Origin of the sequence: Tropicimonas aquimaris, assembly GCF_042676185.1 — a bacterium.
In the GTDB taxonomy this organism is placed as follows: domain Bacteria; phylum Pseudomonadota; class Alphaproteobacteria; order Rhodobacterales; family Rhodobacteraceae; genus Tropicimonas; species Tropicimonas aquimaris.
The window spans coordinates 54,685-142,532 of the sequence record NZ_JBHTJT010000050.1; the positions used below are offsets into that span (position 1 = coordinate 54,685).

At 65.9% G+C, this 87,848-nt stretch carries 78 protein-coding genes and 1 tRNA gene (1 of these 79 running past the window's edge); 38 read left to right on the top strand and 41 right to left on the bottom strand.

Going from position 1 to position 87,848, the window contains the following annotated elements:
* Together ACFQ2S_RS20670 and ACFQ2S_RS20675 are read right to left on the bottom strand one after the other, a co-directional pair.
* On the bottom strand, positions 1–915 hold the 5' portion of the coding sequence (locus ACFQ2S_RS20670; RefSeq protein ID WP_386077434.1) for a tetratricopeptide repeat-containing sulfotransferase family protein. 558 nt of this gene lie to the left of the window's left edge; 915 of the gene's 1,473 nt are visible here — the first part of the coding sequence; the start codon lies at positions 913–915; the stop codon falls past the left edge of the window.
* 105 nt (positions 916–1,020) lie between these two features.
* Positions 1,021–2,103 (bottom strand): porin, encoded by a 1,083-nt coding sequence (locus ACFQ2S_RS20675; protein WP_386077436.1) that lies wholly within the window; start codon positions 2,101–2,103, stop codon positions 1,021–1,023.
* A 238-nt stretch (positions 2,104–2,341) separates the two neighbouring features.
* Between ACFQ2S_RS20675 and ACFQ2S_RS20680 the strand changes: the two genes are divergently transcribed.
* The 5 genes from ACFQ2S_RS20680 to ACFQ2S_RS20700 all read left to right on the top strand — a co-directional run bounded on the left by ACFQ2S_RS20680 (position 2,342) and on the right by ACFQ2S_RS20700 (position 7,686).
* A complete protein-coding gene (locus ACFQ2S_RS20680) occupies positions 2,342–2,836 on the top strand; it encodes a DUF3576 domain-containing protein (protein WP_386077438.1) in 495 nt (164 codons plus the stop codon).
* 88 nt (positions 2,837–2,924) lie between these two features.
* Positions 2,925–5,501: a leucine--tRNA ligase gene (gene leuS / locus ACFQ2S_RS20685; RefSeq protein ID WP_386077440.1), complete on the top strand. Its 2,577-nt coding sequence runs from the start codon at positions 2,925–2,927 to the stop codon at positions 5,499–5,501.
* Positions 5,488–5,988, top strand: a complete 501-nt coding sequence (lptE, locus tag ACFQ2S_RS20690; RefSeq protein WP_386077443.1) for an LPS assembly lipoprotein LptE — start codon at positions 5,488–5,490, stop codon at positions 5,986–5,988. Before leuS ends, lptE begins: the two co-directional genes overlap by 14 nt.
* Positions 5,985–7,016 (top strand): DNA polymerase III subunit delta, encoded by a 1,032-nt coding sequence (gene holA, locus ACFQ2S_RS20695; RefSeq protein WP_386077446.1) that lies wholly within the window; start codon positions 5,985–5,987, stop codon positions 7,014–7,016. Before lptE ends, holA begins: the two co-directional genes overlap by 4 nt.
* Before the next feature lie 82 nt (positions 7,017–7,098).
* Complete coding sequence (locus ACFQ2S_RS20700; RefSeq protein WP_386077449.1) at positions 7,099–7,686, top strand: glutathione S-transferase family protein; 588 nt, start codon at positions 7,099–7,101, stop codon at positions 7,684–7,686.
* A 15-nt stretch (positions 7,687–7,701) separates the two neighbouring features.
* Here ACFQ2S_RS20700 and ACFQ2S_RS20705 read toward each other — a convergent pair whose 3' ends face one another.
* A complete protein-coding gene (locus ACFQ2S_RS20705; RefSeq protein WP_386077634.1) occupies positions 7,702–8,877 on the bottom strand; it encodes a TIGR03862 family flavoprotein in 1,176 nt (391 codons plus the stop codon).
* A 106-nt stretch (positions 8,878–8,983) separates the two neighbouring features.
* On the opposite strand from ACFQ2S_RS20705, the gene ACFQ2S_RS20710 reads away from it, so the two are divergent.
* Together ACFQ2S_RS20710 and mscL are read left to right on the top strand one after the other, a co-directional pair.
* On the top strand, positions 8,984–9,301 hold the full coding sequence (locus ACFQ2S_RS20710) for an HNH endonuclease (RefSeq protein WP_386077451.1): 318 nt from the start codon (positions 8,984–8,986) through the stop codon (positions 9,299–9,301).
* 93 nt (positions 9,302–9,394) lie between these two features.
* Complete coding sequence (gene mscL / locus ACFQ2S_RS20715) at positions 9,395–9,802, top strand: large-conductance mechanosensitive channel protein MscL (protein WP_386077636.1); 408 nt, start codon at positions 9,395–9,397, stop codon at positions 9,800–9,802.
* Between the two features lie 25 nt (positions 9,803–9,827).
* Here mscL and ACFQ2S_RS20720 read toward each other — a convergent pair whose 3' ends face one another.
* Entirely contained in the window at positions 9,828–10,445 is a 618-nt protein-coding gene (locus ACFQ2S_RS20720) for an enoyl-CoA hydratase/isomerase family protein (protein WP_386077453.1), read from the bottom strand.
* Positions 10,442–11,197, bottom strand: a complete 756-nt coding sequence (locus tag ACFQ2S_RS20725) for an SDR family oxidoreductase (RefSeq protein WP_386077456.1) — start codon at positions 11,195–11,197, stop codon at positions 10,442–10,444. The genes ACFQ2S_RS20720 and ACFQ2S_RS20725 overlap by 4 nt, the downstream gene beginning before the upstream one ends.
* A 312-nt stretch (positions 11,198–11,509) precedes the next feature.
* On the opposite strand from ACFQ2S_RS20725, the gene ACFQ2S_RS20730 reads away from it, so the two are divergent.
* On the top strand, positions 11,510–13,012 hold the full coding sequence (locus ACFQ2S_RS20730) for a DUF2125 domain-containing protein (RefSeq protein WP_386077459.1): 1,503 nt from the start codon (positions 11,510–11,512) through the stop codon (positions 13,010–13,012).
* Positions 13,013–13,091: 79 nt separating this feature from the next.
* Here ACFQ2S_RS20730 and ACFQ2S_RS20735 read toward each other — a convergent pair whose 3' ends face one another.
* The 3 genes from ACFQ2S_RS20735 to ACFQ2S_RS20745 all read right to left on the bottom strand — a co-directional run bounded on the left by ACFQ2S_RS20735 (position 13,092) and on the right by ACFQ2S_RS20745 (position 17,047).
* A complete protein-coding gene (locus ACFQ2S_RS20735) occupies positions 13,092–14,771 on the bottom strand; it encodes an ABC1 kinase family protein (RefSeq protein ID WP_386077462.1) in 1,680 nt (559 codons plus the stop codon).
* Between the two features lie 147 nt (positions 14,772–14,918).
* The gene (locus tag ACFQ2S_RS20740; protein ID WP_386077465.1) at positions 14,919–15,548 is read right to left on the bottom strand and encodes a VPLPA-CTERM sorting domain-containing protein; all 630 of its coding nucleotides are present in this window, start codon (positions 15,546–15,548) and stop codon (positions 14,919–14,921) included.
* Positions 15,549–15,646: 98 nt separating this feature from the next.
* Positions 15,647–17,047 (bottom strand): trypsin-like peptidase domain-containing protein, encoded by a 1,401-nt coding sequence (locus ACFQ2S_RS20745; RefSeq protein ID WP_386077468.1) that lies wholly within the window; start codon positions 17,045–17,047, stop codon positions 15,647–15,649.
* Between the two features lie 151 nt (positions 17,048–17,198).
* On the opposite strand from ACFQ2S_RS20745, the gene ACFQ2S_RS20750 reads away from it, so the two are divergent.
* From ACFQ2S_RS20750 to lpxK, 5 genes are all read left to right on the top strand, one after another.
* Complete coding sequence (locus ACFQ2S_RS20750) at positions 17,199–18,545, top strand: TldD/PmbA family protein (protein ID WP_386077470.1); 1,347 nt, start codon at positions 17,199–17,201, stop codon at positions 18,543–18,545.
* The gene (locus tag ACFQ2S_RS20755; RefSeq protein WP_386077472.1) at positions 18,532–19,323 is read left to right on the top strand and encodes an inositol monophosphatase family protein; all 792 of its coding nucleotides are present in this window, start codon (positions 18,532–18,534) and stop codon (positions 19,321–19,323) included. The genes ACFQ2S_RS20750 and ACFQ2S_RS20755 overlap by 14 nt, the downstream gene beginning before the upstream one ends.
* A 96-nt stretch (positions 19,324–19,419) precedes the next feature.
* A complete protein-coding gene (locus ACFQ2S_RS20760) occupies positions 19,420–19,662 on the top strand; it encodes a DUF4170 domain-containing protein (RefSeq protein WP_386077475.1) in 243 nt (80 codons plus the stop codon).
* 10 nt (positions 19,663–19,672) lie between these two features.
* Positions 19,673–20,935 (top strand): 3-deoxy-D-manno-octulosonic acid transferase, encoded by a 1,263-nt coding sequence (locus tag ACFQ2S_RS20765; RefSeq protein WP_386077477.1) that lies wholly within the window; start codon positions 19,673–19,675, stop codon positions 20,933–20,935.
* Positions 20,935–21,924, top strand: a complete 990-nt coding sequence (lpxK, locus tag ACFQ2S_RS20770; RefSeq protein ID WP_386077479.1) for a tetraacyldisaccharide 4'-kinase — start codon at positions 20,935–20,937, stop codon at positions 21,922–21,924. Before ACFQ2S_RS20765 ends, lpxK begins: the two co-directional genes overlap by 1 nt.
* Positions 21,925–21,932: 8 nt before the next feature.
* Here lpxK and ACFQ2S_RS20775 read toward each other — a convergent pair whose 3' ends face one another.
* Positions 21,933–22,586, bottom strand: a complete 654-nt coding sequence (locus ACFQ2S_RS20775) for a DsbA family protein (protein ID WP_386077481.1) — start codon at positions 22,584–22,586, stop codon at positions 21,933–21,935.
* Positions 22,583–23,128, bottom strand: coding sequence for a DUF721 domain-containing protein (locus tag ACFQ2S_RS20780; RefSeq protein ID WP_386077484.1), 546 nt, complete (start codon positions 23,126–23,128; stop codon positions 22,583–22,585). Before ACFQ2S_RS20780 ends, ACFQ2S_RS20775 begins: the two co-directional genes overlap by 4 nt.
* Positions 23,129–23,210: 82 nt before the next feature.
* Between ACFQ2S_RS20780 and mutY the strand changes: the two genes are divergently transcribed.
* On the top strand, positions 23,211–24,278 hold the full coding sequence (mutY, locus tag ACFQ2S_RS20785; protein WP_386077487.1) for an A/G-specific adenine glycosylase: 1,068 nt from the start codon (positions 23,211–23,213) through the stop codon (positions 24,276–24,278).
* Positions 24,279–24,341: 63 nt separating this feature from the next.
* A complete protein-coding gene (locus ACFQ2S_RS20790; protein ID WP_386077490.1) occupies positions 24,342–25,475 on the top strand; it encodes an alkane 1-monooxygenase in 1,134 nt (377 codons plus the stop codon).
* On the opposite strand, the gene ACFQ2S_RS20795 is transcribed toward ACFQ2S_RS20790, so the two are convergent.
* Positions 25,472–26,512: an aldo/keto reductase gene (locus tag ACFQ2S_RS20795; RefSeq protein WP_386077492.1), complete on the bottom strand. Its 1,041-nt coding sequence runs from the start codon at positions 26,510–26,512 to the stop codon at positions 25,472–25,474. The genes ACFQ2S_RS20790 and ACFQ2S_RS20795 overlap by 4 nt on opposite strands.
* Positions 26,513–26,681: 169 nt before the next feature.
* On the opposite strand from ACFQ2S_RS20795, the gene ACFQ2S_RS20800 reads away from it, so the two are divergent.
* The gene (locus ACFQ2S_RS20800) at positions 26,682–27,587 is read left to right on the top strand and encodes an AraC family transcriptional regulator (RefSeq protein ID WP_386077495.1); all 906 of its coding nucleotides are present in this window, start codon (positions 26,682–26,684) and stop codon (positions 27,585–27,587) included.
* A 108-nt stretch (positions 27,588–27,695) separates the two neighbouring features.
* On the opposite strand, the gene ACFQ2S_RS20805 is transcribed toward ACFQ2S_RS20800, so the two are convergent.
* From ACFQ2S_RS20805 to ACFQ2S_RS20815, 3 genes are all read right to left on the bottom strand, one after another.
* Entirely contained in the window at positions 27,696–28,805 is a 1,110-nt protein-coding gene (locus ACFQ2S_RS20805; protein ID WP_386077638.1) for a site-specific DNA-methyltransferase, read from the bottom strand.
* A gap of 94 nt (positions 28,806–28,899) precedes the next feature.
* Entirely contained in the window at positions 28,900–29,532 is a 633-nt protein-coding gene (locus ACFQ2S_RS20810) for a ribonuclease HII (RefSeq protein ID WP_386077498.1), read from the bottom strand.
* A 144-nt stretch (positions 29,533–29,676) separates the two neighbouring features.
* Positions 29,677–30,237, bottom strand: a complete 561-nt coding sequence (locus tag ACFQ2S_RS20815) for a hypothetical protein (RefSeq protein WP_386077501.1) — start codon at positions 30,235–30,237, stop codon at positions 29,677–29,679.
* A 179-nt stretch (positions 30,238–30,416) separates the two neighbouring features.
* Here ACFQ2S_RS20815 and ACFQ2S_RS20820 point away from each other — a divergent pair, with 179 nt between their 5' ends.
* From ACFQ2S_RS20820 to ACFQ2S_RS20830, 3 genes are all read left to right on the top strand, one after another.
* Complete coding sequence (locus ACFQ2S_RS20820) at positions 30,417–30,710, top strand: hypothetical protein (RefSeq protein ID WP_386077504.1); 294 nt, start codon at positions 30,417–30,419, stop codon at positions 30,708–30,710.
* On the top strand, positions 30,682–31,386 hold the full coding sequence (locus ACFQ2S_RS20825; protein ID WP_386077507.1) for a winged helix-turn-helix domain-containing protein: 705 nt from the start codon (positions 30,682–30,684) through the stop codon (positions 31,384–31,386). Before ACFQ2S_RS20820 ends, ACFQ2S_RS20825 begins: the two co-directional genes overlap by 29 nt.
* A gap of 81 nt (positions 31,387–31,467) precedes the next feature.
* Positions 31,468–32,058 (top strand): 2-hydroxychromene-2-carboxylate isomerase, encoded by a 591-nt coding sequence (locus ACFQ2S_RS20830; protein WP_386077510.1) that lies wholly within the window; start codon positions 31,468–31,470, stop codon positions 32,056–32,058.
* Here ACFQ2S_RS20830 and ACFQ2S_RS20835 read toward each other — a convergent pair.
* Entirely contained in the window at positions 32,048–32,821 is a 774-nt protein-coding gene (locus ACFQ2S_RS20835) for a DeoR/GlpR family DNA-binding transcription regulator (protein ID WP_386077513.1), read from the bottom strand. The genes ACFQ2S_RS20830 and ACFQ2S_RS20835 overlap by 11 nt on opposite strands.
* Positions 32,822–33,002: 181 nt before the next feature.
* On the opposite strand from ACFQ2S_RS20835, the gene glpD reads away from it, so the two are divergent.
* Both glpD and glpK read left to right on the top strand, forming a co-directional pair.
* Positions 33,003–34,598, top strand: a complete 1,596-nt coding sequence (glpD, locus tag ACFQ2S_RS20840; protein WP_386077516.1) for a glycerol-3-phosphate dehydrogenase — start codon at positions 33,003–33,005, stop codon at positions 34,596–34,598.
* Between the two features lie 112 nt (positions 34,599–34,710).
* A complete protein-coding gene (glpK, locus tag ACFQ2S_RS20845; RefSeq protein ID WP_386077519.1) occupies positions 34,711–36,201 on the top strand; it encodes a glycerol kinase GlpK in 1,491 nt (496 codons plus the stop codon).
* A 22-nt stretch (positions 36,202–36,223) separates the two neighbouring features.
* Here the strand turns inward: glpK and ACFQ2S_RS20850 are convergent, their stop codons facing one another.
* From ACFQ2S_RS20850 to ACFQ2S_RS20860, 3 genes are read right to left on the bottom strand one after another with little or no spacing between them, the layout of a single operon-like run.
* The gene (locus ACFQ2S_RS20850) at positions 36,224–37,210 is read right to left on the bottom strand and encodes an NAD-dependent epimerase/dehydratase family protein (protein ID WP_386077522.1); all 987 of its coding nucleotides are present in this window, start codon (positions 37,208–37,210) and stop codon (positions 36,224–36,226) included.
* The gene (locus ACFQ2S_RS20855; protein ID WP_386077524.1) at positions 37,191–37,871 is read right to left on the bottom strand and encodes an ABC transporter ATP-binding protein; all 681 of its coding nucleotides are present in this window, start codon (positions 37,869–37,871) and stop codon (positions 37,191–37,193) included. The genes ACFQ2S_RS20850 and ACFQ2S_RS20855 overlap by 20 nt, the downstream gene beginning before the upstream one ends.
* A gap of 10 nt (positions 37,872–37,881) precedes the next feature.
* Positions 37,882–39,678: a hypothetical protein gene (locus ACFQ2S_RS20860; RefSeq protein WP_386077527.1), complete on the bottom strand. Its 1,797-nt coding sequence runs from the start codon at positions 39,676–39,678 to the stop codon at positions 37,882–37,884.
* Positions 39,679–39,774: 96 nt separating this feature from the next.
* Between ACFQ2S_RS20860 and ACFQ2S_RS20865 the strand changes: the two genes are divergently transcribed.
* From ACFQ2S_RS20865 to ACFQ2S_RS20895, 7 genes are all read left to right on the top strand, one after another.
* On the top strand, positions 39,775–40,602 hold the full coding sequence (locus ACFQ2S_RS20865; RefSeq protein ID WP_386077529.1) for an ABC transporter permease: 828 nt from the start codon (positions 39,775–39,777) through the stop codon (positions 40,600–40,602).
* Positions 40,603–40,663: 61 nt separating this feature from the next.
* On the top strand, positions 40,664–42,181 hold the full coding sequence (locus ACFQ2S_RS20870; protein ID WP_386077532.1) for a glycosyltransferase: 1,518 nt from the start codon (positions 40,664–40,666) through the stop codon (positions 42,179–42,181).
* 148 nt (positions 42,182–42,329) lie between these two features.
* A complete protein-coding gene (locus ACFQ2S_RS20875) occupies positions 42,330–43,895 on the top strand; it encodes a glycosyltransferase (protein ID WP_386077535.1) in 1,566 nt (521 codons plus the stop codon).
* A 77-nt stretch (positions 43,896–43,972) separates the two neighbouring features.
* Positions 43,973–45,118, top strand: a complete 1,146-nt coding sequence (gene glf, locus ACFQ2S_RS20880) for a UDP-galactopyranose mutase (RefSeq protein ID WP_386077641.1) — start codon at positions 43,973–43,975, stop codon at positions 45,116–45,118.
* A 40-nt stretch (positions 45,119–45,158) separates the two neighbouring features.
* Positions 45,159–46,580: a glycosyltransferase family 2 protein gene (locus ACFQ2S_RS20885; protein WP_386077537.1), complete on the top strand. Its 1,422-nt coding sequence runs from the start codon at positions 45,159–45,161 to the stop codon at positions 46,578–46,580.
* Between the two features lie 73 nt (positions 46,581–46,653).
* Positions 46,654–50,700, top strand: a complete 4,047-nt coding sequence (locus ACFQ2S_RS20890) for a glycosyltransferase family 2 protein (protein ID WP_386077540.1) — start codon at positions 46,654–46,656, stop codon at positions 50,698–50,700.
* Positions 50,701–50,788: 88 nt separating this feature from the next.
* Positions 50,789–52,183 carry a calcium-binding protein gene (locus ACFQ2S_RS20895; protein WP_386077542.1) on the top strand — a complete coding sequence of 465 codons (1,395 nt, stop codon included), beginning with the start codon at positions 50,789–50,791 and terminating at the stop codon, positions 52,181–52,183.
* A gap of 33 nt (positions 52,184–52,216) precedes the next feature.
* Here the strand turns inward: ACFQ2S_RS20895 and ACFQ2S_RS20900 are convergent, their stop codons facing one another.
* From ACFQ2S_RS20900 to ACFQ2S_RS20920, 5 genes are all read right to left on the bottom strand, one after another.
* On the bottom strand, positions 52,217–53,284 hold the full coding sequence (locus ACFQ2S_RS20900; RefSeq protein ID WP_386077545.1) for a glycosyltransferase: 1,068 nt from the start codon (positions 53,282–53,284) through the stop codon (positions 52,217–52,219).
* A 214-nt stretch (positions 53,285–53,498) separates the two neighbouring features.
* On the bottom strand, positions 53,499–54,683 hold the full coding sequence (locus tag ACFQ2S_RS20905; protein ID WP_386077547.1) for a polysaccharide biosynthesis/export family protein: 1,185 nt from the start codon (positions 54,681–54,683) through the stop codon (positions 53,499–53,501).
* Positions 54,684–54,742: 59 nt separating this feature from the next.
* Positions 54,743–56,497, bottom strand: coding sequence for a M10 family metallopeptidase C-terminal domain-containing protein (locus ACFQ2S_RS20910; protein ID WP_386077550.1), 1,755 nt, complete (start codon positions 56,495–56,497; stop codon positions 54,743–54,745).
* A gap of 291 nt (positions 56,498–56,788) precedes the next feature.
* Complete coding sequence (locus tag ACFQ2S_RS20915) at positions 56,789–57,496, bottom strand: sugar transferase (protein ID WP_386077553.1); 708 nt, start codon at positions 57,494–57,496, stop codon at positions 56,789–56,791.
* Between the two features lie 10 nt (positions 57,497–57,506).
* The gene (locus tag ACFQ2S_RS20920) at positions 57,507–58,811 is read right to left on the bottom strand and encodes a UDP-glucose dehydrogenase family protein (protein WP_386077556.1); all 1,305 of its coding nucleotides are present in this window, start codon (positions 58,809–58,811) and stop codon (positions 57,507–57,509) included.
* Positions 58,812–58,969: 158 nt separating this feature from the next.
* Here ACFQ2S_RS20920 and ACFQ2S_RS20925 point away from each other — a divergent pair, with 158 nt between their 5' ends.
* Both ACFQ2S_RS20925 and ACFQ2S_RS20930 read left to right on the top strand, forming a co-directional pair.
* Positions 58,970–59,635, top strand: coding sequence for a CAP domain-containing protein (locus ACFQ2S_RS20925; RefSeq protein WP_386077558.1), 666 nt, complete (start codon positions 58,970–58,972; stop codon positions 59,633–59,635).
* Positions 59,636–59,785: 150 nt separating this feature from the next.
* Positions 59,786–60,013, top strand: a complete 228-nt coding sequence (locus tag ACFQ2S_RS20930; RefSeq protein WP_089233823.1) for a hypothetical protein — start codon at positions 59,786–59,788, stop codon at positions 60,011–60,013.
* Positions 60,014–60,206: 193 nt separating this feature from the next.
* Here ACFQ2S_RS20930 and ACFQ2S_RS20935 read toward each other — a convergent pair whose 3' ends face one another.
* The 7 genes from ACFQ2S_RS20935 to ACFQ2S_RS20965 all read right to left on the bottom strand — a co-directional run bounded on the left by ACFQ2S_RS20935 (position 60,207) and on the right by ACFQ2S_RS20965 (position 67,952).
* On the bottom strand, positions 60,207–61,220 hold the full coding sequence (locus ACFQ2S_RS20935) for an NAD-dependent epimerase/dehydratase family protein (RefSeq protein ID WP_386077561.1): 1,014 nt from the start codon (positions 61,218–61,220) through the stop codon (positions 60,207–60,209).
* Between the two features lie 62 nt (positions 61,221–61,282).
* Positions 61,283–61,990 carry a YjbF family lipoprotein gene (locus tag ACFQ2S_RS20940; protein ID WP_386077563.1) on the bottom strand — a complete coding sequence of 236 codons (708 nt, stop codon included), beginning with the start codon at positions 61,988–61,990 and terminating at the stop codon, positions 61,283–61,285.
* Complete coding sequence (locus tag ACFQ2S_RS20945) at positions 61,987–64,089, bottom strand: YjbH domain-containing protein (protein ID WP_386077565.1); 2,103 nt, start codon at positions 64,087–64,089, stop codon at positions 61,987–61,989. The genes ACFQ2S_RS20940 and ACFQ2S_RS20945 overlap by 4 nt, the downstream gene beginning before the upstream one ends.
* 180 nt (positions 64,090–64,269) lie before the next feature.
* Positions 64,270–65,766 (bottom strand): ArnT family glycosyltransferase, encoded by a 1,497-nt coding sequence (locus tag ACFQ2S_RS20950; protein ID WP_386077567.1) that lies wholly within the window; start codon positions 65,764–65,766, stop codon positions 64,270–64,272.
* On the bottom strand, positions 65,738–66,049 hold the full coding sequence (locus ACFQ2S_RS20955) for a lipid-A-disaccharide synthase N-terminal domain-containing protein (RefSeq protein WP_386077570.1): 312 nt from the start codon (positions 66,047–66,049) through the stop codon (positions 65,738–65,740). The genes ACFQ2S_RS20950 and ACFQ2S_RS20955 overlap by 29 nt, the downstream gene beginning before the upstream one ends.
* Complete coding sequence (locus tag ACFQ2S_RS20960) at positions 66,042–66,788, bottom strand: glycosyltransferase family 2 protein (RefSeq protein WP_386077572.1); 747 nt, start codon at positions 66,786–66,788, stop codon at positions 66,042–66,044. Before ACFQ2S_RS20960 ends, ACFQ2S_RS20955 begins: the two co-directional genes overlap by 8 nt.
* A gap of 87 nt (positions 66,789–66,875) precedes the next feature.
* Positions 66,876–67,952, bottom strand: coding sequence for a LacI family DNA-binding transcriptional regulator (locus tag ACFQ2S_RS20965; protein ID WP_386077575.1), 1,077 nt, complete (start codon positions 67,950–67,952; stop codon positions 66,876–66,878).
* Positions 67,953–68,115: 163 nt separating this feature from the next.
* Between ACFQ2S_RS20965 and ACFQ2S_RS20970 the strand changes: the two genes are divergently transcribed.
* Together ACFQ2S_RS20970 and ACFQ2S_RS20975 are read left to right on the top strand one after the other, a co-directional pair.
* A tRNA-Arg gene (locus ACFQ2S_RS20970) sits at positions 68,116–68,192 on the top strand.
* 140 nt (positions 68,193–68,332) lie between these two features.
* Entirely contained in the window at positions 68,333–68,593 is a 261-nt protein-coding gene (locus ACFQ2S_RS20975; protein ID WP_386077578.1) for a hypothetical protein, read from the top strand.
* Positions 68,594–68,674: 81 nt separating this feature from the next.
* Here the strand turns inward: ACFQ2S_RS20975 and ACFQ2S_RS20980 are convergent, their stop codons facing one another.
* The 9 genes from ACFQ2S_RS20980 to ACFQ2S_RS21020 all read right to left on the bottom strand — a co-directional run bounded on the left by ACFQ2S_RS20980 (position 68,675) and on the right by ACFQ2S_RS21020 (position 76,347).
* Positions 68,675–68,920 (bottom strand): hypothetical protein, encoded by a 246-nt coding sequence (locus ACFQ2S_RS20980; RefSeq protein ID WP_386077581.1) that lies wholly within the window; start codon positions 68,918–68,920, stop codon positions 68,675–68,677.
* A gap of 249 nt (positions 68,921–69,169) precedes the next feature.
* Positions 69,170–70,036 (bottom strand): glucose-1-phosphate thymidylyltransferase RfbA, encoded by an 867-nt coding sequence (gene rfbA / locus ACFQ2S_RS20985; RefSeq protein ID WP_386077584.1) that lies wholly within the window; start codon positions 70,034–70,036, stop codon positions 69,170–69,172.
* 104 nt (positions 70,037–70,140) lie between these two features.
* A complete protein-coding gene (gene rfbD / locus ACFQ2S_RS20990; protein WP_386077586.1) occupies positions 70,141–71,004 on the bottom strand; it encodes a dTDP-4-dehydrorhamnose reductase in 864 nt (287 codons plus the stop codon).
* Entirely contained in the window at positions 71,001–72,041 is a 1,041-nt protein-coding gene (gene rfbB / locus ACFQ2S_RS20995; protein ID WP_386077589.1) for a dTDP-glucose 4,6-dehydratase, read from the bottom strand. Before rfbB ends, rfbD begins: the two co-directional genes overlap by 4 nt.
* A gap of 3 nt (positions 72,042–72,044) precedes the next feature.
* On the bottom strand, positions 72,045–72,647 hold the full coding sequence (gene rfbC / locus ACFQ2S_RS21000; RefSeq protein ID WP_386077592.1) for a dTDP-4-dehydrorhamnose 3,5-epimerase: 603 nt from the start codon (positions 72,645–72,647) through the stop codon (positions 72,045–72,047).
* 72 nt (positions 72,648–72,719) lie between these two features.
* On the bottom strand, positions 72,720–73,502 hold the full coding sequence (locus ACFQ2S_RS21005; protein ID WP_386077595.1) for a metallophosphoesterase family protein: 783 nt from the start codon (positions 73,500–73,502) through the stop codon (positions 72,720–72,722).
* Positions 73,499–74,119: a rhomboid family intramembrane serine protease gene (locus ACFQ2S_RS21010; RefSeq protein WP_386077597.1), complete on the bottom strand. Its 621-nt coding sequence runs from the start codon at positions 74,117–74,119 to the stop codon at positions 73,499–73,501. Before ACFQ2S_RS21010 ends, ACFQ2S_RS21005 begins: the two co-directional genes overlap by 4 nt.
* Positions 74,120–74,334: 215 nt before the next feature.
* Positions 74,335–75,708 (bottom strand): hypothetical protein, encoded by a 1,374-nt coding sequence (locus tag ACFQ2S_RS21015; protein WP_386077600.1) that lies wholly within the window; start codon positions 75,706–75,708, stop codon positions 74,335–74,337.
* 39 nt (positions 75,709–75,747) lie between these two features.
* Positions 75,748–76,347 (bottom strand): polysaccharide biosynthesis/export family protein, encoded by a 600-nt coding sequence (locus tag ACFQ2S_RS21020; protein WP_386077602.1) that lies wholly within the window; start codon positions 76,345–76,347, stop codon positions 75,748–75,750.
* A 326-nt stretch (positions 76,348–76,673) separates the two neighbouring features.
* Here ACFQ2S_RS21020 and ACFQ2S_RS21025 point away from each other — a divergent pair, with 326 nt between their 5' ends.
* The 5 genes from ACFQ2S_RS21025 to ACFQ2S_RS21045 all read left to right on the top strand — a co-directional run bounded on the left by ACFQ2S_RS21025 (position 76,674) and on the right by ACFQ2S_RS21045 (position 82,496).
* A complete protein-coding gene (locus ACFQ2S_RS21025) occupies positions 76,674–77,498 on the top strand; it encodes a flagellar motor protein MotB (RefSeq protein WP_386077604.1) in 825 nt (274 codons plus the stop codon).
* 97 nt (positions 77,499–77,595) lie between these two features.
* Complete coding sequence (locus ACFQ2S_RS21030; protein WP_386077607.1) at positions 77,596–78,906, top strand: flagellar hook protein FlgE; 1,311 nt, start codon at positions 77,596–77,598, stop codon at positions 78,904–78,906.
* Positions 78,907–78,933: 27 nt separating this feature from the next.
* Positions 78,934–80,391 carry a flagellar hook-associated protein FlgK gene (gene flgK / locus ACFQ2S_RS21035; protein ID WP_386077609.1) on the top strand — a complete coding sequence of 486 codons (1,458 nt, stop codon included), beginning with the start codon at positions 78,934–78,936 and terminating at the stop codon, positions 80,389–80,391.
* A gap of 3 nt (positions 80,392–80,394) precedes the next feature.
* Positions 80,395–81,399 carry a hypothetical protein gene (locus tag ACFQ2S_RS21040; RefSeq protein ID WP_386077612.1) on the top strand — a complete coding sequence of 335 codons (1,005 nt, stop codon included), beginning with the start codon at positions 80,395–80,397 and terminating at the stop codon, positions 81,397–81,399.
* A complete protein-coding gene (locus tag ACFQ2S_RS21045) occupies positions 81,399–82,496 on the top strand; it encodes a flagellar basal body P-ring protein FlgI (RefSeq protein ID WP_386077644.1) in 1,098 nt (365 codons plus the stop codon). The genes ACFQ2S_RS21040 and ACFQ2S_RS21045 overlap by 1 nt, the downstream gene beginning before the upstream one ends.
* A gap of 304 nt (positions 82,497–82,800) precedes the next feature.
* Here the strand turns inward: ACFQ2S_RS21045 and ACFQ2S_RS21050 are convergent, their stop codons facing one another.
* Together ACFQ2S_RS21050 and ACFQ2S_RS21055 are read right to left on the bottom strand one after the other, a co-directional pair.
* Positions 82,801–84,699 carry an acyl-CoA synthetase gene (locus ACFQ2S_RS21050; RefSeq protein ID WP_386077614.1) on the bottom strand — a complete coding sequence of 633 codons (1,899 nt, stop codon included), beginning with the start codon at positions 84,697–84,699 and terminating at the stop codon, positions 82,801–82,803.
* A 141-nt stretch (positions 84,700–84,840) separates the two neighbouring features.
* Positions 84,841–86,634 (bottom strand): ABC transporter transmembrane domain-containing protein, encoded by a 1,794-nt coding sequence (locus ACFQ2S_RS21055; protein WP_386077616.1) that lies wholly within the window; start codon positions 86,632–86,634, stop codon positions 84,841–84,843.
* A 222-nt stretch (positions 86,635–86,856) separates the two neighbouring features.
* Between ACFQ2S_RS21055 and ACFQ2S_RS21060 the strand changes: the two genes are divergently transcribed.
* Entirely contained in the window at positions 86,857–87,777 is a 921-nt protein-coding gene (locus tag ACFQ2S_RS21060; protein WP_386077619.1) for a sugar kinase, read from the top strand.
* The last annotated feature ends 71 nt before the right edge of the window (positions 87,778–87,848 follow it).

Here is an 87,848-nt window from a genome sequence, read left to right on the forward strand (position 1 = left end):
AAGCTCTGCTGCCGGCCGAAACCCGGTCTTCGGCATTCCGAGGACGCCAAGGCAGATCCGCGGCGCGATGGCTTGCTCGCCCGCGGCGGTGACCTGCGAATGGCTGGCGAGAACCTGCTCGACGAGTGTTGTGCCCGACCGCGGAAGCCCCGTAACGAAGATTGGCGCAAAGTCCTCGCTGGGCGGGGTAGTGGGTGTGAAATCATGCCCGGAAAAGGCGTCGATCAGGGCCTCGACCTCGTCCCGCCGTTCCGAGACATCATACTTGTAGAGATCCTTCGTCGCCTTGTTGGCCGGCGTCAGATAGGTGAAGACCCGCTTCGTCTGGCCGGTGTCTTCCATCGCCTTGGCCAGTGCGAACTGCAGCTGCACCCGGTTGGCGCCCTTCACCCTGGGGTCGGCATGGGCCTGCTCCATCATCCGGATCACCGGATCGTCGGCTTTCACCTTCTTGGGAACCACGAGCATCCGGTAGACGTCGCCGCGAAGCGGAGACTTCTTGAGAACGCGGCGCAGCTCCCTGTCGGCCCGGTCGATCTCTCCCATGCGCTGCAGCAGGAACGCCCTGTCGATGCGGAGGTTCTCCACCGTCGGGTGAGTCGCGATCGCGTCGTCGTAGAGGGCGACCGCATCCTTGTCCCGATCGACAGCCGACAGCACCATCGTCATCGCTGACAGGATGCCGGGCTCAGCCGGCTTGAGGCGCCTTGCCTGCTCGAGGTAGTCCAGCGCCCCGTCGATATCGCCCTGGGCAAACGCGATCCTTCCCAGTTGGAAGGGAACCTCCGGCAGCCGCGGTGCGACATCGGCAATGGCCGTCAATATGGCTTTTGCCTTCTCGAACTGGCCACTGCGTTGCAGTTCCTGCGCGCGTTTGAATTCAGTGGGGATTCGGGAAGGGTTCAGAGGAAGCATGGGCGATCCGTTCAGGCTTGACTGGTCAAGCTATCGCGCGTGTGCCCTCAAAAGAAAAGAGCGGGCGAATGCCCGCTCTTCCCTCAATTCTATCCGATCCGGAGATCAGAAGGACATCGACAGACCCAGCGAGTAGGAGTCCCAGTCGATATCGCCATTGCTGGTGGCGTCGTCGTCGTCGAAGCCTTTGGCTTTCGCGTCGGAGGAGCCGTAGCCGGCCAGAACCGACAGGCCGCCACCGAGGTCGTAGCCCATGGCCAGACCCCAGCCGGAGGTGTCGACGTCGCCGCCACCTTTGGCCTCGAAGGAGTGCTCACCGTAGTTGGCAGAGATGCTGAAGGCTTCCCAGCTGAAGCCACCACCGATGGCCCAGTGGTAACCGTCTTTCAGCTCGTTGCTGTCCCAATCGGAGTACACGGCACCGATGGAGAAGCCGTTGTCCATTTCATAGGCACCGGAGAGACCCCAGACGGTGGCGTCCTGACCGAACGGAACGGTGATGTTCACGTCGTCGGAACCGAAGGTCACGCCGCCTTCGTCGCCGGCCTGGTAGCCGATGCCGAGCTTGAGGGTACCGGCACCGAGTTCCGGGTTCCAACGTGCACCAACGGCCCAGAGCGGGTCGTAACGGTCACGGTCTTCAGCGTCGAGCTCGGCGTCGTTCGCGCCGTCCATCTCCAGCGACACGGCGAAGCCGAAGTCACCGTAGGAGTAGTCGTAACGCAGGATCTGACCGTCGTAGTCACCGTCGAGGTAGGTGTCCTGGCGACCGAAGTGCGCGGTTTCGTCGTCCGCGATGGTGCCGGGGGAGCCAACCGCCGCCGGATCCTGAAGGGCCCAGTCCAGAGCGCCGTCGGTGTCGCCCATGGTCACGGTGCCGAACTCGCCGGAAATGAAGACGGTGAAGTCAGCATAGCCTTTGACGTCAGCGGAGTCGGAGCCAGAAGCAGCGATGTCCATCGCGTCTTCCAGGTCGATGGTGCCGCCGAAGGCCAGGCCGCCATCGGTTTCAGCCGACATTGCAAAGCGGACATCGATGCTCTGAATGTAGCCAACTTCGCGATCGATGTCGCCGCCGCTGCCGGCCACACCCATTTCGGCCGAGCCGGAGAGCGTGATGTTGTCGTTCGCAGCCGCGGCGCCAGCGAAGGCGACCAGAGCTGTCGAAGCGAGAAGGATCTTTTTCATCGTTTTCCCTCGTGTATCTCAAAAGTTCACCACAACCCGGAAGTCCGAGATGGGTATGCGCAACTGTCTCGCTCTATGGCCCCATGATTGCAAGGCGACGATGCAATCGCCCGGGCACGCTCCCAGATTTGGTGCAGCTTTGCCACAGTGCCGAAACCCTGCCTGCCGCCTAAGGACTTGTGAGCCTCGGGCCGCTCGGCTAGACCTTCCGGGAATTGAGAATGAGGGCAGATACGGCATGACCTTTCAGCGCGTGATACGGACCGCCGCTGCATTGGGCCTTTTGGGCCTGCTGGGAGCCTGCAGCGGCAATCCGCTCGACAATCCCGCGCCCTCGTCCAACCTGCCCGACGAATTCAACCCCGCGCTCGACGAAGACGGCAACGAGCGCGAGACGATCTGGGACCTGTTCGTTGGTGTAGACAATCCCAATGTCACGCTCGAGGTGAATCGCTATCTCTGGCAGGCCTCGCTCAATGTCCTGAATTTCCTGCCGATCGAACGAGTCGACCCGTTCTCGGGCGTGATCGTCTTCGGCTATGGCACGCCTCCGGGCGGCAGCCGGGCCTATCGCGCCACTGTCTACGTCACCGACCCCGCGCTCGACGCCCGCTCGCTGAAGGTGTCGCTGGTCTCGCGGTCCGGCCCGGTTGATGCGGACACCGTCCGCGCCGTCGAGGATGCGATCCTGTCGCATGCCCGCCAGATCCGGATCGCCCACTCGGCGCTCTGATCCCCGCACAATCGCGCTCTGGACGATGGGCTGCGCGGCGCTTATCAAGCCGCGCAACGCCAATTGATACGTGAGCCGAGGTAGCGCGATGTCCCGCCTGAACCCGTCCGAGATCGAACCGAAGTGGCAGGCGGCCTGGGACGAGGCCGGCTGCTTCGCAGCGGTGCGCGATCCTGCCAAGCCCAAGTATTACGTGCTGGAGATGTTCCCCTATCCCTCCGGCCGGATCCACATCGGGCACGTGCGCAACTACACCATGGGCGACGTCATCGCGCGCTACAAATCCTCTTGCGGATTCAGCGTGTTGCACCCGATGGGCTGGGACGCCTTCGGGATGCCGGCAGAGAACGCGGCGATGGCCTCGGGCGGCCACCCGAAGGACTGGACCTATTCCAACATCGCCGACATGCGCGACCAGATGAAGCCGCTGGGGCTGTCGATCGACTGGTCCCGCGAATTCGCGACCTGCGACCCGGAATACTATGCCCAGCAGCAGCGCATGTTCATTGACATGCTGGACGCGGGGCTGATCTACCGCAAGGCCGCCGTGGTCAACTGGGATCCCGTCGACATGACCGTGCTGGCCAACGAGCAGGTCGAGCAGGGGCGCGGCTGGCGTTCCGGCGCGCTGGTGGAACGGCGGGAGCTGACCCAGTGGTTCTTCCGCATCTCCGATTTCGCCGAGGAACTGCTGGAGGCGCTGGACGGGCTGGAGAACTGGCCCGAGAAGGTGCGCCTGATGCAGGCCAACTGGATCGGCAAGAGCCGCGGCCTGCAGTTCGCCTTTTCGCTGATCGACGGCCCTGCGAGCCACGACCGCGTGGAGGTCTACACCACCCGTCCCGACACGCTGATGGGCGCGAGCTTCGTCGGCATCTCGCCGGATCACCCTCTGGCCAAGGCGCTGGAGAAGGACAATCCCGACATTGCCGCCTTCTGTGCCGAGTGCCGGCGCATGGGCACCTCGGAGGAAGAGCTGGAGAAGGCCGAGAAGAAGGGATTCGACACCGGCCTCCGGGTCCGTCACCCGTTCGACACCGCCTGGGAGCTGCCGGTCTACATCGCCAACTTCATCCTGATGGACTACGGCACGGGGGCGATCTTCGGCTGCCCGGCGCATGACGCGCGCGACCTCGAGTTCGCCCGCAAGTACGACCTGCCGGTCACCTCCACCTACGCCCCTGTCGACCCCGCCGCGGATTTCGTCGCGCCAGAAGCGGGTGGCGAGGCATATGTCCCTATGAAGTCCGAAAAGGTTCGCTACGTCAAAGGCTTTGCAGGAGACGAGCTGCAGACCGGCGAGCAGGGAATCGACACCGCCATCGCGGCCTGCGAGGCGGCCGGCGTCGGCCGCGGCGTGACCAAGTTCCGCCTGCGCGACTGGGGCCTGTCGCGGCAGCGCTACTGGGGCTGCCCGATCCCGGTGGTGCATTGCTCCGCCTGCGGCGTGGTGCCCGAGAAGCGCGAGAACCTGCCCGTGCGCCTGCCCGACGACGTGAGCTTCGACCTGCCCGGCAACCCGCTGGACCGTCACCCGACCTGGCGCGACGTGCCCTGCCCGAGCTGCGGCGCACCGGCGAAGCGCGAGACCGACACGATGGACACCTTCGTCGATTCGTCCTGGTACTTCGCGCGCTTCACCGCGCCTCATGCCGACACACCGACCATCGCCGAGGAAGCCGACTACTGGATGAACGTCGACCAGTATATCGGCGGCATCGAGCACGCGATCCTGCACCTGCTCTACTCGCGCTTCTTCGCCCGCGCCATGCACCTGACCGGCCACCTGCCGGAGAAGAGCAAGGAGCCCTTCGAGGCGCTGTTCACGCAGGGCATGGTGACCCACGAGATCTACCTGACCCGCGACGAGAACGGCCGTCCGGTCTATCACCTTCCCGAAGAGGTGGAGCGGGCCGAGGCCGTCGTTGTCGTGAAGGCAACGGGGGAAGCGGTCGAGGTCGTCCCCTCCGCCAAGATGTCGAAGTCCAAGAAGAACGTGGTCGACCCGGTCGAGATCGTCGCCAGCTACGGCGCCGACACCGCCCGGTGGTTCGTCATGTCCGACAGCCCGCCGGAGCGCGACGTGGAATGGACGGCCGCCGGCGCCGAGGCCGCGTTCAAGCACCTGGGCCGGGTCTATCGAATCGCCTTCGAGTTGAAGGAGGCCGGTGCGCCGGAGGGCGGGGCCGAGGACACCGCGCTGGAGCGCGCCACGCACCGAGCGATCGCCGACGTGACCGAGGGGATCGAGGGCTTCGCCTTCAACACCTCGATCGCCAAGCTCTACGGTTTCACCAACACCATCGCCAAGTCCAAGGCGAGCGCCGGCGCCAGGGCGCAGGCGATGCGCGTGATGGCGCAGCTCATGTCGCCGATGACCCCGCATCTGGCGGAGGAAGTCTGGTCGATGCTGGGCGGCGAGGGGCTGGTGGCCCGCGCGCCCTGGCCCAAGGCCGACCCCGCGATGCTGGTGGAGGACACCGTCACCCTGCCGATCCAGATCAACGGCAAGCGGCGCGGCGAGATCGAGGTCGCCAAGGACGCCGACAAGGCCACGGTGGAGGCGCTGGTCCTGGCGCATGACGCGGTCGTCAAGGCGCTGGACGGCGGCCAGCCCAAGAAGCTGATCGTGGTGCCGGGGCGGATCGTCAATGTGGTCGCCTGATCGCAGAGCCCTGCTGGCCGCGCTCGCCGTCACCGGCGGGCTCGCGGCCTGCGGGTTCACGCCGGCCTATGCGCCCGGCGGCAGCGCCGACGCGCTCCGCAACCAGATCCTCGCCGAGGCGCCGAGCTCGACCGAGGAATACGCCTTCGTCGTCCAGTTCGAGGACCGGCTGGGGCGGACCAGCGATGCCGCACCCTACCTGCTGACCTATTCGATCACGACCGAGACCGACGGGCTGGCGGTGACATCCGACCAGGAAACGCTGCGCTACAACCTCTCCGGGGAGGTCCGGTTCACCGTGACCGACCGCGCGAGCGGCGCCGTGCTGACCTCCGGGCGGACCGAAAGCTTCACCTCCTATTCCGCGATCGGCACCACCGTCGCGACCCGCGCCTCGGAGAAGAACGCCAGCGAGCGGCTGATGGTGATCCTCGCCGACCAGACCGTGTCGCAGCTGCTTGCCACAGCCGGAAGCTGGCAGCCGTGAAACTTTCGCCCCGCGACGCCACAGCCTTTTTCGCCAAGCCCGACCCGCGCCGCGCCGGCATCCTGATCTACGGCAACGACGCCATGCGCGTCGCGCTGAAGCGGCAGGACATGGTCGGCGCGCTGATCGGCCCCGCGGGTGAGGAGGAGATGCGGCTGACCCGGCTCTCCGGCGCCGAGCTCCGGCGCGACCCTGCGGCGCTGATCGACGCGGCCAAGGCCGTCGGCTTTTTTCCCGGCCCGCGCGTGGTGCTGGTCGACGAGGCCGGCGACGGCAACGCCTCGGCCTTCGAGGCGGCGCTCGAGGAGTGGCGGGAGGGCGATGCGATGATCGTCGCCACCGCCGGGCAGCTTCCGGCCCGCTCGAAGCTGCGCAAGCTGTTCGAAGGCGCGGGCAACGCATTTTCCGCCGCAATCTACGACGACCCGCCGAGCCGCGCCGAGATCGAGGCGGAGCTGAAGCGCGCCGGGCTGGCCCAGGTGGCTCCCGAGGCGATGGGCGATCTCGAAGCCCTCGCCCGCGCGCTCGATCCCGGCGATTTCCGCCAGACGCTGGAGAAGATCGCGCTCTACAAGATCGACGACACCGCGCCCCTGTCCAGCGCGGAGGTGGCGGAGCTTGCCCCGGCCACGATCGAGGCCGCGACCGACGACATCCTGCACGCCGTCGCCGAGGGCAAGGCCAACCAGATCGGCCCGCTGATGCAGAAGCTCTCAGGACAGGGCGAATCCCCTGTCGGCCTGATCATCGCGGCGTCCCGCCATTTCCGCGCCCTGCACGCCGCTTCCGCGGATCCGAAGGGGCCGGCCGCCGGGCTCTCGCGGCAGCGCCCGCCGGTCTTTGGCCCGCGACGGGACAGGATGATCCGGCAGGCGCAGGACTGGGGCATGCCGCGGCTCGAACGCGCCCTGCCGCTGCTCGTCGACACCGACCTCGCCCTGCGCTCCGCCGGCCAGACCGCGCCGCAGATGGCGCTGGTGGAGCGGCTTTTCATCCGCCTGGCGATGCTGCGCAGCGCCCGGCTCTGACCCTGTCTCCCAAGGGCTTTACCCTCCTGTCGCGCCGTGCAAGCGTGGCCCAAAGGAATGCCCCGGGGGAGGACAAGGCAGAATGTACACGGTGATCGGCAACGTTCGGAGTCGCGCGCTGCGCGTGCTCTGGATGCTGGAGGAACTCGGCCTCGACTATGAGCACGTGGGCGCCCCGCCGCGCTCCGAGGACGTGATCGCGGTGAACCCTGCCGGGAAGGTTCCGGTGCTGGTGGTGGACGGAACGCCGGTGACCGATTCGACCGCGATCCTCGCCTTTCTGGGGGATCGCCACGGCTCGCTGACCTTCCCCGCCGGCACGCTCGACCGCGCGCGGCAGGACAGCATGACCCAGTTCCTGCTCGACGAGTTCGACGCCGCGCTCTGGATGGCCGCTCGCCACAGCTTCATCCTTCCGGAGCAGTTCCGCGAGGGCGCCATCAAGCGCAGCCTGAAATGGGAGTTCGAGCAGAGCCAGAAGACGCTGGTGGCCCGGATGGCGGAGGGGCCGTTCCTGATGGGCGAGACGATGACGGTGCCAGACATCATCCTGACCCATTGCGGCAACTGGGCCGATGTCGCCGGCTTCCCGATCACCGAGCCCCGGCTTGCCGAATATCTGGAGCGGCTGCGGCAGCGTCCGGCCCTGAAGCGCGCGATGGCGCGCTGATCCGGCGCTGCGAGGTCACATCCCGGCCGCAGCCCGCCCGGCCCAGCGGCCGGTCGCGAGGCAGGCCGTGAGCAGGTAGCCCCCGGTCGGGGCCTCCCAGTCCAGCATCTCGCCGACGACATGGACGCCGGGAAGGGCCGTCAGCGCCAGTCCCGCGTCGACCGAGGACCAGCGCACGCCACCGGCGGTCGAGATCGCCTCGTCGAGCGGACGCAAACCGGCGTGGCGCACCGGCAGCGCCTTGACCACGCGGGCGAGCGCCTCCGGCGCCTCCGGCAGCGGGAGGGCGAATTCCATCAGCAGCGCCTGGCTCACCGGATCGAGCCGCAGCGCCTTGCGCAGGTGGTTGCCCAGGCTCTGGCGTCCGCGGGGCCGTGCCAACCGCTCCGCCACCTTCTCGAGGGTCCAGTCGGGCAACAGGTCCAGCATCAGCGCCGCCCCCTCGCGCACCGGTCGGCAGACAGTGTAGACGCCGCTGCCCTCCAGCCCGCGCCCCGACACAACGCATTCGCCGCGCGACCGGACGTCGCCAGCGCTGAGGGCGATGCCCTTGACCGGCGCCCCGAAATGCCGGGCCATCGGCGCCGACCATTCGACCACCAGCCCCGCGTTGGCCGGCGCGAAGGGCGCGAGGCCGACACCCGCCGCTTCCAGCCAGGGCGCCCATGCCCCGTCGGAGCCGAGCCGGGCCCAACTCGCGCCGCCGAGCGCCAGAACGGTGCGCGCAGCCTTCAACTGCCGCCCCCCGTCCGGCGTATCGAACACCGCCGCACCGCCCTCCCAGCCGCGCCAGCGCCAGCGGGTGCGCAGCGTCACGCCCTTGCCCGTCAGCCGTGCGGCCCAGGCGCGCAACAACGGGGAGGCCTTCATCGCCACCGGAAAGACCCGGCCGGAAGTGCCGGTGAAGACGGGCTGGCCAAGGGCCTCGGCCCAATCGCAGACCTCGCGCGGACCGAACTCCGCCAGCATCGGCGCCAGCAGCGGCGCGGCCGGCCCATAGGCGGCGAGAAAGATCTCCGGGTCTTCGTCCTTGGTGAGGTTCAGGCCGGATTTTCCGGCCATCAGGAACTTGCGCCCGATCGAGGGCTTGGCCTCGGTCACCATGACGGGCACGCCGCTGTTCGCGATCGCCTCGGCCGCCATCAGCCCCGCGGGCCCCGCGCCCACGACCAGTGCCTGCACCTCTTCCATGTCGCTGCCTTGCCCCGCCCTGCCTTGCGCGCCATCTTCCTGCAGCGCGGCGTCCGCCGCAAGCCGGGGCCAGCGCGCCCGAAGGCCCAGACCAGGAACGACCGCCATGCCGGAGCAAAGCGACACCGACCCGACCACGCCGATCTGCCCGCTCTGCGACCGCCCGATCCCGCCGGGGGTGCGGCAGAGCCTGCACCACCTGACCCCTAAACTGCGCGGCGGCAAGGGCGGACCGACGGTGCTGCTCCACCAGATCTGCCACAACGAGATCCACGCCACGCTGACCGAGACCGAACTTGCTCGGAACTACTGCATGATGGCGGCGTTGCGCGCCCACCCGAGGCTTGCCAGGTTCATCTCTTGGGTCGCGAAACGGCCACCGGAGTTCCATTCGCGCACGCCCGGCAAGCGCCGTAGTCGTTGACCATATAGGCAATACTAAGGAGTGACAGCACGCCGCACCTCGTGCATACGGCGTGCACCCCGCGGAGACGGGAGAACGCGACACAAGGACAGCATCCCCATGCTCAACGAATTCAAGACATTCATCGCCCGCGGCAACGTCATGGACATGGCCGTCGGCATCATCATCGGCGCCGCCTTCACCGCAATCGTCACCTCGCTGGTCGAGGATCTCATCAACCCGATCATCAGCCTGTTCACCGGCGGCATGGATTTCTCCGGCCTCGGTTTCCGCCTCGGCGAAGGCGAAGGCGCCGCGACTTTTGCCTATGGCAACTTCATCATGGCCGTCATCAACTTCCTGATCGTCGCCTGGGTCGTCTTCCTGATGATCAAGGGCGTGAACCGCGTGAAGGAAATGACTGCCGCTGAAAAGGAAGAGGCCCCCGAAGAGCCGCCGGTTACGGAAAAGGACATCCTGATCGAGATCCGCGACTCCCTCAAGGCGCGCCCGACGGTCTGAAGCAAGGCTCGTCAATCCCGGGCCGTCAGCCCGGGATCATCCCCTTGATGCCGGCGCGAATCTCCGCCGGCGCCGCGCGCACCGCTTCGGTCAGCTCCTCGACCGCGGCGGCCAGCACCTCCGGCTCGACCAATCGGTCCACGAGTCCCCAGGCCAGCGCCGTCTCGGCGTCGATCTTCTGGCTGGCCATCAGAATCATCCGGGTGCGGGCCGGCCCGATCAGCGCCGCCATCCGCCGCGGATCCGATGGCTGCGGCAGAAAGCCGAGCTTCATAACCGGGTAGAAGAACTTTGCCTGCGGCACGGCGATCCGGATGTCGCAGGCCAGCACCATGCCGAAAGCGCCGCCCGCGAGAGTGCCGTTCAACGCCGCGACGGTCAGGCAGGGCAAGCCGGCGATCCGCGCGCTGACCCGTTCCCACACCCCGGCCGTTGCCAGCCCCGCGCGCGCTTCTTCGAGGTCGGCGCCGGCGGAAAACACCTTGCCATCGCCGGTCAGAACCAGCGCGGCGATGCCCACCTGCTCGGCCTCTGCGGTGATGCTTTCGATCTCGCGCAGCATCTCACGGGTCAGCGAATTGGCCTTGTCCGGCCGGTTGAGGCGCAGGGTCCAGACGGCATCCTGCTTGTCGACGGCGATCATTCGACCAGCCCAACCCGGCGGCGAATGTCCTCGTCGCGCAGGCTGACCTCCTGCCCGACGAACTCGTCGGCCTCGACCCCGCACAGCCACAGAAGCGCCTTCGCCGGCCATTCCGGCGGGATGTGGTCGTTCCAATCCAGCTTGCTGACCGGGTTGACACCACTGTCCTTTATGACCCGCTGCATCTCGGTCTGCACCGTTCCCGGCGACAGCCCGATCGCGCGAATGCCGAGATGGGCGTATTCCTTGTCGAGCGAGCGCGTCAGCATCGCCGCCCCGGCCTTGGAGGCGCAATAGGCGCTCCAGCCCTCAACTGGCCCATGCGCAGCACCCGAACTGACGGTCAGCACGCTGCCGGTGCCCTGATCCAGCATCACCGGAAGCGCGGCGCGCATGCCGTGAAAGACCCCCTTCAGGTTGATGTCGATCGCCTGGCACCAGGCTTCGGGATCGGCATCGGCGAGGTGGGTGATCGGTTCTATGACGCCCGCGTTGTTGATCAGCACGTCGAGCCGCCCGAAGGTCTGCACTGTCGCGCTCACCGCCGCCTGCACTTCCCAATAGCGAGAGACCTCGCAGGGGATCGCGAGCGCGGATTGCCCGATCTCGCCGGCCAGGCTGGCCAAAGCCTCGTTGCTGCGCGATACCAGCGCCACGCTGGCGCCGGCCTCGGCAAAGATCCTCGCGGCAGCGGCGCCGATCCCGCGGCTGGCCCCGGTGATGAGCGCCACCTTCCCAGTCAAGTCGGTCATGTATCGCCTTTCCGTATCTTCCAAGTGCAGACATCGCATCCCGCCGCGCGGGCGGGGCTCCTGCCCATTTGGTAGCGTCCGAGGGATGACTGCGCGAGAGTTTTCGCACGCACATCGGCCGCACCCCGGGCATGGCAGCCTCACCGGACTATAGGGCGAAAGCGACTGACCGGCCGGCTTTCCGTCACGTCGCCGTTACCGGGCCCCTCTATTCGCGACCAACCGCAGCAAGGCGCAGCGCCGCCCCTTGACCCTCTCAAGGCGCTCGCAGAGAGTCGCGGCGAATGATTTCCAAGGGAAGGGTGTTTCCTCATGAAACAATGGATTTTGGGCGGGGTCTCCGCTGCTGCTCTCTTTGCCGCGCCCGATGCAGGCTGGAGCCTGACGGCACAACAGGCCTGGGAGGACTGGAAGGCCGCGACCGAGAGCTACGGCCAGACGCTGACTACTTCCGGCGAAGCCATGATGGACGGCACGCTGACCCTCAGCGGCGTCACCGTGGCGTCCAAGTCCGATGACATGACGGTCGAGGGCACGATCGAGGAAGTCGCTCTTGCCGAGCAATCCGACGGCAGCGTCCGGATCACCATGTCCGAGACGATTCCGATCGTGGTCTCCGGCATCGACGAGGTCGGCGACAAGGTCGATCTCACGCTGATGCTGACGCAGGATGGCACGCAGATCACCGCCAGCGACGCGGACGGCGGCACCGCGTTCGCCGTTGCCTCGCCGACGATGTCGGCCGAGGTCACCGAGCTGATGATCAACGACGAAGCCCTGCCGATGCAGCTCGTGATGACGCTCGCGGGGCTCGACGGCAGCTATTCGACCACTGGCGCGGCGCCAGGCACCATCGAGTCGGCCTTCACCGCCACCTCGTTCGACATTGTGCTCGACATGCAGGACCCCGAAGGCGCGGGGACCATGGCGCTCAAGGCGACCGCTCAGGACATCGCCACCTCCACCAGCGGCCAGAACATGGACCTGTCGAACAGCGACGACATGGCCAAGATGCTGGCCGAAGGGTTCGCGACCTCGGGCGAAGGCACCTACGGCCCGGTCACCTTCACCATGGATCTGCAGGACGAAGCCGAGACCGTCCAGGCCAGCGGCAGCCTGACCGGCGGCCAGGCGCGCTTCTCGCTCGATGCCGAGCGCATGGTCTACGACGTGGCCTACGAAGGCGCCGACCTGACCATCTCCGGCAGCCAGATCCCGATGCCGCAGGTCACCGCCAAGATCGACCGCAGCGCCACCACCTTCGAGATCCCGGTGCAGCAGAGCGACGCGCCCGCGCCCTTCGCGCTCCGGGTGGCGCTCGAGAACCTGAGCCTCGGCGAGGAGATCTGGTCGATGTTCGACCCGGCCGCGGTGCTGCCACGCGACCCGGCGACGCTGATCCTCGATCTCGGCGGCAAGGCGCGCTGGCTGGTCGATATCTTTGACGAAGAGGCGATGATGGCCGCGGCGATGCCGGGCGAGGTCGAGGAAGTGGCGCTGAACGAGCTGCGGCTCGACCTCGGCGGCGCGGAACTCACCGGCGACGGCGCCTTCACCTTCGACAACAGCGACCTCACCACCTTCGACGGCATGCCCCGCCCCGAGGGCAAGGCCAACCTCAAGCTGGTCGGCGGCAACGCGCTGCTGGAGAACCTGACCCGGATGGGCCTGATCCCGCAGGAACAGGTGATGATGGTGCGGATGATGACCGGCATGTTCGCGAGGCCCGGCGCCGGGCCGGACGAACTGGTCTCGGAGATCGCCATCGACGGAAGCGGCACGCTGACGATCAACGGAGCGCCGCTGCCGTTCTGATCCGGCCCCGACAGCCTGAAAGCCCAAGCCCTGCCGCCCGCCGGCAGGGCTTTTTGCTGCGCACCGGCCGGGCCTGCGCCTAGCGCCGGCCGCCCGAGCGCCAGGTGCTGTAGACCAGCCAGAAGCCCCCGACGACCGAGGCGGCGAACCCCAGCATCGCAAAGACCGAGAGCCCCACCGGCAGCCGCGTGCCGGAGACGCTCATCACCAGCGAGGAGCCGATGATCAGGGCGGCGATCACGATCGCCATGGAGACCCTTGTGACCGCCCGGTCGAACCGGTCGACATGCGGCTCCATCCGCTGCACGTCGATGCCGAGCGTCAAGCGGCCCCGTTGCGCCATCTGAAGCAGCTTGCGCAGATCGCGCGGCAGACCGGTCACCAGCTCGATCCCTTCCGCCGCGCCGTCGCGCACCTTGCGCGCCAGCCGGTCCGGCGCGTAGCGCTGGAGCATCTGCCGCTGCAGGAACGGTTGCGCCACCGCCACCATGTCGAATTCCGGATCGAGCTGCCGGCCCATGCCGTCGAGCGAGGCAAAGGCCTTGGCCATGAGCGTAAGGTCGGACGGCAGCGTCAGGTTGTGGTCCCGCATCGCCGCAAAGAGATCGCGGGTGAGCGCGGTGATGTCGAGCCGCTCGAGCGCCACGCCGTGTACGCGGTCGATGAAGGCGTCGATCCGGCCCTCGAGCGCAAGGTTCTGCCGCTCGTCGGCATCCGCCCAGGCGAGCAGGATCTCCGTCACCTTGTCGGCACGCCGCTCCACCATGCCGTGCAGCAGGTCCACCATCTCGTCGCGCCGCTGGCGGCTGAGCTGGCCGACCATGCCGAAATCGATGAAAATCAGCTTGTCGCCCGGCAGGTAGAACACGTTGCCCGGATGTGGATCGGCATGAAAGAACCGGTCCTCGAACATCATCTTGAGCACCGCGTCGGCGCCCCGCCGCGCGATCCGCCGCTTGTCGAACCCGCCGGCGTCGACCGCCTCCCGGTCGCTGCCCGGAACGCCGTCGATGAAGGCCTGCACGTTCATCATCTCGCTGGTCCAGTCCCAATAGACCCTGGGCGTGGAGATCGCGGGGTCGTCTTCGAAGGCCTTGGCAATGGTCTCGGCGTTGCGGCCCTCGATGGCGAAGTCGAGTTCGGAATGGATCGAGTTGGCAAACTCGCGGATGATCGCCTCGGGCTGGAACCGCGCGACATCCTCGAAACGGCGGGCGGCGAAGCGGGCGATGCGGGTGAGCAGCCGCAGATCGGCGTCGATGACGCCGCGGATGCCGGGGCGGCGGATCTTGATCACCACCTCCTCGCCGCTCGACAGCCGGGCGCGATGGGTCTGCGCGATCGAACCTGCGGCGAGCGGCACGATGTCGACCCGCTCGAAGACCTCCTTCAGCAGACGACCCAGCTCCGCCTCGACCTCGACCACCAACTCGTCGAAGGGAAGCGTGGGCACGTGGTCGCGGAGCTTTTCCAGCTCGCGGATGTACTCGGGCGCCAGAAGGTCCACACGGGTCGACAGGATCTGGCCGAGCTTGATGAAGGTCGGTCCCATCTCTTCCAGCGCCCGCCGCATCCGCTCCGGCGCCGGCAAATCGCCCATCCGACCACTGTCCTGCCGGTGAAGCACCTCGCCGGCCTTTTCCACCACGCGGTCGATGCCCGCATAGCGCAGGAAATCCCCGAAGCCGTAGCGGAGCAGGATGGTGGAAATCTCGGTCAGGCGGCGCAACTCGCCGGGAGAGCCGGGCAATGGGGGCAAGGCACATCTCCGGAAATCGGGACCGGCGGCGGGGCGAGCCGGGCCGCCGGCGTCTCAGGACGTGTTAGCCCGAGACCGGGCCGTCGTCCATGCCGGGTTTGGAATGCCTCCCTGCCACCCGGTCTGGGGCGGTCTTTGTCGGGGGTGTCAGGCGCGGCGGCGCGTCCGGCGGCGGGCGGCGACACCCAGCCCGGCAAAGCCCGCAAGGGCGAGCGACAGGCTCGCTGGGAGAGGAACCGGCTCTAGCGTGGCGCCGTTCAGTGCGGCCTCAATCCCCGCCGATCCGGCGTTTTCCCAGTAGACAAGCTCGAAATCGTGAAAGCCGGCTGCGAAGCTGCTGTCGATCACCGTGGTCGTGGTAAACCCGCGATTGCTCCCAAAATCGGCGACGCGAATGCCATCGACGTCGAGCCAGAATCCGTCGTCGGACGAGACCGAGAACGTCTGGGACCCACCGCTGAGATAGATCTGGCCGGTAAACCGGAAGACGGAAGTCGCGAGCGAGGTGGATGCGGAGCCGGTGAGCGACGCTGCGTCGACGCCAAGAAACTGGCCGACGGTCGCGCTGCTGGAGCGAAGGGTATTCAGATCCCCATTGGGGTAATCGATCCCGCTGGACGTGAAGAGCGCCTTGGGCGAAGCCGCGATGGCCGCTTGCGCATCCGCGATCCCGGTCAAAGCTCCGGTGTCCCAGAACTCCCCCTGGAACGTCACTGCACCGGCAGTCCCTGTCGACAGGGCCAGCGCGGCAACTGCGGCGGATGCTTTCCAACTCATGACTGTCCCCTCGCGACCCGACGTGTGCCGAGCCATACACGTGCTCATGACCCCAAGTATCCCGCAAGGCTCTGGGATTGGCAAGAACGTCCGAGCAATCAACGCCGCAATTGCAGGCGCAATGTGCGGTTGCCGCGTCCGATTTCGAAGTCCCATTGGCGGGATCTGGCAAGGCTGGCTTCGGAGACCGTCGCCGCAGTTTCGATCGGCACGCCGTTCACCCGGCGGAGCACGTCGCCCGGACGCAGGCCGAGCCGAGCCGAGGGGCCGTCGGTACGGACTACGATCACGCCGGAAGCCGAGAGCGGCAGGTCCAGCTCCTCGATCAGTCGCGGGGTTACCTCGGCCACCAGCAGTCCGGCGAGCGGGCTGTCGCCCCCGATCCGCACCGGCTCCACCTGCCCGCCATCCGGCGCAGGCCCGACCTCGACCGAGATCTCCTGAACCTCACCGTCGCGCAGGAACCCAACAACCAACCGGTCACCGAAACCCTGCGTCAGCAGGCGGTATTCCAGCTCGGCCTCTGCGTTGACCGGCAGGCCGCCGATGGTCAGCACAACGTCGCCCGGCTGAAGCCCGGCCAGGGCAAAGGGGCTCTGGGGATGGATTTCCGACACCAGAACGCCTTCGGGGCGATCCTGCCCGAGTGCGAGCGCAAGGTCGCCGTCGACCGGCTGCACCGCGATCCCGGCCCAGGGATGCACGAAATCCTCCTGCCCTTCGCGGGCCTGTTCCACGTAGCGCTGCACGAGGTTCGACGGGATCGCGAAGCCGATGCCGTTGGACCCGCCCGAGCGGCTGAGGATCGAGGTGTTGAGGCCGAGCAGCCGCCCCGACATGTCGACCAGCGCGCCGCCCGAGTTGCCGGGATTGATCGGCGCGTCGGTCTGGATGAAATAGCCCGGCCCGTTGCGCAGCGCCGAGGAGGCGCGGGCGGTGGCGGAGACGATCCCGCTGGAGACGGTCTGGCCCACACCGAACGGATTGCCGATGGCGAGCACCAGGTCGCCCACCTCGACCGCATCGGAATCGGCGAAGTCCAGCGCCGGCAGATCCTCTGCCCCCTGCAACCGGATGACCGCGATGTCGGCGTCGCGGTCGCTCAGCAGGACCTCGCCGTCGAATTCCCGCCGGTCGGCGAGCACCACGCGGATGTCGGTCGCTTCCTGCACCACGTGGTAGTTGGAGACCACGATCCCCTCGGAGGCGACGATGACGCCGGAGCCGAGCGAGTTCTGAACCCTCGGCACGCTCTGGCCGAAGCCCTCGAAGAACTGCGAAAAGAACGGATCGTTCGCGAAGGGGCTGGCGCGGCGCTCGCTGACCCAGGAGGCATAGATGTTCACCACCGCGGGAGCGCTGCGATTGACCACGGGCGAGAACGAGAGCTGCATCTCGGCGGCGCTCTCGGGCGGGCGGATCTGGGCGGCCGCGGGGGGCGCGGTGGCGGCAAGAACCGGGATCATCATCACAAGGGCAACGCGCAGGACAGACCGCATGGGGTGTGACTCCTTTTCGTTCCTGTACCGGGGCGAATGTGAATATGCGAAGCGATCCTGCGCATTCAACCTCTGCCGAGGCGGCAAGCCGCTTGCACGCCCGGGCGTTCCGCCCTAGCTCCTGACGGTGTTGCTACTTGCGAGGACCCCGATGGACAAACCACTCGACACGCTCACCGAGGCCCTGCTTGCGGCCGCGCGCAAGGCTGGCGCGGAGGCCGCGGACGCGATCGCCATCGACGGCACCTCGATCAGCATCGACGTGCGCGGCGGCGCGCTGGAGCAGGCGGAGCGGTCGGAGGGGATCGAGGTCGGCCTGCGGGTGATCCTGGGCAAGCGGCAGGCCTGCGTTTCCTCCAGCTCGGTTACGCCGGAGACGCTGACCGAGATGGCCGAGCGGGCCGTCGCCATGGCCCGCGAAGCGCCGGAGGATCCGGGCGTCGGGCTTGCCGATCCGTCGCAGCTCGCCACGGACAGAGATTGCAGAATCCTCGACATGGACGACCCCGAAGGCGAGCCCCTGCCCGAGGACATGGAGCGCGCCGCCCGTGAGGCCGAGGCCGCGGCGCTGGCGCACGAGGGCATCACCCGGGTCAATTCCTGCTCCGCCGGCTATGGCCGCAGGCGTGTGCACCTGGCAACGACCAACGGCTTTTCCGGCGGCTACACGCGCACCGATTCGGCGCTCTACACGATCGCGATCACCGGCGAGGGCACGGCGATGGAGCGCGACTACTACGGCGAGAGCCGCTCGCACCGCGCCGACCTGCCCTCCCCAGAGGAGGTCGGGCGGATCGCGGCGGAGCGCACGCTGGCCCGGGCCGGCGCCCGCAGACCCCCCACCGGCACCTTTCCGGTGCTGTTCGACGAGCGCATTGCCTCGTCGCTGGTCGGGCACCTGCTCAGTGCGATCAACGGCGCGGCCATCGTGCGCGGCGCCTCCTGGCTGCGCTACGCCGTGGGCGAGCAGGTGCTGCCCGACGGGATCTCGCTGACCGAACAGCCACGGCGCAAGCGCGGCCCGGCCTCGCGGCTTTTCGATGCCGAGGGCCTGCCCACCGACGAGCGCGAGATCGTGCGCGACGGGATCCTGCAGGGCTGGGTGCTCGACCTCGCCAGCGCCCGAAAGCTGGGGCTGGAGAGCACGGCCAACGCGGTGCGCGGCACCTCGGCCCCGCCCGCGCCGTCCGTCTCCAACATCGCGCTCACCCAGGGCAGCGCCAGCCGCGACGACCTGCTGTCCCAGATGGGGCGCGGGTTGCTGGTGACCTCGATGATCGGCTCCACGATCAACCCCACGACGGGCGACTATTCGCGCGGCGCCTCCGGCTTCTGGGTCGAGAATGGCGAGATCGCCTGGCCGGTCAACGAATGCACCATCGCCGGCAACCTGCGCGAGATGCTCAAGCGGATCGTGCCCGCCAACGACGCGCGCCCGCACCTGTCGCGGGTCGTGCCGTCGCTTCTGGTCGAGGGGCTGACGCTTGCCGGGGAGTGACCTCCGGCTGCTGCTCGACGCAGCGGTTGCGGCGGGAGAGATCGCCTGCCGCCATTTCCACACCGATCATGCAGTCTGGGAAAAGGACGCTGGCCAGGGCCCGGTGACCGAGGCCGACCTGGAGGTCGACCGGATGCTCCGGGCGCGGCTGACCGGGGCGCGACCCGACTATGGCTGGATGTCGGAGGAGAGCGAGGACGAGCCCGGCTCCCGCCTTGCTCGTCCTTGCACCTTCGTGGTCGATCCGATTGACGGCACCCGCGCCTTCACCGAGGGGCACCGCACCTGGGCGCATTCGCTGGCGGTGGTCGCCGCCGGGCAAGTGACGGCGGCGGTGGTCTACCTGCCGATGCTGCAGCGGCTCTTCACCGCCGAGCGCGGCGGCGGCGCGAGGCTCAACGACCGCCCGCTGCATGCCAGCCAGCGCGAGCGGCTGATGGGCGCGGACATCCTCGCCGCGCACCCGACGCTGGAAGCGGCCCACTGGCCCGGCGGGCTGCCGCCCGTCACCCGGCACTTCCGGTCCTCGCTTGCCTATCGGCTGAGCCTCGTCGGTCAGGGCCGGTTCGACGCAATGCTCACCCTGCGCGACAGCTGGGAATGGGACATCGCCGCCGGCAGCCTCATCGCCGAGGAGGCCGGCGCGCGGGTTTCCGACCGGACCGGCCGGCCACTGGTCTTCAACAGCCTTCGCAGGCAGGCCAGCGGCGTTGTGTGCGCAAGCCCCGGCGTGCATGGCGAGATGATCGAGCGGCTGAACGCCCGCGCCACCATCTGACCGCCCGCCGCGACGATACGCAGGCCCAGCTTGGCTTGACGGACGGGCGGTTCCGTCTAGGGTGCCGCGAAACATCATTCAGGCCCGGAGGATTCCATGGTTCAGCGCCTTCACCTCGTCTTTGGCGGCGAATTGGTCGACCCGTCCAAGACCGCTTTCAAGAACGTGGACGACATCCACATCGTCGGCATGTTCCCCAACTACGCCTCGGCGCATGACGCCTGGAAGGAACACGCGCAGAAGACGGTCGACAACGCCCACATGCGCTACTTCATCGCCCACATCCATCGCCTGCGGGACGAGGAAGCCGAAGCCTCCTCGACCGAAGAGCTGGGCTGAGCCGGCCCCCTTGGACGCGCTGACGATCCCCCGGCTGCGCGCCCGTCTGCACGGGCCGGCGCTGGCGCGCAGGCTCGCGATCGAAGCACAGCGCGGAGGCGAGGAAGGCCGCGCCGCCGCCGAGCGGCTGGGCCGGACCGAGCGCAGCCGTCCGCGCGGCACGCTCCTGTGGGTCCATGCGCCCGACGGGATCGACCCGGCCGCCCTGCTCTCCCTGCGCGACCGGCTCGACGATGACCTCGACGGACCGGCGATCCTGCTGACCGCGGAGAGCGCCCCCGCCCTGCCCGCAGGCACACCAGCGGACGCCATCCTGCACCAGCACCCGCCCATCGACACCCGCAGGCCGGTGGATCGGTTCCTCGACCACTGGATGCCCGACGCGGCGATCTGGATCGGCAGCGTCGACCAGCCGCTTCTGCTCGACGCCTGCGCCCGCCGGGCCATTCCGCTGTTCCTGCAGAACGCGGTTGCGCCGACACCCGAGGGAACCCGCGCGCGCAACCTGCAACGGCGCCTGCTCGGTCTGTTCGACCGGATCTTCGCGACCGATTCCGGACAGGCCGAAGCGATCCGCTCGCTCGGCGCGATTCCGGCGCGGATCGAGGTTACCGGGCCACTGACCCGGATCCATTCGCCGCCGCCCTGCGTCGAATATGAGCGCGAGGCGCTGGTCTCCGCGCTCCAGACACGCCCCGTATGGCTCGCCGCCTGCCCCGCCGCCCCGGAGATCGACGCGGTGCTCCGCGCCCATGCGCAGGCGCTGCGCAGCGCGCACCGGCTGCTGCTGATCCTCGTACCGGTCGCCGACCACCTCGGCCCAGAACTTGCCCGCAACCTGACGGGCCTGGGCTGGAACGTGGCCCGCCGGGACGCCGGCGAGGACCCGCAAGGCACCACGGATGTTTTCATCGTCGACCTCCGCGAGGAACTCGGGCTCTGTTACCGGCTTGCGCCGGTGACCTTCCTTGGCGGCACCCTGCTCGGCGCCGACGTGCCTGATGCGCTGGACCCGGCAACGCTCGGCTCCGCGATCATTGCCGGCCCGCAAGGCGGGAGCCAGGCTGAAACGCTGGCCCGGCTCGAGTCCGCCGGTGCCTGTTACCGCATCGCCAACCCCGATACCCTCGGTCAGGCGGTGGTGGAGCTACTCTCGCCCGAAACCGCCGCGTCGCTGGCGCTTGGCGCCTGGGACGTCGCCTCCGAAGGCGTGCAGGTCGTGGAACGCCTCGCAACGCAGTTGAGCTCGGCCATCCGGAACCGGGCCAGCTGATGCGCGCGCCCGGCTTCTGGCACAATCCGCCGAGCGCTCCGGGCTGGCAGGCGCGGCTCCTTGCTCCGCTGGGGGGGCTCTATGCGGCCGGCACCGCACGGCGGCTGTCGCGCTGCGAGGGCCACCGCGCGGGAATCCCTGTGATCTGCATCGGCAATCTCAACGCCGGCGGCACCGGCAAGACCCCGACCGTCATCGCGCTGGCCCAACGGCTGGGAAACGGCACCCATGTGGTCAGCCGTGGCCACGGCGGCAGCCTGGCCGGCCCGGTGCAGGTGGACCCGAACAATCACAGCGCCGACGAGGTGGGCGACGAGCCGCTGCTGATCGCGGCCTTTGCCCCGGTCTGGGTCGCCCGCGACCGCGCCGCCGGGGTGCGCGCGGCGGAGGATGCCGGTGCGCGGCGGATCCTGCTCGACGACGGGTTCCAGAACCCCGCGGTCGCCAAGGACGCCTCCATCATCGTCGTCGATGCGGCGCATGGGTTCGGCAACGGCCGCTGCATCCCGGCAGGGCCTCTGCGCGAACCGGTGGCGACCGGCCTGCCGCGCGGCGACCTGTTGCTCAGCATCGGCCCCGAGCCAATGCAGGTTCGGTTTCGCGATCTCTGGGGCAATGCGGTGGCCCGCGCCAGCCTGCCCCATGCAACGGGCGCTCTGAAACCGCTGGCCACCGGGATGGACTGGGACGGGCTGCGCGCGCTGGCCTTCGCCGGGATCGGCCACCCTGAGAAGTTCTTTGCCACATTGCGCGGGCTCGGCGCGGAGATCCTGCGCGCCGAGGCGCTGGAGGATCACCAGCCACTTACCCCGGCGCTGATCTCGAGGCTGGAGGCCGAGGCGAAGCTGCTCGGCGCACAGCTCGTCACAACGGAAAAGGACGCCGTGCGGATGCCGGCGTCCTTCAGGCGGAACGTGCTCACCGTTCCGGTTCGGCTGGAACTGGACGACTGGGCGCCGCTCGACGCCCTGACCGCCCGGCTCGGCTGAGGCTCAGCTCACTCCTCCAGCTTCTCGTCGAGGAGCTTCGAGAAATCCGCGTAGCTCATGTTCGAGTACTTCTCGCCGTTGATGATGAAGCTCGGGGTGGCGTTGATGTCGTGCTCCTTGGCGTTGGCTTCCCACCAGTCGACGAGCGACTGGGCCTTCTCGGCATCCTGCATGCAGGCGTTGACCTGATCGTCGGTCAGCCCGGCCCGGCGTCCGATCCGGCGCAGGTTGTCGGCAACCTCGGCGGGCTCGCCGTTGGTCCAGGCGGAGATGTCCTCGAAAACCAGGTTCTGCACGCCGAAGTAGCGCATCGGATCGCAGCGCGCGACCATGCTGGCCCAGAGGCCGTAGCGGTCGAAATAGACGTCCCGGTAGGTGAACTGGATCTTGCCGGTGTCGATGTAATCCTGCTTCAGTTGCGGAAAGACCGTCTGCTCGAAATTGGCGCAATGGCCGCAGGTGAAGGAGCCGTATTCGATCACCTTGACCGAAGCGTCCGGGTTGCCAATCGACATCTCGACGATCTCCGAGCCCGTTGCGGCATTCGCTGCCGGCACGAGGTCCGCCATGCTGACGGGCGTGCTGGCCTGCTGGCTCATCCAGTATCCGGCGCCGGTCGCGGCGACGGCGGCTACGGCCGCCATGGAGAGGTAACGTTTCATTCGGGTGTCTCCGATTGTCTCTTTTTTCTGTTGATAACCTGCGCTCCGAGGGACGCCAGCGCCTTGCGGAGCGTGTCGTCGGCCACCCCGTCCGCCAGTTCGGCCGCGCGTTGACGGCATCCCTCGTCCGGCACGATCGGCGCAGCCTTCCGGGCCGTTTCGAACTGCACCTGGCCTTCGGCAAAGCCAGTGGGCGCAGTCTGCGTGATGCGGATGCGCGAGATCGCGGCATAGCCGTAGACGGCGTTGACCTTCTCGCGCAGGCGCGGTTCCTGCATCTGGAGCATCGGCGCATGCGCGCCTGTCGTCAGCACCGTCAGGGTCGCCCCAAAGCCGCCCTTGCCGTAGCCGACTGAAACCGGCCGTGCCACCGCGGCAATCTCCTCCCCGACGATCTCCGCCCAATGGGTCAGCAGCCGCGATTCCGAGAAACCCCGCTTCTCGGTCGCCTGTCGAATGCGGGTGCCGAGCAGGCTCGAGGTCCGCTCGAAGCCGCGCATCCGTCGGCTGGGTTTGGTCGGATCGGTCGTGCGCGGGGTCATGGCCTGACTTCTGCTCTGGTTGCACCTATCTTACCCACTGGCCCGGCAGGGGCCAGAGGCGCAGTGGACGGGGGCATAAAGATTGCGTGACGAGATCGCGAGCAAGGCCGGCACGGCATTGCTGGACTGGTACGACGTACATGCGCGGGACCTGCCATGGCGGGTCTCGCCCTTGGCGCGCCGCGACGGCGCCGTGACGGATCCCTACCGGGTCTGGCTGTCGGAGGTGATGCTGCAACAGACGACCGTGGCCGCCGTCCGGGAGAAATACCTGCGGTTCCTCGTGCTCTGGCCGACAGTGGAAGCGCTGGCGGCGGCCGAGGACAGCGACGTGATGGCCGAGTGGGCGGGGCTTGGGTACTACGCCCGCGCCCGCAACCTGCTGAAATGCGCCCGCGCTGTGGCCAACGATCACGGCGGGCAATTCCCCGACCAGGCCGACGCCTTGCGCGATCTGCCCGGCATCGGCCCCTATACCGCCGCCGCCATCGCCGCGATCGCCTTCGACCGCCCGGAAACGGTCGTGGACGGCAATGTCGAACGGGTGGTGGCGCGGTTCTTCGACGTGGACACGCCGTTGCCCGCGGCCAAGCCGGAACTCACGCGACTCGCCGGCCGGCTGACGCCCGCAAGGCGCCCGGGCGATCATGCGCAGGCGATGATGGACCTCGGCGCCACGATCTGCACCCCGACGTCGCCGGCCTGCGGGATCTGCCCGCTGATTGCGGGCTGCGCCGGACGCGCCACCGGACGCGCCGCGGAGCTTCCCCGCAAGACCCCGAAGAAACCCAAGCCCATCCGCCAGGGCATCGCCTATGTCGTGCGCCGGTCAGACGGGGCGCTCTTGCTGGAGACCCGGCCCGACCGCGGGCTGCTGGGGGGCATGCTTGGCTGGCCCGGCACCGAGTGGAACGACGCGCCGAGCCCGGCGCCGCCGCTCGAAGCCGACTGGCGCCCGCTTGGGGGCGAGGTCCGACACACCTTCACCCATTTCCACCTGCGGCTTGCGGTGCTGCTGGCCGAGGTGCCCGCCGACGCCCTCCCCGACCGCGGCAGCTTCGTCGACCGGCACGAGTTCCGCCCATCCTCCCTGCCGACGGTGATGCGCAAGGTCTGGGACCTTGCGTCAGGGCAAACCGGTCGCATTTGAAACGGGCCGCGGCCAGGCTTAGGCTGCGGCGCGACGGGGCACAGGCCCCAGCGGAGGTTGGAGATGATACCCGCTCAACAGGTTGCGCAGTTCCGGAGGGCGGCGCCGTTCTGGCTGTCGCTGCTGATCGTGCCGCTGGCCATTCTTTCGGCGACGCGCGGCGGGATCTGGGTGGCCTCGCTGCCGCTCTATGCCTGGGGCCTCTTCTCGTTCCTCGACCTGCTGACCGGACTCTACGAGGAGAATGCCGACCCGGAGACGGGCGACCGCGACCTCTTCTGGTATCGGTTGATCACCCTGATCTGGGCTCCGATTCAGGTCTGCCTGCTGTTCGGCCTGCTGGCCTATGTGCCTGACGCCGAACATCTCAATCTCACCGAGAAGATCACCGTGTTCTTCGGCATGGGGCTTGTCGCCGGCACCACAGGCATCGTCTATGCCCACGAACTCATGCACCAATCCAACCGCCTTGAACGCTGGCTGGGCGACATCCTGATGGCCTCGGCGCTCTACAGCCACTTCCGGACCGAGCACCTGCTGGTGCACCATCGCTATGTCGGCACTCCGCGCGACGCGGTCACCGCGCGATACAACGAAGGCTTCCACCGGTATTTCGCCCGAGTGCTGCGCGATTGCCCACGCTCTGCCTTCGAAGCCGAGGCGGCGCTGCTTGCCCGCAAGGGGCGGCCCCGGCACGACCTGTCGAACCCCTTCTGGCGCTATGCCCTGCTACAGGCCGGATTCCTCGGCGCGGCGCTGCTGATCGGCGGATGGGCGGGGCTCGGGTTCTTTCTCTGGCAGGCCTTCGTCGCGATCTGGCAGCTCGAGCTGGTCAACTACGTCGAGCATTACGGGCTGACCCGAAAGCACCTGGGCGACGGTCGCTACGAGCACGTCCAGCCGCGCCACAGCTGGAACGCCGCGCACCGGGCGACCAACTGGCTGATGATCAACCTGCAGCGGCACTCCGACCACCATTACAAGCCCGCGCGCCGGTTCCCCTTACTCCAAAGCTACAGTACCGACGAGGCGCCGCAGCTGCCATTTGGCTATCCGGTCATGGGGTTCGTCGCGATGGTGCCGCCGCTCTGGCGGCGCCGGATGAACCCGCGCGTGCGGGCGTGGCGCCGCCAGTTCTATCCCGAGATCGAGGACTGGACGCCCTACAAGCTCGGCACCACGCCAATGCCGCGTTAGCCGCGCTCGTCTTCCATCATGTGGGCGCGGTATTCGCCCTGACGTTCCAGCATCCAGCCCGGGTACTCCTCAGGAAGCCGGGTCACCGCGTCGAGCGCCGCCAGGTCCTCGGCGGAGAGCGAGACGTCGGCGGCGCCGATGTTGTCGGTCAGCTGGTCGACCCGCTTCGCGCCGAGGATCACGCTGGTCACCACCTTCTGGTGCAGCAGCCAGGCGAGCGCGACCTGCGGCACCGTGCAGCCCTTGGCGGAGGCAATCTCGCGCATCACCTCGATGGCGTCATAGGCGCGTTCCTTGTCGATCGGCGGGAAGTCGAAATTGACCCGCCGGCCCTCAGCCGTCTTGCCATCGCGGTCGAACTTGCCGGAGAGGAAACCGCCCGCGAGCGGGCTCCAGACCATCAGACCGATGCCTTCGGACAGAAGCGCCGGCGCCACCTCCCGCTCCAGATCGCGGCCGGCAAGGGTGTAGTAGGCTTGCAGCGACACGATCGGCGCGAGTTGCCGGGCCTCGGCGATGCCCACGGCCTTGACGATCTGCCAGGCGGCCCAGTTCGACAGGCCGAGATAGCGGACATGCCCATGCCGGACCAGCGTGTCGAGCGCCTCCAGCGTCTCGACAATCGGGGTCGCCGGGTCGAAGCCGTGGATCTGGTAGAGATCGATATGGTCGATCTGCATCCGCTTCAGGCTGGCCTTGGCCTGATCCATGATATGCCCGCGCGACGAGCCCCGCGCGTTCGGCCCCTCGCCCATCGGCCCGTGCACCTTGGTGGCGATCACCACGTCCTCGCGGGCGACCCCGAGGTTGCGGAGCGACTGGCCGAGGATCTCCTCGCTTCTGCCGGTGGCATAGATGTTGGCGGTGTCGATGAAGTTGATGCCGGCGTCGAGCGCGGTGCGAACGAGGCTGTCGGCATCCTCCTGCTGGAGTTGGCCGATCTGGCCCCACATGTCATCCGACCCGCCGAAGGTCATGGTTCCGAGGCAAAGCTCGGAGACGAAAAGGCCGCTGTGGCCGAGGCGACGGTAGCGCATGATAACATCCTCTCAAGAAATTGCCGGGCCCGGGGCGGCCGCGGCATGACCCCTATCTGGGTCACGAGGCCCCTCGCCCGCCACGCCGATCCTCGCGAAATCCTGCACGATCCTCTCAATCGGCGAACATCGCCCTGTCATGAGGCGCGCAATCGGGTAGCCTGACACCATGGAAAACGCACGCCTCGACACCCTGAAATCGCGCGCCCTCGGGCTCTGGCAAGCCCACGGCCGCGAAACCCCGCTACCCGGTCTGTTGCTCGCGGTAACCGAAGCGCCGATGGGGCCGATCCACGGAGTCTACCGCCCCTCGCTCTGCATCGTGCTGCAGGGAGCCAAGGTCAGCCAGCTCGGAGATCGCAGCTTCCGCTACGACGAGGGGAAATGCCTGATCACGTCGCTGGAGGTGCCGATCCGGGCCGAGATCGTCGATGCCTCGCCCGAGAAACCCTATATCGCCGCCGTGCTCGACATCGACCCGGGCTGCGTCGCCGAACTGCTGCTGGAACAGGCCCGCGCCGAGCCCGCCGCCGCCCCCGAGCCTACGGCGCTCAACGTGCAGCCCCTTGCGGAAGAGCTGATCGACCCGATGGAACGGCTGATGGCGCTGGCCGAGCGGCCGCAGGACATCCCGGTGCTGGCGCCGATGATCCGGCGCGAGATCGTCTGGCACCTGCTGAACGGACCGCACGGGTCGATGCTGCGTCAGATCGGGCTGGCAGACAGCCGAACGGCGCGGATCGGACGGGCCATCGCCTGGGTGCGGGAGAATTTCACCGAAACGCTCAACGTGCCGGACCTCGCGGGGCTGGCCGGCATGAGTGCGGCGACCTTCCACCGCCATTTCAAGGCTGCCACGCAGATGACACCGGTGCAATTCCAGAAGAAGCTGCGCCTGCAGGAAGCCCGCCGGCTGCTCCTGGCGGAGGGGGCCGACGTCTCGCAGATCGGCTTTGCCATCGGCTACGAAAGCCCCTCGCAGTTCAGCCGCGAGTACCGCCGCATGTTCGGCGCTCCGCCCGGCCGCGACGGCGCCGAGATCCGCCGCAGCGTCGTCCCCGGCATTCCCGCCTGATCCGACCCGCCGAAACCAAAAATGCCCCGCCTTGAGACAAGGCGGGGCCAGTAGGTGCCGTTCGTGTCAGGCCACAGGCACCGGCGGTAACTTCGGAATGTCAGGATTTCAGGAGGGGCGGACCTGCATTTCGGCGCGGATCTGCTGGCGCAGCACGTCGATCGGCACAGGCTTGCCGTCGCGCTTGAAGTGCCAATAGGTCCAGCCGTTGCAGGAGGGGGCGCCCTCGAGCGCGGCGCCGACCTGGTGGATCGATCCCCGCGTGTCATTGGCGATCAGCGTGCCGTCGGCACGGATCTTGGCCGCCTTGCCGTTCGGCGAGGTCAGGACTTCGCCCGGGCGCAGCATGCCGCGTTCGACCAACTGGCCGAAGGGCACGCGCGGCTCGGCGCGCTTGGAAGTCGTCACCTGCAGCGCCTCGCGCTCCAGCCGTCGGACATTGGCAATCCGCGCCTCAGCAACCTTCCGGTAACCGGCCTCGCGCTCGATGCCGATGAAGTCGCGGCCGAGCATCTTGGCCACCGCGCCGGTGGTGCCGGTGCCGAAGAACGGGTCGAGCACGACGTCGCCGGGGTTGGTGGTGCCCACGAGCACCCGGTGCAACAGGCTTTCGGGCTTCTGGGTCGGGTGGGCCTTGTCGCCCTTGGCGTCCTTGAGCCGCTCGTGGCCGTTGCAGATCGGCAGGACCCAGTCGGAGCGCATCTGCACGCCCTCGTTGAGCGACTTCAGCGCTTCGTAGTTGAAGGTGTATTTGCCGTTCTCGGACTTGCTGGCCCAGATCATCGTCTCGTGGGCGTTGGTCAGCCGCTTGCCGCGGAAGTTCGGCATCGGGTTGGATTTGCGCCAGACCACGTCGTTGAGAATCCAGAAACCCGCATCCTGCATCCGCGAGCCGACGCGGAAGATGTTGTGGTAGGAGCCGATCACCCAGATCGCCCCGTCAGGCTTGAGCAGGCGCCGCGCCTCGGCGAGCCACTTCTCGGTGAAGCTGTCGTAGGAAGCGAAGGAGGAAAAGCTGTCCCAAGCATCGTCCACGGCGTCGACCATGGAATTGTCCGGGCGATGCAGCGTGCCCTTGAGCTGCAGGTTGTAGGGCGGGTCGGCAAAGATGAGATCGATGGAGCCCTCGGGGAGCTTTTTCATCTCCCCGATGCAGTCACCGGCAAGGATCGTGTTCAGCGGCAGCGTCGGAGCCGCTGCTTTCGTCGTCGTTTTCATCATGTCTGCCTCTGTCCCGCGCCCTGTTTTTGGTGGGCGTCGTGTTGAAGACAGAATGATTCATCGGCGAATCGCCGTCAAATTCTTTATTGAATCAAGGGCTTGGCGATTTCCCTTGATACAAGATATTGCGGACGGGCGCGAAGGAACGTCTATGATGTGGGGTCACACCAAGATTTTGAAGCGCCCGTTTGTGCTCCGGAGTCGGGTATCCGGCGTTGTGTTCCCAGCCGTAGCCGGGGTGTTGTTGCGCCAAATCCACCATGATGCGATCGCGCGCCACCTTGGCCACAATCGAGGCCGCGGCGATTGACAGACAGCGCGCATCGCCCTTGACCAGCGTCTGCCCGGCGCAGGGCAGCGCGGCCGGCAGACGGTTGCCGTCGACGAGCGCAAGGTCGGGAACGGGGCTGAGCTGCTCCACGGCCCGCACCATCGCGAGCTGCGCCGCGCCGAGGATGTTCAGCCGCTCGATCTCCTCCACGTCCACATGGACGATCGCCACCTGCGCCGTCGCCAGGATCGCCTCGGCCAGCACCTCTCGGCGGCGGGCGGAGAGCATCTTGCTGTCGTTCAGGCCCGCGGGGATCGCGGCCCTGTCCAGCACCACGGCGGCGGCGGTCACCGGGCCGGCCAGCGGGCCGCGCCCGACCTCGTCGACGCCCGCAACGCAGCGCGCGCCGCCCTCCCAGGCGGCAATCTCGAATGACAGGTCCGGTGTCGACATCGCCCCACCCTCGCCACCACGCCGCCGGGCGCAAGACGAAAAATGGCGGGAGGCGCGTGCCCCCCGCCAGTCTGGCGCGGCTTGCAGGTTGTCGCCCGCGCCCTGCTCCCGGGAACCGGCCTTGTACCGGCCGGCGCCCTGGCCTCAACGAATGCGGTAGCCGTTGCTCTCCAGGCAGCCGCGGTTCCAGACCCGGCGGTTCTGGACGTCGCCCGGCATGTCGAGAATGCGCTCGCACTGGTTCGGCAGGCTCGTGGTGCGGACGCCTTCGCTCTCAAGGCAGTTGCGGGTCAGGAACACCCGGTTGTCGCCGTCGACGCGGAACGTGCGCTGGCAGGCGCCAGGGATGACGCGCTGCACCTCTTCAACGCGGCCGGGCTTGCGCACGGGTTCGCGGGTCACGACACGGCGGTTCGGCTCCTGGACGATCACGCGACGCGGCTGCGGCTGGACCACGACATTGCGCGTGGGCGCCGGGCGTTCGATCACCTTGGTGACGTCGCGGTGGATATGAACCTCCTTTTTGTCGTCGTCGTCATCGCGGGCCTCGTCCACGGCCTTGGCGATCAGCGCGACGGTGCCGATTCCGAGCAGGATCTTGAGCAGGTTGTTCTGGTCGATCCCCTGCGCGGCGGCCGGCGTGGGCGCAATGACACCCAGCGCGAGGGTTGCGGAAAGGGCGGTTGCGGCAATGCTCTTGAACATGGTGTGCTCCTGATCTGTTCGGGCGGTGCGAAGCCTGCGGACAGGTCCACGGGCGGTGTGACCCGACCATCCGGCCAAACCGCGAAATCGGGCAATATCGGCCGGGCGTTATCGGATAACGCCCCCGTCAGGGGCCTTGCGTTATTGAATATCCGCGCGATCCGACCCAGTGTCGGCGCATGAGACACGCACCCTTCCTTTCCGCCCTCGCGGCGGTGCTGACGCTGGCGGCCGGGCCCGCCGCGGCCGGCTGCTACGCCGACTACAAGGCCAAGCGGGACGACCCGCTTCGGCTGCATTACGGCACCATCGAGCTCAACGGGGACGCCTGCACCAAGGCGGCCGCGGAACGCCAGATCACCCGACGTATCGCATTGGACGGCTGGACATTGCTGACCGTTCTCGGTGTCTTCGACGAAAGCGGGCTGGACGAGAGGAAAGAGAGTGCCGGAAAGTTCCATCTCCGTTACTGAGACGCTGCGCACCGGCAACCGTGTTGTCACCTATGGCGTAGCGGCCATTGTCGGCATCCTCGTCCTGGCGGCGGGCCTGCTGTTTCTCAACCTGCCGGATGCGGATGCCTTCAACGCCCGCGTCGAACGGATCTTCGTAGAGAACAACGACCTGACCTCGCAGGCCGAGATCAAGCTGCTGGAGATCCTCGCCGAGAGCGGGACCTCGTTTGCCGACGTGCTGCAAAGCTACCGCCAGATCATCTTCGTGCTGCTGGTTTTTGCCGCCGCGCTGCTGGTGGCGGCGCTGGTACTGCTGCTGATGATCGTCGTGCTCAACCGCCGCATGGGCGAGATCGAGCGGCAGGGCATCCAGGTGACGGACCTGATCATCAGCCGTGAAGAGCGGATCGTTCTGCTGAACAACATGGAGTTCAAGCTGACCGAGGCCGCGATCGAGACACTCGCGGTGTTGGCCGAGGCGCGGATGGACGAGGAAGTTCTGACAGGCGCGCAACTCGAGGCCATGATCCAGGGCCGCCGGCCCGAGGATTGCGAGGAGGCGGCTGGCGCGACCCGGATCAAGCGCCTCCGGGATTCGCTCGGCAACCAGATGGTGAGCGAGCTTCTGGTCCGCAACATCGCTCGCAAGGGCTATGTGCTGGCGATCAACAAGGACGTGATCCGGATGGTCTGACCCCGGCCGGGCCGAGCTCTCTGGCCCGCTTCACCCCGCTCATGTACCCTCGACCGCGACGCAAGCGCAGGAGGTTCGGCCGTGGCGGTGATCGATTTCTGGTACTCGATTGGCAGCACTTACAGCTACCTGACCGTCATGCGACTGCCCGAGGTCGCCAAGGCGTGCGGTGTCGCGTTCCGCTGGCGCCCGTTCAACGTCCGACACGTTATGGTCGAGCAGGGCAACATCCCGTTCAAGGGCAAGCCGGTCAAAAGCGCCTATATGTGGCGCGACATCGAACGCCGCGCGGCGCGATATGGCCTCACGCCGCGCTTCCCGGTGCCCTACCCGCTCGAGGGGCTGGTGCTCGCCAACCAGGTCGCCATCCTCGGTGCCGAGGACGGCTGGGTGCTGGAATACACTCGCGCTACCTATCGGCGCTGGTTCGAGGCCGGGGAAGCGGCGGGCGAGGAGCCGAATCTGAGCGCCAGCCTCACCGAGATCGGCCGCGATCCGGAGCAGGTGCTGGCAGATGCGCAGTCGGAGCGGATCGTCCGCGAGCTTCAGGCGGCGACGGAAGAGGCGATGGATCTGGGCATCTTCGGCTCGCCCAGCTTCGTCGTGAATGGAGAGGTCTTCTGGGGCGATGACCGGCTCGACGACGCGCTGGAATGGGCGCTCAAGCTCTGACTGCCTGGCCTACCTTCACCTCCGTCCCCCAGTCCCGGCACAATTGGTCGAGCGCGGGCGACAGCGGCACGTCGGTAAAGAAGATGTCGATCTCGCTCAGCGACGCAATGCGGGCCGGTGCGGTCCGGTGAAACTTGGAATGGTCTGCCACGAGAAAACGCTCCCTGGCCTGGGCGAGGATCTTGCGGGAGACGTTCACCTCCTCGATGTCGTAGTCCAGCAGGTCGCCGTCCTGATCGAGCGCAGAGCACCCGATCACCGCGACATCGACCTTGAAATGCTCGATCGCCCGCGTCGTCAGCGCCCCGGTCAGACCGCCATCCGCCCGCCGCAACATGCCCCCGGCGACCATGATATCCGCGTCCGGATTGGCGACGAGGATGTTGGCGACGTTGATGTTGTTGGTGATCACCATCAGGTTGCGGTGCTGCAGCAGCGCCCGGGCCACTGCCTCTGTGCTGGTGCCGATGTTCAGGAAGACCGAGCAATCATGCGGGATCGCAGCGGCGCAGGCGGCCGCGATCGCGGCCTTGGCCTCGGTGTTCAGCCCGCGTCGGTCCTCGTAGCCGATGTTGCTGACGCCCGACGGGAGCATCGCACCGCCGTGCACGCGATCCAGAAGCCCGGCCTCGGCGAGCTCGGTCAGGTCGCGGCGTATGGTCTGAAGCGTCACGCCGAAACGCTCTGCCAGCTCCTCCACCGTCACCTTTCCGTGACGGCGGGCGAGGTCGAGGATGTCGGTCTGTCGAAAACTCTGCGCCATGCGCGAAATATGTTCGAAATTGTGCGCAGACGGAAGCCCCTTGTGATTTCCACCCCAATCCGATCCGCATCTGACGAAAACAGCGCAAAACCGAACGCAAACGAACATATTCGTTTGACCGACTCAGGCGCTTCGTGGTTTTAGTCCTGATGACGGACTGAACTTCGGACCGGAGCGGGACATGACCCAGAACGACGCGGCCAACGGCACTTTCGACCTCTTCATCATCGGCGGCGGGATCAACGGCTGCGGCATCGCGCGCGACGCCGCCGGGCGCGGGCTCCGGGTCGGGCTGGCGGAGATGGACGACCTCGCCTCCGCCACCTCCTCGGCCTCCACCAAGCTGTTCCACGGCGGACTGCGGTATCTCGAGTATTTCGAGGTGCGGCTGGTGCGCGAGGCGCTGGTCGAACGGGAAGTCCTGCTCCGGGCGATGCCGCATATCAGTTGGCCGATGCGCTTCGTGCTGCCCTATCACGAGGACATGCGGTTCGACGGGGATTCCCCCGCCTCCCGCCTGCTCGGCTGGACCATGCCCTGGACGCGCGGCCAGCGTCCGTCCTGGATGATCCGTTCCGGGCTCTTCATGTACGACCACCTCGGCGGGCGAAAGATCCTGCCGGGCACCACCGCCGTCGATCTCACGACGGATCCGGTCGGCGCGCCGCTGAACGAGAAATTCCGCAAGGCCTACGAATACAGCGACTGCTGGGTCGAGGATTCGCGGCTCGTGGTGCTCAACGCGCGCGATGCCGAGGCGCGGGGCGCGCAGATCATGACCCGCACAAAGGTCACCGGCGCGCGCCGCGAACGTGATTCCTGGGCGATCACCCTTACCGACACCGAGACCGGCGCCACGCGCGAGGTCCATGCAGCCATGCTGGTCAATGCCGGCGGCCCCTGGGTGAAGCAGGTGATCGAGGGCGTGCTCGACATCGACACCCGCGAGAACGTCCGCCTCGTGCGCGGTAGCCATATCGTGACCCGCAAACTCTTCGATCACGACAAGTGCTACTTCTTCCAGGGCAGCGACGGGCGGATCGTCTTCGCCATTCCCTACGAAACGGATTTCACCCTGATCGGCACGACCGACAAGGAACATGCCGACCCGGAGTCCAAACCGGTCTGCACCGACGAGGAGCGAGATTACCTGATCGCGCTGGCCTCGAGCTATTTCAAGGAGCCGATCAAGCAGGAGGACGTCGTCTGGAGTTATTCCGGCGTCCGGCCGCTCTACGACGACGGCGCAAAATCGGCCACGGCCGCGACCCGCGACTACGTGCTGCGCGTCAACACCGACGGCGGTGCGCCGCTGCTCAACGTCTTCGGCGGCAAGATCACGACCTATCGCAAGCTCGCCGAAGCCGCGATGGAGAAGATCGCCGCCCATGTGCCCGGCGGCACCGGCAAGTGGACGGCCAATGCCCCGCTGCCCGGTGGCGATTTCCCCGTCGACGGGGTCGAAGCACTGATCGCCGACCTGAGCGCGGCCTTCCCTTTTCTCGACGCGACCACGGCGAGACGACTGGTGCGCGCCTATGGCACCGAGTCGCGGCAGATCCTTGGCGAGGCGGCGACCGTGGAAGATCTGGGCACCGATTTCGGCCACGGGCTGAGCGAGCGCGAGGTCGCCTGGCTGATGGACAAGGAATTCGCTCGAACCGCGGACGACGTTCTGTGGCGGAGGAGCAAGCTGGGGCTGCGCTTCTCGGACGACGAGGCGGCGGCGCTGGCGCGCTGGATGAGCGCGCGGCGGGAGACCGCTGCGGCAGACTGACGAAATCGGCTGGGGCAGGTTTCCGGTTTCGCCGGAACGTGCCAGTCTGCGGACCATTCAGGAGGAGGTCGGCGCCTGACGGGCGTCGGCGAAGGACAGACAGGGCAGGACCATGACCCACATTCTCGCCATCGACCAGGGCACGACCTCGAGCCGCGCCATCTTGTTCGACCGCGACATGAAGATCGTCGCCGTCGCGCAGGAGGAATTCACGCAGCATTTCCCGGCCTCGGGCTGGGTCGAGCACGCGCCGGCCGACATCTGGGACACCGTGCTGCGCACCTGCCGCGCTGCGATCGACAAGGCCGGAATCGGCGCCACGGACATCATGGCGATCGGCATCACCAACCAGCGGGAGACGACCCTGGTTTGGGACAGGGAGACCGGCGAGCCGATCCACAATGCCATTGTCTGGCAGGACCGTCGCACCGCACAGATCTGCGAGACGCTGCGCGCCGAAGGCCACGAGGCGATGGTGACGGAAAAGACCGGCCTGTTGCTGGACCCGTATTTCTCGGGCACCAAGCTGAAATGGCTGCTGGACACCGTGCCGGGCGCCCGCGACCGGGCGGCGGCAGGCGATCTGCTCTTCGGCACCGTCGACAGCTTCCTGATCTGGAAGCTGACCGGCGGCGCGGTCCATGCGACCGACGCCACCAACGCCGCGCGCACGCTGCTCTACGACATCCACAAGGGCGGCTGGAGCCGGTCGATCTGCGAGATGCTCGAGATTCCCTCCCGGATGCTCCCCGAGGTGCGCGACTGCGCCGGCGATTTCGGCGAGACGCTGCCCGAGATCTTCGGCGAGCCGATCCCGATCCTTGGCGTCGCGGGCGACCAGCAGGCCGCCACCATTGGCCAGGCCTGTTTCGAACCCGGCATGCTGAAGTCGACCTACGGAACCGGCTGCTTCGCCCTGCTCAACACCGGCGACACGCCCGTCACCTCGCGCAACCGCCTTCTGACTACCATCGCCTACCAGTTCAACGGCACGCCGACCTATGCGCTCGAAGGCTCGATCTTCATCGCGGGCGCGGTGGTGCAATGGCTGCGCGACGGGCTCAAGATCATCAAGACGGCGGCGGAATCGCAGGACCTGGCCCTCGCCGCCGACGATTCGCAACAGGTCATCCTGGTGCCCGCCTTCACCGGGCTCGGCGCGCCCTACTGGGATTCCGACTGCCGCGGCGCGATCTTCGGATTGACCCGAAACACCGGCCCTGCCGAACTGGCGCGAGCGGCGCTCGAAAGCGTCGGCTTCCAGACCCGCGACCTTCTGGAGGCGATGCAGGCCGACTGGCCCGCCGAGGACGCCCGCGCGGTGCTGCGGGTCGATGGCGGCATGACGGCAAGCGACTGGGGGATGCAGTTCCTCTCCGACATCATCGGCGCGCCGGTCGACCGGCCAGAGATCCTCGAGACCACCGCACTCGGCGCGGCCTGGCTGGCGGGAATGGAGGCCGGGCTCTATCCGGACCAGGAGGAATTCGCCAAAAGCTGGTCCTGCGATCGCCGTTTCGAACCGGACATGGCGGAGGACCGGCGCGAGGCGCGCTACGCCGCATGGAAACGGGCGGTTCAGGCGACGATGTCCGCCCGCTAGGTGGAATGCGGCAGCGCCGGCATCACCCCGGCGCGCCCTGGCGAGCCGCGATGCGATCCGCGCGGCCCGCGAGCATCTCGGCAATCCCGGCCTCGAAGGGCATCTCGACCCGGAACCCGATCGCTTTTTCCGCGCGCGTCGGATCGCCGGTGGAATGCCGGATATCGCCGGGCCGGGCCGGACCGAAGGAGATCGGCGCTCGGGAATTCGCCAGGCGATTCACAAGCCTCGCCAGCTCGAGGATTGAAATCCCCTTCCCGGAGCAGATGTTGATCGCGGCAAAATGGCCGGGCTCGGCCCTACAGGCCATCTCCATGGAGCCCCGGAGCGCGCGCGCCACATCGCTGACATGCACGAAATCCCGCGTCTGGCCGCCATCTCCGTTGACGCTCAGCGACAGACCGCTGCTCGCGCTCTCGACGAAGCGGGTCAGCACGCCGGTATAGGGTGAACGCGGCGCCTGGCCGGGGCCGAAGATGTTGAACGGACGCAACGCGATGCAGCGCGCACCGCGCTCCATCGCCGCCACTTGCAGATGCTGTTCGCTGCCCAGCTTGTCGGTGGCGTATGAGGACATCGGGGCAAGCGTCGCAGTCTCGTCGATCGGCAGCGCGGCCTGCTCGCCATAGACCGCCGCCGATGAGGTGAAGACGAAAGGCAGGTCTCCCGCCGCGTCCAGCAGCGCCGCCGTGCCGTGAAGATTGGTCCGGCGCGTCGCCTCGGGATTGCGCGCGCACAGCTCGACGGAGGCGACGGCGGCAAGGTGAAACACGCCGGTCGCGCCCTCGAGCGCCCGGTCGACGGCGACCCGGTCGCAGATATCGCCGCGGATCAGCCTCACGTCCGATGGCAACCGTGTGGGATCGCCCGAAGAGAGATCGTCGAGCACGACCACCTCCGCGCCCGCCTCCCTCAGGAGTCGGCACAGGGCCGCACCGATAAAGCCGCAGCCCCCGGTGACCAGGAAACGTTCGGCCTTCGGTAGGCGCTCAGACTTCGTCTTCTTCATCTTCGGTGCTGTTCATGTTGTATTGGTGGTGCGCGATCGCGTCCTCGACCTTGTCGTAGTATACCAGCTTGCCATTCTCCAGCACCGCACCCGAAGTGCAGATGTCACGCAGCGTCTTTATGCCGTGACTGACGACAATCGCGCTGCTGCGGCCGAGCCTGTCGAGAAAGTACTGCTTGCTCTTGGCGCGGAAGGCCGCATCCCCCACGGCGGTGCTCTCGTCGACAAGATATGTGTCGAAATCCACGCCCATCGAGAGCCCGAACGCCAGGCGGGACTTCATCCCGGAAGAATATGTGCGCACGGGCATGTGGAAATGATCGCCCAGTTCCGCGAACTGGGCGACGAATTCCAGCAGAGCGTCGGTCTCGACCCCATAGACGCGCGCGATGAACCGGATGTTCTGCGCCCCGGTCAGCTCCGAATGGAAACTGCCCGAAAAGCCGACCGGCCAGGAGATGGTTCCGTCGGAGCTGACCATGCCGCTGTCGGCGTTCATCGTGCCGGCGATGATCTTCATCAGGCTCGACTTGCCGGCGCCGTTACGCCCGAGCAGGGCTACGCTTTCGCCGGTCGGGAAGACGGCGTTCACGTTGTCGAGGATCACCTTGCGGCGCCCGGCCGTGTAGAAGGACTTGGTCAGGTTCGTCAGTCGGATCAAAGCACGCGTCCTAGCGGCGGTCCCGGATGCTATAGTAGATCAGCGCCCCGACCGACCATGCAGCCAGCGCGAACAGACCAAACACCCCCAGCAGCATCGAGCGTTGCGGATATTCCGAGCTTTGCGCCAATGTGGGCTGCGTGTAGGCGGCGAGATACCGCGTCTGGCGCTGTGCCTCGGCCTGCGCCGCATCGAGGTTGGCCCGGGCCGCGAGATAGGATTGCTCGGCGAATTCCCGATCCACAATCAGCGATTCGTATTCGCCCACCAGCGAGGAAAACGCCTGAGTGCCGGCGCTGGTCCCGCCGATGCCGATCTTGCTGCGCTCGTCGGCGATGCGGTTCTCGATCACGGTGATCCGCTGCTCCGCCTGACGGATACGCGGATCGCCTTCGCGGGTGTTGTCGAGCAGCAGATCCAGTTCGATCAGGGCTTCTGCCAGCTGGCTTTGCAGAGTTGTCAGCAGCCCCATCTGCCCCTGAACGTCGATCGCCGGATCGACGATCTGGGTGCGGGCTCGGAATTCGGTGAGCTCAGAGCGCGCTTCGCGCAGCCGCTGTTCGGCCAACGCCAGCTCGTCCCGCGCATAGCGCGTCGCATCGTCGCGCGCCACGGCTGTCAGTTTGTTGATCGTGTTCGAACTTTCCTCGAAGATCGCCCGCGATATCGTCTGGGCATCCTCCGGCGTGAAGGCCAGAACACGGGTCTCGATCAGACCCGAGGCACCGTCGTAATAGATCGTGACCATGCGCCGCCAGTAGCTGACAAGCTTCTCGATCGGTGCGTCCGGGTCGATGGTGAAGAACCAGTCATTCTCGGGCTTGGAGTAGAGGCTCCTCAGATCGAGACGCTCATCGATCATCTCCACGAGCGCCTGGCTCTGGATGAATTCGTAGAGGATGTCGGTGTCGGACGTGTCTGCGCCGACGAACCCGGCGATCCCGCCGATGACCTCGGCCGCATTCGCCGCCTCTTCCTTACGCACGGAAAAGCCCATGCTCGATGCATATTGGTCGGCGGCGCGCTCATACAAATACCACCCAGCGACGGCCACCGGCGCGATGACGAAGAGCACGAAACTCAGCATAATCCCGACATGGCGCTTCTGGCGTCGCGCGGCGGGTGCGGGCGGCATCACCGGAATGGGCGGCGCACCGGGGCGCGGCGGCGACACGGTCAGCGGGTCGACCTTGGCGCGCTTGCGGCGACGGCGGCGCGCGGCGCGTCCCCCGTCGCCGGAATTGCCATTGTCCGAATCGTTCGACGCCTCCGCGGGTGCAGCCGGCGCTCCGGCCTTGCCGGCGGACGTATCCGCAACGGGCGTAGAAACCGCCTTGGCGTCCGTAGCGGAACGGGCGGAGACGAACACCGCTCCGGCGGCGGACGGTGCACCGGGATCTGCCGCAACTGCCGTTTGATCGGCCTTCGCGCCCCTGCCCTTGCGCGGCCGGACGACGGCTTCGGCCCCCGGCCCTTCGAGTGCGGCTTCCTTGGCGGCGGATCGCGCCGCCCTCCGAAGCATCCGCTTCCGGTTCCGCTTCTCGCCGGCATCCTCGGAAGAATCGGCAGCGGCCTCCACATTCCCCTGCTCGTCCAAGGCCTCCGAAGCGGTTTCCGACGCGGAATCGTCTGCCGCCGTCCGTGGCTGCGGGCTCGAGGGATCGCGCATCGGCGGTTCCTTGCGCAGCACTTTCAGCACCGCGCCCTCAGAGGGCGCGCCGGCATTGGGCCTTTCGAGCCTGGCGGTGTCTTTTCCGGACGTCGGCGCTTGAGCACTGCGAGGCTCGGCTGCTTCGTTTTTGCTCACTGTTCGTTCCTGCAAAGCAACAAAAGCCATGGTAGACTTTCGCTCCTTCCTACATAGTCCGGCCAGGTTAATCCAGTGGCGCAATCCGACGGCCCTATGACAGACACTTCACCAGACACATCTTCCATCATCCTCGCTCCCGCTTCCCGACCGCGCCCCTTCAAGACCGCGCGCACGGTGCTGGCGCTGATGATGCGCGAGATGCAAACGACCTACGGACGCAGCCCTGGCGGCTACATCTGGGCCATTCTCGAACCGGTGGGCGCAATCGCGATGTTCACGCTGGTCATCGCGGTCGGCCTCAAGATCCGCACGCCCTCGCTCGGCTCGAACTTCCCGCTGTTCTATGCGACGGGATTCCTGCCGTTTTCCCTCGCGATGTCCACCGCGCGAAAGATCTCGTCTTCGCTGAGGTATTCGCGTTCGCTGCTCCAATACCCCGGCGTGCAGTTCACCGATGCGATCATCGCCCGGTTCCTGCTGAACTTCCTGACCCAGCTCATGGTGTTCTTCATCCTGATGGTGGGCATTCACGTCCTGTTCGACCTGTCAACGATCCGCGACGTGCCTGCGATCGCCATGTCGCTTGTGCTGGCGGCGATCTTCGGGCTGGGGATCGGCACGATGAACGCCTTCCTCTTCTCGATCTCGCCGCTGTGGGATTCGGCCTGGGGCATCCTGACAAGGCCGCTCCTGCTGCTGTCCTGCGTGCTCTACATCTTCGAGGAAGTGCCGTGGCAGTATCAGGACGTGCTCTGGTACAACCCGCTTGTGCATATCATCGGAATGATGCGTCGCGGCTTCTTTGCGACCTATGACGCAACCTATGCCTCACCGGTCTACGTGCTGGGTGTGGGGATGGTCTTCCTTGTTCTGGGGCTGTTGTTCCTGTACCGGTTCCACCGCGACATCCTGAACCGCTGACGGCGCGGCCCTCGCTGGCCGCCCCTGCCGTTGCGACATCCCGGAAGGACCGCCCGCGGGCATGAAGATCCTCTACTACAACTGGGTCGACTACCTCGACGATCAGAAGCGGGGCGGCGGAGTCAGCCAGTATCAGCGCAACCTGCTGTCCCATCTGGATCAGCTGAGCGACGTCGAGTGCCTCTTCCTGTCCAGCGGGCTCGCGCATGATCTCCGCAACCGAACGCCGCGCTGGAGCAGGGCAAGGAATGGCCCGGCAAAGGACAGGCATCGGCGGTTCGAGATCGTCAACTCCGGCTGCATGTCGCCGTCGCATCATTCGTTCGACCATCCCGCGCAGGTCTCCGATCCGGCCACCGTTGCGGCCTTTGCCGATTTCGTATCCGCACATGGACCGTTCGACGTCATTCACTTCAACAACCTCGAAGGCATACCGGCCGAGGTGCTTGCGCTGCGGACATCCCTGCCCGGCACGCGGTTTGTATTCTCGCTCCACAATTACTATCCGTTCTGTCCGCAGGTGAATTTCTGGCACCGCGAGACCGCCCATTGCGACGATTTCAATGGCGGCGCGAACTGCGTCGACTGCCTGCCCTTCAAGCCCGACCCTCGGATGATGCGGCTGGCGAACTCGGCGAATTTCACCCTTCAGAAGGGCGGGATCGGGCCGGGCACGAAGCTCTACGACCACGGCGCACGGCCGGCAATGCGGGCCGGCATCAAGGCGATCCGCAAGCTGGCCTCGGCACGCCGCCGCGCGGCAACGGCCGAGGCGGCCTCGGCCCCGCAACCGGCAGCCCGCGACGCGTCGCAACGGGCCGAAGCGTTCCGCGCGCGCAGGGCGCGCTTCGTCTCGCTGATCAACGAGAACTGCGACGCGGTTCTTTGCGTCTCGGACCGGGTCCGGCAGATCGCGCAGGCCCATGGGATCACACCGGGCCTGCTGCACACCAGCTACATCGGCTCCGACCACGCCGCGCTCTTCACCCGCACGGCCCCGAAGGAGACCCTGCTGCGCCCGGACGGCACGGCCAAGATGGCCTATCTGGGCTACATGCGGCGCGACAAGGGGTTCTACTTCCTGCTGAAGGCGCTGGAGACGCTGGACGATGGTCTCGCGGCGCGGCTGCACCTGGTGTTCGCCGCCGCCGGACGCGATCCGGAGGCGCTCGCCACCTTCGACCGGCTGCGGGCCCGTTTTGCCTCGCTGACCTGGCACGACGGGTATCAGCACGACGAGATGGACGAAATTCTCTCCGACACCGACTTCGGGATCGTGCCGGTGCTCTGGGAAGACAACCTGCCCCAGGTCGCGATCGAGATGCACAGCCGTCACATCCCGCTGCTGACCGCCGACCGCGGCGGGGCGCAGGAACTGGGCCGTCACGCGGGTTTGGTCTTTCGCTCCGAGGACGTCGAGAGCCTGCACGGAAGGCTCGCCGAGATCCTGGCCGGCAAGATCGACCTGCAGACCTACTGGGCGGGCGCTATGACTCCGGTTTCGCTCGATGCGCATATTCAGGAGTTGCTCGGCCACTATGCAGATGCGGCGCGCCCGGTGCATTCGGCATCCGGATGAGGCGGCTTGGTGCCGAAAAGGGAACCAACCGGATTGCACCGCAGCGTGCAGTCGCTACACCGAATAAAAACACGACGAGCAGGGCGCGGGGCATCGACATTTCCCGCAGCGCCGGTATCAGGACCAGAGCGATGGCGGGCATTCAAAGATGAAGATTCTCTACTACAACTGGGTCGACTACCTCGACACCGAGAATCGGGGCGGCGGCGTTTCCGTCTACCTGAAGAATCTGATGACGCATCTCGGCGCCAAGGCCGGGGTCGACGTCTGTTTCCTGTCCTCCGGCATCTCCTACGATATCCTCGAGCCGAAACCCCGATGGGAAAAGGTGCAGCACGGACCGCGCAAGGACCGGCACCTGCGGTTCGAGATTATAAATTCCGGCGCGCTGGCGCCCGGGCACCATTCCTTCGGCCATGAAGCCCAGATCGATCATCCGGGCACCGTCGAGGCCTTCTACGACTTCATGGAAAAGAACGGCCCGTTCGACATCGTCCATTTCAACAACCTCGAGGGCATCCCCGCGTCCCTTGTCGGGCTGAAGGAACGGTTCCCCGATACCCGGGTGATCCTGTCGCTGCACAACTATTTCCCGGTCTGTCCGCAGGTGAACCTGTGGTACCAGGAGCGCGAGAACTGCATCGACTTTCAGGGTGGCGAAAAATGCGGGGACTGCCTGGAACGGCAGCCTTACCCGGACGAGGTGCGTCTGGCGAACGCCGTCGCCTATCGCTTCAAGAAGGCCGGGATCGAGCCCGGCAGCTTCCTGTTCCAAAGCGGCTTCGGCCTTGCAGTGCGTTTATGGTCCAAGGCGCTGCGGGTTTCCCGCCGCTGGTCGAAAAGCAGCCGCGACGTGCTGGCCTTTGGCCGCACCTCCCGCGAGGGCATCCTGACGGTCAATGGCCCGCTGAAGCCGGTCAGGAGCTACGCGCAGAAGTTCGGAAACCGGCGGGCTCGGGTGGTGGAGATCATCAACCGGAATTGCGACCGCGTCCTGTGCGTCTCGGACCGTGTGGGCGTGGTTGCGGCCAAGTTCGGGATCGACCCGGGCCTGCTCCAGACCAGTTACATCGGGACCAAGCACGCCGAGCTCTGGGAAAAGACCAGCCCGAAGCAATCGCTGGTGAAGCCCGACGGCACGATGACCCTCGCCTACATGGGCTACATGCGACGGGACAAGGGGTTCTACTTCCTGATGCGCGCGCTGGCCACGCTTCCGAAGTCGCTGGCAGAGCGCGTGCGCGTCGTGGTCTGCGCAAAGTCCGGCGATGAGGATGCATTGCAGCTGATGCACAAGGCCTCGTCCAACGTGAAGGAAATCCTGCACGCCGATGGCTACAAGCACGACGAACTCGACATGCTGCTCGCCGATGTCGACTTGGGCCTCGTGCCGGTGCAGTGGGAGGACAACCTGCCTCAGGTCGCCATCGAGATGCACGCCCGCCACATCCCGCTGCTGACCAGCAACCTTGGCGGGGCGCAGGAACTCGGCAACACGCCCGAGATGGTGTTCCGCGCCAACAGCTTCGAGAGCTTCCACCAGCGTATCCGCGCCATCCTCGAAGGCGAGATCGACCTCGATGCCTATTGGGCCAACGCGATGCCGCCGGTCTCGATGGCAGAGCACGAGGACGAGCTCCTGGGCATCTATCGCGACCTCATCGAAGGCCGCGATCGCACGCTTCCGGTTGCGGAGGCCGCCGCGGCTGAGTAGACCGCTGACGGCCCCTCGCCCGGCGCGATGAGGCCGGGCGAAGAAGGAAACAGGAAAGCGAGCAGATAATGACCAAGATGAACCTGCTGATGGTCGGCGCCGGCCTGTCCGGCGCCGTGATCGGGCGGATGATGGCCGAGGAAGGACACGACGTCACGATCCTCGACGCGCGGGATCACATCGCCGGCAATTGCCACACCGAGCGGGACGCCGAAACCGGCGTGATGGTCCATGTCTACGGCCCGCACATCTTTCACACCGACGACGCCGAAGTCTGGGAGTATGTGAACCGCTACGAGACCTTCCTGCCCTACAAGCACCAGGTGCGGACCACGAGCCAGCAGCAGGTCTTCTCGCTTCCGATCAACCTGCACACGATCAACCAGTACTATCGCAAGACGATGCGCCCCGACGAGGCCCGCGCCTTCATCGAGGAGGTCGCCGACAAGTCGATCACGGATCCGCAGACCTTCGAGGAGCAGGCGCTGCGCTTCGTCGGCCCCGACATCTACGAAGCCTTCTTCAAGGGCTACACGATGAAGCAGTGGGGAGTCTCGCCGACCGAGCTGCCCGCCTCGATCCTGAAGCGCCTGCCGGTGCGGTTCAGCTACGACGACAACTATTTCTTCCACGCCTATCAGGGGATGCCCGAGAACGGCTACACCGACATGGTGGAGCGCATCCTCGACCATCCCGGTATCACCGTCAAACTCTCGACCCGGTTCACGCGTGACATGGCCGAGGCCTATGACCACGTTTTCTACTCCGGACCGCTCGATGGCTATTTCGACTACGAATCCGGCCGTCTCGGCTACCGCACGCTCGACTTCGAGAAGTTCACCGAGACCGGCGACTACCAGGGCTGCGCCGTGATGAATTATGGCGACGTGGACGTGCCCTACACCCGCATCACCGAGCACAAGCATTTCTCGCCCTGGGAAGAGCACGAGGGCACCGTGTGCTATCGCGAGTTTTCCCGTGAATGCGGCCCGGACGACATCCCCTATTACCCGATCCGCCTGATGGAAGAGAAGGCGATGCTGGGCACCTATGTCGAGAAGGCGAATGCCGAAACCGGCGTCACCTTTGTCGGCCGGCTCGGGACCTATCGCTACCTCGACATGGATGTGACGATCCGCGAGGCATTGGACACCGGCCGCGCCTTCTTGCAACATGCGGCAGACGGCACTCGGATGCCCGCTTTCGCCAAGCCGCCGCTCTGACGCCGGCGCGCGCGCAGCGCAACAGGACAATGGGGGGACAGTGACGCCGACCACACCTCTGGGCCAGCACGGACCGGACCCGATGGTTTCGATCATCGTCCCAGTATACAACGTTGCTGACTACATCGGCGCCTGTCTCGACAGCCTGAAGCGACAGACCTTCGAAGACTTCGAGGTGATCGTGGTTGACGACGGCTCCACCGACGACAGCCTCCTGGCGATCTGGAACGGCATCGGGCTCGACCCGCGCTTTCATGTCGTCACGCGGCCGAACGGCGGGCTTTCGGCCGCCCGCAACACAGGCCTTCGCATCGCCCGCGGCGCCTACATCGGCTTTATCGACAGCGACGACCGGATCGCGCCGAGCTACCTCGCCAGCCTGCTCGGGGCGCTGGTGGAGACCGGGGCGGACTGGGCAGCCTGCGGCGTGCGATTCTGCTTTGCCGACGGCGCCGAATTCGACCACCCGGCGATCCATGGCCGGACCCATCCCGCCGTCGACCATTCTGGTCCGGCAGTCTTCCGCCTCGACGACTGGTCGGACGTGATTCCCCATTTCCCCTCCGCCTGGAACAAGCTCTATAGCCGCGAGCTGATTGCCGGTTTGGAATTCGTCGAGGGGATCTATTACGAGGATCACCCGTTCTTTTACGAATGCGCCCGACGGACCGATCGGTTGGCCTATGTGCCCGAGCCGCTCTACTTGCAGACCCAGGGGCGCGAAGGGCAGATCACCCGCGAGGGATCCGAGCGGGTGTTCGAGCAGTTCGACGTTCTCGAGCTGATCGACAGGACCATGGCCGAATCATCGCGCGCCGGGCGGGAGCGGGCCATGGCGCGCATCGCCACGCGCCTTGTCTTCGAGCGTTCTCTGGCAATCTCCGACAGCGACTTGCGAGCGCGCTTCGCGGAGGCGGGTCAGCGCTATTTCAAACGCCGCGGCCTGACCTACGATCCCGACTGGGACCGCGACATCGGCCGACTCTGGGGATTGCTGATCTCCGGAGAGCTGCCGCTGGGCATCGTGTTGCGGGCCGAGGAACCGAACGAGCAGCTGGAACGCACGCTGGCCTCGCTGGCCCGTTCGCCGTTCCGTGATTTCGAGACGTTCGTGCTGCACACCGAAGGCCCGGACGACGAGGGCGCGCGCCACGCGGCCCTGCTGGCGGCCACGGCAGAGACCAACCGCTGCATGGTGTTGCGCCATGCCCCGGACGCCGCATTGCCGGCTCTGGAACAGGCTGTCACCGCATCCAAGGCCGCGTTCCTGATGTTCCTGACCGCGGGCGACACGTTGCCGGAGGACTGGACGCTCGGCGACACGCTCGAATGGATGGTTCGCAGCGAGGCCGATCTTTGGGCACCACCGCCCGAAACGCAGGCAGGCACCTTCCCCTATCCGGTGTTTCGGCGGACCTATCTTCGCGATGGAACCGCCGGTTCGTCCGCAACACATGGTTGAGTCCCGGAGGTCGATTGTGCCTGTGTTCCCTTTGTGGTCATAAGGCGACGACGGAGAAGAAGGAGCCCCAGACATGCTGCTTGGCTTTCGAGCGACAGGCGACGCCCGATGGGAGTGCATTCTGGATTTTGATCGCTTCGACTACGCCAACCTGTCCTTTTTCGATGCCAATGGCCAGGATATCCCCTTCCACGTCTCGTTTCGCCAGACCGACAGGCTACTGGCCTTCAACCGGCTGAACAAAGGCGTCTGGGGCGAGGAAGTCCTTACTCCCTGTGCGCTCGCGCCATCCGGCGACAGGGTCCGGATCGATTTCTCGGACGGAATCGCGACGCTGTTCCTGAACGATACCGAGATCTTTCACGAGACCATCGACAATGCGGTGCAACTGCATTGGTATGACCTTCACGGCGCGGCGCGCTCGGTGCGGCTCGGCGGATCGGGGGAGATGCCCGCCACCGGCGAACTGGCGTTTTCAGCCCCGTTCACACTCACCGGCTGGGGCGTGCAGCCCGGCGCCGAGACGCAGGAGCTGCGGATCGAGGCTGCGGGTCTCGATGGCGGCGTGCCGCTTCGCACCCTCGCGCGCCCCGACGTCGCACTGGCCGCGGGGGCACCGCACGACCGGCTGGGCGTGATTTCCGTCCTGCCGGGCCGCGTATGGTACGGTGTCGCGGACGGCGAGAGCCTGTTCCTTCAACTGACCTGCAACGGACACCCCTGCGGCGCGCCGCTCCGCGTGACCCGCGACGAGCTGGTCCGAACGATCGAGGGTATCGCCACCGGCGAACAGGCCGGCGCCTTCAGCATGGTCTCGGCCGTCGAACATGCGGATCGCGGCGGGGTCATTCCCATGCTGAGCGAGGCCACCCGCAGGCGACTGAGCCAGGCGATCGACGAATATGCCCTTGGCGAGCTTCTGAATCCCGAAAAACTGGTGCTGTCAGGCGACGCAGATTTCACGCCGCCGATCGAGGTCGATCCGAATGTCGTCGCGGTAGAGGTCGTTCAGAAAACCTTCTCCGGCAAGCTGCGCGCCATGGCGAAGCCGGACCCGGCCGCAATACTGCAAGACCCCGAGTTCACCGAAGGCTTTGATAGGCTGACCGGCGAGCAGCAGCGCCTGCTGGTCATGCGGCTGGCCGAGGTCTTTTCGGGCAGCGATCAGGTGGAGGCGCTTGTTCCGCTCGCCGAGCGCTGCGAGTTGCGTGCGCAGGCCGAGGCGATTGCCCCCTGGGAGAAGTCGTTTCGCCTTCCCTTCGACGTGCTGGCCGAAGATGCGGACGCTGTTGCCGGTTTCTTCCAATGGTTGAGCCTGCGCCCCGAAGGCTGGATCTCGACCCAGTCGCTTTCCTGGTCGATCCGGAAGATCACCACCGACTGCCCGTCCTTCCTGACAGATACGGCGCGCGAAACCGCGGCGCGGGCCTTCGTGGCCTATGTCGAATGGCACGCCTGGGATTACTGGGGCCGTGGGGCCTGCACCCGGCTCACCGAGGCGATCATCACGCTGATGGAGCGGTCGCACCTGTTCTCGACCTGGTTCGAGGACTGGCTTGTCGACCGCGTTCTGCGCAGCCACTGGCTGTCGCCGCAGTTCTGGCGCGCCTTCGACTCGCGACAGGGGCTGGCGAGGTTGCGGCACGACGGGCGCATTCACGCCGCGCGTGCGGCCTATGACGCCGCAGTGAAAGCCGTGCGCGAAGGCTCGACGGGGTCCGGCCTGACCGCGCTGCCCCCGGCCAGCGCCATCGACGGCGAGCGCCTGATGAGGGAACTCGCCCCCTCCGGCTGGAAGGGGGACCGCCTGGCCTCGCTTGCCCCGCACCGGCTGCTCGACCTCGCCCTGCGCCGGGCTGCGCTGCCCGGCGGCAATGCGGCCGAAGCCGGACCGCCCGAGCAGATCGTCCGCGCCATCCGGTCTGTCTCGCCGATGGTCCCGCGGAGCGAATACCTGGAGCTTCAGGAGAGAGTCGGCCGGGAAGTGGCGGTCCTGTTGTCCGAGCTCGGCTCGCCCGAGGCCGGCAGGCGGCTTGAGGGGCTGAAGCCGGAGTTGCGGCTGCTGGCAGGTCGCCGGGCCGGGTACAATGGCGTGGCCATCACCCTGAGCCTGCTTGCTGCGGCCTTGCGCGTCGGCGACGATGTCATGGCCAACCTGGCGGCGAATCTCTCCCGGCGCCTGATCGACGCCGTTCCGGCCAAGGAGCGCGAGGCGTTGCAGATCTCGCCAGCCGTGCGCATGGCCGTCTTCGGGCTGCGGCAGACGGCAATCGCCTGCGACTCCGCATTGGCGAGCGAGCTTGTCGGCCTGCTGCCCGAGGCGGAGGCCGCCGTCCCTCGCCCCGCGGATCCGGTCACGGAGACCTGCCTTTCCCGCGACGGCCGCGCGATGTTCTTCGATACCGTGGTTGTCGTCATCTCGTGCCGGCCGCTACTCGAGACGCGCGTGAAGGCGCAGCGCGAGACCTGGCTGAGGGACCTCGCCGATCGCGGCATTCCCTACCTGATCGTCGTCGGCGACGGCGACGACCGGCTGGAGGGCGACGTGCTGCACGTCGATGCGACCGACAGCTACGAAGGGCTGCCGCGCAAGGTCCTGGCGGCCGTGCAGTGGGTCTATCGCAACACGCCGTTCAGCCACATGCTGAAGATCGACGACGATTGCTCTCTCGATGTCGACCGGTTCTTCCTGAGCCAGAGCTACCGCAAGTTCGCCTATTTCGGTCGTCGCCTGCATCGCACCGCCGGGCAGACCGACCGCACCTGGCACCTGACGCGGGCCGGCGTCGACCCGGCGCAGCTCGACATCGACCGCTCGCCGGAGCCGTCGACATATGCCGAGGGCGGCACCGGCTATGTGCTGAACCGGACGATCATGGACGTGCTGTTGCACAATGCGGAGACGCCGGAAGGCGCCCGGCTGATCCTGAGCTCGATTATGGAAGACAAGCTGGTGGGCGACCTGCTGGGGCTGACCGGCATTCTGCCGGATTCGGAGGATTACGACGCCTGCGTGCTCCGCCGCTCGCATTCCAGGGGCGTGCCTGTCAGCCGCTGGGAGAACGCCTTCCTGCCAAGCGCGGCGAGCCCGGCCAAGCTCGTGCATCTCGACACACCCGACCTTCAGGACTGGGCAGCTGAGGTGCGCGGGACGGGCGAGCTCTGGCCCAAGAAGGCATGGCCCACCTATGAACAGGCTCGCATCGGCTGGAACACCAACGCGATCGACCTGGTGAGCCCGGTGGAGCAGCTGGAGCGCGTCAACGCCCATGGCCTCGTGGTGATAACCACGATCCGCAATGAACGAGAGATGCTGCCGCTCTTCTTCGACCACTATCGCAAGCTGGGCGTTCGGGGCTTTTTCGCCATCGACAATTGCTCGACCGATGGCACGCTTGAATACCTGCTGGAGCAGCCGGACGTCGCCACCTTCTCGGCCGACACCGACTATTCCGCCTCGGCCTACGGCGTCGCCTGGCAGCAGGCGGCGATGGCGAACTTTCGGCTCAACCGCTGGTCGCTGATCGCCGATGCGGACGAGTTGCTGGTCCTGAAGGACGCCGATGGATCGCTGCCCGACCTGCTCGCAAGCCCGGAGATGGCCGGAACCGACGCAGCCCGCATCTTCATGCTCGATCTCTACCCGCAAGGTCCACTTTCCAAGGCGAGCTTCGAGGGCAGAGACCCCTTCACCGTCGCGACGCATGTGGACAAGGTGCCATTCCTCGCCGAATCCACCGCGACCGGCCCGTTCTCCAATGCCGAGACCTGGACGAGCAGCCTGCGCCACCGGCTGCTGCCCGGATCGCGCTCCGAACTCTTCGTTGCGCAGAAATACGCCCTTCTGAAGTACCGCCCATGGATGCGGCTGTCGGCCGGCCTGCACTATATCGCCGAAGCTCAGGTCTTGCCGCGCGACCTGATCTTCGCGCATTTCAAGTATCACGCAGGCTTCCACGGCAAGGTGCGGGAAGAGACCAGGCGCCGTCAGCATTTCAACGACGCCGAGGAATACCGCCGCTATCGGAACCTGATGGCGGAGGGCCGGGAGAACCTTTTCGACCCGACGGTTTCCGTTCCATGGCGCAATTGCGACTGGGTGCGGGAACGGCTCGACTGAGCCGGCGCTGTCCGGCTCCGTTCACGAGTGATTAAGAATGTTGGTGCCCTCTTCTGAGGCACGGAGCGCGCGGAAGGAATCGCCGGACATGACCGTGATCAACGGCACGCGGGGAAACGACCAGATCAACCTCGCCCAAGACATCGAGACCGACCGTCTCGTGGTGAAGGCCGGCGCCGGGAATGACGTGGTGGCGCTCCACGGCGCCGACACTGGCAGCCACCGCGCAGGCAATGTCGACCCGACACCCCGCATCTATGGCGACAGCAACATCTTTCGCGGCGGAAGCGGTTTCGACGATCTGATCCTCGACGACGGCGATCCGGTCTACGGGGCAGAGCGGGTGGTGGCGGACCTCGGGCGCGGCAGGCTCCGCGGTTTGGATCTCGACATCGGCGGGACCGGCAGGAACGGCACGATCTACGACGCGTCCTTTCAGGGCTTCGAACGGCTGGTCGTGAACGTGCGCGGGACGCTCGACGTTCGCGGCAGCGCGGCCGATGACACGGTACAGCTGATCTGGACGCCGTCAGTCTTCAGCTTCGACGGCGGTGGCGGCACCGATGTCCTGGAGATGCATGAGATTGCGAAAGTGCCGGGACTGATCGGACTGACCCGTGGAGAGTTGCTCGCGACCTGGACGCTGACGCGGGACAGCGACCGGTTGATCAAGGCCTTCGACACCGACACCGGCGCGCTCGTTGCCGAACTGCAGTCCGTGGAAGAGATCCGGATCATCACCAATCGCAACACCGGCAGCACCAAGCGGCTCTCCATCGACGACCTGGTCGCCTATGATCTCGACGGAACGGCGCGCGGCGATTCCATCAACGGCTCCAATTTCGCGGACGTGATCGATGGCCGGGGGCGAGTCGACGTGATCAACGGCTTTGGCGGCGCGGATCGGATCAACGGCGGCCTCGGTTCGGACAGGATCGACGGCGGTGGAGGCGATGACCGGATTGAAGGCGACGCGCAGAACGACCGGCTCTCCGGCGGCGGAGGCAAGGATGTCGTTCTGGGCGGCGACGGAAGGGACAGTCTCGAAGGCGGCCGCGGCGCAGACACTCTGAAGGGCGGCGAGGACAATGATGATCTGGACGGCGGCGCGGGGAAAGACCGGCTCCTCGGCGGCGCGGGGAAAGACCGGCTCCTCGGCGGCAGCGGAAACGACCGCCTGTCCGGCGGCACGGGCGACGATATTCTGGACGGTGGAGCGGGTGCCGACACCTTTGTTTTCAAAGATGATTTCGGCAACGATCGGATCGTGAATTTCACGATTGCCAGAAACGCCGCCAATCACGATGTACTGGAGTTCGTCATCCAAACCGGCGAGGCTCGCTCGCTGGCGGAATTCAAGGCAGCATCAACCCAAATCGGCAACAGTATCTACTATGACATGAGTGGGGACGGTCAGAACACTTTGACCATCGAGCGCACATATCTTGGCGGCTTGACGGAGGATGACATCAACTTTGTCTGAGGCCGTCCCCGGTGCGTTCCTCCGGCGCCGGGGCTAGAGCGCGGAGGCGAGCGAGGTCACCTCGCTGTGCGGGCGGCTGCGCTTGCCGATCAGGCCATCCTTTACCCCGTGCCATACCATCTTGTAGTAGGTGCGGCGGACCTCACCATAGTGGCGCCCAGCGGACAGCCACTTCAGCAGGATGAAGAAGAACGCCGGCCAGAACAGGATTCCGGCGGCGAAACGGTACACCAGCAGCATGTTGCGGGCGGTGTAATAGGCCTTCCAGATCGGATTGCAGAGACTCGCGTCACCATTGTAGGTGCGGTTGAAATCGTGCTCGAACTTGAGATCCGGCAGGAAGCCGATGCGCATCCCGGATTTCCGCAACCCGAGCGTGTAGAGAACGTCGTCGCCGTAGATGAACAGGCTCCCGTCGGGATAGCCCGCTTTCTGGATGGTCTCGCGAGACAGGAACAGACCGACGAACGAGGTCGCGTCGATCTCGACAGGGCCAGCCTTGTAGGCCTCGTCGGAAATATGAAAGCCAACCCGGGACTTCCCGACCAGCGACTTGACCGCGGTGCGGCAGAAGGTCGGCAGGTGCCAGAAGGGGTTGATCGTCGGCCGGTTCATCTCGCAGATCCGGCCGTCCTTGAGGTAGACGGCGGCGGAGACGGCATCCCAGCCGGTCGTGTCCTTTTCAAGAAACTGGGTGAAGCAGCCGGGCTCCGGACGCGCGTCGTCGTCCATGATCACCAGCCATTCGGGGTTGAACAGCTCGACCGCCTTGCGCAGCCCCAGTTCGAACCCGCCGGCGCCGCCGAGATTGCCGGGCGCCGCGATCGCATGGACTCGCGGGTCGTTGAGGGAGCGCAGCCAGTCGTAAGTTCCGTCCGACGAACCGTTGTCCACCACCACGATCCTGTCGCAGGGTTCATCAAGCAGTCGTCTCACCGTTCGTTGAATCTGGTGAAGTCGATTGAATGTCACGACAACCGCCGCCAAACGCACGGTTCCGAGGCGATCCTCAGTGGCACGTTCTACACGCGGGAGGATAGAAGGCGTGAGCGCCGAAATCGCCTCGAGCGCATCATCGTCATTCTGGAATTGCTGAAACACGCGTCCCCCGCTCTCAGCCTAAACCAAACGTTTCGAACACAAAAAACCGTAGGTGTGGTTATTGAGGCAGTCAGCGCTCATTCTTTGCACCACTGCTGTTTCGCCCGTTTTTTGCACCGTCGCCGATAGGTCGCAGGTATGGACCCGTTTGTCAAAAGCCAAACTTCAGATTCATCGGCAATAAATCGCCGGGATGTCTGAAAAGCCCAGGGACCTACTGCGCGAATTGATCTGTGATTCCCACCACGGTCCCCAGCAGACCAAACACGGTGCGAGCCGCGTTGACCGGAGATTCCGTAACAAGAACAGTATCTCCCGAGTACACCGGGAACCGGCCGGCACTGAACAGACCGTCTGCGCTCGTCAGGTCAAGAGTGAAAACCGTACGCGTATTGCCGGGGCCGGAACCGTCGGAGCGAACCGCCGAACCGGGGTATTCGCGCAACACCAGAACACCTTGTGGATTGGCGCGGTTCGCCTCCAGTCCACCGATCAGGGACATCGCGTCGAGCGTGGTCACGCGGTCTTCCGAAAAGTAGATGATCTCTTCCAGCCCACTGGCCCCGAGCGCGCGAAAATAGCGCTCGTCATCGACCAGCGCGACCTTGTCGCCGCCGAGCAGCACCGTGTCCTGCGCGGGGTTTTCAACGAGCGTTTCGAGCGACTCGCCATAGGTCGTTGAACCGCGAATCAGGCGCACCTGGGGGTTGCGAAGCGAGTCCTTGGGGCCGCCGCCCTGGCTGATCAGGTTGAGCACGGTGAAGCGGCCATCGGGCAGCGGAATGGCGCCGGGCTGGTTCACCCCGCCGACGAGGCTCACGGACCCGCGGCTGCCGGGAAGGACGTTGAGCTGTACCTGCGCTGACGGAATGATCGCCAGCATCTCGCGTTCGATCTGCTGGCGGGCGCCATCGGGTGTCTTGCCCGCCACGTTGACGTACCCGAGATAGGGAATGAAAACCTGACCGGATTCGGTCACACGGAGATTTCCGACATCGACCAGCTTCTGGCCCGGAGAGGTGATCAGCGAGTTCTCCTCGCTGTCCCAGACAACCAGGTCGAGCGTGTCGAAAGGCTGGATGCGGATGTCCGCAGGGCCCGACGTTCTCGGGAGCCAGCCGAATTGACGCACGTTGTCCGTCGCCGGCCAGTTCGCGATCGCGGACAGGTTCTTGCGTGTGACGGAATAGACCGCGAAGTCCCTGTTGGTGGCGTCGGCGCTGGCCAGAACTTCCGATTCGATCGCAGCGCCGCGCGGCAGCGCACAGGCCCCGAGCAGCAAGACACACAACAAGGGCCGCATCAAGGTCAGCACTGTTTCCCCCAGGAATAGCTTTTCTTGGCAGGATGGCAGTCCTGCGTCCGGCCACAGATAGCGCCAGCGCGCAAGGTCGGTCAACCGCCTCCGCGCGGTGGAGCACACCCTGACGTCAGGCCAATCGTCGCTGCCGAGTGTGGTCAGGCGACAGACAGGATGACGTCCGCGGCCTGAATTTCGTCGAGGGTTACACCCGCCAGTGTAAGCTCGGACTTCGGGCCGAGTTCCAGCACCAGATCGTCCTCCACGTGGGTCGCGAGGTTCTTGACCTGCCGGAACGTATCGATCCCCCAGGCAGCAAGATCCAGAACGTCCGCCCCGATGCCCCAGTCGGCAATCACGTCGCGCCCGGAACCGGGGGCAAAGACGAACCGGTCGGCTCCGCGCCCCCCGGACAAGATGTCGTTGCCGCCACCGCCGTCGATGACGTCATTCCCATCGCCCCCGTTCAGGTCGTCGGTCCCGCCGCCACCGAACAGCCTGTCGTTGCCCGTGCCACCAGAGAGCATGTCGACGCCTGCGTCTCCGCGCAGAGTGTCTCGGTCCGCTCCGCCCAGGAGCCTGTCCCGCCCGGCGCCGCCGATGATCGTGTCGGTGCCATCCTGACCGAGCAGACGATCGTTGTCCGCCCCGCCATTGAGCGTATCGTTGCCATTGCCGCCGGCGAGTTCGTCCGCGCCGGCATTCCCGACAAGCGTGTCATTCCCGCCGTCGCCCTGTATGCGGTCGTCACGGTCGCCACCAGAGAGGCGGTCGTTGCCGGTGCCGCCGAAGAGCCGGTCCTGGCCTGCGTCACCCGTCAGACGATCATTGCCGCTCCCGCCCTTCAGAACGTCCGAGCCGCTTCCCCCCTGGAGCGTGTCGCCGCCGCCGCTGCCGATCAGCGTGTCTCGTCCAGGATCGCCGATCAGCGTGTCCGCCCCGCCGAGGCCCGTCAGCCGGTCATTCCCAGCGCCGCCCTCCAGCCTGTTGCGCGCCCCATTGCCGACGACGGTGTCGTCACCGCTGCCGGCCCGGAAATTCTCGATCACCGTTCCGCGGGCAATGGCCATGTTCTCGATCTGCTTGCCGACGCTCGAGAAGGCTTCCTGCCGCAGATCGACATGGAAGTCGCGGCCGCCTGTGGAGAAATCGATCGTATCGACCCCGCCGTCATCGACGATCGTGTAGCTCATCGACGCCCAGTTTTCTTCGAGATTGTCGTAGTAATCCCCTGCGGTCGAGCCGACACCGTAGGTGGTATCTCCAGTGCGGAGCGTTCCGGTCGCGCCGTAGAGTTCACGCATGGCGATGAGATCGGCGACCTGGGGTGTCATCACATAGGCCCGCGTCGCCGAGATCGTCGTGTTCTCGGATTGAGAGTAATAGGACATCATCGTTGTCTGCCAACTGTCGTTGGCAAAGGTGGCGTCCGTGGCGAAATTGTCGCCGTCGTTCGGCTGCGCCCCGTAGTTGGCGGGATGACCGAGCCCGAGCCCGTGTCCGATCTCGTGGATGAAGGTTCGCAGCGGATAGGCGTCCATTTCGTACTCATCACCCGAAATCCAGCTGCGGGAGACGTTCACGCGCGCCTGGTAGATCTCCCCATCTCCGAACGCCGTCTTAGAGGTGGACGCGCCACTCTTTTCATCATCGACGATGATCTGGACGTGTTTTCCGGAAGGAGGCGTGCTGGTTGAAAACCCGATCCCTGTCGTGGCGGCCCAGGCATCGAAGGCTTTCTCGGCGAACCATTGGCCCGCCTTGGTCATCCCGCTGTAGTCGACATAGATCACTGGCGTTTTCGCGGCAGCGAGGTCCAGGTCGAATTTCCACGGGTCACCGCCGTGCGCGTTCCAGGTGCCGTAGAGCAGAAGGTCGGAGATCCGCCCATTGCTGAGTGTCGGTAGCGGCATCGATCGTCGTTCCTTTCCTGACATCGGCCCGGGGGCCGCCGAAGGTCGGGAGCGGCACGCGGCACCCCAGGAGACAGCTGAACTGCAGCGGCGTTCGTTTGGCGCGGTGCATGAGCATCCGGCCGGCCGTGCTCGCTGCCGGTCACTCCCCGGCCCGCGGGAATGCGCGCCCTATCCGGCTTTGATGGCACTCTGCCCGGAACGGCTTTCCGGGCGATTAACGTCTTGAGGACGCGAGTCTGCACGGCCCCAAGGCCATGTTACGGATAAAGCCGGGCATGTTCGTGGCAATCAGACGCGGCGCGCCTTGGCCTTGAGCCGGTTCAGACGCCGGCCCGGGAGGGGGAGCAGCTTCCCCGCGGTGAGGTAGATCAGGTAGAGGTCCAGCCCAAGCGACTGGTTCTGCCGATAGATCAGATCGAGCCGGGCCTTGCGAGGAATGCAACGACGAATATAGACGGCCTCGGTTTCTTCGCCGGTGGCGCAATCACGCAGCAGCATCTCCTCGTGGGAATGGAACATCACGGTCGCCAGGCCGGTGATTCCGGTCCGGCAGCGCAGCACTTCGGAATATAGCTCAGGGAACAGCTTCACATAGCGGCGCGCCGGGGGGCGCGGTCCCACGAAGGACATGTCGCCTTTCAGCACATTGATCAGTTGCGGGAGTTCATCGAGCCGCGTGCGGCGCAGCTTGCGCCCAAGCGGCGTAATGCGGTGCTGCTTGTCTCCGCCCGACACCCCGACTTCGGGCCCCGAGCGGTCGATCTGCATGGTGCGGAACTTCCACAGAGTGAAAAGCCCCTCGGGGCTCTTCATCCGTTGCGCGGGATAGATCGCCGGGCTGCCGTCCCGCAGCCGGACCAGCACCCATAGCACGGCCATGAGAGGCAGGCCTGGAATCAGAAGCAGGGCGGAAAAGCAGACATCGAATGCCCGCTTTACCGGTGGAACGCGCGAGTGGCCCGCGCGTTCATCGCTCGAACGGATGCGTCCGGGCATGGGATCGGCGTCAACGGCCAACCGCGACATACTCCTCGAAGCCGGCTGCTCTCGCGTCCTCGGCCGCGTAGACGTTGCGAAGATCCGCCATCTTGGCCGAGGCCATTGCCCCCGCGATACGCTGAAGATCGAGGGCGCGGAATTCGTTCCACTCGGTCAGGATCACCAGTGCGTCGGCGCCGGAAGCGGCCTCGTAGGGGTCCTCGACCCATTCGACGCCGGGAAGCATCCCCTCACCCTCGCGGCGTCCCTGCGGGTCGACCACGGCGACCTTGGCCCCGCCACCGATCAGCGCCGGCACGATGGTCAGCGACGGTGCGTCGCGCATGTCGTCGGTGTTGGGTTTGAAGGTCACGCCCAGCACCGTGATCTTCTTGCCGTTGAAGCTGCCGCCGCACAGATCGCGCAACTTCTCGAGCATGCGCCGCTTGACCTCTTCGTTGACCTTGATGACGGTCTCGACGATCTGCTGCGGCACAGCATGCTCCTGGCCGATCCGGGCCAAGGCACTTGTGTCCTTGGGGAAGCACGAACCACCATAGCCCGGCCCGGCATGCAGGAACTTGTTCCCGATGCGGCCGTCGAGTCCCATGCCCTTGGACACCGATTTCACATCCGCACCGACGCGCTCACAGAGCGCGGCGATCTCGTTGATGAAGGTGATCTTGGTGGCGAGGAAAGCGTTGGCCGCGTACTTGATCATCTCGGCCGACTCGAGGTCGGTATAGACGATCGGGAAGTCGCGCAGGAACAGCGGGCGATAGATCTCTCCCATCAGCTCCTGGGCGCGATCGGAACTGACGCCCACGACCACGCGGTCCGGCCGCATGAAATCGTCGATCGCTGCCCCTTCGCGCAGGAATTCCGGGTTGGAGGCGACGTCGAACTTGAGCGACGGGTTGGCCTTGGCCACGACCTCGGCAACCTTGCGGTTGGTACCCACGGGCACGGTCGACTTGGTGACGATCACCGTGCCGTCTCCGACGCAGCCGGCGATCTCCTCGGCGGCGGCAAAGACGTAAGACAGGTCGGCGTGGCCGTCACCGCGCCGGGTCGGGGTGCCGACGGCGATGAATACTGCCTCCGCTCCCTTGACGGCTTCCGCCAGATTGACGGTGAAGGACAGCCTGCCGGCAGCGACATTGCGCTCCATCAGCCGATCGAGACCGGGCTCGAAGATCGGCACTTCGCCCCGTTCCAACATCTCGATCTTGGCAGGATTCTTGTCGACACAAACAACTTCGTGGCCAAAATCAGAGAAGCATACTCCGGACACGAGTCCCACGTATCCGGTGCCAATCATGGCAATCTTCATCTTTGCGCCTCCGTTACGCTAACTTATGGCCACGCGAATGGGCCATCAAAGGCCGGCTGTCAACGCGGCGGCGCACTCGTGCCGCCGACCGATGCCGGAACCTCGCAAAAATGCCTACCCGGAAAGGCAGTTGCAACAGGATCGGAAGAGGAGCGCCGATGATCCATCGCCCATTCACCGACAGAAAGCGCCCATTGCTGGCGTTCTGCCTGATTTCCGCACTGGCCCTGTCACTGCCCGTCGCGCGGGCAGATGCCGCCAGTTGCACCAGGACCGCGCCTTCGGGGCTGAACCAACCGATCGACCCCGCACGGATCGATCAGAATCGGCTGAACGCCGCCATCGCGGCCGAGATCAACTACATCCGCTGCACGAAAGGCCGCCCCGCGCTCGCCACGCCGTCGAGCCTGCGCAAGGTGGCCGTGGGCCATTCGCGCTGGATGGCCAGCGCCTCGCGCCTGACCCACACGTCGAACCGCCGCGGCCAGCAGACGCCGCAGCAGCGGGTCGTCTCCACCGGGATTGACCTGCGCATGGGGTCCGAGAACATCGCGAGGGTCTCGCTCTACCGGCTGGACGAGTTCGGCCGCTTCAAGATCGACGATGCCGGTTCATGCCGCTTCTCCACGATGGACGGTAAGCGAATCAGTCGCCACACCTACGGCACGCTTGCCCGATACGCCGCACAATTGTGGTACAAGTCCTCTGCCCATCGGAAAAATCTGATGGACGGCCGCGCCCGGATGACCGGAAGCGGCGCAGGATTCGACGCTCGCGGCGGCCGTTGCGGCGAGATTTACCTGACTCAAAACTTCGCGGGCTGACGACATGGGCACTTTTGCAACTATGCGTGGCCAGTCTGGCACAACTTTGCGGAGGTGGGTTATGGACGCTTGCCTTTCTGTGCGTTTGTGCGATGTTGCCTAGGAGAACGCCGGGCATGACGCTCGGTCTGCGCTACAGGAGTCATTGTTATGCAGAAGTTTCTGATCTCGACCGCGATGATCGTGGCCGTGGCCGCTCCGTCCTTCGCTGGCGGCTACGAAGAGCCGGCGATCGAGCCTGCTCCCTTCGTCGTTGAAGAAGAAGTCGGCAGCCTCGGCGGCTACGGCGCTGCTGCTGCCCTGCTGGGCGGCGCTGCCCTGATCGCCATTCTGGCGAACGACGACGATGATGACGACGACGACGACGACGGCCACTAAGACCGTCGCCGATCTCGGCATCTGAAGAATACGAAAGCGGCCCTTCGGGGCCGCTTTTGCTTTTCTGGCTGGCCTCCGTTGGATCTGCGAGACGACGGCCCCGCCTGGCCGAAAGCGTGCGACACCGCACAGCAAGGGCCCGCCCCAAGGACAACCTGCTGAGCCTTACAGGCTGGGCGCAGGATCTGCAGATTTACTGGTAGTTTTCCCGGAACCAGCGGACGAAGGTGCCGACGCCCTCGTCGAGCGGCGTCGCCGGCAGCTCGCCAACGAGATGCGTCAAAAGCCGCGTATCGGCCCAGGTCGCCGGCACGTCGCCCGGCTGCATCTCCATGAGGTTCCGCTCCGCCTTCTGGCCCATCGCGTTTTCGATGGCGGCAATGAAATCGCCCAGCTCCGTCGGCTGGGACAGCCCGACGTTCACGACGCGCCACGGCGCGACCGGCGACAGGCTGTCGAACGCTGGAACCTCGCCGCGAGCGTCGGGGCTCGGGGGAACAGCGTCGATCAGGCGAACGATTCCCTCCACAAGGTCATCGACATAGGTGAAATCGCGCTTCATGCGGCCGTGGTTGTAGACGTCGATCGGCCGGCCTTCCCGAATCGCCTTCACGAACTTGAAAAGCGCCATGTCGGGCCGACCCCAGGGCCCGTAGACCGTGAAGAAGCGGAACATCGTCGTCGGGATGCCGTAGAGATGGGCGTAGGAATGCGCCATCGCCTCGTTTGCCTTTTTCGTGGCGGCGTAGAAGGACATCTGCCGATCGGCCTTGTCCGTCTCGGCATAGGGCATGTCGAGATTCGCGCCGTAGACCGAGGAGGTCGAGGCCATCAGCAGGTGCTTCGGCGGCGTCGCGCGCGCGGCTTCCAGCAACTCGAACGTGCCGACGAGGTTTGATTCGACGTAGGAGCGGGGCGCCTCGATCGAATAGCGGACACCGGCCTGCGCGGCGAGGTGGATCACCACGTCGGGTTGGTCCGCGGCGAAGCTATCGGCGAGGCGGCCGGGGTCCTCCAGGCGCGCCTCCACCTCGGAGAAGCCCTCGTGCGCATGGAGAAGCCCGAGCCGGCGCTCCTTGAGGGAGACGTCGTAGTAGTCGGTCATCGCGTCGAAGCCGGTAACGCGATACCCCTCGTCCAGCAGCCGCTTGCAGAGATGATAGCCGATGAACCCGGCCGAACCGGTGACGAGCGCACTTCTGGTCATGGCAGACTCCTGAGCAGACAGACGTAGGAAGTCATAGCGCCGACCGCCCCGTCAGGGAACGGTCAGCCTCGCAGGACTTGCAGCGCCACCTTGCCGACTTGCGGAGAGATCCACTGGATCGACTGCACGATGTCGCCCGATCCTGTCACCCAATAGGTGTTGCGGACGGTCAGATCGTCAGCGCGGCAGGTTTCGCGCATCCGGGTCGCGGAGAAACTGGCCCCCGAAGCAACCTGCACGGTGTCCGCCCCTTCCGACGCGATGGTGCAGCGCATGGTGGTCGGAACCTCGTGGTTCTCGCCGGACAGGTGCCGGTAGACCCGGTTGACCTCGCCCGAACGGCGGGCGCGGATCATAGCGGTGGCGGCTGTCGCGTCCGAGGACATGAGGTCATAGCCAAGCCCCCGAGTGCCGGTCAGCATGCCGTCCCGGAACGTCATGGTCTGCTGGGTCGAGGTCCGGAAGGTGCGATAGGGCCCGTTGCGGCCGAACTCCGCCAGCAGGGCCGTGCGTTGGCTCTCCTCCAGAACCGCCAGGATAAGCGGCTCCTTCACCGAGCGCAGCGCCCCCTGGATGGCCTGCGGCGAGACGCCGGCGTCGGCCTTGGCGCGTGCCTCGCGGCCGGCCTGGTTCTCCTGGAAGGCGGTGTAGAGCGCGCCCCACCCCTGCGCCTTGTCCGGCGTGTTGCCGCAACCGGCAAGCCCGGTCGCCACGGCGAGCGCAGCCAGCAGGGCGAGCCGGCCGCCTCGGGCACGAATGGCAAAGCTCATCTCCAGAATCTCCCGCCGCTGCCCTCGATATCGGGCTTGTGGTAGCGCCGCACCCGCTCGTAGAGCCGGTCGTCCACCCGCACCCTCTGGCCGCCGTCGGAGGTGAAGGGGCTGATCGAGAAACTGTGGATCGACTTGGACGGCTGACCGGTGGCCCAGCCGAGCGGAACCTGCATGTAGAGGCCCTTGTCGAAGGAGCCGTCGCCGAAATCCTCGGCGGAGACGTCGGTCATCGTCGCGTAGGCCCCGAAGCGCCACCCGTTGTCGAAGCGCCGCTCCAGCGTCAGCGTGCCGCCATAGTCGCCGGCGAGATATCGGCCCGCATCCAGCTGCACGTTGTAACCGTTGGCGAAATCGTAATAGGCCGAGGCGTGGCCGGTCACGACGTCGTAGTCCTGCAAGCCGAAGCCACCGTCGTAGTCACGCTTGACCACGTAGTTCACCTCGCCACCGATCGCCAGCGGGCCGTCGAGCGGCTTCCACATCAGCTCGGTGGAGACGCCGGTGTACATCCGCTCCAGCACACCCGCGGTCACGCGGCTGTATAGCTCGGGCGCCGGACGCCCGAAATAGGCCAGCTGCAGCGTATCAATGAAGACGTCCGTGGCGCGGGCGTACTCACGAAAGTCGGTCCGCACCACCGGCACATTCTCTGAGCGTTGCTTGGCCGAAGCTTCCTCGGTGTTGCCGATGACCCGGTACTTGACCGAGCCGGAGGCAACGACCCCCGGCATCAGCGTGACCGAGCCACCGACCCGGATCCCGAAATCGCCGCGGATCGGCTCGTCGGGATCGAACAGACCGAAGCCGAGGTAAGTGCCGAGAAACCAGTTGGTCTCGGGATAGGTCGGGTCGACGAATTCCATGCCATCGGGCAGGCCCACCATCTCCTCGGAGTAGACGGCTTCGGACAGGATCGCATCGGACGAGGCATTCTCCAGCCGCTCGAGATCGGAGCGACGGAAGCTGATCTGCGAGGCCGGCACGCCGTCCCGGACTGGCGTCACCGTCAGTATCTCGACCGAGGGCGGCAGGGCGCGGGTCAGGATCCGCGCGGTCCGTCCGATCGCCTGGGCCTCGGCATAATACCGGTTGTTCTCGATCCGCACATCGGCGCGGGTGCCTTCCAGCGAAATCGCTCGGAGCTTGATGCCCTCGTTGGCAAGCGCCTTGTCGATCCCGCCTTCGAGGCCCGCGAGGTCGGCCGGATCGGTCGTCCATTCCTGGCCCCAGGCCGCCGGATCTTCGCTGCGCGAGGGGCGCGGACGCACCGGCAGGGGACCGGTCTCGTTGCCCGGCCCGAGCAGCGGGCGCTTGGGGTTGAGGGTGAAGTTGACCTGCGCACCGATCTCCGAGCCGTAGAGCGAGGCAACGGATACGCTCACGCCCTCGTTGAAGCGGTATTCGGCGCCGAAGTTCCAAGGCGAGTCGTAATCGACAAGCCCGCGCCGGGTTTCCACCTCGTAGGCATCGGAGGAATATTCGGCCTTGAAGGTCAGCTTGTCGGTCGGCGACCAGGCGACACCACCGAAGGGCGCGACCGGGCCAGAGAACCATTGCTCGATATTGAACTCGCCGCCTTCCTCGCGGACCACGAAATCACGGTCGCCGAATTCCGCGAACGACCCATAGGAGCCGAGCCGGCCCCATCCGAGACCCGCAGTGAAGCGGAGCTGCTCCCCGATCGACTTGGTCGCCACGAGATATTCGGCGCTGTAGAGGCTGGTTCCAACGATGTCCTGAAAGCCCACGGCCACCGAGGGGAGGTATTTCGTCTCGTCGAGGAACTGGAAGCGCAAGTCGAAGTTGCGGTCGTAGTAATCCGTTCCGCCACCGTAATCGGGGATCTTGGTATAGCGGAAGGTGCCCGACAGTCGCGGGCTGAATTGGAAAGTCAGCGCGGTGCGGGTCTGGTCGCCGGAGCGGGAGAAGCTGCCCGAGAACTCGCCGTCATCCGCGTTCTCGGCCGTCGGCATCTCGATCAGGCCCGGCACGCCGTAGAGATTGTAGCTGTCCGTCACCATCGGTTCCGCGATCCCTCCGAGAGGGTGCGCCGTTCCATATATGGCGATTGCTGTAGCGACTGCTCTGGTCGCCATCTTTCTTTGCTGCTCAGGCATTCGTGGCCCCTGCCCCGCCTTTCGTATCATTGCAGTCACTATACATGTTGTCGCGGCATGGCAAACCGGCGAGCGTGACTGAGTCGCAAATTGTGTGGTTTTCGCGAAGACGCGGCAACGCCACCACGCTGCGGCCCCCACCTCCGACCAAAAGGCGTTTCAGCGGTTCAGCCTCAGGCACTCGGCATCGACGAGGAAGAGCTGTTGAGGCCGCCGGGCATAGGCGCCGTCGGTCGGCGCGATCCGGCCCGCCGGAAGCGCCTCGCAGCCGTCGAGGCGGACCTTGTCGTTCTTGGTGACCAGAAGCACGTCGCCCTCGACGCTGTCGGGCAGGGAGTATTTCAGAACGTAGTGGTTCGGCGCCCGTCCCTCCCTCGGGCGCGCAAAGAACGGCATGGTGCTCTCGCGCCCGTCGTGGAACAGCCCGGCGAGGATGTCCCGATCGTCGGCCACGACGGCGACAACGCCCTCGGCCTCGGCGGCGGCAAGAATCGCGGCGCTCATGTCGGTCCGGCCGAGATAGCGCTCCAGCAGGAAGTTGCCTTCCGGCCCTGCCCGCCAGCCGGTGCCCCAGACCGAGGCCAGCGGCAGCAGGATCGCCAGCACGAGGTGGAAGCCCATGCTGCCCCACCGCCACCCGGGGTGCTGGCCGAGCAGCCAGGGCACGACGATCAGCGTCCCCGCGATGTAGGCCGTCGCCGCCCAGTTGGGATAGGCCTCGTTCAGCAGCGCCTGGGTGCAGACGATGGCGAGGATCGGCAGCGAGAAGAGGAGCAGCAGGCGCCGCTCGGCCGGTGCGCCGCGGAACCGCGCGGCGAGCCACAGGAGCGCGCCGAACAGGACCGGGCCGAAGACAATGAACTGGTTGGCCAGGAACTCCGCCAGCCCTGCGAAATTGAGCTGCGCCCGCTCACCCGGGTCGCGCACCCAGTCGGCATTGTCGAGCGTGTGCTCGACGGTGCTGAGCCCGTTCATCAGGTTCCACCAGACGTTGGGAGAGATCACCACCGCGAAGGCCGCGAGCCCGGCCAGGGCCGGCGCCCAGCCGGGCCGCCCCTGCCACATCGCCAGCGCCGCGAGCGCGGCGCAGATCACGTAATAGATCGCGGCGTACTTGGCGAGAAAGGCGACCCCGAGCGCTGCGCCGGCCACGGCCGCCCAGAGCACCGAGCCGCCGCGGTCCAGTCCGCGCAGCCAGGCCCAGAGCGCCAGCGTCAGGAAGGGCACCATGATCGTGTCTGTGGAGATCAGCAGGCTGCCAACGACCACCATGGGCAACGTAATATAGCTTGCCGCCACCCAGATCGCCGCCACCCGACCGAAACGCGGGGCCGCGATTGCGCCGAGGATCAGCGCGGTGGCGGCATGAAAGAGCGGCGCTGGCAGGCGCACCCAGAACGCTGCGTCGGAGCCGCCGATCTCGGTCGCGGCGCGGATCACCCAGCCGATCAGCGGCGGCTTGGAATAATACCCAAGCGCCATCTCCTGGCCCCAGAGCCAGTATTGTGCCTCGTCGACAAAGAGGTCCGTCCGGTTCAGGCCGAGCAGCAGCACCCGCAGGGCGGTCACGCCCAGCACGATCAGCGCGGCGGGCAGGAACCAGCCTTCGGCCTCGCTTGCGGCGGGTCTATTCGGGCTGGCGGCGACGTTCGGCATGGATCAACCAGAGATTGCGGCTGTAGATGAACAGTCCGGTGGACTGGCCGAGGATGAAGACCGGATCCTTGCGGAACAGCGCATAGGCCAGAAGCACGAGACCGCCCCCGATCGAAAGGTACCAGAAGGCGAGCGGCACGATAGAGCGGCCGGCCCGTTCGGAGGCGATCCACTGGACAAGGAACCGCGCGGTAAAGAGCAGTTGCCCGCCGAGCCCGACGATCACCCACCAGAATTCGAACCAGCTGTCCACGGCCAGCCATTTGAACACGGTCTCAACCATCGGCGTGCTCCTCGGCGACGGGGCCGGCCTCCACCGCTTGGGCCTTCTTGCGGCGGCGGATCAGCCAGGCGACGGCCAGCAGATCCGGGATCCCCACGATGGCGCGGCGGAAGTTGGTGTAGTTCGACTGCCCGGCCTGGCGTTCGCGGTGGCTCACGTCGACCAGCGCCACTTCCCAGCCGTCCCGGTTGAACAGGGCCGGCAGGTAGCGGTGCATGTGGTCGAAATAGGGAAGCGCGAGGAAGGCGTCGCGCCGGAATCCCTTGAGCCCGCAGCCGGTGTCGCGCGTGCCGTCATGCAGCACCCGCGCCCGAAGCCCGTTGGCAAAGCGCGAGCCCCATTTCTTGCTGAACGTGTCCTGCCGGGCCACGCGCTGCCCGGCCACGAGGCCGAGCTTGCCGGTGCTGTCCTGCTTTAGCGGCAGGAAGAGCTTCGGCAATTCCTCCGGCGGGTTCTGCCCGTCGCCGTCGAGCGTGCAGATGATCTTGCCGCGCGCGGCCCGGACACCGTTGTGGACGGCGGCGCTCTGACCGGCCGAGCTGGCGTGACTGAGAAGCCGGATCCGCCCGTCTGCCGCGGCCAGCCGCTGCGCGATTTCGGCGGTGTCGTCGGTCGAGGCGTCGTTGACCACGATGATCTCGTAATCCTCGCCCGCGCAGGCGGCCGCGATTCCGTCGAGAAGAGGCGCGATGTTCTCGCCCTCGTTCTTCATCGGGATCACGATCGACAGGTCGGTCATCGGGGCCTCGCACTGCGCCGCCCGGACGCAGGACCGGACGTGGGCGCGTTTAACTCCATCCCCCGGCCCATGTCCATGAAGTTGGCCTCAGCCGCGGCGCAGCGTGTCGCCGTAGGTGAGTTTGGGCATCAGGACAATCTGCTCGCTGCCGAGGTCCGGATCGCCCTTGTCGCCTGTGCGCTCGGCGATGATCCGCGCCGCGGCTTCCCCGACCTCGCGCCGGCAGGAATCCATCGTCGCGAGCTTGCGCGGCAGGCCGTCGAGCAGTTCCACCTTGTTGAAGCCCGCCATGCCGATCTGGCCGGGAATGTCGATCCCCTTCTCGAGGCAGTAAAGCAGTCCGCCCGCGCCGATCAGATCGTTCGAGTAATAGAGGAAATCGAGGTCCGGGGACCGCGACAGCATCGCCTCGGTCATCTCCCGGCCCTTGGCGAAACCGGAACCGCCCTCGTAATACTCGTGATCCTCGACCTTCAGCCCGGCCTTTTCGAGCGCCTCGGTGAACCCCTCGTAGCGCTTCCGGGCGCGGTGGTCGCGCGGCATCTTGGTGCCGAGGAAGCCGATGCGCTTGTAGCCTTCGTCGATGATCGCCTGCGCCATCTCGCGTCCGGCCCGCTTGTGCGAGATCCCCACCGCCGAATCCACCGGTTCGCCGTCGACATCCATGATCTCGACCACCGGGATGCCGGCGTTCTTCAGCATCGCGCGGGACGCCTCGGTCCGCTCCAACCCGGCGATGATAACCCCGGAAGGTCGCCAGCTGAGCATTTCGTAGAGGACCTTCTCCTCCTGCTCCGGCTCGTAATGCGTCACCCCGAGCACCGGCTGAAGCTCGGTATCCTCCAGCACGTGGGAGATCCCGTTGACGACCTCTGGAAAGACCATGTTGGACAGCGACGGAATGATGACGGCGACGAGGTTCACCCGGCTGGAGGCGAGCGCGCCAGCGATCTTGTTGGGCACGTAGCCAAGCCGCTTGGCCGCGGCCAGCACCCGTTCCCGCGTCGCGGCACTCACGTCACCACGGTTTCGCAGCACCCGGCTGACCGTCATCTCGCTCACGCCGGAGGCCTCGGAAACATCGCGCAGGGTCAGGGGGCGTCGGGACTCGCCGCGGCCCGGCGAATGGGTGGGATCGGGGGAACGCTGATCGTCGTATGTCATGCAGATCTGTTAGCGCCAAATTTCCCTGTGGAAAAGCGCTGCATTGCAGGCGGGGATTTTAGTCGCACATGCGCCCCGACCTTGTGCTCAAGGTCTGATCTGGAGGCATTGGCGGCGATTTCGTCTTGTGCAAACGCCCATGATCCGGCACCTAAAGGCCACCGACCCCGTGGCTCAACTGGATAGAGCAGCCCCCTCCTAAGGGGCAGGTTGCAGGTTCGAATCCTGCCGGGGTCGCCATCTTGCAGGCACCGGCATCTCCCCGCGAAGTACGGCTTCATCCGTCGCCTTGCACCGCGCAATGATAATTGCAGGATGGTTGCAAAACGCCACCTTGCCTCGTAGATCATTGGACTTGCCCCAACGAGCGGACCAGTCCCATGCCGAAGTCCAAGGTCAACACCAAGGCGATCAACCTGCGGATCGAGATCGAGCACGAAGACCTCGTGCGCGATGTCATCTCGCAGATCCGTACCGGCGGGCCCGGGTTTCGGACCGCGCTCGAACAGCTCCTGGCAGACGAAAGCGCGGCGCAATACATGCCCGCGCGGGAGATCCACGCCCGGTTCTCCCAACTTGAGCAGAGAGTGAAGGCGCTCGAAGCGGCAGAGGCCCGCGAACACGACGGCGAGACTTCCTGAAACGAGTAACGCCGGCCCGGATGAACCGGACCGGCGCCACGCTCAGAGCCCCGGAGGTGAGGGAACCGAGCCCTGCCCGTCTCAGCCGTTCCAGGTCCAGCGGAACTGCGCGTCAGCCGTTGCGGTGATGCGCATCTCCGGGCTGTTGACGACCTCGATCTTGTAGACGCCGGAGGTGTCGAAGACCTCGAACCCCTCCCAGTCACCACCCGCGTTGCGGCGCTCGAGCTGCACCGTGCCGCCGCCCGGGGCGACATCAAGGGTTGCGGGCTTGGCCCAGTGGGGAAACGCCTCGGTCACCAGTGCGGCAGACTGCCAAACGCTCATTGCCGGTTCCTTTCATGCCAGTTGTGTTCCGTTGCCAGCCGAGCGCGTTGGCCCGCCCAAGACACCCGCGCTCGCCCCGGGGGGACGGCATCGGGGTTGCCTCGTCGTGGAGGCCCGCGTCGGGCCGGCCGTCGGCAGCTCTTCCTGCACGTCTTTGAAAGCAGGCCGAGAATCCATCAGAAGCCTCAACAAGATCCTGATGCAGCAACCGGTCCGGTCATCTTTCGTTAAGGATCGCGCCGCCGAGGATCACTCCAGCAACTGGCGCAGGTAGTCGCCATAGGCGGTCCGGGAAAACAACCGGATGCGCTCGGCAAGCTGGGCGTCATCGATCCATCCCTGCTGCCAGGCGATCTCCTCCGGGCACCCGGTCTGCAGTCCTTGCCGCTCCGTCAGGGTGCGCACGAAATTGCCGGCGTCGAGCAGGGAGGCATGGGCTCCGGTATCCAGCCAGGCAAAGCCGCGCCCCATGATCTGAACGTCGAGCGCATCTTCGGCGAGGTAGGTCTCCAGCAGTTCGGTGATCTCAAGCTCGCCACGCGCCGAGGGGCGGATGTTCCTGGCTCGGGCCGGCGCGTCCCCATCGAGGAAGTAGAGCCCGGTGACGGCGTAGCGCGAGGGCGCCACCTGCGGCTTCTCGACCAGGCCGGTCGCCCGGTTGCCCTCGAACCGGACGACGCCGTAGCGCTCAGGATCGGCCACGCGATAGGCAAAGATGGTGCCGCCGCGCTGCCGCTGAATGGCCGATTTCAGAAGCTCCGGCAGGCCGTGACCGAAGAACAGGTTGTCGCCGAGGATCATCGCCGAAGGCGCACCGTCGAGGAAATCCTCGCAGAGCACATAGGCCTGCGCCAATCCCTCCGGCGCGGGCTGCTCGACCCAGGTGATCTCGATCCCGAACTGCCGCCCGTCCCCAAGTAGCCTCTGAAACTGGGGCTGGTCCTGCGGCGTGGTGATGATGGCAATCTCGCGGATGCCTGCCAGCATCAGCACGCTCAGCGGATAAAAGATCATCGGCTTGTCGAAGATCGGCAGCAGCTGCTTGGAGACGCCGAGCGTGATCGGGTAGAGCCGCGTGCCGGTGCCCCCGGCGAGGATGATGCCCTTGGTCTTCATTGGCTGCTCCCCGATGCCGCCCGGCCTTCGGCATCGCTGCGCCGGGCCCTCGCAACCGGTCTAAGGGGTTTCGCGGCAAGTTGAAACGCCGCGTGAAGCGGAGACTAGCCCATCGCGATTTCCGCCAGCACCTCTCGCAGCCCGTCACGCCAATCCGGGCGGGCGATGCCGAAGCTTTCGGTAAGCGATGTGCAATCGAGCCGCGAATTTAGCGGGCGCCGGGCACGCATCGGGAATTCCGCACTCGGGATCTCGCGCACCCTCACATCACGGCCAGACAGGCGAAAGATCTCGCGCGCGAACCCCGCCCAGGACGTGTCGGGCGCCCCGCTCAGGTGATGCACACCGCTCCGGAAATCCGAACCCGTGCTGGCCCGGGCGAGCGTCAGCAGCGCCTCCGCCAGCGCGGCGGCGGAGGTCGGTCCGCCGATCTGGTCGGAAACGACCGCGATCTCCGCCCGGCTCTCCGCAAGCCGCAGCATCGTTCGGACGAAATTCGTCCCGTGAGCCGAAAAGACCCAGCTTGTGCGGAGGATGACATGAGTCCCGCCCACATCGGCAATCGCGGCCTCACCGTCGAGCTTGCTTCGGCCGTAAGCATTGACCGGCGATGGTGTATCCACGGGGCGCCACGGTTGCGCACCGTTCCCGTCAAAGACGTAATCCGTCGAAAGGTGCAGAAGGGGCAGGCCACGTTCCGCTGCGGCATGGGCGATCTCACCAGCTGCCTGTGCATTGACGCGCCCGGCGAGCTCAGGCTCGTCCTCCGCCCGATCTACGGCGGTATAGGCGGCGGCATTGATCACCACGTCGGCATCGCTGCGCTTTATGGCACGGGCACAGGCACCCGGCTCGGCAAGGTCCGCCTCCGCCCGCCCGAGCGCGACCATCTCCACCCCCGCCGAGGCCGCCGCCCGGCGCAGCGCCAATCCGACCTGTCCGGACCGGCCAAAGACCAGCAGCTTCATGTCCCCGCGCCCAACCGCACACCGACGCCCGGCCTGTCGCGAAGCGCCTGCCACCACGCCGCGTTGTCGAGATACCAGCGCACCGTCTGCTCCAGTCCGCTGTCGAGCGAGTGACGCGGCGCCCAGCCAAGCTCCTCGCGGATGCGCGTCGCGTCGATGGCATACCGGAGGTCGTGCCCGGGCCTGTCGGGCACGCGGGCGATCAGCTCGGAATACGGCCGCTCGGCAGGTCGGAGCCGGTCGAGGACGGCGCAGAGCGTCTCCACCAGGTCGATGTTGCGAGCCTCGGCACTGCCACCGATGTTGTAGCTGCGCCCGACCCGACCCCGCTGCATGACCAGCAACAGGGCCTCGGCGTGATCCTCCACATGCAGCCAGTCCCGTACGTTCTCGCCGGTGCCGTAGACGGGGATCGGCGCGCCTTCCAGCGCCTTGAGGATCACCACGGGAATCAGCTTCTCGGGGAACTGGAACGGCCCGTAATTGTTCGAGCAATTGGTCAGCACAACGGGCAGGCCATAGGTCTTGTGCCACGCCCTGACGAGATGATCCGAGGCCGCCTTCGACGCCGCATAGGGGCTGTTGGGCGCGTAGGCCGTCGTTTCGCTGAAGGCGCCGGTCGGTCCGAGCGAGCCGAAGACCTCGTCGGTGGAGACATGGACGAAACGAAAGTTCTCCGGCGCGCCATGCGCCTCCCAATAACCCCGTGCGGCTTCCAGCAGCGTGAAGGTGCCGGTGATGTTGGTGCCGATGAAATCGGCCGGACCGTCGATCGACCGGTCGACATGGCTCTCCGCCGCGAGATGCAGCACCGCGTCGGGCCGGTGGCGGGCAAAGGCATCGGCCAGCGCCGTGCCTTCCCGGATATCGACTTGCTCGAAGGCATAGTCAGGATGACCCGCCACGCTGGCAAGGTTGTCGAGACAGGCGGCATAGGTCAGCGCGTCGAGGTTGACGACCGCGTGCCCCTCGGCAATCGCCTGCCGCACAACCGCCGAACCGATGAACCCCGCCCCGCCCGTCACCATGAGTTTCATCGCTCAGCCCTCGAACCGGAATGGGGATTGGAAACCGGCAAAGCCCGACGCGGCGGCATCCTTGTCCGACTGGATCGGCGTCAGTCCATCAAGGCCCCAGTCGATTCCGATGACCGGATCGTCGAAGCGGATCACTCCCGCGGTCTCGGGCGCATAGGTCTCGGTGCACTTGTAAAGGATCTCGGTGTCCGGCTCACGCGCGACGAAGCCATGCGCGAAGCCCTCGGGGATCAGCAACTGGCGGCCATTTTCGGCGCTCAGTTCGACGCCAACCCATTTGCCGTAGCACGGCGAGCCCAGCCGGATGTCGACCGCCACATCCCAAAGCCGCCCTCGGCCGCAGCGGACGAGCTTTGCCTGGGCGCGCGGCGGCGCCTGGAAGTGCAGGCCGCGCACCGTGCCGGGTTCGCGGGACAGCGAGTGGTTGTCCTGGATGAAGGTCAGGTCGATCCCCCGGTCGCGCAGAAGATCGCGGTTGTAGCTCTCGGAGAAGAAGCCCCTGGCGTCGACGAACCGTTTCGGCGTGAGCACCAGCACGCCCGGCAGCGTGGTCTCTTCGATCAGCAAAGCCACATCCTCGCCCCTGTCGGTATAATTCGCCCCCATCTGCCACGAATTTCCCTGAGCAAACAGGGGGAGCGCGCCCAAAGTCGCGCAGAAGCTGCGCGTCCGGTTGGGTCAGGTGGCCGAGAGGAAGCGCGGCGTGCCTTCGCCGAGCACGGCTGCTGTCAGCGGGCCGCCGCGAAAGGCCGCGGTGTCGATCGCAACATGGCGGTTGGCCACCCGCGGTTCCGGCACCGGCGTGTGGCCGTGCACGACCCAGCTGCCGTCCCGCCGCGGCACGATCCTGGCGGCTGGGCGTCCCCAGAGCAGGACGTTCTCCCTCTGGGCGATCATGGCGCGGAGGGGATCGGTCTGCCCATGCACGGCCACGACATTGCCGGAGCGCCACCAGAGCGGCAGGTTCGCGAGCCACCCCAGAAGTCCCGGCCCGGCTGCCTCGCGCAGCGCGCGCGCCCGAACGGAGGCCCGCTCCCGGAGATCCACATCCGAGTAGGACGGCACGCCGAAACTCGTCATCGTCTCCTCGCCGCCGTAATCGAGCCAGCGCTGCGCCAGGCTGGCCGGCGCGCTCAGGAAATCGAGCATCATCAGGTCGTGGTTGCCCATCAGACAGACCACGCGATCGGGCTCGGCATCCTGCAATGCCTTGACGCGCCTGAGCACCCCCGCCCCATCCGGGCCCCGGTCGATGTAGTCGCCGAGGAACACGATGTCGGCCGTGCGGCCGTCCCGGTCCTCCTCGATCTGCGCCAGCAACCGTTTGAGCTTGGCATCGCAGCCGTGAACGTCGCCCACGGCATAGGTCAGGTTCTCGGGCTCCGGTGGCGCATCGGCCGCCGGGTGATGGTCCAGCCGCTCCATCAGTGCGGCGGGAAGGAGGTGCGACAGGAAACTCATGCCGCCGACCTCCGGTTCAGGCCGACCGCCACGCCCCATCCGGCGATGAACCCACCCAGGTGGGTCTCCCAGGCGAGCCTGCCGGCGAAAGCGACGTACATCAGCACGTTGATCACGACGAGGCCCGCGAGCAGCCGGCGCGTGGCGCGGAACGAGGCCGCCGTCGTCGGCCGCGAGAGCCAGATCCAGGCGCCGATTGCACCGGCAAGACCGAAGAGCGCCCCCGACGCCCCCACCATCGGCAGCCCCGAGCGCGAGAGCAGCGCAAAGGCCGCACCGCCGACGATCTGGGAGATCACGTAGATCCAGAGAAACCCGCCGGCACCGGTCCGGGCGATTACGACTCGCGCCAGCGACCAGAGCGTGACCATGTTCAGCGCCAGGTGGACCGCGCCGCCGTGCAGGAATCCGTAGCTCAGGAACATCGTGGCCGGCTGGAGCGCGAAGTTCGGCGTCCAGCCGCCCAGAAGCCCGGGCCAGAAGGCCCCGTAATCATAGGCAAGAATCCGCAGATTGGGCCGGCCGAGCACCCCGAGGTCGGAGAGTTGCAGCACCGCTTCGACCAGGCAGCAGGGCACGATGATGGAGAGCAGAATCGCTCTCTCCCCATCGGACATCGGGGCCGGGTCTCTGAGGTTCACCTTCATGTACCGATGATTGGTGCTTCCCCCTGTCTACTTCAAGAAAACATATCGTTTATGCGCGGACCCGCGAACAGTCAGTCACATTCAGATGGATTGTTTCCGACTTGCGCGGGAGGGCAAAATCCGGCCGTCCGCAGCAGTGCCGTGCTCCGACTCGCTTACCCCAGACAAAATCGTGTCAAGTATTTTTAAGGTCGCAGGGAGAACCTACGGTCGATCGTGGCGAAGATCTGGTTCGACGTCATCGTGTCGTCACCGCCGTCGACCGAGTATTCGTGGATGTAGCCCGCCACGAAGCTCCAGTCCCGATCGAGATCGTGGAAGTAGGAAAGTCCGGCGCTCGCATACCGGCGATCGTCGGTATCGTCGTCGAGCCCCTCTGAGGCCGAGGTGCCGACCGAGACGCGGAAGCCGGAGACCGCGGTGACCTCCTGCACGAAGGTCGCGGCCAGACGACTGAACAGGACCTCGTTGTCGTCGTCGTCCGTCTGGACCCCGTTGTTGAATGACAGGCTGAACACCGAGTCCCGGTTCTGACGCGTCCATTCCAGCGAACCCACGGGGTTGGTATGGCCGCTCTCGGTGCGGGTGACGCCCAGCGAGAAATCGAGCAAGCCGTCTCTCAGCTCCATTTCACGCCCGGCCGAAAGCGTCGTCCGGTATCCGCCACCGTCGAGCTCGCTCGACAGCGAGACCCGGTTGGTCCCGTTGTTGCGGTCCTGGAAAAGCGCCAGGTCGATCGTCGGCCGCTCTTCGGTATCGGTCACCCGCTCCCCGTCTCGGGTCCGGGTTGTCTCGTTGATCGAGTGGCTGAGGGTGCCGCGAAAGGTCAGCGTCGGATCGATCTCGGCCAGCAGGCCGATGCCGAACGAGCTGTTGGTCTCGTCGTTCTTGATGTCGTCGACGTCGTCGCGATCCTCGTAGGCGCCTGTGACCAGCAGCTGCGCCGTGCGGGTCAGCGCGAATCCGAGCTCGGCCGACACCGCGATCGTATCCTGATCCGTCAGGTCGGGATCATCCGAGTCCAGGAACCGGCGCTCCGCATAAGCCAGGTCGCCCTCGAAACTGACTGGCGCGTCCTTCCCGAGCGAGAGCCCGGCGGCGAATTTCAGGTCGCGGCGCGTGCCCTGGTCGATGATCAGGTCGGTGCTGTTTTCTATCTCGGTGATGTCGAGGCCATTGTCCGTCTCGCGCAGAAGCAGCGACGTGGTGAAGTCGGAGGCGACCCCGTCACGGCCGTAGGCAAGGCTCAGGAAGGGGTTGATGAACCCGCCGTTCTCGTCGGGATCCTCGCCGAATTCCCCGAGTTGCAGCCGCCCGCCGATCGACGCGTCGAAGGATGACACGTCGGTCTCGGACGAATAGCCGAGCGTCACATCGCTGACCCAAAGGTAGGTGTCGCCGGACGGCTTCTCGAGCCGCTCGTAGTTGTCATTGGCCAGAAAGCCGGTGCTCAGGTCGAAGAAGAGCTCCTCGCCCAGTTCCCGTGCCTGCTGCGAGCTGGCGACCGCGGCGAACATGGAAACCGTTCCAACAACCACCACTCGTGTCGACCAGGTCACCGCCGACATCCTGTTCACCCATCCCCCGCGCATGGACGTCTACTCGAACAGGCGGCGTTCGGGGACGAGCAGGACATCGCCCTCGACGAGTTGCGGATCCATCGTCATCTCGGCCCCGCGGGAGATCGCGCGATAGTTGATCTTGTACATGCGCTGCTGATTGTTGGCGTCTTCGCGACGCAGCTGCAGGCGCTTGGTCGCGGCATATTTGGTAAACCCACCGCTCTGCGACAGCAACTGCAGCACCGTGGTCCCGGGCAACACCGCCTTTGGGCCCGGCGCATTCACTTCACCCACCAGATAGACCACGAAGCTGTTGTCCGCTTCCTCAATGGCCGGCGACGTGGGTGCGAGCCCGACGACGGAGACGAACACGGTCGGAGTAACCGAAAAGTTGCTGGCGATGCTGCTCGCGATCGAGCGCTCGACCTGCTCGGCCGTGCGGCCTCCCGCGGTGACGGAGCCAACCATTGGGAATCCGAACTTGCCATCGGGAAGAACGAGAACCTGCCGGTTCAGGGTGGAATCCTCAAGGATTTCCACCGCCAGCTGATCGCCCGGCTGTATCAGGTAGTTTCCTTGTGCCGCTGCCGGGAGCACCCCCAGCACGAATGCGACAAGAGCGATGATCACCCTCATGAGCATTGTGACTGCCTCGATTGTTTTGCGCTCGGTGCCATCTATCGGGCTGTTTTCCGGACGCAATCTGCCTCTTCATTTTCCGGTTACACCAAATCGCCCGGAATCGTCAGAAAAAACGCAGAGATTTCCGGCCCCTGCCGCCCAAGTGTTGCAAACAGGAAGCTTTTCCTTCGCATTTCGGCGTTTGAACGCACTGAAAAGCGGCTTTGCGGGATCCAGTTCGGGCCCCGAACCGGTTTCCTTGTCGCCTTGCGCGCGCAGCAAGCCTTCCTTTACCCGCAGAATGTAACCCTCGGCCCCGGGTGTGAGACAAAGGTGGTGGTATGAGCGCAGGACCAAACGCGCCGGTCATCATCAGACGCAAGAAGGTGGTGGCTGGTGGTGGCCACCATGGCGGCGCGTGGAAGGTGGCCTATGCCGACTTCGTCACCGCCATGATGGCCTTCTTCATGCTGATGTGGCTGCTGAACGCGACGACGGAAAAGCAACGCAAGGGCATCGCGGACTATTTCAGCCCGACGATCCCCCTGAACCGGATCTCCGGTGGCGGGGACGGCAGCCTCGGGGGCGATTCCGTGTTTACCGAGGACACGCTGGCCCACAACGGCGTCGGCGCAACGAATCGGGCGCCGACGCTCCGAGACGCCGGCGCTTCCGGGCAGATGCACACGAAGGAGGACGCAGCCCTGAAGGAGCTGGAGTCAATGCTCCTCGGCGGCGGCGGAGAGAGCATGGCCGACGACAACACGTTACGCCACATCATGACGCGCGTTACCGACGAGGGGCTGATCGTCGAACTCTTCTCCCTTGAGGGTGACCCATTGTTCCAAGCCGGCTCCGAGGCTCCGATGCCGGTCCTCAAGGAACTGGTCGCGCTCGTCGGGCGTGTCTTTGCCTTTTCCACCAACAAGGTGGCGATCAAGGGATTCAGCCGCTCCCATGCCGTGGTGCTCAAGGTCAACCCGACCTGGGACCACTCCCTTGGCCGCGCTGAAACCGTGCGGGAAATGCTTTCGGAACCGCTGGGCGATGCCCGTATGGAACGCGTCAGCGGTCACGCCGACAGGCATCCCGCCGTCGGCAACCCGATGTCGATGCGCAACGACCGGCTGGAGATTGTCCTGCTGCGCTCCGGAAGCGGCGGCTGAGCGACCTCTTCAGATCCTTTCCGGCGTTAGCACCACATTAAGCGGACCATGCTCATAGTGCTCGAAATTCCCGGTCGCAGCAGCAGAAGGGCGCACCATGACCATTTCCTCTTCCCTCAATGCCGGCGTGGCCGGGCTGGCCGCGAACGCGAGCCGTCTGGCGACGATCTCGGACAACATCGCCAACTCCTCGACCTACGGCTACAAGCGTGCGGAGGCCGATTTCCACTCGATGGTAATCGAATCCGGCAGCGGAACGTATTCTGCCGGCGGCGTCCGGGTCACGACCACCCGCATGATCGACGAGGCCGGCGCGCTTGTCACGACCTCGAATTCGACCGACCTCGCCGTGCGCGGACGCGGCTTCCTGCCGGTCACGACCGAATCCTCGGTCGGCACCGACAACGGCGACGTCTCGATGCTGCTGACGACGACCGGATCGTTCCGCACCGACGAGAGCGGTATCCTCAAGACCGAATCAGGCTTGGTCCTGCTCGGCTGGCCCGCAGCGGCGGATGGCTCGATCCCGGACTACGCACGCGACACCGCGGACGGGCTCGAACCCGTGCAAATCAACGTCAACCAGTATGCCGGCGAGCCGACGACCTCGATGTCCCTCGGCGTCAATCTGCCTGCGACCGAGACCGAAGCCGGCGCTGATGGCTCCGCCTTGACGTTGCCGGTCGAGTACTACGACAACCTCGGAACTTCGCAATCCGTGACCGTCACATTCACGCCCTCAGTTCCCGCGCTGGCAACTGATCCGGCCACCAACACCTGGACCATGACCCTGACGGATTCGGCGCAGGCCGGCGCCACGATCGGGGAATACACTCTGGTCTTCGATGACACCCGCACCAGCGGTGGCACGCTCGCGTCGGTGACCAAGGTCAGTGGCGGCGCCTACGACGCTGCGACCGGTGTATTCGACGTCAATGTCGCCGGCGGCCCGATCTCGATCAACATCGGCGCCGTCGGAACCGGCACCGGCCTGACCCAGCTCTCCGACAGCTTCGCTCCGACCGCCATCAGCAAGGATGGCTCGCCCGTCGGCAACATGACATCGGTCGAAGTTGATGCGAATGGCTACGTGATCGCAAATTTCGACATCGGCATCTCACGCGTCGTCTACCAGATCCCGCTCGTCGATCTTCCCAACGCCAACGGCCTTATCTCTCTCGACAATCAGACCTACACGACCTCGAACGAGAGCGGCAGCTTCTTCCTGTGGGACGCCGGCGACGGCCCCACCGGCGACATCGTAAGTTACGCGCTCGAGGAATCCTCCACTGACGTGGCGGGCGAACTCACGGATCTGATCCAGACCCAGCGGGCCTATTCCTCCAACGCCAAGGTCATCCAGACGGTCGACGAGATGCTTCAGGAAACGACCAACATCAAGCGCTGAGCACGCGCATAAGCGAGGTGGTTCACCATGTCCCTGTCCGGCTCCCTGTCAAACGCCCTCTCGGGCCTGACGGCGGCATCGCGCGCGGCCGAGATCGTCTCGTCCAACGTCGCGAACGCGATGACTCCCGGCTATCAGAAACGCGAACTGGTGCTGTCTTCGAACGCTGTGGACGGCGCCGGCGCGGGCGTTCAGGTGGACGGTGTCCTGAGGCTCGTGGACGAGCGTTTGGTCTCGGACAGGCGCATCGCTCAGGCCGGCCTCGCCAATGCAACGACCGAGGCCGCAGCCTGGTCGCAGATCGAGACGGCGATCGGCCTCCCCACGGAGAGCGGCTCGATTGCATCGAAGATCAGCGCCTTCGACGCCGCTCTCATCAATGCAACGAGCCGGCCGGATCAGACGGTCCGCCTCGACGCTGCCGTTGAAGCCGCGTCGGATCTGGCCATTCACATCCGATCCGCTTCGAGCGAAGTCCAGCAGATACGGATGAATGCCGATGCCGACATCGCATCGATGGTCGAGCAATTGAATTCCGATCTTGAACAGATCCAGACGTTGAACTGGCAGATCTTCAAGATGGGAAATTCGGGTCAGGATGTCTCCGGCCTGCTGGATCAGCGCCAGGCCCTCGTCGACTCCATCGCCGAGGCCATTCCAGTTCGGCAGGTCGCCCGGGACGGTGGCCAGATTGCGCTCTTCACGACCGGAGGCACCATCCTGCTCGACGGTCAGGCGGCGGAGATCGGCTTTACCGCAACAAGGACGATCACGCCGGATATGACCTACGACGCAGGCTCGCTCTCTGGACTGACTTTGAATGGCATCCCTCTCGACATCGGAGGGACCTACGACCCTATCGCCGGCGGCAAACTGGCGGCCGCCTTCGATATTCGGGACGGCATCGGCGTTGAAGCGCAAACCGAACTCGACGCTCTCGCGCGCGATCTGATCGAACGGTTTCAGGATCCTGCGCTCGACGCCACCCTCGCGGTCGGCGACGCCGGCCTGTTCACCGACGGCAATGGCGCCTTTGATACGTCCGACGAGATCGGTCTCGCCGCCCGGATCGGCATCAATTCCGCCGTTGATCCGGATGCTGGTGGTGAGAGTTGGCGCCTGAGGGACGGGCTAGAGGCTGCTGCCAGCGGCGATGTCGGGAATTCCGCGCTCCTGTCGGCGCTGACCGATCGCCTGAACGAGAGCCGCGCCACCGCCTCCGGCGCCTCCGCCGGCCTCCAGCGATCGACCAGCGAACTCGCGTCTGACGTCCTGTCGCAGATCTCACGACAACAGCAATCTGCCGAGACCCGTCAGGGTTTCGAAGCTGCGCAGCTCGATGCGATCTCCACGGAAGAAGCGCGCAACGGCGTCGATACGGATGACGAAATGCAGAAACTCCTGCTTATCGAGCAGTCTTATGCCGCGAATGCGCGGGTCATACAGACGATCGAAGAGCTTCTGGATCAGCTTCTGGGGATTTGAGCAATGGCTGTGAACACCTTAGGCGACCTCGCGATGAGCTACATCTTCAGAAGCAGGAACGCCCAGCTCAAGTCGGACATGGTCCGCCTCTCCACGGAGCTTTCCACTGGCCAGACGGCATCGGTTTCGAATGCCGTGAACGCAAATTTCGGGCCTGTCTCGGCCATGGAACACTCCCTGTCGCAACTTGAGGCCTATCGGCAATCGATGAGCGAGTCGGCCGACTTTGCCGGTGCAATGCAATCTTCGCTTGAGGCGATACGTCAATCGGCCCTGTCTCTGTCGACCGACCTGTTGACCTCCGGCACCACGGTCAGCGCTGTTCACTTCGACACGTTGGGCACCTCCGCCACTCAGGCCTTTCATGCGTCGGTGAGCCAACTGAACACAAGCTTCGGCGGCAGGGCATTGTTCTCGGGCGCCGCAACCGACCGCGCCCCACTTGCCGACAGTCACGCGATCCTGTCCGCTCTCGGTTCGGCAGTCGCTTCGGAGACCACCGCGTCCGGAGTGAAGGCTATCGTCGACGCCTGGTTCGCCCCGGGAGGCGGGTTCGACTCGGGTGCTTATGCCGGCTCGACGGCACCACTCGCACCGATGCAGGCTGGCGCTCACCGCGATGTCGACCTCAATGTCACCGCCGCCGACTCGGCCATCCGTGATACTCTACGTGGCCTCGCATTGTCCGCCCTGATGTCCAGCCAGCCACTTTCGGACATGCCATCCGAACAAGCCGTCATGGCCAAGATGGCGGGCGATCTGCTGCTTCAGACGACCAACGACCTGTTACAGACTCAGGCAATCGTCGGTGTCGCAGAGGAAACGCTCGAGAATGCCCGAATCAACAACGCAAGCGAGATCGCTGCGCTGGAACTCAGCCTCGCCGAACTGCTGTCTGTGGATGTCTACGAAAGCGCTACCAAGCTGGAACAGGCCGAAAGCAGCCTTGAATTGTTCTATGCGCTGACAGCCCGCAGTGCTCGGCTGAACCTCGCGGATTACCTTTGATTCTACGCTGTCTCGTTGTTTTCTTCGCCATCCTCGCCACTCCGCTCACTGCGGGCCCGGTACGGATCAAGGATCTTGTTGAATTCGATGGCGTGCGTGGCAACGACCTCGTCGGATACGGCCTCGTCGTCGGATTGCATGGCACAGGCGACGGACTGCGCAACTCGCCGTTCACCGAAGAGATAATGGCAAACATGCTCGAACGCCTGGGCGTGAACGTCGCTGGGGAACAGTTTCGCCCCAAAAACGTCGCCGCGGTCTTTGTTACGGCGACATTGCCCGCCTTCGCGCGCTCGGGGAGCAGAATTGACGTCTCGGTCTCCGCGATCGGCGACGCAAAGAGCCTGATGGGCGGCACGCTGATCATGACCCCCCTCACAGCTGCGGATGGCCAGATCTATGCCGTCAGCCAGGGAACGGTGATCGCCGGCGGGGTACAGGCCGAAGGCGATGGCGCGAATGTGGTGTCCGGCGTACCGACGGCGGGCGTGATTCCTGCCGGCGCCCGCGTGGAGCGCGAAATCGACTTCGATTTTTCGGGCCTGACGACAATGCGTCTCTCGTTGCGGGATCCCGACTTCACGACGGCGCAGCGCATCGAGAACGTGATAAACGGAGCTTTCGGACGTGTCGTCTCGCGCATGCTCGATGCAGGCACGATCGAACTCGACATTAACGCAACGCGGGCCGGCTCTCCGGCCCGGGCGATCAGCCAGTTGGAAAACCTGCGGGTCGAGCCCGAACGCCGGGCCCGGGTGGTGGTCGACCAACGGTCGGGAACAATCGTGATGGGTGACGATGTCAGGATCTCTCGCGTGGCAGTGTCTCAGGGCAACCTGACACTCCGCATCGAGGAAAGCCCTGTCGCCGCGCAACCGAACCCGTTTGCCGAGGGGGAAAGTCTGGTCCTTCCGAGAACCAACGCGGAGATCGTGGAGGAGCCGGGTATCGGGCTCGCCGAAGTATCGGGTGGCACCTCGCTCGCGGAGGTTGTGGCGGGGCTCAACGCGCTCGGCGTCGCGCCAAGGGATCTGATCGACATTCTGACCAGCATCAAGGCTGCCGGCGCTCTCCATGCGGAGTTCATCGTCCACTAGCAGAATCAGGAACCACCCACGCAAGAACGTGCCATTGGCAAGGTGAGAATTATTCTCGCGATTGGCGCGCGGCGGTGCCGGCGACCCGCTGCAGATCACTCGAAAAGGCGCGTGATGATGGAGGTAGATTTCAAGGCTTCCCCCGCCTCTGCGCGAAGCCGAGATCGACCATCTCGCCAAAGCGGCCAGCGTGGCTTTTTAAACCAGACGAAATCGTACCTCCCGCAATTGCAACTTTCAGCATCCCCGCGGCCGCGAAGACGGCCACGGGATCGGCTAAGGCAGGCATTTGCTGAAGTAAGGATCAATCGTTGTCCCGGACGTGCCACTCCCAGGGCTGCGAAAAGTTGCCGAGGAGGTGCGTCACGGCCTCATCATCGACCTCGCCCTGACGTTCAACAAGAGCGAGGAGACCCCGTCGTTTGTCTTCCTGAACCCTGACCACGGCGGCCGCGATTTTGGCTTCCCTGAGCGCCCCGTTGAAAACCCTTGCGATGGCCATCTTGCGCAGTTCAGGTTTGAAGACCTTGCCGACCGCCGTCTTGGGCAGCTCCGGTAGGATCTCAAGGTACTTGGGGATGGCGGCGCGCTCGGTGATCCGGGGCCGGATGAACTCCATCAACTCGTCTTCCGTGACCTTCGCGTCCTGAACAAGCTCCACATAGGCGCAGGGCAGTTCGCCCGCGAAACTGTCCGGTTGCCCGATGGCGCCCGCGAACGCCACGGCGGGATGCCCGGCCAGGGCCTCCTCGATCACCGCCGGATCGATGTTGTGCCCGCCACGAATGATGAGGTCCTTCGCACGCCCCGTAATCCAGAGGTAGCCATCCGCATCGATCCGACCGAGATCGCCGGTACGGAGGTATACGTCGTGATGGAACAGATCGTGGTTCTTGTCGGCTTCGGTGTATGTCGAGCCCGCATAGACGCCGGGGTTGTCGATACAGATCTCGCCGACCTCGTCGGTGGCGCATTCGCGCGGGCCGTCCGGCGTGTGCTGCAGGATCTTGACGTCGGTATGCGGGAAGGGGATCCCAACCGACCCGATCTTCTTGTTTCCCTCGACAGGGTTGATCGAAACGAGGCAGGTCGCTTCGGTCAGACCGTAACCCTCGATGATCTCGACCCCTGTCGCGCGTTCGAACCGGTTGTAGAGTTCGACCGGCAGGGGCGCCGACCCGGAGAACGCCTTTTCCAGCGTGGAGACATCGGCATTCACCGGCCGCTGCATCAGCGCCGCGAAAGCCGTCGGCACACCGATCATGAAGGTGACCTTCCAGCGCTCCACGAGCTTCCAGAAATTGTCGAAGACACCGTCGCCCCGATAGCCCTGAGGCGTCGGAAACACCACGTGCGCGCCCGAGGCGATCATCGACATCAGGATCGGATGCACCGCGAAAACGTGGAACAGCGGCAACGGACAGAGCACGTTGTCCTGGTTGCTGAACAGCAGGCGGTTCCCGAGCCAGCCGTTGTAGATCATCCCCGAATAGAGATGTTGCGCGACCTTCGGCATGCCGGTGGTGCCGCCGGTGTGGAAATAGGCCGCCACCCGGTCGCCAGTGCTGTCCGCGAATGTCAGGCGATCGGCCGGCTGTTCGGCCATCGCCTCGTTGAAGTCCCGGATCCGCGCCGTGTGCTCGACGGTCATCTTCGGGCGAAGGAACGGCACGATCCATTTCTTGAGCCCAGTGAGGTAGCGCAGCAGGTCCACCTCGAGCACATGCTTGACGTTGGGCGCGTGATCCACGGCCTCGGCGGCCTTTTGCGCGACGTCGGATTTCGGGAAGGCCTTCAGCGTCACCAGGACCTTCGCGTTGGTCTCCCGCAGGATCGCGGAGATCTGGTCCGGCTCGAGGAGCGGGTTGATCGGGTTCACGATACCGGCAACCATCCCGCCGAGCAGGGTAAAGACCGTTTCGCTGCAGTTCGGCAGCAGGAAGGCGACGACATCCCCTTCGCCGACCCCGAGCGACCGGAACAGGTTGGCCGCCTGGGCGGTCCTCGCGTGAAGCTCCGACCAAGTGAAGGTTTCAGCAGGAGCGCCCGGATGTGACAGCAGCTGGAACGAGACAGCCGGCCGACTGCCGTGATTGTCCCGCGCAGCGCTCAGGAATTGGTACATGGTGGTCGGAACATCGCGTTCCTCCCACGGCATCTCGTTGTCGATCGCATCGCGATCGGCGACGGTCGCAAAGCTCATCCGGTGTCCTCCCTCGTCGTGCCAACTCCCGCACGTCCTGTGAATTGGGGCGATTGAACTATCCGCCGCAAGTCTGACGCTGCGCAACGGGAATTGTGCCCCTGCGTCACGCAACAGCCCCGTCCAACACTGTCGGCGACGCTACTCCGCCGCAAGACCGTCCGTGAACTGGAGGCGCGCGAGCCTTGCGTAGAGCCCGCCTTCGGCCACCAGGGAGTCGTGCGTGCCTTCGGCCACAATCCGCCCGCCGTCGAAGACGAGTATGCGGTCAGCCTGTTTCACCGTCGCCAGCCTGTGCGCCACGATGATCGTCGTGCGCCCCTCGCTGAGCGCGGAGACCGCCTGCTGCACGGCGCGCTCGCTCTCGGCATCGAGCGCCGAGGTCGCCTCGTCAAGCAGCAGCACCGGGGCGTCACGCAGGATCGCACGGGCGATCGCGATCCGTTGTTTCTGCCCGCCCGAGAGCATAACGCCGCGCTCACCGACGTAGCTGTCGTAGCCATCGGGCAGCGCCGAGATGAACCCGTCCGCCGCGGCGGCCCTGGCGGCCGCCTCGACCTCCGCATCGCTGGCCTCGGGACGGCCGAAGCGGATGTTCTCGCGCGCGGTGTCGGCGAAGATGACGGGATCCTGCGGCACCAGGGCAAGCGCCCTGCGGAAAGTGGCGCGTTCCATCTCCCGCAGCGGCACCCCATCCAGGCGGATCTCGCCGAAGCTTGGATCGTAGAAGCGCAGCAGGAGTTGCAGAACGGTTGATTTGCCGGCACCGGATGGACCCACCAGCGCGATCTGCTCTCCGGGCGACACGGTGAAGCTGACCCCGTTCAACGCGGCGTCCGCCGGGCGGCTCGGGTAGTGGAAATCGACATTGTCGAAGGCGATACGACCGGTCACCGGCGCCGGGAGCGCCCGCGGCGTCTCGGGATCGGTCACCGCGTCCTCGGCGTCCAGCAGTTCCACCAAGCGCTCCGTCGCCCCCGCAGCGCGCTGCAGCTCGCCCCAGATCTCGGAGAGCGCGGCCACGGAACCGGCCATGATGCCTGCGTAGATCAGGAATTGCACCAATTCGCCCGCGGTCATCACATCGGCCCGCACATCGCGCGCGCCGATCCAGAGGACGCCGAGAATGCCGGAGAACACCACGAATATGATGATAATCGTGAGCAGCGCCCTGACCGTGATGCGGGTCTTCGCCGAGCGGTAGCTGGCCTCTGTCATCTCGGCAAACTGGCTCCGGCTGGCGGCTTCGTGCGAGTAGGCCTGTACCGTCTGCGCTGCCTGCAGCGCCTCGGAGGCATTGCCGGAGCTTTTCGCGATCCAGTCCTGGTTCTGCCGGCTCAGGGCGCGAAGGCGGCGACCAAGCGCCAGGATCGGCACGATCACGATGGGCACGATTGCGAGCACCATCACCGTTAGCTTGACCGACGTGAAGAACATCATGGCGAGGCCGCCAAGGAACATGAGCGTGTTGCGGAGGAACCAGCTCACCGACGAGCCGATGACCGAGAGGATCAGGGTGGTGTCAGTCGTGATGCGGCTGATGACCTCGCCGGTCATCAGATTCTCGAAATAGGCCGGGCTCATGCCGATCATCCGGCTGAAGACGGCCTCGCGGATATCGGCCACGACCCGTTCGCCCAGCCGGGTCACCACGTAGTAGCGCAGCCCGGTTCCGAGCGCGAAGACGGCGGCGATGCCTATCGCGGCGAGAAAATAGCGGTCGAGCAGGTGAACCGCGCCGTCACCGAACCCGTCCACCACTCGCCGCGCGGCAATCGGCAGAAGCAACGAGACCGTCGCGGTGAGGGTCAGCGCGAAGCCGGCAAGGATCACGTAGCCACGATAGGGTGCAAGGAAGGGGAAGAGAGATCGCAATGAGCCGACGCGCTTCGACTTCGCGCGTTCGCCTTCGCCGTCCTGTCCAGTTTTCGCCATGCTCGCCCCCTCTTTCGCAGCCGTGCAATACCGGCCCGAGAGAAGCGCGGCAACCAGATCGACGGCCCAAGGGCTGCGACACTCCGGGCGTCAAGGCGGAATCGCCAATGCAGGGGCCTGCCGCAATTTGTCCCGCTAGCATATCAGTGCACAATACGTTACTGTCTTGTCAGCCTCCCGACCCTTGCGGGACAAACCTTCATTCGATCAGCGAGACCCGACATGACCACAGACATCCTTTGCCTCGGCGAACCCATGCTGGAATTCAACCAGCAGCCTGACGGGATGTACAAACCTGGGCACGGTGGCGACACCTCCAACGCCGCTTGCGCCGCTGCTCGGCAGGGGGTCAAGGCCGGCTATTTCACGCTGCTCGGAAACGACACATTCGGCAAAGGGTTCATCGATCTCTGGGCCGCCGAGGGCGTCGACGCCTCGAGCGTCAAGCAGATCTCCACGGCGCCGACGGCCGTCTACTTCGTGACCCACGGGGCGGACGGGCACGAGTTCAGCTATTTCCGGGCCGGGTCCGCGGCTAGCACCATGTCCCCGGCCGACCTGCCGGTCGAAGCGCTCCGCTCGACGAAGATCCTCCACGTCTCGGGCATCAGCCAGGCGATTTCCGCCTCGGCAGCCGACGCCGTCTTCGAGGCCATCGACATCACTAAGGCCGCGGGCGGTCTGGTATCTTACGACACCAACCTGCGGCTGAAACTCTGGCCGCTCGACCGCGCTCGGGCAGTGATCCACGCAGGCGTCGCCAAATGCGACATCGCCCTGCCCGGCCTGGACGATGCCATCCACCTGACCGGTCTCGAAGAGCCCGAGGCGATCGTCGACTTCTACCTCGGCCTGGGCGCCAAGGTCGTGGCCCTGACTCTCGGTGCCCGCGGCACCATGGTTGCAACCCCCGAGCGCCGCGAACTGATCGCAGGTCGCAAGGTGAAGCCGGTCGACGCCACTGGCGCCGGCGACACGTTCGACGGCACCTTCCTCGCCCGGACCGTCCTCGGCGACGACCCCTTCGCCGCCGCCCGCTATGCCAACGCGGCCGCTGCGCTCTCGACGCAGGGGTTCGGTGCGGTGGAACCGATGCCGCGCCGCGCCGACGTGGAAGCCTTCCTCGCCGCCGGCGACGCCTGATCCGCTGGAGTGCCCCATCTGAACTGGTCCACCGTTATGTTTAGGAAACGGAGGACAGAGAATGGCGAACA

What these genes read in the sequence shown, in the direction of transcription:
- ACFQ2S_RS20675 (WP_386077436.1), bottom strand. Translation starts at nt 2,103, where the DNA reads ATGAAAAAGATCCTTCTCGCTTCGACAGCTCTGGTCGCCTTCGCTGGC.
- ACFQ2S_RS20680 (WP_386077438.1), top strand. Translation starts at nt 2,342, where the DNA reads ATGACCTTTCAGCGCGTGATACGGACCGCCGCTGCATTGGGCCTTTTG.
- leuS (WP_386077440.1), top strand. Translation starts at nt 2,925, where the DNA reads ATGTCCCGCCTGAACCCGTCCGAGATCGAACCGAAGTGGCAGGCGGCC.
- lptE (WP_386077443.1), top strand. Translation starts at nt 5,488, where the DNA reads ATGTGGTCGCCTGATCGCAGAGCCCTGCTGGCCGCGCTCGCCGTCACC.
- ACFQ2S_RS20700 (WP_386077449.1), top strand. Translation starts at nt 7,099, where the DNA reads ATGTACACGGTGATCGGCAACGTTCGGAGTCGCGCGCTGCGCGTGCTC.
- ACFQ2S_RS20705 (WP_386077634.1), bottom strand. Translation starts at nt 8,877, where the DNA reads ATGGAAGAGGTGCAGGCACTGGTCGTGGGCGCGGGGCCCGCGGGGCTG.
- ACFQ2S_RS20710 (WP_386077451.1), top strand. Translation starts at nt 8,984, where the DNA reads ATGCCGGAGCAAAGCGACACCGACCCGACCACGCCGATCTGCCCGCTC.
- ACFQ2S_RS20720 (WP_386077453.1), bottom strand. Translation starts at nt 10,445, where the DNA reads ATGATCGCCGTCGACAAGCAGGATGCCGTCTGGACCCTGCGCCTCAAC.
- ACFQ2S_RS20725 (WP_386077456.1), bottom strand. Translation starts at nt 11,197, where the DNA reads ATGACCGACTTGACTGGGAAGGTGGCGCTCATCACCGGGGCCAGCCGC.
- ACFQ2S_RS20730 (WP_386077459.1), top strand. Translation starts at nt 11,510, where the DNA reads ATGAAACAATGGATTTTGGGCGGGGTCTCCGCTGCTGCTCTCTTTGCC.
- ACFQ2S_RS20740 (WP_386077465.1), bottom strand. Translation starts at nt 15,548, where the DNA reads ATGAGTTGGAAAGCATCCGCCGCAGTTGCCGCGCTGGCCCTGTCGACA.
- ACFQ2S_RS20745 (WP_386077468.1), bottom strand. Translation starts at nt 17,047, where the DNA reads ATGCGGTCTGTCCTGCGCGTTGCCCTTGTGATGATGATCCCGGTTCTT.
- ACFQ2S_RS20750 (WP_386077470.1), top strand. Translation starts at nt 17,199, where the DNA reads ATGGACAAACCACTCGACACGCTCACCGAGGCCCTGCTTGCGGCCGCG.
- ACFQ2S_RS20760 (WP_386077475.1), top strand. Translation starts at nt 19,420, where the DNA reads ATGGTTCAGCGCCTTCACCTCGTCTTTGGCGGCGAATTGGTCGACCCG.
- lpxK (WP_386077479.1), top strand. Translation starts at nt 20,935, where the DNA reads ATGCGCGCGCCCGGCTTCTGGCACAATCCGCCGAGCGCTCCGGGCTGG.
- ACFQ2S_RS20775 (WP_386077481.1), bottom strand. Translation starts at nt 22,586, where the DNA reads ATGAAACGTTACCTCTCCATGGCGGCCGTAGCCGCCGTCGCCGCGACC.
- ACFQ2S_RS20780 (WP_386077484.1), bottom strand. Translation starts at nt 23,128, where the DNA reads ATGACCCCGCGCACGACCGATCCGACCAAACCCAGCCGACGGATGCGC.
- ACFQ2S_RS20790 (WP_386077490.1), top strand. Translation starts at nt 24,342, where the DNA reads ATGATACCCGCTCAACAGGTTGCGCAGTTCCGGAGGGCGGCGCCGTTC.
- ACFQ2S_RS20795 (WP_386077492.1), bottom strand. Translation starts at nt 26,512, where the DNA reads ATGCGCTACCGTCGCCTCGGCCACAGCGGCCTTTTCGTCTCCGAGCTT.
- ACFQ2S_RS20800 (WP_386077495.1), top strand. Translation starts at nt 26,682, where the DNA reads ATGGAAAACGCACGCCTCGACACCCTGAAATCGCGCGCCCTCGGGCTC.
- ACFQ2S_RS20805 (WP_386077638.1), bottom strand. Translation starts at nt 28,805, where the DNA reads ATGAAAACGACGACGAAAGCAGCGGCTCCGACGCTGCCGCTGAACACG.
- ACFQ2S_RS20810 (WP_386077498.1), bottom strand. Translation starts at nt 29,532, where the DNA reads ATGTCGACACCGGACCTGTCATTCGAGATTGCCGCCTGGGAGGGCGGC.
- ACFQ2S_RS20815 (WP_386077501.1), bottom strand. Translation starts at nt 30,237, where the DNA reads ATGTTCAAGAGCATTGCCGCAACCGCCCTTTCCGCAACCCTCGCGCTG.
- ACFQ2S_RS20820 (WP_386077504.1), top strand. Translation starts at nt 30,417, where the DNA reads ATGAGACACGCACCCTTCCTTTCCGCCCTCGCGGCGGTGCTGACGCTG.
- ACFQ2S_RS20835 (WP_386077513.1), bottom strand. Translation starts at nt 32,821, where the DNA reads ATGGCGCAGAGTTTTCGACAGACCGACATCCTCGACCTCGCCCGCCGT.
- glpD (WP_386077516.1), top strand. Translation starts at nt 33,003, where the DNA reads ATGACCCAGAACGACGCGGCCAACGGCACTTTCGACCTCTTCATCATC.
- glpK (WP_386077519.1), top strand. Translation starts at nt 34,711, where the DNA reads ATGACCCACATTCTCGCCATCGACCAGGGCACGACCTCGAGCCGCGCC.
- ACFQ2S_RS20850 (WP_386077522.1), bottom strand. Translation starts at nt 37,210, where the DNA reads ATGAAGAAGACGAAGTCTGAGCGCCTACCGAAGGCCGAACGTTTCCTG.
- ACFQ2S_RS20865 (WP_386077529.1), top strand. Translation starts at nt 39,775, where the DNA reads ATGACAGACACTTCACCAGACACATCTTCCATCATCCTCGCTCCCGCT.
- ACFQ2S_RS20870 (WP_386077532.1), top strand. Translation starts at nt 40,664, where the DNA reads ATGAAGATCCTCTACTACAACTGGGTCGACTACCTCGACGATCAGAAG.
- ACFQ2S_RS20875 (WP_386077535.1), top strand. Translation starts at nt 42,330, where the DNA reads ATGAAGATTCTCTACTACAACTGGGTCGACTACCTCGACACCGAGAAT.
- glf (WP_386077641.1), top strand. Translation starts at nt 43,973, where the DNA reads ATGAACCTGCTGATGGTCGGCGCCGGCCTGTCCGGCGCCGTGATCGGG.
- ACFQ2S_RS20890 (WP_386077540.1), top strand. Translation starts at nt 46,654, where the DNA reads ATGCTGCTTGGCTTTCGAGCGACAGGCGACGCCCGATGGGAGTGCATT.
- ACFQ2S_RS20895 (WP_386077542.1), top strand. Translation starts at nt 50,789, where the DNA reads ATGACCGTGATCAACGGCACGCGGGGAAACGACCAGATCAACCTCGCC.
- ACFQ2S_RS20910 (WP_386077550.1), bottom strand. Translation starts at nt 56,497, where the DNA reads ATGCCGCTACCGACACTCAGCAATGGGCGGATCTCCGACCTTCTGCTC.
- ACFQ2S_RS20915 (WP_386077553.1), bottom strand. Translation starts at nt 57,496, where the DNA reads ATGCCCGGACGCATCCGTTCGAGCGATGAACGCGCGGGCCACTCGCGC.
- ACFQ2S_RS20920 (WP_386077556.1), bottom strand. Translation starts at nt 58,811, where the DNA reads ATGAAGATTGCCATGATTGGCACCGGATACGTGGGACTCGTGTCCGGA.
- ACFQ2S_RS20925 (WP_386077558.1), top strand. Translation starts at nt 58,970, where the DNA reads ATGATCCATCGCCCATTCACCGACAGAAAGCGCCCATTGCTGGCGTTC.
- ACFQ2S_RS20930 (WP_089233823.1), top strand. Translation starts at nt 59,786, where the DNA reads ATGCAGAAGTTTCTGATCTCGACCGCGATGATCGTGGCCGTGGCCGCT.
- ACFQ2S_RS20935 (WP_386077561.1), bottom strand. Translation starts at nt 61,220, where the DNA reads ATGACCAGAAGTGCGCTCGTCACCGGTTCGGCCGGGTTCATCGGCTAT.
- ACFQ2S_RS20940 (WP_386077563.1), bottom strand. Translation starts at nt 61,990, where the DNA reads ATGAGCTTTGCCATTCGTGCCCGAGGCGGCCGGCTCGCCCTGCTGGCT.
- ACFQ2S_RS20945 (WP_386077565.1), bottom strand. Translation starts at nt 64,089, where the DNA reads ATGGCGACCAGAGCAGTCGCTACAGCAATCGCCATATATGGAACGGCG.
- ACFQ2S_RS20950 (WP_386077567.1), bottom strand. Translation starts at nt 65,766, where the DNA reads ATGCCGAACGTCGCCGCCAGCCCGAATAGACCCGCCGCAAGCGAGGCC.
- ACFQ2S_RS20955 (WP_386077570.1), bottom strand. Translation starts at nt 66,049, where the DNA reads ATGGTTGAGACCGTGTTCAAATGGCTGGCCGTGGACAGCTGGTTCGAA.
- ACFQ2S_RS20960 (WP_386077572.1), bottom strand. Translation starts at nt 66,788, where the DNA reads ATGACCGACCTGTCGATCGTGATCCCGATGAAGAACGAGGGCGAGAAC.
- ACFQ2S_RS20965 (WP_386077575.1), bottom strand. Translation starts at nt 67,952, where the DNA reads ATGACATACGACGATCAGCGTTCCCCCGATCCCACCCATTCGCCGGGC.
- ACFQ2S_RS20975 (WP_386077578.1), top strand. Translation starts at nt 68,333, where the DNA reads ATGCCGAAGTCCAAGGTCAACACCAAGGCGATCAACCTGCGGATCGAG.
- ACFQ2S_RS20980 (WP_386077581.1), bottom strand. Translation starts at nt 68,920, where the DNA reads ATGAGCGTTTGGCAGTCTGCCGCACTGGTGACCGAGGCGTTTCCCCAC.
- rfbA (WP_386077584.1), bottom strand. Translation starts at nt 70,036, where the DNA reads ATGAAGACCAAGGGCATCATCCTCGCCGGGGGCACCGGCACGCGGCTC.
- rfbD (WP_386077586.1), bottom strand. Translation starts at nt 71,004, where the DNA reads ATGAAGCTGCTGGTCTTTGGCCGGTCCGGACAGGTCGGATTGGCGCTG.
- rfbB (WP_386077589.1), bottom strand. Translation starts at nt 72,041, where the DNA reads ATGAAACTCATGGTGACGGGCGGGGCGGGGTTCATCGGTTCGGCGGTT.
- rfbC (WP_386077592.1), bottom strand. Translation starts at nt 72,647, where the DNA reads ATGGGGGCGAATTATACCGACAGGGGCGAGGATGTGGCTTTGCTGATC.
- ACFQ2S_RS21005 (WP_386077595.1), bottom strand. Translation starts at nt 73,502, where the DNA reads ATGAGTTTCCTGTCGCACCTCCTTCCCGCCGCACTGATGGAGCGGCTG.
- ACFQ2S_RS21010 (WP_386077597.1), bottom strand. Translation starts at nt 74,119, where the DNA reads ATGTCCGATGGGGAGAGAGCGATTCTGCTCTCCATCATCGTGCCCTGC.
- ACFQ2S_RS21020 (WP_386077602.1), bottom strand. Translation starts at nt 76,347, where the DNA reads ATGAGGGTGATCATCGCTCTTGTCGCATTCGTGCTGGGGGTGCTCCCG.
- ACFQ2S_RS21025 (WP_386077604.1), top strand. Translation starts at nt 76,674, where the DNA reads ATGAGCGCAGGACCAAACGCGCCGGTCATCATCAGACGCAAGAAGGTG.
- ACFQ2S_RS21030 (WP_386077607.1), top strand. Translation starts at nt 77,596, where the DNA reads ATGACCATTTCCTCTTCCCTCAATGCCGGCGTGGCCGGGCTGGCCGCG.
- flgK (WP_386077609.1), top strand. Translation starts at nt 78,934, where the DNA reads ATGTCCCTGTCCGGCTCCCTGTCAAACGCCCTCTCGGGCCTGACGGCG.
- ACFQ2S_RS21040 (WP_386077612.1), top strand. Translation starts at nt 80,395, where the DNA reads ATGGCTGTGAACACCTTAGGCGACCTCGCGATGAGCTACATCTTCAGA.
- ACFQ2S_RS21050 (WP_386077614.1), bottom strand. Translation starts at nt 84,699, where the DNA reads ATGAGCTTTGCGACCGTCGCCGATCGCGATGCGATCGACAACGAGATG.
- ACFQ2S_RS21055 (WP_386077616.1), bottom strand. Translation starts at nt 86,634, where the DNA reads ATGGCGAAAACTGGACAGGACGGCGAAGGCGAACGCGCGAAGTCGAAG.
- ACFQ2S_RS21060 (WP_386077619.1), top strand. Translation starts at nt 86,857, where the DNA reads ATGACCACAGACATCCTTTGCCTCGGCGAACCCATGCTGGAATTCAAC.